General features: G+C 63.0%; 56 protein-coding genes and 3 pseudogenes (1 of these 59 cut by a window edge). 32 read left to right on the forward strand and 27 right to left on the reverse strand.

The features are described 5' to 3' along the window. A protein-coding gene (locus AC27VE_RS08000; RefSeq protein ID WP_488703514.1) for a Bug family tripartite tricarboxylate transporter substrate binding protein crosses the window boundary here: on the forward strand, window positions 1-961 show its 3' portion. Its footprint begins 11 nt before the window's first position; only the last 961 of its 972 coding nucleotides appear in the window; its start codon lies off the left edge, out of view; its stop codon occupies window positions 959-961. Between the two features lie 85 nt (window positions 962-1,046). Here AC27VE_RS08000 and AC27VE_RS08005 read toward each other — a convergent pair whose 3' ends face one another. Further along, window positions 1,047-1,415 (reverse strand): VOC family protein, encoded by a 369-nt coding sequence (locus AC27VE_RS08005; RefSeq protein WP_427957464.1) that lies wholly within the window; start codon window positions 1,413-1,415, stop codon window positions 1,047-1,049. A gap of 261 nt (window positions 1,416-1,676) precedes the next feature. On the opposite strand from AC27VE_RS08005, the gene AC27VE_RS08010 reads away from it, so the two are divergent. After that, on the forward strand, window positions 1,677-2,912 hold the full coding sequence (locus tag AC27VE_RS08010; protein ID WP_488703515.1) for an MFS transporter: 1,236 nt from the start codon (window positions 1,677-1,679) through the stop codon (window positions 2,910-2,912). Window positions 2,913-2,928: 16 nt separating this feature from the next. After that, a complete protein-coding gene (locus tag AC27VE_RS08015) occupies window positions 2,929-4,173 on the forward strand; it encodes an arsenic transporter (protein ID WP_488703516.1) in 1,245 nt (414 codons plus the stop codon). Here AC27VE_RS08015 and AC27VE_RS08020 read toward each other — a convergent pair. After that, window positions 4,163-5,092, reverse strand: a complete 930-nt coding sequence (locus tag AC27VE_RS08020; RefSeq protein WP_488703517.1) for a LysR family transcriptional regulator — start codon at window positions 5,090-5,092, stop codon at window positions 4,163-4,165. The genes AC27VE_RS08015 and AC27VE_RS08020 overlap by 11 nt on opposite strands. Window positions 5,093-5,233: 141 nt before the next feature. On the opposite strand from AC27VE_RS08020, the gene AC27VE_RS08025 reads away from it, so the two are divergent. The 3 genes from AC27VE_RS08025 to AC27VE_RS08035 all read left to right on the forward strand — a co-directional run bounded on the left by AC27VE_RS08025 (window position 5,234) and on the right by AC27VE_RS08035 (window position 9,509). Then, window positions 5,234-6,370, forward strand: coding sequence for an iron-containing alcohol dehydrogenase (locus AC27VE_RS08025; protein WP_488703518.1), 1,137 nt, complete (start codon window positions 5,234-5,236; stop codon window positions 6,368-6,370). A 101-nt stretch (window positions 6,371-6,471) separates the two neighbouring features. Continuing rightward, window positions 6,472-7,806 (forward strand): MFS transporter, encoded by a 1,335-nt coding sequence (locus AC27VE_RS08030; protein ID WP_488703519.1) that lies wholly within the window; start codon window positions 6,472-6,474, stop codon window positions 7,804-7,806. A 107-nt stretch (window positions 7,807-7,913) separates the two neighbouring features. After that, the gene (locus tag AC27VE_RS08035; protein WP_488703520.1) at window positions 7,914-9,509 is read left to right on the forward strand and encodes an aldehyde dehydrogenase (NADP(+)); all 1,596 of its coding nucleotides are present in this window, start codon (window positions 7,914-7,916) and stop codon (window positions 9,507-9,509) included. 50 nt (window positions 9,510-9,559) lie between these two features. Here AC27VE_RS08035 and AC27VE_RS08040 read toward each other — a convergent pair whose 3' ends face one another. After that, window positions 9,560-10,948: an MFS transporter gene (locus AC27VE_RS08040; RefSeq protein ID WP_488703521.1), complete on the reverse strand. Its 1,389-nt coding sequence runs from the start codon at window positions 10,946-10,948 to the stop codon at window positions 9,560-9,562. A gap of 142 nt (window positions 10,949-11,090) precedes the next feature. Here AC27VE_RS08040 and AC27VE_RS08045 point away from each other — a divergent pair, with 142 nt between their 5' ends. Next, window positions 11,091-11,996 (forward strand): LysR family transcriptional regulator, encoded by a 906-nt coding sequence (locus AC27VE_RS08045; protein ID WP_006223475.1) that lies wholly within the window; start codon window positions 11,091-11,093, stop codon window positions 11,994-11,996. A 94-nt stretch (window positions 11,997-12,090) separates the two neighbouring features. Here AC27VE_RS08045 and AC27VE_RS08050 read toward each other — a convergent pair whose 3' ends face one another. From AC27VE_RS08050 to AC27VE_RS08075, 6 genes and pseudogenes are all read right to left on the reverse strand, one after another. Further along, window positions 12,091-19,467: an autotransporter domain-containing protein gene (locus AC27VE_RS08050; RefSeq protein ID WP_488703555.1), complete on the reverse strand. Its 7,377-nt coding sequence runs from the start codon at window positions 19,465-19,467 to the stop codon at window positions 12,091-12,093. A gap of 24 nt (window positions 19,468-19,491) precedes the next feature. Further along, window positions 19,492-19,602, reverse strand: a pseudogene (locus AC27VE_RS08055) (ESPR domain-containing protein); the annotation flags it as partial. Window positions 19,603-19,766: 164 nt separating this feature from the next. Continuing rightward, window positions 19,767-20,819 (reverse strand): asparaginase, encoded by a 1,053-nt coding sequence (locus AC27VE_RS08060; protein ID WP_488703522.1) that lies wholly within the window; start codon window positions 20,817-20,819, stop codon window positions 19,767-19,769. A gap of 83 nt (window positions 20,820-20,902) precedes the next feature. Then, complete coding sequence (locus AC27VE_RS08065; protein ID WP_488703523.1) at window positions 20,903-22,429, reverse strand: FAD-binding oxidoreductase; 1,527 nt, start codon at window positions 22,427-22,429, stop codon at window positions 20,903-20,905. A 7-nt stretch (window positions 22,430-22,436) separates the two neighbouring features. Continuing rightward, entirely contained in the window at window positions 22,437-23,804 is a 1,368-nt protein-coding gene (gene glcF, locus AC27VE_RS08070) for a glycolate oxidase subunit GlcF (RefSeq protein ID WP_488703524.1), read from the reverse strand. A 107-nt stretch (window positions 23,805-23,911) separates the two neighbouring features. After that, complete coding sequence (locus AC27VE_RS08075; protein WP_488703525.1) at window positions 23,912-24,868, reverse strand: helix-turn-helix domain-containing protein; 957 nt, start codon at window positions 24,866-24,868, stop codon at window positions 23,912-23,914. Between the two features lie 147 nt (window positions 24,869-25,015). Between AC27VE_RS08075 and AC27VE_RS08080 the strand changes: the two genes are divergently transcribed. Then, window positions 25,016-25,981, forward strand: a complete 966-nt coding sequence (locus AC27VE_RS08080) for a Bug family tripartite tricarboxylate transporter substrate binding protein (protein ID WP_488703526.1) — start codon at window positions 25,016-25,018, stop codon at window positions 25,979-25,981. Between the two features lie 190 nt (window positions 25,982-26,171). On the opposite strand, the pseudogene AC27VE_RS08085 reads toward AC27VE_RS08080, so the two are convergent. From AC27VE_RS08085 to AC27VE_RS08115, 7 genes and pseudogenes are all read right to left on the reverse strand, one after another. After that, window positions 26,172-26,309: pseudogene (locus tag AC27VE_RS08085) on the reverse strand (ester cyclase); the annotation flags it as partial. A gap of 19 nt (window positions 26,310-26,328) precedes the next feature. Further along, the gene (locus AC27VE_RS08090) at window positions 26,329-29,163 is read right to left on the reverse strand and encodes a DEAD/DEAH box helicase (protein ID WP_488703527.1); all 2,835 of its coding nucleotides are present in this window, start codon (window positions 29,161-29,163) and stop codon (window positions 26,329-26,331) included. Further along, window positions 29,156-31,099, reverse strand: coding sequence for a hypothetical protein (locus AC27VE_RS08095; protein ID WP_488703528.1), 1,944 nt, complete (start codon window positions 31,097-31,099; stop codon window positions 29,156-29,158). The genes AC27VE_RS08090 and AC27VE_RS08095 overlap by 8 nt, the downstream gene beginning before the upstream one ends. Further along, window positions 31,096-32,493 (reverse strand): hypothetical protein, encoded by a 1,398-nt coding sequence (locus AC27VE_RS08100; protein WP_488703529.1) that lies wholly within the window; start codon window positions 32,491-32,493, stop codon window positions 31,096-31,098. Before AC27VE_RS08100 ends, AC27VE_RS08095 begins: the two co-directional genes overlap by 4 nt. Before the next feature lie 43 nt (window positions 32,494-32,536). Then, window positions 32,537-34,015 carry a hypothetical protein gene (locus AC27VE_RS08105; RefSeq protein WP_488703530.1) on the reverse strand — a complete coding sequence of 493 codons (1,479 nt, stop codon included), beginning with the start codon at window positions 34,013-34,015 and terminating at the stop codon, window positions 32,537-32,539. 301 nt (window positions 34,016-34,316) lie between these two features. Then, a pseudogene (locus tag AC27VE_RS08110) lies at window positions 34,317-35,208 on the reverse strand (IS3 family transposase). 615 nt (window positions 35,209-35,823) lie between these two features. Beyond that, window positions 35,824-38,241, reverse strand: a complete 2,418-nt coding sequence (locus AC27VE_RS08115) for a restriction endonuclease (protein WP_488703531.1) — start codon at window positions 38,239-38,241, stop codon at window positions 35,824-35,826. Between the two features lie 385 nt (window positions 38,242-38,626). Here AC27VE_RS08115 and AC27VE_RS08120 point away from each other — a divergent pair, with 385 nt between their 5' ends. Then, window positions 38,627-42,460, forward strand: a complete 3,834-nt coding sequence (locus AC27VE_RS08120) for a hypothetical protein (protein WP_488703532.1) — start codon at window positions 38,627-38,629, stop codon at window positions 42,458-42,460. Between the two features lie 437 nt (window positions 42,461-42,897). On the opposite strand, the gene AC27VE_RS08125 is transcribed toward AC27VE_RS08120, so the two are convergent. The 4 genes from AC27VE_RS08125 to AC27VE_RS08140 form a co-directional block, all read right to left on the reverse strand. After that, window positions 42,898-48,267 (reverse strand): NACHT domain-containing protein, encoded by a 5,370-nt coding sequence (locus tag AC27VE_RS08125; protein WP_488703533.1) that lies wholly within the window; start codon window positions 48,265-48,267, stop codon window positions 42,898-42,900. A gap of 1,253 nt (window positions 48,268-49,520) precedes the next feature. Further along, on the reverse strand, window positions 49,521-50,858 hold the full coding sequence (locus AC27VE_RS08130; RefSeq protein WP_488703534.1) for a hypothetical protein: 1,338 nt from the start codon (window positions 50,856-50,858) through the stop codon (window positions 49,521-49,523). Then, window positions 50,858-52,885, reverse strand: coding sequence for a hypothetical protein (locus tag AC27VE_RS08135; protein ID WP_488703535.1), 2,028 nt, complete (start codon window positions 52,883-52,885; stop codon window positions 50,858-50,860). Before AC27VE_RS08135 ends, AC27VE_RS08130 begins: the two co-directional genes overlap by 1 nt. A 2-nt stretch (window positions 52,886-52,887) precedes the next feature. Next, complete coding sequence (locus tag AC27VE_RS08140; RefSeq protein WP_488703536.1) at window positions 52,888-53,883, reverse strand: PDDEXK family nuclease; 996 nt, start codon at window positions 53,881-53,883, stop codon at window positions 52,888-52,890. Window positions 53,884-54,421: 538 nt separating this feature from the next. Between AC27VE_RS08140 and AC27VE_RS08145 the strand changes: the two genes are divergently transcribed. Both AC27VE_RS08145 and AC27VE_RS08150 read left to right on the forward strand, forming a co-directional pair. Then, entirely contained in the window at window positions 54,422-55,393 is a 972-nt protein-coding gene (locus AC27VE_RS08145; RefSeq protein ID WP_488703556.1) for a TniQ family protein, read from the forward strand. 211 nt (window positions 55,394-55,604) lie between these two features. After that, the gene (locus tag AC27VE_RS08150) at window positions 55,605-56,324 is read left to right on the forward strand and encodes a TniQ family protein (protein ID WP_488703557.1); all 720 of its coding nucleotides are present in this window, start codon (window positions 55,605-55,607) and stop codon (window positions 56,322-56,324) included. Window positions 56,325-56,677: 353 nt separating this feature from the next. On the opposite strand, the gene AC27VE_RS08155 is transcribed toward AC27VE_RS08150, so the two are convergent. The 5 genes from AC27VE_RS08155 to AC27VE_RS08175 all read right to left on the reverse strand — a co-directional run bounded on the left by AC27VE_RS08155 (window position 56,678) and on the right by AC27VE_RS08175 (window position 61,761). Continuing rightward, a complete protein-coding gene (locus AC27VE_RS08155) occupies window positions 56,678-57,682 on the reverse strand; it encodes an alpha/beta hydrolase (RefSeq protein ID WP_488703537.1) in 1,005 nt (334 codons plus the stop codon). A 189-nt stretch (window positions 57,683-57,871) separates the two neighbouring features. Then, the gene (locus tag AC27VE_RS08160) at window positions 57,872-58,951 is read right to left on the reverse strand and encodes an alpha/beta hydrolase (protein ID WP_488703538.1); all 1,080 of its coding nucleotides are present in this window, start codon (window positions 58,949-58,951) and stop codon (window positions 57,872-57,874) included. A gap of 2 nt (window positions 58,952-58,953) precedes the next feature. After that, complete coding sequence (locus AC27VE_RS08165) at window positions 58,954-59,778, reverse strand: carboxymuconolactone decarboxylase family protein (protein ID WP_488703539.1); 825 nt, start codon at window positions 59,776-59,778, stop codon at window positions 58,954-58,956. A gap of 181 nt (window positions 59,779-59,959) precedes the next feature. Then, window positions 59,960-60,853, reverse strand: coding sequence for a LysR family transcriptional regulator (locus tag AC27VE_RS08170; RefSeq protein ID WP_488703540.1), 894 nt, complete (start codon window positions 60,851-60,853; stop codon window positions 59,960-59,962). A gap of 5 nt (window positions 60,854-60,858) precedes the next feature. Further along, entirely contained in the window at window positions 60,859-61,761 is a 903-nt protein-coding gene (locus tag AC27VE_RS08175) for a LysR family transcriptional regulator (RefSeq protein ID WP_488703541.1), read from the reverse strand. A 158-nt stretch (window positions 61,762-61,919) separates the two neighbouring features. Between AC27VE_RS08175 and AC27VE_RS08180 the strand changes: the two genes are divergently transcribed. From AC27VE_RS08180 to AC27VE_RS08195, 4 genes are all read left to right on the forward strand, one after another. Beyond that, window positions 61,920-62,909, forward strand: a complete 990-nt coding sequence (locus tag AC27VE_RS08180) for an aldo/keto reductase (protein WP_488703542.1) — start codon at window positions 61,920-61,922, stop codon at window positions 62,907-62,909. Window positions 62,910-62,925: 16 nt separating this feature from the next. Beyond that, window positions 62,926-63,519, forward strand: coding sequence for a flavodoxin (locus tag AC27VE_RS08185; RefSeq protein ID WP_488703543.1), 594 nt, complete (start codon window positions 62,926-62,928; stop codon window positions 63,517-63,519). A gap of 9 nt (window positions 63,520-63,528) precedes the next feature. Further along, a complete protein-coding gene (locus AC27VE_RS08190) occupies window positions 63,529-64,380 on the forward strand; it encodes an aldo/keto reductase (protein WP_488703544.1) in 852 nt (283 codons plus the stop codon). A gap of 96 nt (window positions 64,381-64,476) precedes the next feature. Then, window positions 64,477-64,944, forward strand: a complete 468-nt coding sequence (locus AC27VE_RS08195) for a (R)-mandelonitrile lyase (RefSeq protein WP_488703545.1) — start codon at window positions 64,477-64,479, stop codon at window positions 64,942-64,944. A gap of 492 nt (window positions 64,945-65,436) precedes the next feature. On the opposite strand, the gene AC27VE_RS08200 is transcribed toward AC27VE_RS08195, so the two are convergent. Further along, window positions 65,437-65,712: a type II toxin-antitoxin system TacA family antitoxin gene (locus AC27VE_RS08200; protein ID WP_488703546.1), complete on the reverse strand. Its 276-nt coding sequence runs from the start codon at window positions 65,710-65,712 to the stop codon at window positions 65,437-65,439. A gap of 462 nt (window positions 65,713-66,174) precedes the next feature. On the opposite strand from AC27VE_RS08200, the gene AC27VE_RS08205 reads away from it, so the two are divergent. From AC27VE_RS08205 to AC27VE_RS08225, 5 genes are all read left to right on the forward strand, one after another. After that, a complete protein-coding gene (locus AC27VE_RS08205) occupies window positions 66,175-67,137 on the forward strand; it encodes a Bug family tripartite tricarboxylate transporter substrate binding protein (protein WP_427958945.1) in 963 nt (320 codons plus the stop codon). A gap of 4 nt (window positions 67,138-67,141) precedes the next feature. Next, window positions 67,142-67,783 (forward strand): glutathione S-transferase family protein, encoded by a 642-nt coding sequence (locus AC27VE_RS08210; protein WP_006222029.1) that lies wholly within the window; start codon window positions 67,142-67,144, stop codon window positions 67,781-67,783. A gap of 10 nt (window positions 67,784-67,793) precedes the next feature. After that, window positions 67,794-68,576: an aldolase gene (locus tag AC27VE_RS08215; protein WP_006222028.1), complete on the forward strand. Its 783-nt coding sequence runs from the start codon at window positions 67,794-67,796 to the stop codon at window positions 68,574-68,576. A gap of 86 nt (window positions 68,577-68,662) precedes the next feature. Next, entirely contained in the window at window positions 68,663-69,217 is a 555-nt protein-coding gene (locus AC27VE_RS08220; protein ID WP_006222027.1) for a helix-turn-helix domain-containing protein, read from the forward strand. Window positions 69,218-69,261: 44 nt separating this feature from the next. Next, entirely contained in the window at window positions 69,262-69,627 is a 366-nt protein-coding gene (locus AC27VE_RS08225; protein WP_006222026.1) for a cupin domain-containing protein, read from the forward strand. Window positions 69,628-69,637: 10 nt separating this feature from the next. Here AC27VE_RS08225 and AC27VE_RS08230 read toward each other — a convergent pair whose 3' ends face one another. Beyond that, entirely contained in the window at window positions 69,638-70,006 is a 369-nt protein-coding gene (locus tag AC27VE_RS08230) for a hypothetical protein (RefSeq protein ID WP_488703547.1), read from the reverse strand. 228 nt (window positions 70,007-70,234) lie between these two features. Here AC27VE_RS08230 and AC27VE_RS08235 point away from each other — a divergent pair, with 228 nt between their 5' ends. From AC27VE_RS08235 to AC27VE_RS08290, 12 genes are all read left to right on the forward strand, one after another. Beyond that, the gene (locus tag AC27VE_RS08235; protein ID WP_488703548.1) at window positions 70,235-70,912 is read left to right on the forward strand and encodes an STN domain-containing protein; all 678 of its coding nucleotides are present in this window, start codon (window positions 70,235-70,237) and stop codon (window positions 70,910-70,912) included. After that, window positions 70,902-71,471, forward strand: a complete 570-nt coding sequence (locus tag AC27VE_RS08240) for an RNA polymerase sigma factor (protein ID WP_088590889.1) — start codon at window positions 70,902-70,904, stop codon at window positions 71,469-71,471. Before AC27VE_RS08235 ends, AC27VE_RS08240 begins: the two co-directional genes overlap by 11 nt. Next, a complete protein-coding gene (locus tag AC27VE_RS08245; protein ID WP_088590890.1) occupies window positions 71,462-72,490 on the forward strand; it encodes a FecR family protein in 1,029 nt (342 codons plus the stop codon). Before AC27VE_RS08240 ends, AC27VE_RS08245 begins: the two co-directional genes overlap by 10 nt. A 111-nt stretch (window positions 72,491-72,601) precedes the next feature. After that, entirely contained in the window at window positions 72,602-85,165 is a 12,564-nt protein-coding gene (locus tag AC27VE_RS08250; RefSeq protein ID WP_488703549.1) for a filamentous hemagglutinin family protein, read from the forward strand. A gap of 330 nt (window positions 85,166-85,495) precedes the next feature. Next, complete coding sequence (locus AC27VE_RS08255) at window positions 85,496-87,133, forward strand: ShlB/FhaC/HecB family hemolysin secretion/activation protein (protein WP_488703550.1); 1,638 nt, start codon at window positions 85,496-85,498, stop codon at window positions 87,131-87,133. 38 nt (window positions 87,134-87,171) lie between these two features. Next, window positions 87,172-89,094, forward strand: a complete 1,923-nt coding sequence (locus AC27VE_RS08260) for a DUF2341 domain-containing protein (protein WP_488703551.1) — start codon at window positions 87,172-87,174, stop codon at window positions 89,092-89,094. Between the two features lie 9 nt (window positions 89,095-89,103). Further along, window positions 89,104-89,523 carry an ExbD/TolR family protein gene (locus AC27VE_RS08265; RefSeq protein ID WP_006222018.1) on the forward strand — a complete coding sequence of 140 codons (420 nt, stop codon included), beginning with the start codon at window positions 89,104-89,106 and terminating at the stop codon, window positions 89,521-89,523. A 17-nt stretch (window positions 89,524-89,540) separates the two neighbouring features. Continuing rightward, entirely contained in the window at window positions 89,541-90,254 is a 714-nt protein-coding gene (locus AC27VE_RS08270) for a TonB C-terminal domain-containing protein (RefSeq protein ID WP_006222017.1), read from the forward strand. 36 nt (window positions 90,255-90,290) lie between these two features. Next, window positions 90,291-91,985, forward strand: a complete 1,695-nt coding sequence (locus AC27VE_RS08275) for a putative porin (protein WP_006222016.1) — start codon at window positions 90,291-90,293, stop codon at window positions 91,983-91,985. 10 nt (window positions 91,986-91,995) lie between these two features. Further along, a complete protein-coding gene (locus tag AC27VE_RS08280) occupies window positions 91,996-92,688 on the forward strand; it encodes a DNA repair protein (RefSeq protein WP_234818412.1) in 693 nt (230 codons plus the stop codon). A 44-nt stretch (window positions 92,689-92,732) separates the two neighbouring features. After that, entirely contained in the window at window positions 92,733-93,230 is a 498-nt protein-coding gene (locus AC27VE_RS08285) for a YbjN domain-containing protein (protein WP_427956455.1), read from the forward strand. 73 nt (window positions 93,231-93,303) lie between these two features. Beyond that, window positions 93,304-94,330, forward strand: a 1,027-nt coding sequence (locus AC27VE_RS08290; RefSeq protein WP_488703552.1) for a peptidylprolyl isomerase, incomplete at its 3' end; no start/stop codon positions are given.

The raw sequence follows: 94,330 nt of genomic DNA on the forward strand, positions 1-94,330 counted from the left end.
CCTGAAGTTTCTGGCTGCTGCCTGTTTTGCGGCCTTGGCTGCCTCGCAAGCGGCGGCCGCGGACAACTACCCCAGCAAGCCGATCACGATCATCCTGCCCTATGCCACGGGCGGTTCCGCCGACATGCTGGCGCGTTTTGCGGCCCAGGCGATGCAGAGCGAACTGGGGCAACCCGTCATCGTCGAGGCCAAGCCCGGCGCCGGCGGCGTGCTGGGCACCGAGCACGTGGCGCGGGCAGAGCCCGACGGCTACACCTTGGCGTTGACGGCCAGCGGCACGATGGCGGTCAACCCCTACGTCTACAAGTTGCGATACAAGCCGCTGGATGACTTCAAGCAGATCACGGTGCTGGTGGACCTGCCTTTCGTGGTGGTGACGAACAACGAGTTTCCCGCCAAGACGCTGCAAGAGTTCATCGATTACGGCCGCAAGAACCCCAACAAGATCACGTTCGGCAATGCCGGGCTGGGCACCCAGCAGCACCTGACACAGCTCATGTTTGCCCGCGCCGCCGGCATCCAGATCAATATCGTTCCCTACAAGGGAAGCAGTCCGGCGATGAACGATCTGCTGGGCGGCCATATCGATGCCGTGCTGGACAACACCGGCGTGCAAACCCCTTTCATCAAGGCGGGCAAGGTACGGCCGCTGTTTGTCACCAACCCCGAGCGCGTGGCGGCGCTGCCGGATGTGCCGACGGGCCCCCAGGCAGGCATGCCGGGCTTTTCCGCGGTGGCCTGGTTTGGGCTGGCGGCGCCCAAGGGCACGCCGGACGCCATTGTGGACAAGATTCAGCAGGCCATTGCAAGAGAATTCGCCAAGCCCGAAATGCAGCAGCGCTTGCTGGACTTGGCGATGATCCCGCGCGCGTCCAGCCCGGCCGACACGACTGCCCGCGTCAAGACGGACCTTGACGCATTCGGCAAGATCGCTAAAGAGGTGGACCTGAAGCCGCTGTGAGTCGTAGAGGGCGACGCGTCTGCGATGGCGGATTTGATGGCCCCACTTCGGTGGGGCTTTTCTTTTGGACGCTGGTGGGGCGCAATTATTCTTGTGGACGGTGGCAGACCGCTTCCACGTTATGGCCGTCCGGGCCGAATACGAAAGCGGCGTAATAATGGGGATGGTAATGCGGACGAAGCCCGGGGGCGCCATTATCCCGGCCGCCCGCAGCCAGGGCGGCCTGATGGAAGGCGTCCACTTCCTGCCGTGTCGTCGCCGCAATGGCGATATGCAAAGGGGCCGGCACCGACGAGGCCGCATACAGCCAAAGAGAAGGCTTGCCGTTTTTTCCCAACCCCACGCTGTCAGGGCCTTCCATGGCAAGGCTTACGCCCAGCGGGCCTAGCGCCTGCAGGAAGAATTCGCGACTTTGGTTCATGTCGCTGACGCCGAAACCGATGTGATCGAACATGCGTTATCTCCGTTTGGCGGTGGCCTGCCGCCCGTCAATGGGATATTTGGTCGCTGGCACCGGATCAGTGTAGTGCTGGCCGGGATGGCCCAATGGTCGTGACGCTTGCCCGGTTTGCTGTCTACAATCCGGCGGTGCAGGTGTCTGGCTGAATCCCACCGACAATCGATGCGCAGGAATGGAAAATGGTGACGCAAAGGCGCGTCCTTCGCGTTCGTTGACGGTCGACCCCGATCGATACCTACGGTTCTTACGGCTACTTTGCATCGTCCATCTTCTGCTTCGCGTCCACTGGACTGGCTGAATTTTTTCGTCGCCGATGTCCGCGACGGTCTCGGCCCCTATCTGGCCATCTACTTGCTCGCGGTGCATCATTGGCGGCCCGACAGCATCGGGTTGGTAATGACGATATCCGGACTTGCGGCGCTGGCCGCGCAGACGCCGGCAGGCGCTCTCGTGGACCGGACATCGAACAAGCGCGCACTGTTGATCGCGGCGGCCGTACTGGTGACCGGGGCCTGCATGGCCCTCCTGGCCAATGCGAGTTTTGCCTGGGTCACGATCACGCAAGCCCTGGCAGGCGCCGCGTCGTCGGTGTTCGCCCCGGCGATTGCCGGCATCACGTTGGGGCTGACCGCCGCCAATGCCTTTACCCGGCGTATTGCGCGCAACGAATCCTATAACCACGCTGGCAACGCCTTCGCCGCCTTGCTGGCAGGCGGCCTGGCCTACCTCTGGGGGCCAGTGGCTGTTTTTTACTTGATGGCAGCGATGGCGCTGGCCAGCCTGGCCGCCGCGTCGTACCTTCCGGCGCATATCGATTTGGGCCGGGCGCGTGGCCTGGACGACGGCACAGCGGGGGCGGCAAACGCGCAACCCATTCCCCTGCGCCAGTTGCTGAGTCACCGATCGCTCTTGCTCCTTGCCCTGAGCTGCGGGCTGTTCCACCTGGCCAATGCCGCCATGTTGCCGCTTGTCGGGCAGAAGCTGGCGCTGGCGAACCCGGCGCTTGCCACGCCTTTGACGGCGGCTTGCATCGTGGCGGCGCAGTTCGTCATGATTCCCGCTGCGATGGCGGTAGGGCGCTATGCCGACCGCCTGGGACGCAAGAAATTGCTGCTGATCGGCTTCGCCATCCTGCCCTTGCGCGGCGTGCTATATACCTTTTCCGACGACACGGCCTGGCTGGTGGCGGTGCAGCTGCTGGACGGCGTGGGCGCGGGCATCTTCGGGGCCGTTCTACCCTTGATGGTGCTGGATCTGACGCAAGGCACGGGCCGGTTCAACGCCAGCTTGGGCGCGGTTACCACCGTGTTCGGGGTCGGCGCCTCGCTGAGCAACGGCGTCGCCGGCGTGATCGTTCAGCATGCGGGATACAGCGCGGCGTTTCTGGTCCTGGCCGGGATTGCTGCGCTGGCCTGCGCGACCCTGCTGATCTTGCCCGAGACTCGCGCGTCAGCCGTATCGCCCGCCGCGGCCCCATCCTCGTCTTCTTGATTTCACCCTGGAAAGCATGTCGTTATCCAATGTCTTGATCTGGTCGATTGCCGCGGCAACCACCATGGCGATTCTTCTGCGTCCTTTTCGATTGCCGGAATATGTGTGGGCGTGTTCGGGCGCGGTGGCGCTGGTGGCGTTGGGATTACTCAGCCCCGCCCAAGCCGGACACGCGATCCTGGAAGGAACCGACGTCTATCTGTTCCTGGTCGGCATGATGCTGGTGGCGGAGGTGGCCCGGCAGGCGGGCCTCTTCGACTGGCTGGCGGTGGCAGCCGCCGATCACGCGGCAGGCTCGGCGCGGCGTCTGTTCGACCTGGTATTCCTGGTGGGCACGGTGGTCACCGTGTTGTTGTCCAACGACGCAACGGCGGTCGTGCTGACGCCCGCCGTCTATGCGGTGACCCGAGTGGTCGGTGCGCCGCCCTTGCCCTACTTGTACGTGTGCGCCTTCATCGCCAATGCGGCCAGCTTTGTGTTGCCGATATCGAATCCGGCGAATCTGGTCGTGTTCGGCGACCGCATGCCGGCCCTGGCGCCGTGGCTGTTGCACTTCGCATTGCCTTCCGTGCTGGCTATCGGTTCCACCTATGTCACGCTGCGATGGGTGTTCCGCGACGACTTGCGGCAGCCGCTAAAGCCCTCGCCCCCGCTGCCCGCCATGACGCCCGCTTTGCGGTGCGCGGCAATAGGCGTGGCGGGCACCGCCTGCACCTTGCTGATCACGTCGGCCCTTGGCTTGCGCCTGGGTTTGCCGACGCTGGCTGCGGGCAGTGCGTCGGCGCTGCTGGTGCTGGCCGTGACGCGGTCCAGCCCCTGGCGCCTGGTCAAAGGCGTCGCATGGGGCGTTCTGCCCTTGGTGGCGGGCCTGTTCGTCCTGGTCGAGGGGATGGCGGCCAGCGGCGTGCTGCAATCACTGGCGCAAATGATGCGCGGCTTGTCCGATACCGCCGTGCTCTGGACCAGCGGGATCGGCGCGGCGCTGTCGGGCAACATCATCAACAACCTGCCGGCAGGGCTGATGGCAGGATCGTTAGCCCGCATGGCCGACCTGTCCGGCTCGGCGACAGCCGCACTGCTCATCGGTATCGACCTGGGTCCCAACCTGTCGGTCAGCGGCTCGCTTGCCACCTTGCTTTGGCTGATGGCCGTGCGCCGCGAGGGGATGCATATTGGTGCGCTCAGCTTCTTGCGCTTGGGGCTCGTCGTCATGCCGCCGGCCTTGCTGCTGGCCCTGGCGGCGCTGCATCTCACGAGCTGATGCCGGGTGGGGAGGCCGGTTGTCCATCGGGGACCAGCGCCTCCACCAGCAACGCCAACGCGGGACTCTTCGGGGTGCCTTTGCGAAACACCAGCTCGTAAGGTTCACTGCGTGACTTGAGCGTCAGCGCCAGGGTGCCCACCAGACCGTTGTGGCAGAAATAGTTGGCCAGGTCTTCCGACACCAGCGCCACCAGATCGGTGTTGCGGCTTAGCAGGGTAAGGGTCGCCAGCGCCGACGTGGTTTCGATCAAGTGCAAGGGAAAGTTCAGCTCCGCTTCGTGGAATTCCCGTTCCAGCAACCGGCGCATCGGCATCTGGGCGCGATAGACCACCCAGCGGCTATCCTGCAATTCGCGCAAATCCACCGCGTCTGCGCCCATCGCCGCATGGCGCACGTTGGCGATCACAGCAAGGGATTCGGCTTTTACGAAAAGCGATTCATAGACGTCCGGATTGCGGCTGACGGAAGATCGGCAGATCGCCGCGTCCAGCCGGCCGCGATCAATCAGGCCCAACAGCGTTTCGCTGGTGTCCTCCACGATTTCCACGGACATGCGCGGCTGCTGGCGCAGCAGGTGCGTCACCGCATCGGTCAGCACCGGCACGGCGCCCATGATGGTGCCGATGGCCAGACGTCCGCCTGCGCCGCTGGCGATCGCATCCAGTTCGTGCCTCAGCTTGTTGATGTCTGCCTGGATCAGACGCGCAAAGCGCACGGCGCACAGCCCGGCCTCGGTAGGGATTAACCCGCGGTTGGTGCGCGCAAACAGTTCCACTTGCAACGTCTGCTCAAGCTCGCGCAGAGCCTTGCTGGCGCCGGGTTGGGTCAGGCCGATTTTGTCGGCCGCCCCCAGGAGGGAGCCGCATTCCTCGATGGTGATGAGCAGCCTGAGCTGTTTGGCATGGAGGCGCGACATGACGGAATTCAGGCTGGGCGAGAGGTTTGCCATGAGCAAAAGTTATAGCTGTATGGAAACTCGTCAGTGTACCGAAATGAGCCTCATGCCTAGACTCGCACTTCTTATCCGGTTGAGATGAACGAGAGGAGTAGCGGCAGCATGGCACTTATCAATTACGTGACCGAAATTCACTTCGGCGCCGGCGTCCTGGCAGACCTGAAAGAGGTCTGCCACCGCTTGGGTATTACAAAACCTTTGATCGTGACCGATCGGGGGGTGGAAGCGGCCGGCATTATCGATCGCGTGAAGTCGGCCCTGGCAAGCGCCAGCTTCGCGGTGTTCAACGACACGCCGCCCAACCCGTCGGAAACGGCCGTGCGTGCGGGCGTGGCAAGCCTGAAGGATGCGGGCTGCGACGGCGTCATTGCCGTCGGCGGCGGCTCTTCGATCGACCTGGCCAAGGCCGTGGCGGTTTCGGCCCGCCATGAGGGCGCGCTGCGCCAGTTCGCCTTGATCGAAGGCGGCATGCAGAACATCACGGCCGCCACGCTGCCCATCGTTGCCATTCCCACGACGGCAGGCACGGGCAGCGAAGTCGGCCGCGGGGCGATCATCATCCTGGAAGACGGGCGCAAAGTGGGCATTCTTTCGCCGCACGTGATTCCCAAGGTCGCCATCTGCGATCCGGAGCTTACGTTGGGCCTGCCCGCTGGCCTGACGGCCGCCACGGGCATGGACGCCATCGCCCATTGCATCGAGACCTTTCTTGCCCCGGCCTTCAACCCGCCGGCCGACGGCATTGCCCTTGACGGCCTGTGGCGCGCATGGCGCCACATTGAAGTGGCGGTGAACGAGCCGTCCAACGTCGACGCTCGCGCCAATATGATGAGCGCCTCGCTGCAGGGGGCGCTGGCCTTCCAAAAGGGCCTGGGCTGTGTGCACAGCCTGAGCCATTCCCTGGGCGGCATCAATCCCAAACTGCATCACGGCACCCTCAACGCCATCCTGCTGCCGGCGGTGGTGCGCTTTAACCGTGGCGCGGAAACGGTGGCGCGTGAAGACAAGATCGCCCGCCTGCAACAGGCGATGGGCCTGCCCGCGTCGCAGTCAGTGGAAGAGGCGCTGGTGACCAAGTCGCGTGCCTTGAACCTGCCTACGGGCCTGGGTGAACTGGGCGTGACCGAAGCGCTCTACGAACGCATCGTCAAGGGCGCGCTGGCGGACCACAGCCACCGCACCAACCCGCGCGAAGCCAGTGCCGATGACTACGTGGCGATGCTGCGCGCTTCCACGTAAAGCGCCAAGCGCCTGTGGGCGCACCCCGATATGCCATAAGACCCATCCCGCATCCGCATGGGATGGCGATTTTCCATGAACAGACCCAATGAGGTGGAGACATGAGCACCCTATCCGTCAACAGCCCCGGACTTTCGGCGGCCGATAAAGAAACCCTGGTTCCGGAATCCGAGCGCCGCCGCGCGCTCATGGGCAGCGCCGTGGGCAGCACCATCGAGTGGTACGACTATTTCCTGTACGGAACCATGTCGTCCATCATTTTTGCCAAGCAGTTCTTTCCCAGCGACAACGCGCTGGTGAGTCAGATGATGGCGCTGGCCACCTTTGCCCTGGCTTTCCTGGTCCGTCCGCTGGGCGGTGTTATCTTTTCGCATATCGGCGACCGCATCGGACGCAAGAAGACGTTGGCGATGACGCTGTCGATGATGGGCTTGTCGACGGTGCTGATGGGCCTCTTGCCCAACTATGCGCAGATCGGGCTGGCCGCGCCCATTCTGCTGACGCTGCTGCGCCTGTTGCAAGGCCTTGCGCTGGGTGGCGAATGGGGCGGCGGGGTGCTACTTGCGGTGGAGTATTCCCCGCGCACGAAGCGCGGCTTCTATGGCGCCGTCCCGCAGACCGGGGCCGTGCTGGGCCTTGCCCTGGGCAACATCATTACCTCGCTGCTCAGCGCCAGCATGAGCGAAGACGCTTTCCAGGCCTGGGGGTGGCGCATTCCCTTCGTGGGCTCGATCGTGCTGGTGATGGTCGGCATGTGGATCCGCAACGCCGTGGGCGAAACGCCTTCGTTCAAGAAAATCCAGGCCACCCGCAGCAGCGCCCGTATTCCGCTTAAGGAAACGTTGCAACACCACTGGCGGGAAGTGCTGATCGCGATTGGCGCGAAAGTCGTGGAAACGTCCACCTTTTTCCTCTATGCCACCTTCACCATCTCGTACATGATGGACCATGGTTTCGCCCGCTCGACCATCCTGAACATCGTGCTGGTCTGTGCATTGATCGCCTTTCCGGCCATGCTGTTCTTTGGCCATCTTTCGGACCGCATCGGCCGCAAGAAGGTGTTCATCGGGGGCAGCGTGGCCTTCCTGGTGTGGATCTTCCCGTACTTCTGGTTGCTGGACCAAAAGTCGGTCTGGGCTGCAGGGCTTGCGATCGCGGTGGGCTTTAGTGTCATCTGGGCCAGCTACGGCGCGATGATCGGCACGCTGCTGGCCGAAGCGTTCCCCCCGGCCATTCGCTATACCGGCATGTCGCTGGGCTACCAGATCGGCGCGGCGCTGGTCGGCGGGCCGATGCCCTTGATCGCCACCGCGCTGATTGCCTACTTCAGCGGCAGCTATGTGCCCGTGGTGCTGTTCCTGGCCGCGTGCGCCGCCGTGTCCATCATTTCCGTGGCGGTAGCCCGCGACCGCAGCGGTCAGCCCTTGGACGACTGATCCATCCCGCTTTTCCATCGATCCCTCTTCGCGCGCTGCGGCGCCATGCCGCCGGCAGTGCGCGAAGCACCTCCATTCATTCAGAACCCCATTCAAGGAGTCCCTTCATGCAGATCACTGGAGAGATGCTGATCGGCCATGCCGCAGTACGCGGCACGGGCGGCACCCAGCGCGCTTTCAACCCGGCGTTGAACGCAGAGATTTCAGAACCGGTCTTCGGCCTTGGTACCCGTGCGGACGTTGAGCGCGCTGCGCAACTGGCTGCTGCCGCGTTCGACCCTTATCGCAATCTTCCGCTGGTGCGCCGCGCCGAATTTCTTGAAGCCATTGCTGACGAGATCCTGGCGTTGGGCGACGAACTCATCGAGCGCGCCCATGCGGAAAGCGGTCTGCCCCGGGCGCGCCTGACCGGTGAACGGGGGCGCACCATGGGCCAACTGCGTCTTTTTGCCCAGGTGGTGCGGGATGGCCACTTTCTCGGCGCGACCGTCGACTCGGCCCAACCAGAGCGCCAGCCGCTGCCACGCCCGGACCTGCGTCTCGCGAAAATTCCGCTGGGGCCGGTGGCCGTGTTCGGGGCCAGCAACTTCCCGCTCGCGTTCTCGGTGGCGGGCGGTGACACCGCATCGGCCTTGGCGGCCGGCGCGCCGGTGATCGTCAAAGCGCATAGCGCGCACCTGGGCACCTCGGAGCTGGTGGGACGGGCCGTGCAGCAGGCGGCGCGTCGCACGGAGATGCCCGAAGGCGTGTTCTCGCTGCTGATCGGGGCCGGCCGCGAGATCGGCGAAGCGCTGGTCGCACATCCGGCCATCAAGGCGGTGGGTTTCACGGGCTCGCGCCAGGGCGGCCTGGCGCTGGTCAAGATCGCCAATGGCCGGCCGGAGCCGATCCCGGTGTATGCGGAGATGAGCAGCATCAATCCCGTGTTCGTATTGCCGGCAGCGCTCGCGACCCGCACGGACGCGATTGCGCAGGGCTTCGTCGAATCGCTTGTCTTGGGCGCGGGCCAGTTCTGCACCAACCCCGGCCTGGTGCTGGCCATCGAAGGCCCGGACCTCGACCGTTTCATCGCCAGCGCCGGCCAGGCGCTGGCTTCCAAAGCGCCGCAAGTCATGCTTACGCCGGGCATCGCCTCGGCGTACCGAAAGGGGCGCGAACAGGTTCAGTCGGTGCCGGGCGTGGAGCCCGTGGCAAGGGGTACCGCCGCCGAGGTCCAGTCCAATGCCGCCCAGGCCGCACTCTACGTCACGGATGTGCAGAGCCTGCTGGGCAACGACGCATTGCAGGCCGAGATGTTCGGCCCGGCCTCCCTGATCGTGAAGGCGCGAAACCTGGAGGAGTTGCTGCAGGTCGCGGAGCATCTGGAGGGCCAACTCACCGCAACGTTGCAGATCGATGAGCCGGACCTGGCGGCGGCCCGCCAGCTTGTCCCCGTGCTTGAGCGCAAGTGCGGCCGTATCCTCGCCAACGGCTTTCCGACGGGTGTGGAAGTCAGTCACGCCATGGTGCACGGTGGGCCGTTCCCCGCCACGTCCAATGCGGCGCACACCTCGGTCGGCGCAACCGCCATTGAGCGCTTTCTACGCCCGGTCTGCTATCAAGACTTGCCGGACGCACTTCGGCCCCAGGCGTTGCAACAAGAGAACCCGCTGTCGGTCTGGCGGCTGATCGATGGGGTGCCGACCCGGCCGCAGGGAATTTGACGGGGCGGTCCACGCCAGGCGCAGGCCGCGAATCGGCCTTGTCGCCTGGCTCACGATGCAGCCAACGCGTGCCTGGCGTGGCGCGTGATGCGCTCCAGCATACCGCTGGCCACGCATCCCGCCAACGCAAACGCCACCGCCGCCCACAAGGCCCACGTGGCGCCGGCGTCGGTGTTGAAGGTAAAGCACGCCGCCACAAACGCGGCGCCCATTGTCTGCCCCAGCAACCGGGCCAGGCCGGACAAGCCGCTTGCCACGCTGGCACGGTGCGTGGGCACGCTGAACATGATGAAACGCTGATTGGGCGACAGGAACAGGCCGAAGCCCGTGCCGCACAGCGCCATCGGCAGCATCACCGTCCACATCGGCGCGCCGGCCGGCAGCCAACTCACGCACAAGAGGCCCGTGGCCAGCAGCGCCAGGCCGATCACGCCAAGCAAGCCGGCCGACATGCGGTCCGACCATTTGCCGGAGAACGGCGCCAGGCACGCGCCCATGACCGGCCACGGTGCGATAAGCATTCCCACTTCGGCGATGTCGCGCCCCAGCGTCTGGTTCAGCAGGAAAGGCAGCGCCACCATGGCCGCGCCTTGCGCCGCGAAAGCCAGTACGCAGATCAGCACCGACATCGAGAAGGGCGGCAGACGCAGCAGATCCCGCGGCACGATGGCGTGCGTGCTCACGCGCTCGCGGCGCAGCAGCAGCGCCCAGCACACCATGCCCAGCGCCCAGATGAGGGCGACGCTCCAGTCAGGCCGCGCCACGCGCTCCAGGCCCAGGACGGTCAGGCCGAAGGCCAGCGCGCACAACAGGGCAGCGCCTGCATCCAGCGCCTTGCCGTCGCCCGGGGACCTGGGCAAATAACTGCCCGCCAGCGCCAACGCGACCAGGCAGAACGGCACGTTCACATAGAACAACCAGTGCCAGCTAAGTGCCGTCAGCATCGCCGATGCCAGGACCGGCCCGCCCGCCAGCGAGGCCGCCGCGATCATGGCGTTCAGTCCCATGCCCCGGCCCAGCTGTTCTTTCGGATAGATGGCGCTGACCAGCGCCATGTTGCAACCCATCAGCGCCGCGGCGGCCAGGCCCTGCACCGCCCGGGCCGCCTCCAGCGACCACAGCGTCGGTGCCGCGCCGCACCAGATCGACGCCAGCAGAAATAGCCACAGTGCCGGCATGAACACCCGGCGATGCCCGATCTTGCCGGCCAGTGCCGCCAGCGGCAGCATCGTCGCCACCATCACCAGCTGATAGATCGTGACCACACCGATCACGTCCGAGGCGCTTACGCCGAGCTGCGATGCGATCGACGGCAGCGCCGTGTTCGTCATCGAGGTATCAAGCGTCGCCATCGAGATCGACAGGGATACGGCCAGCATCGCATAGCGGCGGGTGGCGGGCGTCAACGGCGTAGGAGAGGGAAGAGCGGAAGCAGGCATCACGACACACGGGGAAAAAAGACCGGCCCCCAGTATGAAAGTCGCGATCCTTGCGGTGAATAGCAAAATCCGTAAATCAGCCTTGCAGATATGAAATACTGGAACGGCAGGAACGTCTGCGAAAAACGTCGAGGATGAGGGGATGGTGACGCGATCGGAAGGCATGGCGCTATTGGTGGCAGCCGTTGACCAGGGCAGTCTCAGCGGCGCCTCGCGCGTGAGCGGGATCTCGCTGGCGTCGGTCAGCCGGCGCATCAGCGCGCTGGAGGAACGCCTGGGCACGCGGCTGCTTGTCCGCTCGACCCGAATCCTGAGGCTGACCGAGGCGGGGCAGCGCTACTACACCGAAGCCAAACGCCTGCTGGCCGAGATGGACGAACTGGAAAGCAGCATGCAGATCGAGGCCGCCGAGCCCTCGGGCCGCTTGCGTGTCACCGCGCCCACCCTGTACGGCCGGGTCCACTTGCAACCCCTGCTCGCGAAGTTCCTGGTGCTGCATCCCAACGTGACGCTGGACCTGCATCTGATCGACCGCCCCGTCAATCTGCTGGAGGAGGGGATAGACCTGGCCGTGCTGGTGGGCGAGCAACCCAGTTCCAGCCTCGTGGCCCGGCGCCTTGGATCCATTCGCTGGGTGCTCAGCGCCTCGCCCGACTACCTGGCGCGGCATGGCGTGCCCGCCAGCCTGCAGGACCTTCTGCAACACGACGGCCTCGTCTACAGCCACCTGGCGACGGAAGAGATGTGGACGCTGATGGAAAAAGGCAAACCCACGACGGTGCGTATGCGCACACGGATGCGCTCGAACACGGTGGATGGCGTCGTCGCCGCCGCGGCAGCGGGAGCGGGCATCGTCTACGCGCCCGCATGGGCCATCGCCGAGCATGTCGCGGCTGGCCGGCTGCTACCCTTGCTGCCGGAAACGGAAACCCCGCCAAGGCCGGTGTTTGCATTGATGACCCATCAGCGGCTGATGGCTGGCAAAGTGCGATCGCTGGTGGAATATCTGGCGAAGAACCTGACGGAAAAATCCTTGAACGAACTTTGAGACGGGCAGGGCCGGGGGCCGCTGCCCGTCGTTCGGGGCGAGACCGCTTGTTCACCGAAGTGTTGCGGTCCGCGTCCCGCTCATCCAGTCACCCTCAATATCGCCACCGCACGTTCACCGAACCGGCATGTTCGCGGTTACCGCCGCCATACTGTCCGCTGTAGTTCAAGCCCATCGTTGCATTGCGCGACACCGCCACTTCGGCGCCCAACTCGGCCAGCGCCGCATTGCGGGCGATGGGCGAGCCCGACACCGTGAAGGCCTGGCCGCCGTCAAAGGCCATGGAGGTTTGCGGCAGCACATCGCCGAATGCATGACGCCAGCCCAGCGTGGCTTGCAAGCGGCCTTCAGCGCCAGCCAGCGTGAAGTCGGTCTGCGCCCGCACGCCCAGCGTGCTCGTGGTTTGCTGGTCGTTGCTGCTCTGACCCCGCAATGCGGCCGACCCACCCGACTCCGAGAAGCCACGCGTGCGCAGGTCGCTCCAGGCCAGGCCGACAAACGGTTCGATCGTGGCTCCGTCGGACAAGGGCAGCGCATAGCCCAATTCGGTGAAAAGCTGGGTGGTGCTGGCGCCGTAGTCGGCAGTCAGTTTCTGCGAATCGCCAGTCACTGTGGCGTAGCGCCTGGTACTGACGTCGTGCCAGGTGTAGGACGTGCCCACCAGCAGATTCAGCTTGCCCGCGCCGGCCTCGAAGGCCTTGCCGCCGTAGATGGCGGCGCTGTAGCCGGACACATCGGCCTGCGAGGCGCGGTCGTCCACGCGGATTTTGCTGTCGGTGTAGCCGACGGCACCGCCCAGGCGCCAGCCATTGCCTACGGCATGGTCGGCGCCGGCGAAGACGCCGCCCGTGTGCTGACGGACCTGCGCGGTGTTGTCGGTGGCTTTCTGGGTTTGCCAGTTGCCCACGAGCTCCGCCCAGGCGGGCTGCGCGTTCGATGACGGCAGCGCCGCGGCGGACAACGTGCCGCCGGCCTGCGCCGTCGGTGCGCCGGCACGCATGCCCGCGCTGAGGTTGGCGCGCAGGTAAGACAGCGGCAGCGTGCGCGTGGTGGTGCTGGACCCCATCAGGCTGGACGCGACGCTTGCGTGCGCTTCGCCCGACAGGCTGTTGAAGGCGGCAGGCGGCGCGCCTTCGGGCAAGGTCAGGATGTACTCGTGCAGCGCATTGCCCGACGGCAGGCTATCCAGCGCGTTGGCCACGGCGCGTTGGTTGCCGGTGCGTGCAGCGTCTGCAAACGTGATCGGGCGGTTAGGCGCGGTGGGCGTTGCGGGGTCCACCGGCACCTGCTTGCGGCCGAGTTGCAGCGTGACGTCTTGCGTGCCGTAGCGCAGCGCCGGGTCCAGGAACGCGTAGTTGGACGACACGGTGTTGAACTGGCCGTTGATGGAACCCGCCGTCAGGATCGTGTATTGGCGCGTGCTTTCGAACCCGCCTTCCGGCCCAACGTGTACGACGGACCCGGCCAGGTTCGCCACGCCGCTGACGGCCACGCGCGCGCTGGTGGACGATGCCGGGTCAGCCGCCACTTGGTAGACCGAACCTGGCATGAACGTCAGGTCGCCCGCCACATTCAGCGTGCCGTTGAGGTTGCCCGGCGCAAGGATCGCACCGCTTTGCAGCGTGGTCTCGCCGACCTGGCCCGCGCCTTGCAGCAGCGTGCCGTTGGCCAGCGTCAGCGTGCCGCCGAGCTTGCCGGTTGACGCGATGTTCAACGCGCCAGCCTGCACCAATGCGTTGCCCGTATACGCGCTGCCGTCGCCCGATACAGTAAGCAAGCCCGCGCCAGTCTTGGTCAAATCACCGCTGCCGGCAATGGCGCCAGCCAGGCCGAACGTCGTGCCAGACGCCACATAGATGCCGCTCGTCCGCGTGATTGCGACGGCGCGGTTCGTATCGAAGCTGGCCGTCGTGGCCAGCACGCCGCCGCTCAGCGTCAGGCCGCCCGAGGCTGCGCCCAGGTTCGCGTCCTTGGACACCGACAAGCCGCCCTGGCGCACATCGGTGCCGCCGGTGTAGGTGTTGTTTGCGGTCAGCACCAGCGTGCCGAAGTCGGTCTTGGCCAACTTGCTGGCGCCGGTCAGTCGGGATGCAATGGTGCCGGTGGTGGTGGCGTCCGCGGCTGATCCCTCACCCACTCGGATGATGCTTTCGCCGCCCGCGCCTTGCAGCGCGATGTCGTCGCCTTCGATGCGGTAGCCATTAGTGGCGATCTGCATGCCGGTGATGCCGATGGCGCCCGCCGATGCGTCGACCGTGACCGTGCCCGCTTGCGCCTGGAAGATGGCGAACGTGGGATTGGGCTGGAAGACGCCGTTCAACGTGCCGTCCACGTTGGCCCAGTTGCGGCCATCGGCGCGCCACGTGCCTGAGCCGCCGTCGATGGTGCCGTTGTCGTGGCGCGCCGTGTCGCCACCATCCCAGAAGCTGAGCGTGGCGCCGGACGTGGACGCCAGGTTGACCTGACCACGCGTGGCGGTTTGCAGCGTCAGCGCGCCGGCGGCGACGCCGGCCGGCGTTGCGCCCAGGGCCAAGCCGTTGTTCAACAAGTTGCCGCCATAGTCGAACAGGCGATAAATACCCGCGCCAAATCCGCCGTTATCGGTCACGTTCAATGTGCCAGCCAAGGTCAGATTGCCGCCCACATCGAACAAGGCCGAGGCCGGGACGGGCGCGCGGCCCAGAGACACGTTGACCTGGCTGGCGCTATCCAGCGTGAGGTCGCCGCCAATGGAAAGCTTGGACCCTTGTTCTCCTATCAGCACGCCGCCTGCCAGCGTGGCGTTGCCCGTGATACGGCCACCGTTGAACAGCATGCCGCCACCGCTGATCGCCGCATTACCGCCCAGCACGCCGTCGATGTACAGCAGCCCGCTCGTCACCGAAACATCCCCGCCCAGCTTGTTCCCCACCATCAGCGTGCCGGCCTGAACCTCGGTCCGGCCCGTGAAGGCGCTGCTGTCGGCCGTCAGCATCAGCGTGCCCCCGCCCGTCTTGGTGAGCTGGCCTGCGCCAGACAGCACGCTGTCGTAGGAGGAGCCAGCCGATTGATCAAAGCGCATCGTGGCGCCCGAGGCGATCATCGTATTGCCGGTGTAGCGCCCTGCGCCGGCCGTGACGGTGCCAGCATCGATACGCCAGTCCTGACCGCTGATGCCGGTCAAGGTCAACTCGCCCGCACCTTGCTTGACCATCGAGCCGGTGCCGGAGATATAGCCGGCGTAGCTGGCGTCCGTGGCCTGTTTGAACACAACGGAGCCGTCGTTCGCCAGGTCGCCTCGCAAGGATGTCGCATCGCCCACCAGCGTGCCGGCCAGCACTTGCGTGTTGCCGTAAGTGTTGGCGCCCGTCAGCGTCAAGGTGCCACCGCCCAGCTTTTGCAGATTGCCCGTGCCGCCGATGGCGCCTTGCAAGCCCAGCGTGGTGCCTGCCGCCACCGTGATACCGGCGGTTTGTGTCAGCGTCACAGCGCGCGCGGAATCAAAGCTGGTCGTGGTGGCTAGCGCGCCGCCGTTCAACGTCAGCGCGCCTGCGGCTGCGCCCAGATTCCTGTCGGACGCCACCGACAAGGTGCCTGCGCGAACTTCAGTGCCACCCGTGTAGGTGTTGTCGCCCGTCAACACCAGCGTGCCGTAGTCGGCCTTCACCAGCTTGCTTGCACCGGTCAGGTTGGACTTGATGGTGCCGGTGATTGCCGCACCGGACACGCCGCCCGAACCCACGCGCACAATGGTTTCCGCGCCGCCCGCCAACGCAATCGGATCGCCTTCGATGCGATAGCCATTGGTCGCGACCTGCATGCCCGTCACGCCCACGCCGCCTGCTGACGCGTCCACCGACACCGTGCCTGCCGCGCCTTGGAACACGGCGTAAGTCGGGTTAGGTTGGAAGCGGCCGTTGAGGGTGCCGTCTACCGTGGTCCAGTTCAGGCCATCCGTGCGCCATGCGCCCGAGCCACCATCGATGACGCCGTTATCGCGCCGCGTAGCGTCGCCGCCGTCCCAGAAGCTCAGCGTGGCGCCCGCGGTGGACATCAGGTTGACCTGGCCGTTGACGGCGGTCTGGATGCGCAAGTCGTTGGCGGTGATGCCGGTGGGGGCGGTACCGATGGCCAGCGTGTTGGTGGTCAGTGCGCCACCATAGTCGAACAGGCGGTAGACGCCCGCGCCGAATGCGCCTTGGTCGGTGATGTTGAGCGTGCCGGCCAAGGCCAGGTCGCCGCCCACATTGAACAGCGCGTTGGACGGGGCGCGGCCCAGCGACACGTTGACCTGGCTGGCATTGTCCAGCGCCAGGTTGCCGCCGATCTTCAACGTTTTGCCTTGCGCGCCTTGCAGGATGCCGCCTGTCAGCGTGACGTTCTGGCCGATGGTGCCGGTGCCGGAAAGGATGACGTTGTGGCCGATGGCGGCGTTGCCGCTCAAGGTGCCGCTAACGTGCAGGCGGCCGTTGGACACCTCTGCGTTGCCGCCCAGCTTGTTGGTCACGACCAGCGTGCCGTTCGTGACGCGCGTCGTGCCGGTGAATGCGCTGCTGTCCGCGTTCAGGCTCAGCATGCCCACCCCGGTCTTCTCGAAGGTGCCGCTGCCGGAAATTCGGCCGGCGTAATCGGCTTCGGTGGGTTGATCGAAACGCAGTGTGCCTGCGGCACCGATCGCGGCGTTGGCCGTGTAGCGGGTCACGTCGCTGACAAGCGTGCCTTGCTCAATATTCCAGTTCAGCGTGTTCGGGCCGTTGAGCGTCAGGATGCCCGCGCCGCGCTTAGTGATGGCGCCGGAGCCGATCAGCATGCCCGACACGCTGTCATCCCACGTTTGGTTAAAGATGACCGTGCCGGCGTTCTGCAGATTGCCACGAATGGATGCACTATCACCGATGAGGGTGCCGGCTTGCACACGCGTGCTGCCGTAGGTGTTTGTGCCTGTCAGCGCCAGCGTGCCATCGCCTTGCTTGATGAGGGCGCCCGTGCCCGACACCGTGCCGGTCAGGCCCAACTGCATACCCGTGGCCACGTTGATGGCGCCGTCTTGCGTCAACGCGATACGGCGGTTCGTGTCGAAGCTGGCGGTCGTGGCGAGCGTGCCGCCGGTCATGGCCACATCGGTGTTGGCGGCGCCCAGATTGTTGTCAGCCGAGACAGACAGCGTGCCGAACTGAATGTCGGTGCCGCCGGCGTAGGTGTTGTTGCCGCCCAGCACCAGGGTGCCGTAGTCGGTCTTGAACAGCTTGCTTGCGCCGGTCAGCGACGCGTTGATGGTGCCGATGAAGTTGCTGCTGGCTGCGGTGCCGTTGCCGACCCCTATCGTCGTCTGGCTGCCGCCTTGCAGCGCGATGGAATCGCCCTGGATGACATAGCCATCCGTGCCGATCGTCATGCCTTTGACGCCGATCGCGCCCGCCGTGGCATCCACGGTTACGACGCCCGCCGTGCCCTTGAACGTGGCAAAGGAGGGCGATGCGAACGTGCCGTTGGACGCGCCATCGGACGTGGTCCAGTTGCTGTTGGCGGCGTTCCAGACGCCCGAACCGCCATTGACGGCACCGTTGGCGTGCGTGCCGGCGGTGTTGCCATCCCAGTAGTCGAACACCGTGCCGACGGTCGACACCAGATTGACCTTGCCCGTGATGAACTGCAGCGTCAGACTGCCCGCGCCAACCCCGGCGGGCATCGACCCGAAGCCCAGCGAGGAGGCGGTCAACGTCTTGCTGTAGTTGAACAGGCGGTAGACACCTGTGCCCAGCCCGCCCATATCCGACACGTTGAACGTGGAGTTGATCAGCGTCAGCTCACCGCCGACATCGAACAACGCTGCAGCCGGTCCCGGGGCGCCCACTGCCACATTGACCTGGGCGTTCGTTAGAGTCAGATCGCCACCGATCGTCAACGTCTGGCCTTGCGTGCCCTGCAAGACGCCGCCCGTCACCCCGACATCTCCACCGATCGTGCCGGAACCGGCTAGCGTGGTGCCGCTAAACGCGGTGACGGAGCCGCCTAACTTGTTCGAGACAGTCAGTCCGCCCTTGGATACATCGGTCGATCCCGCAAAGGCGCTGCTATCGCCAACTAATGATACGACGCCGGAACCATTCTGAAGGATGCGGCCGGTACCGCTGAAAGCGTTGCTGAGCGTCATGTCGTTGGAGCGGGACAGGTAGACCTGGCCGTTGTTCACGACGGCGCCCGTGCCAAGGCTGCCGGTCGTGCTGAGTGTCCCGAGCTGCAGGGTGCCGCCCGACACCGTGGTGATCCCAGCGTAGGTATTGTCGCCCTTCAGCACCAGGCTGCCGGCTCCGGTCTTGGTCAATTTGCCCGCACCTGATAGTTCGCCGTTGAGGATGAGTGCGTTGTCGCCGGATACGGTCAGGCCACTGGTGCCCAACACGACCGCATTATTTAGGGCCAGGGTCACCCGACCCGCTTGCAACGTGCCGCCGTTGCCGGTCACCGTGCCGGCGCCCAGCCCGTCCGAATGGTCGACAGTCAGAACGCCGCCATTGAGTTGGGTTGTGGTGGCGGCGCCGGTCAGGACCGGCCCCACCAGGTTCCAGGTGCCGCTGTTGACGATCAGGTTGCTGAAGTTGATGTAGTTGGCGTTTGCCACGGTGCCCAAGCCGGCTGTGCCGGTGCCGCCACCGATGGCATTTTGCAGCGCCAGGGTGTTGCCGCCGCCGGCGCCGCCATCGACCACGCCGGCGGCCGCGAATTCCATTGTCGAGTTCTGCACCGACATGGCAGGCTCCGTGCCGGCTCCTTTCGTCACCCATGAACCCGTAATCGCGTTGAATCGGTTGGCGCCTTTGCCGGCGCCCAGCGACACACCGCCTACGATCTGGCCGGCGTTGGTGAATTCGTTGCCGGCAGCCGATGCATCAAACGCCATGCGGCCGGTAATGGTGCCGTTGATGGTGTTCGTCATGGTGACTTTGCCGCCCCCCGATATCGCCACGACCGGCGCATCAGCTGCCTCCACAGACTGCGCCATCTGGGGCTTCGATGAGAGCGTCCCCGAATTGGTGACCTCGGTACTACCAAAGGCGCCGTTCTGGATATTCAGCGCCACGCCCTGAACGTTAGGCAGGGAGGAGCTGAGCAGCCCCGCCGTGCCATTGATAGTCCCCCTGTTTTCCACCTCCACCCGGCTGTTGTTGGCATTGCCGATGGTGACGCCAGAGGTCAAGAATGGGGTCAAGCCCCCCGCCGGCTCAACCGTGCCCTGGTTGCTAAAGCGTGTGTTGTTGCCGGTCAACCAGATTGCACTTGCATCGCCAAGTAGCGCGTTGACCCGCGCGTCAGGGGCGACCGTCACGTCCATATTGTCGTAGGGCAAATTGATGGTGACGATGGTATCTGTGCAGATGACCGTCAGTCCCGGGCCAAATGCCGGGCTGCATGCGGCTTGCGCCGCGGGCAAATATCCGAACATGGCGCACACCGCCGCCATGGCGACCACCAGACTGCGCTTGCGCGGCATGCTGCGCGTTTGCGACCCTGCGATGTGGCCTGCTGCTCCACGGCTTGTGCTTTTGCCCCTGACCTTTGCGGTTTCTGGCGCGGCGACCCAGGCGCCCAGGGACTGATTCCAAATGGAGCAGAAGGTTTTATTCACAGCAGCCTATTATTAGGGGAGGTAGGCTGCTCCCCTTGAGTCAGCCTGTTTGTAATGGACTATTACGCATTATCTTAGATCCTGTAACAAAATTTAAAAATCACTGAAACTTGGTAGTTTCAAGCCGAAAAGCGCCGGCAATGAGGCAGTAGCGGTGTTTTCTTTCACAGGTCAAACGCGGCCTGCAGCGCTTCCTTGCCGCGCTGTCCTTGATGCAACAGCAGCATCAGCAGCAGTCGGGCCTTTTGTGGGCTAAGGTCGCCAGCCATGACTGCCCCGGCGTCAAAAGTCGTTTTTCCCCCTCCAGGGAATCCATAGACCGGCATCGTGCGCCCATTCGGCACGCGCGTCGAAATGACGACCGGTACGCCCTTGTCCAGCGCATACTTCACGGCCTCGAACATGGAGACGTTCATATTGCCCATGCCTACAGCCTGGACCACGATGCCTTTCGCGCCCTGGTCCACCGCGTAGCGCAGCAAATCGCCATCGGCGCCGCCGAACATCGACAGGATTTCCACGCGAGGCATCTCGCCATCGCCGATATCGATGTGTTGGCGCCGCAACGGCGTGCGCGAGAATTGCACGCGGTCTGACCAGACCTCACCAAGGAATCCGAAGTCACCAGACTTGAAGGTCTCGACGTCGGCGGTGTGGGTCTTTGTCGCCGTGCGCGCGGCATTGATCTGATTGTTCATCGCAATCATCACTCCCTTGCCTTTGGCGTCCGGCGCGGTGGCGATCCGGATCGCGTTGAGCAGGTTGCGCGGGCCGTCAAAATCTGCGGAAGATGCATTGCGTTGCGCGCCAATCAGAATCACCGGTTTGTCGGACTTCACCGTTAAATCGAGCCAGTACGCCGTTTCTTCCATCGTGTCGGTGCCGTGGGCGATCACTACGCCGGCCACCTCTGGCCGAGCCAAGGCCTCATCCACCGACTTGGTCAGACGCGTCCACCACTTGGGTTCGACATAATTGGCCGACATGGCCGAGAAATTATTGACTTCGATGCGTGCGTACTTGGAGGCGTCGGGCACCGTCTGCATCAGATCGTCGCCAGAGATGGCGGGAACCACCCCTTTCGTGACCGGATCCACCTTCATCGCGATCGTGCCTCCGGTGGCAATGAACTGGACGACCGGAAGGCTTTCGGCCGCGGCGCCGACCGACATCGCGCACATTGCAAAAAGCGAAAGAACTCGTAGTTGCAGGCTCATGAGACGATTCCCGAATGGTGAACGGAATGCCTATTCTAGTCAGGAAGGCGCCCGGGGCCGAGCCACCCCGGGGCCGTTCCGCTTCATTCGATGCCGTATTTGCCCGGGGCAATGACGCCATTCGGATCCAGGGCGGCTTTGATCGATGCGCAGGCGCGCACGAACTCTGGCATGCGCTGGGCCTGGTGGAACCCGTGGTACAGGGTCGGCGCGCGCCCGACAAAGATCCCGCGATCGGCGAACAACTTGGCCAGCGCCCGGTAGCAGGCGTCCGCGCGGGCGGTTTCGTCGGCGTCTTCGCGGTTGTAGATGATGGCGTGGATGGCGCGGGCGAAACGCGCGCCGCAAACGTTCGACAGCAGGTATTCCAGCCCGTGGTCCTGGCAGATGCGGCGCGCCTGCGCCTGCAGGTCGTTGACGATGTCTCCTGCGACAGGAGAGCCCGCCGACAGCCAGATCGCGCCGCCGCCCGGGCGCCAGCCCAGCATCTTCAATTCGCTGTCGGTCGGCACGCCGGTGTTGGAGTTGATGGCGATGTGCAGGGGGCCGATTTCTTCTGCCTCCTCCAAGGGAAGCTGGCGCCCCTTGCCCGAGGCCAGGAAATGTTGGGCGATGCGGTCGATCTGGGGTTGCACGGCGGCGCGGCTGGCGCCGTACACGGCGCCTGATACGGTCCAGGATCCCAGGTCATATTGCCGCCGCAGTGCGGCGCGGCCTTCGTCCGACAGCGAGCGCTTGCCGCCGTTGGTCGCGTATTCCGGGTTGGTGGCAGCGGACGACAGCAGATACAGGTCGTTGGTGGCGCGGATCAGCGTCGGCACGAAATTGCTTAGCTTCAGCGGACGGATGCGTTCGACGATCTCGCCCAGATCTTCGTCGTCGGGGAAGGTGAAAAAGAAGGGTTCGATATGCGGAGGCCGGGGCATGAGCCACATGCCCACGCGGGTGACGATGCCGAAGTTGGATTGAGAGAACAGGCCGTCCAGCGTCGGGCCGAAGCTGTACTTGGAAACGTGCCAATTGGGATGCGAGGAACCGGCCAGGCTGCCGTCGCCGGTGCGGATCACGTCGCCATTGCCGAGCACGACCTCCATGCCGCAGCTCATGCCGAAATGATCGGCGTAGGCGCCGCTGCCGCCGCCCTTGTCCAGGGCGTTGGCGAGGATGCTGCCCTGCGACGGACCTGCGGTCGGCGAGATCATCAGCTTGCTTTCCCGGCGCTGCAGCTCGTCGTGCATGGCGCGAAAGCTCACGCCGGGCTCCAGCACGCAATAGCCCAGCGCCTCGTTGACCTCCAGGATGCGGTTCATGCGGCGGCCCAGGTCCACCACCACCTGGCCGGGACGGATGGGCGAGCGCGTGCCCAGCCCGATGTTCTGGCCATTGCTGATGGGATAGAGCTGGACGCGGAAGCGATTGGCCAGACGCACCAGCGTTTGCACCGCCGCGGTCGAGTCTGGATAGGCGACTGCGCCGGGCCGCACGTCGGCGCAGGGCAGGGTATGTTCGCCGTAACGTCCCAGGACGTCCTCGCCCAGCGTGATGGCGTCCGCGCCAAGTTCGGCCGCGGCCGCATTGGCGAAATCTACGATAGGATCATTGGAAGGCATTCGTCTTTCACCACAGAAGATCGCCGCTGCCGGCGGTTGCTGGAACCGGCGTGGCCGCCGGCGTTGGAGTATTGGCCGCCGCCTGAGGCGGCTTGGGCCGGAAGTGTTCAAGACCGCGAGGAGGCGGCCCGCCCGTGGCCCAGTCCAGCAGCTGGACCGTGTGCGCCACGGGCACGGGCGTGAAGCGCGAGATCTGCACGAGGCATCCCAGGTTGCCGGCGGCGATCACGTCAGGCTGGCCCGCCGCGGCGTGGGCCGCTTTACGTTGGCCCAGTCGATCCGAGATGGCCGGCTCGAGGATGTTGTAGGTCCCCGCCGAGCCGCAGCACAGGTGCGATTCCGCAATGTCGCGCACTTCCATGTCCAGCCTGCCCAGCGCTCGGCGCGGCGGCCGTTCGATCTTCAGACCGTGCTTGAGCGAACAGGAGTCGTGATAAGAAACGGCCAGGCCCAGGACCGCGCCGCTAGCGGTCAACGGCAGGCCGGCGGCGATCTGCGCGATGTCCTGGGTGGCCTCGACCACGCGTCGCACTTGGGCCGACAGTTCCGGGCGGTCAGACAACAGTTCCTCATAGCGTTTGATCACGGAACCGCAGCCCGAGGTGGTGCTGATGATGGCGTCGATGTGCCCCGCCTCCAGTGCGGCCGACCAGCTGCGGACGGCCTGTTCCATGTGGCGGGTGGCGGCCTGGCGTCGTCCCATGTGCAGTTCAAGCGCGCCACAGCATTGCACGCCGGGCACGGGGATGACGGCGACGCCGGCGCGTGCAAGCAGGCGCTTGGCCGAGTCGGTGATCTCGGCGCCGAGCACGGATTGGGCGCAACCGTCCAACAGCGCCACGCGGCGCGTCGCGTCCACGGGCGGCCGGGGAGCTGCTTCGGCCCGTGGCGCGAACGCCGCGAGCGCGGGGGCGGCAGATAGGGAGAGCAACGCGCCCACCGGCCCGCCCAGCCGGCCCGCTGCGCCGCGCAGCAATCGGCCCAAGGCTGCGGCGGGACGCAGCAGCGAGGGGGTCGTCAGAACCCGGGCCAGCGCTGAGCGCAGCAGGCGCTGCGTCAGCGGGCGGGCCTTGCTCTTTTCGATGTACTCGCGCGCGCCGTCGATGATGGCGTGATACGAGACGCCAGCCGCGCAGGTGGTTTCGCACGACAGGCACGACAGACAGCGGTCCAGATGGCGCACCGCGGTCGGGCTGGGTGCGTCGCCGCTGTCGAGCATCTCGCGCGCCAGCGCGATCCGGCCTCGCGGTGAATCCAGCTCTTCGCCATCGAGCACGTAGGTAGGGCAGACGGCGGTGCAAAAGCCGAAATGCACGCAACGCTCGGCGGCGGCGCTGACCGCTTCTTGTCGGTGGATGGTGATGGTTTTGGGCATGGTGCGACGTGAGCTTGCCGGCCAGGGCCGGGATGGAGCTCATTCTGTCGCCAGGCGGCGCGCGGGGCTGTGCCCAGCGCGCCAGCGGACGCCGCCCAGGGCGTCAGTCAGCGGCGCGGCTGCCCTTGTTTGAGCAAATTGACGGGCAATTCGCCGTATCGCTCGGAGAACCGCCGCGTGAAATGGGAGAGATTGTTGAAGCCGCAAGCGAAGGCGGCCTCGCTGACGGTGCGGGTCTTGCCGGCCGCCAGCAGCTCATGCGCGAGTGCCAGGCGGCCCTGCACCACGTAGGCCTCGAACGACAGCAGGCCATGCCGCGCGAACAGGCGGTGCAGGGTGCGGACCGATATGCGGCAGGCGGCCGCCACCGTTGCGGGCGACAGGTCCGGGTTGGCGATCGCCGTATCGATGTGGCGCTTGACGCTGACGAAGCTCAGTTCGGTGGAAGGGGGCGCCGCGGCCTGCGCCACGGACGTGCAATGCAGCGCGACGATTTCGATGACGGTATCCAGCAGCGTGTCGACGGTGCGGTCCAGCAGTTTGACCTCCGTATCGGTCAACAGGCGTATGGCTTCGGTCAGCACGGGCGCGAATGGCATATCGGCCGGCAGGCTGGCCGGCGCACGCAGCCGCCGCAGACCCGGGGCGCGCGCGCTCAAGGCGTGGCGCGGTAGCAGGACGAGCCGACGCGAGGTCGCTTCCGGGAACGTGATGTCGAACGCGGATCCGGTGTCGAGCAGGCCGAATGCGCCCGGCCGCAGGCACAACTGCTCGTCACCCTGGGACATCAGGGCGCTACCCTGCAATTGCAGGCTGAGCATGAGGTGATCGCCATTGAAACGGCTGACTTGCCGCTGCGAGCGCCGGATCATGTGCGGTGAACTCGCGAAGTTCACAAGTCGGACTCCCGCGCGGTTCTGGCTCGACATCGTGCCGGCGAATCCGGCGTCAGGTTCGGCCCGGAATTCGGAGTCGAGCACGCCGGAGCAGACCGCGTCTTGCCAGAACGCCAGGGCGTGCTGGCCGTGATCGAGGGTGCTCCATTTGTGCCATTCAGGCGCCATATCGGCTCCGAGGTCCGTCGCGTGCTGTCGCTGCCAGCGGCATCGGCTGGCACGTTGGGTCGTGCCCAATGTAGCGAGGCGGTGGAGAATGGGCCATCCGTGCATTCCCCAGTAACGGCGCACTATGTTCAACGAATGGAGCGTGGCATGAAACGGTTTCTATCTTTGTGGGCGGGTGCGGTGCTCGCGGTGTCGGCCTGTTACGCCGCGGCGCAAGAATATCCGGCGCGTCCCGTGCGAATGATCGTGGGCTTTGCGCCTGGTGGCGGCAACGATATCCTCGCCCGCGTGATGGCCGAGCAGCTCCAGCGCCGCCTGGGCCAACCCTTCATTGTTGAAAACCGGCCCGGCGCCAGCGGCGCCATTGCCATCAGTGCCGTCAAGCGGGCAGAGCCGGACGGCTACACGCTGCTGGTGGGGCCAAGCAGCGGCATGACCGTCAATCCGGCCATCTACAACAACCTGGACTATGACCCCGTCGCCGATTTCGCGCCGATCTCCCTGGTCGGAGACATTCCGATGATCCTGACCGTCAAGGCGGACAGTTCGGCTCGTTCGGTGGCGGATCTGGTCGGTCAGGGCAAGAAGAACGGCAAGCCGCTGTTCGCCGGCTCGGGCGCCAATTCTTTCCAGCTTGCTACCGCACTCTTCGCCAAGCGCGTCGGCCTGGAAGCGGAGATCGTCAACTACAAGGGGAACGGCAGCGTGGTCGCGGCGTTGTTGGCCAACGAGATCGACTTCGCGCTGATCGACACGGCAGCCGTACTGCCCCAGATCCGCAGCGGCCGGCTGAAGGCGCTGGCCGTCACAGGCGCGAAGCGTTTTACCTTATTGCCTGACGTGCCCACCGTCGCGGAGTCCGGCGCGCCGGGCTTCGCGATGTCATTCTGGTCGTCCTTGTACGCACCCGCGGGCACCCCGCCAGCCGTCATCGAGACGCTGCAGGCCGCCGTGTCCGTCGCCGTGCGAGAGCCCGCCGTGGCCGATCGCTTGCTGGAGCTGGGCATCGACCCCGTCGGTAGTTCACCGCAGGTCCTGGCCGACACCATGGCCCGGGAGATTCCAATGTATGCCGCGGCCGCCAAGGCGGCGAACCTGGCGCCGGTACAGTAACTGCGTGGTTGGAGGCCTGGCCGGGGGTGCCAGCGGAAAGCTAAAGTACAGCTTGCCCCCACGATGGCCCCCCTAACTTGCCTGGCGCGCTGCTGGCGCATGACTTGCCGTCCGGCCCCAGCAGCGTGTACGTCTTTGGGCGATGAGCGCGAGGCAAAGGCGCCGACTCGGTGTTACTCCGTGGCGGCGCCTAGGCGTCGCTATTCCGAGCCGTTGGCTTGATCAGGCCGAGTTGCGTCAGCGCGGCTACGCCATCATCCAGTCCGCGCTCTTCAACGATCTTGCCGTCGATCACCTTCAACACCGTGGTGCCGGTGAAGTGCATCTTCGGACATTCTTCTCGCCATTCAATCCAGGTCGCTGCCACCGTAGGCGTGTTTTGGGACGTCGTTATCCCCGAATCGCGCCGGGTAAGGGTCTTGATGTTCTTGGTTGGCTATAGGCTTGCGTAAGAACTCCTTCCAGCCCGAGCGGACCAGGCTGATCTCCTTGTCGAAGGTGGACTGCGCGCACAGGTCAATCTTTTCCTCGACCGCATGCTTGCGCTCGATGAAAGAGCCAACCTGATCTTCATCGAACGTGCCTTCCAGGTAAGGATAAAGGATGTCCAGCGTGACGCCGCTTGGGTCGTCATCTCTGAGCAGGTTGTTCACCTTTCCGAATAGCCGATCTATCCTGCCGACACGCTGTTCGTTATCTCCGGGCGTCCATGCGATGCCGTAGTGATGCACCTTGCGGCAGTGCAAATGCAGGTTCACACCTTCCTGGAAAACCGATGTGGTGACGAGCGTGTTGGGATAGAAAGGACTGTTGAATCCCATGATTAAGTGCTGACGGTGGCTGGATTCTCCGCTGGCGTGGGCCGCGGGGCTGGACAAGGACGTGAATGTGCGCCATCCCTGGCTCCAGTCGCCCGGAGCGCGTCCTGCAATCTTGTCGCAGAGTTGCTCAAAGGTGGTCAGTGCCGCAGCGAAATAGCGTAGCAGTAGCGAGTCGCCTATACGAGCGCTAGCATGGTTGAAAAATGCACGGTAGCGGTGCATCACGCCCGTCCCGGTATTGCTCGTAGCGCGTTCACAATGAGCCTGCCAGGCGTAAAGCTCGACCATGACCGGACTGGCGAATAGCAATCCAGATTTAAGGTAATGGCTGAAATTCTCTGCGATGTCAGGACGCATGGTTGCCCAGCGCTTCAGAATGTCCTTGGCGGGTTGAGGCAGCAGCGGTACGACGAGTGACCAGACCGTCCGGACCGGACCGTTGTCATATTGCTTCAGGGCTGCTTCAGCAGGTGCAGGGTCTGTGAACTTTCCCTTGACGCTCTCCTGCATCAAGGGGAACCGGGCCAGGCGCTGAGCCAGCGCCGCCTTGCAGTAATCCGCACGCAGCTTGTCGCCCTGCGGGTACTCATAGAAGTAGTCGTACCCCGCTGTCAGATAGTCGGCGGAGGGCTCCAGGAACATCGCGTGTAAGCTGGTGCTGCTGCGTAGTTTCCGGCTGAACAGGGACGCATGCGTAGCGCGCTGCGCAGCTGAATTCTGTCCGATCTCGTTGTTCTTTCGATTCGTACTCCGCGTGACGAAGAGAGCGGCGATGCGAGAGCCGAGGCTTGCAAGCGCTGAGTTCTGTTGCGTGGCCTCTCTGTCCTTCTCATCATCGTCGTCGTTGTCGTTCTCCTCTTGCACGTCGAATCGGTCGCCGCTCGGTTCTTGGGGGGCGAGCCGCTTTTTGTCGATGATGGCTTCCAGGCCGTCACGCGACCAATGCTGTTTCTCCCAGAGGTCGAAATCCCTGTCGTCGGCCTCCCAGGCTTGACAGATATGCCGGGCAAGCACGCGATCATAGCGTTCGTTTAACCTCTGGGTCAGTTCACGCACCGATGGAATACGACGCACGAAGACAAGGTGCTTGTCTTCGTGCAACGCACGTTCCGATCTATCGAAAAGAGCGGGGGGCAGGCATTCGTCAACGAGCCGGTCGTACTTGGGATGTGCCGGGGCTTCTGTGTGGTGCTGCCTGAACTCCTCGCTCAGACTGCGGAGCAACTCGGTATCGCCAGCCTTGTGGAAGTCTTCAATGCGGGGGGCTTCCAGCGTCTGTGCGTCGTCCTCCTGGAGCCCGGTCTCTCGCATATCGCCAGGCCCGGCGGATTCAAAGCCTTCCAAGAACCCGTACAGCATTCGGCGCTTTTCTTTGGTGGCGCCGAGCTCGTGCACCAATCTACGGTGATAGAGCGCAAAGAAGACCTCGGCGCTGTGCTGTCCGGCGAAATTGCATGGCATGGCATGCTCGGCGCGGTACTGGTGTTTGGTGAAGCCCGTACCTGCCATGATGCGCAGGCGTCGCAGAGCATGAGCGCGCATGAGGTCTTCCGGGTCGCATTCGCGCAGTTTGGCGTGGGTCTTGAGGAAGAAACCCAGAATGTTGGGCACGTCATCCAGGCGGGTATGACTCGGCGTGGCGGTCAACAGCAGCGCTCGCTGGGCCAGCCGGTTGTCCGGGCCACCGAAGAAGGCTTCAGCTGCTGCCACGCGCTGCGAATCGCCGTCTGTATTGCGGAAGTAGTGTGCCTCGTCCACTACGACAAGGTCGAACCCGTCTGAACCCAGTGCATTCTTGATCCGTCGATGGAACTCCAGGGCTACGGATTTCGCCCTTTCTTTTTTGCTGGATTTTTCGTCGCCCTTGAGCAATCCGCTCAACGCGCGGATGCTGGTGATGTAGAGCTGGATAGGCGCCTGTTGCTCAGATTGTTTTTCGATGGCCTCGGTCAGTTCTTTCAATCCGTAAAACGCAGCGGCGGCCGGAATGGCCTGATCGCCCTGCTTCACTCTGCCGTCAGCCTCCCGGTAATGATGCTTCACGAAGGCCGCCAGCTCGTTTTCCCAGTGTTGGCAGATGTCGCGGTTGGGCGCCATTACCAGTATCCGCGCCTTCGGTCGCATTCGCCACAGCAAGGTGACCACGCCCAGGGCCTGGAAAGTCTTGCCTGTTCCCACCTCATCGGCGAGCAGGGCCACCTTGTGGCGGGACAGGCCATTCCAAAGATGGGCAACCCCTTCGGCCTGACGCGACGACATGCTCTTCTCGTCCGAACGATAGCTCCAGTAGGCGTTGTCCTGTTCGAAGTTGATCCATTGCGAGACCTGCTCGGGTCTCAATCCCCCCCATTTGCTAACCATGCTGCTCCCACTGCTGGGTGATCTTTTTGAGGTAGCCGGCCGCGACGGCAGGCGCTTTCACTGCGGGCAAGCGCAGAGCATGCCAGCGGGATGGAGGTACGGGTTCATATTGAGGCTCCCGTTGCTTGCGACCTCGGATAAGCTTGCGGCGCTTGGCTTGTGCGCTTTCGCACAGCCAGTTCACTTCCTGGACAAGGAACCAGTGGAAGACCTCTCGATTGGGCTTTTCGAGTTCGCTGCGCACCTTCTCGATCAGTTCCAGCAGGCAGCCCGGCCACATAAAGACCTGCTGGTCGAGCCGCTCAAGCTTCTCCAGCGCCAACAGCTTTTGCTGGAATGCATGAGTGGATTGGAACAGACGGAAATAGCCGAGAGGAGTTCGATAGTCCGCTTCCTGGGGCCTGTCGTAGTTTTGAGGCGGCTCGTCTGGCGTTTCGTCGGCGAATGTGTCCGTGTCCAGTGGAATGCGGAAGGGCAGGGTGCCGAGTTCTGCGGCGTCGTCACCCATGGCAAGCGCGTCGAACAGGTCTTCCAGGGATTCGAAATGCTGGGCGCGCCGGGCCGAGGTCTGTAACTCGCTGACGAGGCCGCGCATCACCAACGTCGTGCCGTGGAACACGCAGAACACCCGATCGTGCAATAGCGCTCGGTCGTCCACTTTTAGGCGCTGCGGAGTCACGGGCTTGCTGTGCCCGTTCCATTCCAGCGGTTTGTGTCCGGTCACGCCCGGGAGGGCTATCTCGTAGCCGGCTTGCGGTCTGCCTTCCATCCACCGGCCGGCGAATGTGTAGGCCTGCGAGTGCCAGTCGAAATCCACGTGCAGGTCGAATGGCGGGAGCGGGTCCACGACGAGTCCTTCGTCCTCCAATTGTTGCGGCGTGGCGCAATCTTCACGTTCTACAGCGACTACATCGCCGCAGAACTGCTGCCATTCATGTTCATCAGCGATGATAAAGCCGGCTTCGATGTTGTTGTCCTGATGCCATTCCCCGTTGTCCTTGCGCAGGCTGTTGGAACCAGGGGCTGTGAAGTTCCACGAGCCTATGGCCAGTTTTCCCGCTACCTTCCAGACCTTGGCATGGCGCAACTCCGTGTCGGTGTCCGGGTTTGGGGGAGGGGTGTGGAAGCTCAATCGTCGGGCTTGCTGGAGCTGCGTTAGCGCTGGGCTCCATTGGGTTCGCACATGGCCGGTCGAACGGTCGGTGACCAAGTGCACCTGCAGCGTTTGTGCATTGGCGGCGCGTTCAAGTCGCTCTAGAAACTCTTGGAGATTCTCCGGCAGATAGGGCGACCAGATAGCGAGGTCTGCATCTTTCGCTCCGTAAAGCAGTTGCTCGGGGAAGGATGTGTTCTGGTAGCTGTGCACGAATTGCCAGGACTCTGCTTCACCTGAGAATCGGGGTTGTTGGGCCATGGGGCAGTCGATGTCCACTGCGTCGCAGAGCTGCTTGAAGAACCTTCGTATCTCTTTGTAGTTGCCGTAGCTTTTCACATCAAAAAAATGAAAAGCCTCGAGGTTTCTTCCCCAGCCGGAGGGGGTGAGGTTGGCGCTTCCCGCCCCAATGATCCGGTGGCCCTTGCTATCTTCCAGGTAGATGATCTTCGGGTGGAACAGGCTGTTGTTTGAGAACCCCTGCGTGTCGCTGTCCCATGTCCGTTGGGGCCGGATGCCGTGGACGGGTATGCACGTCCGCTTGATACGATGTGTTTCAAGGAACCTGGGATCGCAGAAGATCCGGAAATCGATCTTCTTGAGAGTCAGCTCCTGCTGCAGTTGTTCGTATTCGAGCCGATTGCGGGGGGGAGTCGCGCCCAGGGTCGCGGGCAGCACATGCCGCTCGACGAATTCGATGTCGGTGTTGAAGCTGGTGAACCAGGCATAGCGTAGGTCGTCCAGCCGTTCGACTTGTTTCAGCAGTTCGGCAAGGAGTTTCATATGCCGACGCCCTGCAGACCGTTCACCAGGCTGGTAAATTGCGGAAGATAGTAGTTGTTGATCCAGGAGCCGGGGGGGCGATTCGTTGGCTGCGGCGCGGCCGCCGTGCGCGCATGCACCTTGATCTTGGTGCCGTCTTCTATGGAAAGCCAGGCGGATTGGTTTCGGCCCTTCATCACCAGGCCGTGGTATTTCGTCAGCGCCCGAACTTGCTCCTGGGTGTTACCCGCACGGGCGACCTGTTGCAGCGCGACGAAGCGCAGGCCGGCCCGCGTGCCGTTGAGCGCGGGCAACTGCATGATATCGCCCGCGCGGTCTGCCAACTCGGGTAAGTGGGCGTCGCCGCGGCAGAATGCATCGCGCCAAGTCTCGGTCACAGCGTCCACGGTGCATTGACGATCAGAGGTCATCAGCGAAAACAGCAGCGCGCAGTCCGCGAGAAACGGTTCGACCCGGGCGATCTGCTCCAGCTTGGCCTTGTCCTCGGGTTGCATGGCGTGTTCAATCGCCCGTTCCACGATTTCCCGTGCATTGGCATCGCCGTTCCCGTCGGCCAACAGCACATCGAAGATGGCACCGGCGGCGCCTGTATCGAGACCGGTCTCCGCGAGCCAGAAGTCCCGTGCATAGGCGCCGACGGCAGGCGAGGAGCCGAAGGCCGCAGCGTAGTCTTTACTGAGGGGACAAGGGACGCTCTCGAAGGGGATTGAGCCCTTATGTCTCAGCGTGAGAATCTGTTCTTTGAGAAAGCGGTAGACCGCGCCTTCCAGCCTGGCGAGCGCGCTGTGGCCCGTTTGGCATATGAAAGCTTGGGCTCGCGACCAGCAGCGTTGGAATCTCGGTAAGTGGTATTGGTAATCCTTGTCGAAGAAGCCAATCTTCAGCAGCGGTGTCTTGTATCGACCACTGACTCCGAGACCGAGTTGGCGCACGAGGATTTGTCCGATCGATTCGTGAGTGAAGATAAGCTGAGTCCGCTCTTTTTCCTGATCCCATCGTCGCCTTGCCTTGGAAATGCCCAATACGCCAATGGTCTCCACTCCCGGTCGTTTCTCGTGCCGCAGCAAGGAGAAGACGAACAGGTTTTCCAGAATAATCAGGCAGGCCTGTTTGAAGGCCAGGGCATTCTTGTCACCGTATTGGCTCCGGAGAGATGTACTAAGTTTCACCTCATCATCGAGCACCAGTTTGCGTATCAGGTGATGATGGAACAGATTCAGCGTGTAGTTACGCACGTCGTTCGATACCGAGTTGACTCGGTCGTCGAAGACCTGTCGGCCAAGGGCGGACCAGACGATAAGCGTGCCAATGGGATCGATGTAGGATTCGCCGAAGAGGGAGTCGTCGTACTCCGTCAGGTAGGCCTCAAGAAAGTGGGGCATGTGGCCGGTCATGGTGGGTTCAGGCGGGGCATTGTCGGACAGCGTGTTGGATGGGCTACGGCTTCATAGACAGAATTCGCTGTATCGCCTGGAAAAAGTCTTCACCCCCTTTGTTGCTTTGAGTGAGAACAAAAGAGACATCCTTATTCGTTGAAGAACGTCTCACTGTGATCTTCCTGTTCATGATGCCGCTGATACTCGCTGAGCTGATTTCCGACCAAGGCAAGTCGTGGACTTCGCCGAAGGCGAGGCTGACATGAAGACCACGGCGGGAAAGTGCAGCTCCCGCGTCTCCGCTTCCGAACACTGTGTCGTCAAAGTAAAAAAGCACCTCGTCGCTGCTCAAGGAATGGCGGTATTTTTCAGTGAATTTCTTGATTTTTTTCTGAGGGATATCGGGGGCGACATAGAATTTTTTATCTGGGTCTGAGCTGAAAGCCCGAGTCGCATCGTTCGCCTGAAAAGCGCCAATCTCTCGTTGGTCCGCAATCTGATTTGATTGCTGCTGGTCCAGAGCGGCTTTGGCGTGTTGGCTGGCCGCTTGATCCGCTGCCGCCACGCTCGGCTTCTCGCGGTCAGGTGGACGCAGCGTTTGCTCCACGGGCGCTTTGAATTCGGCGAGTGAGAGATTGTTGGAAAGTCCAAGAAATGCGACGCGGGCGGAAAATTCCTCTTCTGAATTAATCGTGCCGCAAGCGCATTCGTTTCGCACGATCTGTTGCTTTCTGCCAGTCAAGTCGATCAGGGAGAACGAATCACAGATTGCCTGCATTTGTCCCGCGGCGTCACCGAAATTCTGCAGCCATACTTCGTATGGCCGAGGATTGTAGGGATAGAACTCTATCGCCTTTTTCAGGGTTTGCCTGAGTTCGGCCGCGGCCAAGCCAACGCGTTCTATGTTGGCAATCATCTTCTCCGACTTTTCGCGCTTTTCCCGATTCTCGAAGACTTCGATTTCCTCTTGGCCCGAACGAGTTGCCAGTTCAATCTCGACGAAATGCAAATCAACTGCGAGTTCAAAGAAGAGATTCGTGATTCTGCGTCGATAGCCACGAGACTGGACGTAGTCTTTCCTGAACTCGGCGAATTTTTCCTCTTGCAGGGCATCGGCTGCAGCATTGAATGCGTCGTGAAGCAAGCCGGAGCCCATGTTCAGCAGACCGGCTTTTGCAGCCCCACTCAGCGCACCGCTCAAGCCGAATCCTCCGCCGCTCCAGCGAGAACGACTGTCCTTTCTGGCCTCGCGATGCAGCTTGTCGTCTTCGACCGTCGAGCGCTTGTCAAGGTAGTCCTCGAAAAGAGCCTCACAACTATCCTTCAGCCATGTCGATGTCTCGACAAGGCGTTCAAAAACATCCTCTGGCGAATACTCGAAGACGGCGTGCTCCGTGCCCAGTCTGCGGATGCATAAATCCAGGGAGGGGGACAGTCTTTCAAGCAGGACATCCGCAAAGTTCTCTATGAGATTGTCGATGTCGTAGAAATCAGAGAATTGCCGCTCGATAGTCGCTGACAGTTCCTGGGCCTGATTCATATACGCAAGCCTGATTCTTGAGTAGGTCAAGAAGGCCGTGTTGTTTTGAAAGTCAGGATATATGGGTTGTGTAGGCGTCAGCTGCATTGTGGTTTTCGATTCGGATGAGACTCCGCTTGTCCGCGCGAAAGTCTGCCTGGGGTTTCGTAGTGGGCTTGCTGCAGTGCTGAAAAGAAGAACATGGATTTGCAACTATTAACGGCAGATTATTTTCGGACTTTATGTCTGCGGCGCAGTGTATTTTTTATAGTCTTCGCAATAAACCAATTAGAAAATTCCATTCCGAGCGTAAGCACCCCTGTCAAGTAGACATTGGCGGATAGACGATCGGAGCGAGGGTTAACCGGGGCATGAAGTGCGCCGACGGGAGGCCGCCCAGCGACTCATGGGGGCAATATTCGTTGTAATCGACGAGCCAACGTTCAGTGATTGCTTGGACCTGCTCAAGGTTGGCGAACAGATGTGCATAGAGCACTTCGGTGCGGTAAGTGCGATTGAAGCGCTCGATAAAGGCGTTCTGATTCGGCTTTCCCGGTTGGATATAGCGGATCGAAATGCCCTTGGCCGCGGCCCATTCGGTAAAGGCCTCGGAAATCATCTCCCGGCCGTTGTCCAGGCGTATGGCGTCGGGAGGCGCATAGCAATCGATCAAGCGGCTCAAGACGCGAATCAGGCGCGCCGAAGGGATGGACATGCCGACCTCGATGGCTAAGCATTCCCGATTCGCCTCATCGATTACGTTCAGTGTCCGGAACCGTCGTCCGCAGTAAAGCGCGTCGTGCATGAAGTCCCGCGCCCAACAGCGATTGGGTTCTGTAGCCAAATCCAGCGGCTGTCCAGGCCGCTCTGGTAGCCGCTTTTTACTGCGCCGAGGCAAGTTCAAGCCCATATCGCAGTACACCTTGAGAGCTTGGCTTGCACCAGCTGTTCCACCACCTCGCGCCTGGCCGACGGCGTCAGGATTTTCGGTTTAGGACGTCCTTGATCGCCGCATTCTCCAGCGCCAAGTCTGCAAACATGCGTTTGAGCTTGGCGTTCTCAGCCTCCAGCTCACGTAACCGCTGCAACTCGGACACCTGAACACCCGAGTACTTGCTCTTCCACAGGTTGTACGTAGCGTTGCTGATGCCGTGTTTGCGGCACAGTTCGGCGACCGGCATGCCGGCTTCGCCCTCCTTCAACACGGCAACAATCTGGCTCTATGTAAATCTGCTTTTCTTCAAGGGAATCTCCGACTCATGGAGGCCCCGAAATTCTACCGGCTGGTGCCTACCTGAAGGGGGAGCTTACGCTTCCTACTCTGGTATCCGAACTCATAGCAGTCCCTCGAGACGTCGGAGTCTCCTTCGCAAAGCCCGTCCGGGCATGTACCAAATCTGTGGGCTTAGACAGTCGAGCCAATTTAATCGCGCTTATCGCGAAGTTCGCCGTTCTTCAACCTGGAGGCGGTCCATCTGCGCAGAATAGAAGATGATCTCCGCACAATGGCTGGTGTTGCCCGCCGAAGCCGAAAGGCGAACTTCAACGAAAAAGGCGAACTTTATTCCTGCTGCTCAGGGATGAGTACTGCAAATTAAGTTCGCCTTTTTTTGTATAGGGCATGAGGGAAGTCTATGCGTTGCTCAAAGTTCGCCTTTCGCAAAGCCGGCGCAGAAGAGCTGGATTTGTTTATGTGAAAGTTCGCCTCTTACAGGCGAACCACGCATACAGACTCCCGTCGTGCCCTCGGCCTTCTACTTGGAGACGGTCAGGCGCAGCGTCGCATCGGCATTTCCGCCGAACGCAGGAGCGATACATGAGAGATCCATTTAGCCGTCATTCTTCAGCAAGTCGGCAAATCGCTCACCGTCGATAATCTCAAACTCGAATTCGGCAGCAGTCGCGATAGCTCCTGACGAGAACCTGCTCGTCGTAATCAGGATCCCCCGACTTTTTAACGCCCCTCCCTTGTCCGCAAGCGTGATCGCGCCGTAAAGCTCGCGCACGACCTCTGGCCCGACGGTACGATGCTGTGCCCAGCATTTGCACTGGACGATCCACGATTTGTTGTCCCCGTCCACGGCATAGAGATCGACACCTCCATCTCCGTCCCTGTTTGCCGATTGGTGGACGACCGCCAGCCCCCGCCGCGTCAACAGACGAAGACAGTCCTTTTCAAAGTTGAACCAAGCGGGTCTAGATCCGGTCGGGGCGGTAGATATCTCATCGAAGATCATCCGTGAGGCCGATCTGCTGCGGTAGACCCTGATTCGCTCCTCGTCGCTAGCATTACCTCTCTCGTGAGGGCGAACGAAAGTGAAGCCTTCCGGTACATGCATTCCGTATCTTTGTGCGAGAAATCGCTGCGCGGCCGACGCACTGGCTACTCGCCTAAGATGCGGCGCAACCGCATGCTTAGATCGGCCGGCACTCGTTTCACCTACGGCAAAGCGACTGGAATGGGGAGTCGAGTAACGAACTCGAGGGAGATAGACAACGGTCCGAATGTCTCTACCTCGAATCCGACGACGCATTGGGCGTACGTTGAAAAGACTCTCTCGTTCCTCGACGACTAGAAAATCGCGAATGATGGCGGCGGCGATAAGCTTGAGGCTAAGCTCTGCGTCAGAGTTCCACTCGACCTCGCTTCCGTCCTCGCGTGGACGAATCAAGTGTGCTGATGCCGCTCTCGGTGGATCGCCAGCGATGCCGATGGCGACGTGGTGATATCGTTCTGCGTCATCTAAAAAATGGCAGGAAAATTCTCCGTCGGTTTCAAATATCCTAGCCGCGACGAAAGGGCCGAAGTCCACCTCGACGCGAGCACCCCACGGGATTGACCACTGTCTAGCGTCCTGGGCCTCCCGAAGCATCCTCTGGATTGCTGCCTCCGCTTCATCATAGGAGCCTTCGAGCGCCACGCTCCGCAAGGACTGGCAGATATCCGCCAAGGGCACTGGAAAATCGTGCGGCGTCATTCGCAATCCAGCATCCAGTAAGTCCATTATTTCCAGGCCACACCGCCAAAGTTCCTTAATGTCCTCGAGTGGAGCCTCCATGTCGATGCCTGCGGCCCTCATCTCGAGTCGGTGGTCTGAGGTGTTGGCTATCCAGGGGCGATGAGAACCCGAATTGGTAAATCGGGCATCAAGCAGCGTTGCTTCGAACATGCTCTTAGCTGCCTCGGCCAATAGGTCATCCTGCGCATCAAGCAAGATGCGCATTAATTTGTCTAACAAGCAGTAGAGCGAGTGGGGATCGTTGAGAACGGCGAAACAAGCCTCATAAGAGATTTTTGCACTCGGTTCCGGCCCAGCCATCCCGGCGAGCCAGTGGCCTATGAGCGGTGTGCGCTTCACCAGGGCGGTGGCGCGCTCTTGCAACGGTCCGGGCTCCAGCCACATGCCGTAGGCATCAACGATTGGGCGGACACCGTCGATAGTCTGGCGGTCGACGATCGCTTGGACGAATCCCGCTGCCCGGCCACGGTTCCATAGAGCCTGCCGCCCCCATGCCGCGCGTGCGCGATCCCGTTGTTCAAGATCGTCTGCCCATGGCCCCTTGTGAGCGAGTTCAGCCCACGCGTCCGAGGATGTGTCCGGCCATAAAGGTATCTCGTGCCGATCGTCGCTGCCAGCGACGCCATCTAGGCGGAATGGGTCGATCCGTTCATGAATGTTAGAACCAGGAATTCCGGGCGTTAGAAACTCCCACTGAGCGTCGATCGCACTGCGTGACGGCGTGTCACTGTCAATGCCCGCATATAGATCGGCCTTCATCCAACCCGAGTTTTGTCCGTTTGGAGTAGCGGCCGTCATGAAGAAGCGGCCATTCGTGCGGAGAGCCTCGACGACGGCATCAGTGCTGGAGCGGATCCAGCGCACATGTGGGCGCGGGTTCTTTTCGCGGGTGAGGATCGTCAGGGAAAACAAAGTTGATGGAGTGTTATTCCATCTCCACCCGATTGCCGCGCATTCCCCAGCGTGGCGAACGCGTTTAACAACATCGGAATCGTGTGCGATAAAGACGATGCAAGGCACACCATCATCGTCCACCCAGGCGGGTCCGAAGAACCGCTGCCCAACCGTTGTGCCAATGAACTTAGACAAAAGCTCTTTCAGGAAATCATCCGGAATAGGCAAGGCACCTATCGCGGTTGCTCGAGCGAATGGCATATTTGTTGTTCGAGTCCGACGCGTCCCTTCGGGTTGGGCGATTTCTGGAGAGTTGGTTTTGTCGTCGCGCATGTTTGATGTCTGAGCCACAAGTATGAAGTGATCATATGCTGACAACAGGAATTTGCCAGCAGTGTTTTGTTGGGGGAGTTTCCAGCCTTGCCTCTGCAAGTAGCTTCCGCTCTAGATCCATTGCGGATGTTCATCGTTGCTGACATCTGCTCTGCAGCGGCAACGGTTTCTCAACTCTTCAAATTAAATGCCGGTAAGCTACTGTTCAACGCTTGATATGAGCAACGTAGCCGGCTCGTATTGGGGATTGCCGCTCGATGGAAGGGCTATACGACATCATGTTTCCTTGCATTCCCTGTTCCAAAACTTGCAGTTTTATGAGAAGACGTCTTCACAAGACATCGTGCTCTAGCCGCCGTTAGGAACGAATGCGCGACGAATCTGTTTGGCCATCGAAAAAGGGAGGTTTGGTTTGGCGACAAGAGCTGGCTCTCATGCGGGACGTGGGTTCCGATATCAGGATGCGGTTGCGGCAAGCCTTGCCGTGGAAGGCTTTGTCGGCAAGTCTGGGTACGGCAGCGTCGTGCCTGAAGGGGGCGACGATATTGAGCTCAGGACGGCCAGCGCTAGAACGCTTGCGCAGGTCAAGTCACGACGCGACCACATGGGCCCATTTTCAGCTCGCTCTGTGGCGGGCTTCGTCAGGAAAATGTGGGATGAGAAGGGGCTTCAACCTGACGATCAGTTTTTGCTGGTGCTCGAGAGCAATGTTGGTGAACGCGGCGCTGCCATCCATCAGTTGCAGGACCTTTCCGCCTATCCGACCGTCGTAGCCGAGCTGAAGGGATACAAGGGGCTGGTCGGCCTCATTGCGCGAACCAAATTGCTTGTGCTACCTGACCCTCGCGGAAGCGCTATAGCCCAGATTTCAGCCAGGCAGGCATGCACCGCCTTCGAAGCCGAGATGTACTTCGCGGACCTCATGGGCGTGGTCGGGCGTCTTTCTGATGACAACGGCACACGCGTCGCGAGCGCCTATCTTCGGCTTGCCGTGTCTGATATCCAGCAGCGGTTCGACACGCTACGACCGCTTTTGACATCAGCGATGGTCGAGGTGGCGCTGACTGAGGGCTTATGTTCACCTGTGGATTTCCTGACGCCTAATGAGGATCCGCTGTTCTACCTGGGTGTCGATGCGCAGGCGTCCCATGTGGCCGCAGGACTCGTTGTGGAACGCCCGGAGCTCCGAGGGGCCGTTCTAGAAGGACTAGAGACCCGCAGAAACGCGCTCATTCACGGCGCTTCCGGCTCGGGAAAGTCCGCAGTGCTTTGGGAGGCCGCGTACGCTAGTCGACACGCAGTGCGTTGGTTTCAAGTTCGCCGCCTGCCGCCGGCCGCCATTGCGTCACTCGTCCAGCTTGCGCGCTCTAGGCGAGCGACGTCAGATGCACCCGTGGGCTTCATCATCGATGACGTGGGTCGAGGGTTATCCGAGGGTTGGACGGCGTTGACCGCGGAGGTAAATCGCACTCCCGGGCTGTTGCTATTGGCCTCTGTACGAGAGGAGGATCGCTACCCTCTGGTAAATAACCGTCGCGCTGCCCAAGTCAAAGTTCAGGGCGACGACATCCTAGCTGAACGAGTGTGGCGAGAGCTGAAAGATCGAGGGCAAACCGCTTGGCAAGGATGGCGAGAACCTTGGGCGCTGGCGGGGGGGCACCTGCTTGAGTACACCCACGTGCTAACCCAGGGTCATCGATTGAGCGAGACGCTGCACGCGCAGATTGCGGCGCGCGTTAGCGACGTCACTCTACACGACGAGTTGGATGTCTTGAGGATGGTGGCTTGTGTGAACGCCGCGGGGTGCGGTGCCGAGGTGTTAGAGTTGCCTCGCATCTTGTCCAAACCCGCGACCACGGTCTCGCTCGCGCTGACCAGGCTCAAGGATGAGCATCTGGTTCAAGACGCACGTGATGGCAGGATCGTGGGGCTGCATGAGTTGAGATCTGCAGAACTCCTTCGCCTGTCTCACGAATTCCCACCGCCCTTGTTGTCGACGACGGCCGCAAGTGCGGTTTGGCTGGTGTCGGCATCCGAGATGTCTCGGTTTCTCGAGCGCACGCTCTCCAGGCACGACGGGTGCGACGACGCGGTAATTGAAAGTCTGGCGCTCCGATTGGGGGCTGCGCCCACACCTGCGCTCCTCGGCGAAATTCTGACGGGTCTGGACCGCGCGAACGCGCATCGGGTGATAGGACGATGGCTCCAGACCCCCGAAGCACAAGCGGTAGCGAAGTCGTTGCAGGGAACGCCGGCTGGACTCGCGATTGGCGACATTGAGCCACCGGACATCGGTCCGACGGTACCCGCATCCCGACGCTTCACTGAAATTAGGGCTGAGGTCATCGCTTCAGGTTTGACCGCTCGCCTTTTGGCTCGGTTAGCTCCTAGCGATCTGCGCCGCGCGCTGCAGGCGGCGAGCAGTGTGGGAGACTTGACGCGGCTCATGGCTTCGTTGCTCGGTCAAGTCATCCCGACTTCGCACTTGGGAGAGCTGGCCGCACTTTCTCCCCCACTCATCGAAGCGGACTTTCAAGCCGTAGTCTCGCTACTCCAAATCACAGCAAAGGTCGACAGGGCGCTGGCAATTAGTTGGGTCAATGAAGTAGGACAAGACGCGTTGTTCCGGCGCTTCTCCGACAATGTGGCCTGGGCTGAGGCACCGAATCTGAGCACATGTGAGGAAGGTCAAGAGGCTCGCTCAGATATCTGGTTTGTAGCAACGTCCGTGCAGACCGACCTTGATCACGAGGTATATCAGACTTGTGCGACCTTACTGGCGCTGACACCTGCAGCAGATGTTGTGTCCAGCGACGCGCTCGGACCTGACGGGGCCATTGTTCCGTCCACACTCGGAGACTACCCGCTTGTCAGAAAACGCATGCCCAGGGCGAACGTTTTCGTGCCCGAACAGGTCGCCCGCAATCGTGCGTGGCTAGCCATACTCAACGCGTACTTGGCTACTGAGAGTTACACCGCCTATCTAACGCAATGCCTGGAACTGCTCAAACTGCTCGTCCCGAACCTCAGAGCGCTTCTCGACGGGCAGTTCAGAGGAAGGAAAGACGACAAGGCGCTCAAGGCGTTGGGGGCCGTATACGAGGCAGCCATCAGTTTGGTGGCGCCAGAGGAGGAGCAGCCAGCTGGTGAGGTCCGTAGGGGGTCGAGGCTGCCCTCGATCCTGTCCAGTTGCTCGACGGATCTCGTCCACAGGTTTCTTGCGCTGCCGCAGGGTGCTCCGGCCTACATGGGTTGGCTTGGCGACATCCAGAAGAGCATCACGACTGCGGCGTCCGAGGAGCCATGGGATGTATTGTCAATCGAGGCTCCGAAAGAGTTGGAAGAGCTGCGGATCCTCGCGGAAATGATGCAGATGATGGCCGGTGAATCTGAGAGAAGAGGGCTGCATCCGTTCCTCACCCATCGGAGTAACACGGCCCCAAAGGGGAGTGCGCTTGGTAAGGCGGTACTCGCCACGCGCCGATATCGCGAAGCAGAGTTCAAAGGCCTGGAAAGTCGACTGAGGACCGCGCTGACCGCGATTAGCCCTAGCATCGGCGTTCATTTGCTGGCTGAGGCTACCATCCCGGTGGTGTGGCCGCCTGCGGACGTGCTGATAACCTTGCCTGAGAACACCGAAGGAACAGGTGTGGACCTAGCGAGTGTCTGGCCAGCCTGGCGTGCTCTCGTAGACGACGGGCGCAAGATTTGCATCTTGCCTGTCATGAATGGGCTCGGATTGACGAACCTTGCTAACTCTGGCTTCGATACGTTGTTCCCGGTTCTACCAAATGAACTGGCACAACCTTGGTGCGCCGCCGCAGGGCTAGATGCAGCTCCGCTTGATTTACTGAACGGATTTACGCGTCTCACCAACTCGTTGGCAGAGATCCAGGGAATCGGTGCCTACTGGAGAAGCAAGGGAACCAGGACGCCCGAGGAAGAGCGCGTCAACCAGGCGGTCTTCGATACCCTCGACGAAGCGAGGGAGGCTTGGAGCAACCTGGGTCTTACCGATGACGTCAAGGGGGCTGGGCTGCAGCTCGTGGATGCCGCTCTTCAAGGCGAGTTCCCGATTGCAAATGCCGCCGCAAGGTTGCTGCACGGCGAGCGGACCGAGACTATCGAAGTCATCGAGTCATTCGTCCTATGGCTTACCTTGTTCGACTGCCAGCGCGCAGGTGAGCGCAGTGTACAAGCTCGGCAATGGCAATCATGATCTATACCCACGTGCTCAAGCTTGATGGTGGCGCGGCGGAGCCCTTTTTGGCTCCTGCTCAGGACTGATCTACTGCAAAGCAACCATTGCTGAACTTCCGCTTTGTTCCTGGAACGGTCCGGCAAGGACAAATATTGGCCGAGAGATTTATGGCCGTAATCGGTCCCTCATTGATGTCCACATCCGACCCCTTTCGGACGTTTAAGCACGCCACGTTGGATGACGGCTTTGGCCTCAAGTCGGTCGTTAAGCAAGTCACACAGCATCCCATAAGCGGACATGCCCCCACGCGCCGCCAAAGCGGCACGTGGGGGCAAAAAAGCAGGGAGTTGCTGGCTCGCCTCGCATGAGCCGCTAGTCAATACTGCTTGCTCCAAGTTTTGAGGATGCCAGGTATTTATTGTCGCGAGGAGAAACGAGAAGCAACCAGTCGATTGTCATTGGATCGGGTGGCGGGCCTGCACGCCCTTGAATGCCTCGGTTTGTTCAAGTGCAGCGCTTCTTCGATCACCAAGATCGATGAGCGCGTCAAGAATCCACAGCAGACCCTGAGCCTGATCGGGCCGTAGCGGAAAATTGGTGTCGGCAAGTTGTTGCACCGCCGCCGCTGTTCGTGCGGGAAGACTAGTCCCCACCCAGTTGCCCTTTGCGTTGTCCAGCTTCGCGAGTACCGCGCTGACCTGCTCAATGAAATGGTCGAGCGGGTACGCGCTCCCGGCGCGCTGACATAGCAGAAGAAACTTCGACATGACGAAGGTCGACCATCCCGTGGCGGTCACCAAGCGAGTCACCGTCGGCATGATCAGCCCGATTTTGGACCAATCGCCATTTACGAAGCGGGCGGCTCCCATAGCCCTTTCGACATTGACCATTAGAAGGGCCTCAATGAGTTTCGGCATATCACGGCCGGAGATTTCTCCCGCGCGGTATCCGCCCGGCCGAAACGTGCTGTCAGCGATTACGTGGTCGACGCAGAGACCCAGCAACTCAAAAGTGCCGGTGGGTATTGCTGCGGCATCCAGAACGTGGCGCGTGACTAACCTGTCGGTGAATGCGGCGATAACATTAAGTTCGTCATCATCGTGATTCTGCAAGAAGGGCGCAAGAAGCTGTTCCTCAACGAAGGCAAGATCGAAGAATGGCGCTGCACGCGCCAATACATCGCCCAGCGCGTCGTTCCAACCAATCAGACCGGTGGTGCGGTCGCGCCGCCGTCCCGTACCTCCCGGCGGGTTCATACGCAGTACGGTCCAGTCGACGAGGCTTCGGATCAACGCGAGCACAAGCGGCTTTGTTTCGTCTGAAGTGCACCACATCTCAATCGGGAAATTCCCGAGGTGTTTATCGGCACGTTGCGGATCAAACAGCGGGTCAGGTTCAGACCATCGATCCGTGTCGTCAGCATCATCCTCGTCATTCGGATCGGACGCCAACTTGACCCAAGCGGCCGGCATCGGGCCAAAAGGTTCAAACTCCCTTGACTCAAGTGCCTTGAGGGCACGATCAAGAGCAGCCCTCGCCGCCAATATTGCCGTACGGCTATCCCGCTCGCCGTCCCCGTTTATCACTGGTCGGTGGTAGCGCGCCCTTTCCAGCACTAGCTGAGCGGTGACCCACGAAACATGGGCATCGGGGTCGGAAAGTAGCGCTGTAAAGGCGAAGTCTGCGGCCTCCTCGTGCGGGTGAGCCGTCAACCAGACCAACCGCCGGACAGGCTCGAGGTCAGACGGATTGTTGCGCCGCAGGTGAAGCAATGCGAATATCAACTGCAGCACAGGATGCCACGCGATTTTCGAGCCGTAGGAAAATCCCTTTGGCTCCCTCATGCCATCGATCCGCGCCAGTACATCTATCGCCCATTTGTAATCGTCGGATGCGGTGCCACTGAAACAGATGACACACGCAGCGACCGCCGCGACCAAGCTTTGGGGCGTGTGGCCGTCGACATCCAAACGCTCCGCAAAGAGCGTAGGGTGGTCCAGCGGACGAGCAAGCGCGACGGCATCCGTCAGCGTCTTGTCTGTATCGATAGCGAAGGCGCGGAGCGATTTCATTGCCCACGCTAAGACGTCGTTTTGCTTCAAGTACACGCCTGCTGCTTCGCTGCGTCTAATAGTCTCCGGCGAAAGCGGTGGCTGATATGCAACCATGGTCCGATTGTCGGGTGTGCGATATCCCTGGTAATTTTCGACAACGGCAAGCGCAGCGTATTCCTCCGCCTGCTTTGTGAGCGCGAGTTGGGAGGCTGGATTTGAGCGTTGCTCTTCCAACTCATAGGGGAGCGTAGTGACAAAACTCGCCAATTCCTGCTTAAACCGCTCCTTGATCCCTTCACCGCCATTGATCGCGAATTGCATGGCGAGCTGTTTGATGTCGCGAAATCGGCTGGGCCGCTTGTCGAGATAATCCTGCGCAGCTTTCTTTTCGCCCGTTAGCCGATTAAACAGTCCCAATCCAAAAATATCGATATTTCGAGTTGGCTCCTGACGAACACGCGTGATGTCAAATGACCAAAGGCGCTGGCATGCCACCAGAGCCAGCGTGACTTCGGAGATATGTAAAGTCTCCAACGCCAAGCGAAGCGCTAGGCCCGGAGCGGCGATCGCTTCGTTGCCTTGCAAGACGAGTTTGATCACCTCGTCAACGGGTCGGCCGCTTTCGATTTGACGGAAGGCCCAGTAGCTCATGGCCAGAAAAGCACATTCAAGGGGCTGCGCGTCAAGCAGGCCAAGCTGCCAATTGTAAACGGACCAATCGCCCCCAAACTGCTGCTCACCCCACGGGAAGGTGATTTTCACAGGGATTGGCGTGCCGTGTTGGCGGCGCGTGATGTTCGCGATCTGCCGCCAGCCGGTTGTTCCATGATTGGCTAGATCATGCACAAGTTGCAAGGCAACTTCCGGCTTCTTATCGAAGAGGCTGGCGAAGGGTTCATGCCTCGCTGAGACCGGGTAATAGAAGTTGTGATGCCGGTCAATCCCGATCTCCTCGCGTCCAAGACCGTTATAGCTATGGGGGAGGGAGAAGGGAACTTGTTCAAGCACGCGCCTCTCGACCTCGGTCCGCTCACTTTCCGGCTTTTCGCGGATTTGCTGGATCCGCTCGAATTTTTCGCGCTGTTCGCGCTTCTCTCGGTCAATGTGATCTTGCGGCAGTTCCTGCTGTAGCTCGGCCTTCGTGACCGCCGCCAACTTTTCGGGCGAGACTTCCGCCATCATCCAGGCGAGCGCCATGAGGTCAGAATACGCGTCGCGGCGCATTCGCTCGTTGATGACTGCACGGTCGAAGAGCGTATTAGCGTATTGAGGAAACGCCCGCGCGGCGCGCACGACAACGATCCTCAGCGCCGTAGCAAACTGCTTTTGCGCATCGCGACCAAGTTCGTCCCACCGGCTACGCTCAGATACCAGCTTTTCAGAATAAGCCGCTTGCTCTAAATCGATCAGCCACTCTGCGCAGATGGCAACGATGGCTTTTGATCGCGCCGTGCGGAAGCCAAATAACGCGTTCTGCCAAACGGAGAAGATTTCGACGACCCTGGGAAGGAGCCGGACAGGTAGCGTAGCTGCGAGCGGCAGAAGCCAGTCAAGAAAACGCCCCCAACTTATGAAGTCCGAGGGCCAACTCAGAAGCTCAGCAAGGCCTACCTGATCGAGCCCTGATCGACCGGGAGAGGCTTGGGCAAGGACAGTCGGGCTAGGAATTGTATGTTGGGCCTGGAACCAGACTAAGAGTTTTTCGAGTAGCACATAGTCGTTAGTCGCCACAAGTTCAGTGAATTCGTTCTGTCTATAGACGAATGCGCTTGTGAACGGTGGTGCGGTTAGCCATTCCCGACGCCATTGGGGCCGAAGCGTGGATTGATCTAAGGCAGTGTAACTGGCTGACCACTTACCCGGCTCTGTGATCGAATGCTGAGCCAAGAGTCCGACGACGCGGCCGAGGAGTGGGGGCTCGCCAGCCTCCGCCAGCCCTTCGATCCACGTGTCGCCCAGATCGATGAGAAGGCGGAAAAACGTCCATTCAAAGAATATGTCGTGCGAAAACGAAAAGGAGGCGTCGCCATTGTTTCCACGTAGGAGCAAGTCGCTCTTCAGCGCCGCGATGTGCATAAACGTGGGCTGTGCTAGCGAGCGGGCCGCGACATTCTTCCCAAGGTTGGCGACTCCCTTTTCCGCGATATCGAGGAGCGCGCGTTGCCGCTGCGGCACGACTTCCGCCGGGGCATCGTGTCCTGCTCGAGTCCACCAAGCGTTGATGAGATCGACCTCTGTCTGCGGCTCGGTCGTCCCATTGCAAAAGCTTCGGGCGAGCACTGCGGCGAAGAACGGGCGCCGCGCAATCGCTTTCACTGACGGCGCGCCCATCAAAAGGTGATGAAGACCGGGTTTTTCCTTCGCCAGGACCCCAGCTTCGTCGTCGTTGAATGGCTCGACCTGAACGTCCCCAATCTGAGTGCCGCGATAGAACGTCACTGGAAACCAAGCGCGATATGTTTCAAGCCCTTGGTCGCGTGAGGTGGCCAGAACCCGCCAATTGTTGAGACCAGGGTTAGCTTCGATCGCATTGAGGATGTCGAGAATGATCCGTTTCTGGTCGGGGTTGATGCGATCGATCCCATCAACGTAGAGTGTAGCCGTGCCGGCTGCACCCATCTCTGCGAGGAGGTCATCAAGCTTCCGATGCTTGACGCCCAGCGCTGCAGCAAACTCCACCCAGCTCTTCCCGGTCAGTCGGTCTGACTTTAGGAAAAGAATCGGCCCGCGCTGCGCGGCCTCTGTGGCTACCCGCTTAAGCACGACTGATTTGCCGCACCCCGGGAGGCCGCTGATGTTTACCACACGGCTGGCGCCAAGGCGCTCGTGTACGGCTTGTTGAAGCGCGGCCCGGTCAACCTCGAACCCGTCGATGCTCTCGGCAATTTCGTTGAGACCATCCCTGGAAAACTGAACAAGGATGTCGATGTCGCCGCGAAAGCTCGGTGAGACCCTTAGCCGGACGACACCACGAAGTTGCACGAGTAGAGTAGTGCGGGTCCATTTCCGGGCTGTGCCAGCGCCATCGCGAACAATGCGGCAGAGGCGATCAAAAAGCAGGACCTCCTGCCCATCCTCGTTGCTTGCAACAAGCTCTTGAAGGCGGTTTGTGATCTCCGTCCAAACGATGCCGGTCTCTTTGAGGCCGCTAAGTCGAGCGGCAACAAACTGACGATAGAAGTTCCAGTCGTCCTCGGCGCTGCATGCCCCGATTAGCGGGGCCATCTCGTCCCTAAGAGCACGTTCAGCGGCCGCGGCTGCACCACCTTCTGCAAAGCGGCGGTCAAAATCCGCGGGCGTAGGGCTACTTACCGCCCAATCAATGAGGCGGTTGAGCGACCGATGTCCGGCCTCAGCCACATTCTCGACGACGTAACCGTAAGCGTCCCGATCGACTTGAAAACCCGGAGTCTTTCGGGTCTCTCTCGCCCGGTTGAGGACATCGCGGAAATCCTTGTTAGTCGCGGCCCCGCTCACCGTGATGGTGGACTTCACTTGAAGACCCAACATTCTCGGACCGTCAGCATCTCGAAACTCGACGATAAGATCGTCCATCGGCTGGCCATGTCCCGCTTGCTGGACGGCAACGCTGCTCACGGTGCCCTGCTGAAGCATGGCCTTCTCATTGCGAAGAAGAGCCGACAAATAATAGGCGACCACCTTGTCTTCATAAGTGAAGCCACTGCCACCGGTCAGTTCGGTGGATGTTGCCTGTTTTTTCTCGACCACACCCTGCAGTGGGGCCCGTTTGTTGTTTGCAGACTTAGTCAAGCTTGCCTCTAATCAAATTGTCAGCATTCATCCGAGCTTGAAATGCAAAGCTCCCCCAACGACCGACTGCTGAATTGGAGTCGAGTCTAGCTTAGCGAGAAAAATGAGGGAATGGCGCATGCTGGCGGTAGCGTCTATGTTTGTGCGGTGTAAAGTGGGCTGTCCGTTAATGCAGAACTTCGACACTAGTCGAGTTGGCGCAGGTTCGAGTCGCTCCATTTTGCCCAACCACGTAACCCGTTGACCTACCAGTCTTGTCGATCTACGATGAAACACGCGTTTGTCATATCCGGGGAATAGCGCCGTGGTGCAAGGTGCCGTTTTTCGAAGCAGCCGCAGTCAGGCCATAAGACTGCCCAAGGCCATTGCGCTTCCCGAGAGAGTGAGACAGATCGATGTTGTGGCACTTGGTCGGACCAGGATCATCACACCATGCTGGCGAAGCATGGGACGGACAGCTGGTTCGATGCCACGGGTGTAACGCCTAACTTCATTGTGCACCGTGAGCAGCCGGCCGATCAGGAGCGCGACCAATCCTTGGGGGCGGAAGAGCCAGATTTAACAAAAGCGGTTCGTCCAAGAGGCCTTGATCGGACCGAGGCGTTGTCGTTTCAGCGGAATGGCCGCGAGTCGTATTTTACGTATATGTTTGGTCGGTCTATATGATCAAGACATCCCGCCCCAAGCCTCACATGAAGACCGTTTCGCGATACTCCACGATCGCTAAGCGTTCCTCGGAAAACAAAGTGCCGCCAGGGTCTCAGTCAGACGCAGACGGGAATAGTCCGGTCGGGAAGACTGCGGGTAAGCCGGTTCGGATAAGGGTTCTTCAAATCCAGGTACCGGTCGGCAACCCATATGACATCGGTACACGGGCAACTCTGCAGGCCTTGCGGCAATCTGGTGTGCTGACGAAGAGTGGAAAGCTAGGCAAACCCTTCCGATGACTCTTGAGGGCGGTTGATCCGATCAGTCATCCCAATTCCACGGATCTTGGTCGGAGGTCAGCATGGAAAAGGGCCACGGAGAAGGCATCTAACGGACCTAGGCCTTGGGCCTAATAAGCGGGCCTGAAGAGGCCGCCCACTTAGTATCACGACGCCTCCCGCCAGTCTAGAGCGCGGCCTCAGGCCGTGCTCTCATCCGATCGACGAGCATCATCTCGCCCGGGCTTTGAACGATGAGCAAAGCACCGATCCACGCCGCCAGGTTGCGATTAGGCGTCCGTTGCGGGATGACGCCGGGCTGACTGGCTATCTTTTTTTGGAGCGGTATAGGCCACGCCCGAAACGAACCGCATTGGTCGTCAGCTCCTCCATGAGGTTCTTGCTCTTACGGCGAGGTTTCACCGGCGTGGCGGTCGGGGCTCTCGCGCGTCCGGGAGCAGTGCGGCCTGGTGTGGCGGGTAGCAATGCCAAAGATGCCTGTCGAGCCACCTCGTCACATGCCGCTCTCTGAGCCTCATCGATGCCTTCGCCCTCGAGTGAAAAAGATTGCCTGAGAGGATTGTGATACTCGCTCCTTTCATCCTGGCTCACCATCTGGGCGGTAATGGCATCGACCTGGTATCGAGCAATCGCAAAATCTGCGGATAGGAAAGCCTCTTTGATGTGATCGAGCGTGACGCGGCCTGGTCTTTTCCTCTCGTAGGCTTTCCGGTACGAGATCTTCAGAAGATCCACAACAAAGCGTTTGATTCCTCCGGTGTACTGGTGGATCAACTCATGTTCGTTAAGCGTCCCCGGAGCGATGGTCTCACCCAGACTCACGTCACAGCATCGCAAGTATCCCTTCCAATCGTCCGTGCCGGCGACATCGCGCTGAAGTTCAATTGGCCGAGTGAGTAGGCGTTGACGCAGCTGCTCTGGGGATCGATTTAGCGCTTTGATAAGGCTGAAGTTGGCAACAAACAATAAGGGAATGCCGAACTCCATGAACTGAAGGAGAGTGTTTCGGATAGAGGTCGTGCTGATTCCGCCCACCTCGAACTGTGTTTCGTCTATGAGGATGTAGGGAGCACCTTTCGTATACGCAAGGTGCGGAAAGCGGTAGATCGCATCTTTCAGCTGGCATTGGCGAGCATTTGGCAAATCTCGATTGATGTAATCGTTCAGATAGCTTTTTAATCCAAGGCTTTTTTGCAGAGTGACGGGAATCGGCCCCTCCATCGGCGCATCGATTAGCCCGTTGGTATCCTGAACTCTCCTCGGTGAGAACAGGCGGCAAAACGCCTTGAGTAGCTGACTTTTTCCTACGCCGGCCAGGCCTGTCAGGCAGATCGGATTGCTAAATGAGCTAGCCTTCGAGTGCATGGAGGCATGTATTCTCGACATGTACAGGCGCTCGCTTTCGTAGGCGTATTCACAATATGCGAGGGCATGCTCGATGAGGCGTCTTAGGATGGTTAGATCCTGTCGTGAAGGATAGTAGACCGAGGCAAGTGTCTTGCTTACTCTAATCTCTACCGCGCTCGCACTAACGCTCGTGTCCAAGAGCATCGGTTCTGGCATCACACGAGAAGCCGCGCGAAGATGGGCGTCGCTCAGCAGGGGGATAAACCGGCTAACCCATGGCGTCGACTGAAAGTTCATCAGCGATCTCCCTGCAATACGCTCACATGAGCGGCACGCTCTCTGGCCGAAGCTTTTGGTGTTCGCTCGCTCTGCCGTGTGGTCAGCTCAGGCTCTTTGAACGGTCTGCCGGAGTGTGATTGTTCGTTCAGCATGCGTTGGGAGGCCACGGCGAGGCGATTGGTCTCCTGTCTGCGGCGGTTCACCCGCTTGCGTTGTTCCAATTCCGCAGCCTCGAATTCGCTCAGGTTGACGTCCTCGTCACCGGCGTTGCAAATGCTCTCATTGTCGAGTTGCAGCAGTGTGGCGCCGATTTCGACCCAAATATGGCGCACCGAAAGCGGGAGGAAGTAGGCCTTAACCTTCCTCACCCGCTTGTTTTGTGTTGCTGGGATTTCCCGAGACAGAGATTCCGAGCGGAAAATAATGCCGCGAAACCGTGCGCCGTCCCTGGTCAGAGATATCGTCTCTTTGGGGAGAAAGCTTCGCACCGCCTCATCGAACGAAAGTGCTTGAGCACTGGTCCTTCCGACTTTGATGAGGTCGGCTGTAAGGGACGCGGGGGTGGGCCTGACATTCCTTCTGGAAAGAGTTGCGGTGTATCCGGTATCTCGCAATTGGGTCTCGTTCTGCGCTATGCAACGAAATATCTCGCTCGCTACGAGTTCCGAGACGGTCTTGTCGCTCTTGATGTAGGTATGCGGCTCTTCCATTTTCAGCGTCTTCGGATGTTTTCCTTCAACGAGAGCCTTGGACTGACCCGAGCCGCTAGGCGTCAGTTCACGAATCGGCAGCCTGTGCGTCCGCGTTATCCGTCCAGGTACCTCAATTCGGTCATACAGCGTTGCACCTGCTCCGCGATCAGAGATAGCGCGCAAGGGGATCCCATGTCCCACCCATTCCGACTCTGCGATTTCAATGCCGAACAAGGAGCAGAATTTCTTTTTGTCTATCGCCATTGAGAAAAGCATCGTCCAGTAGGCGACGCTGTGCTCCCCCCGCAGTGAAAAGCCAATACCCACTATCTGAGACGTCGTAGCGCACACGGCTCGGACGACGCATATCGGGTCAAGTTCCTTTTTGCTAACGTAGCTGTGTGGCTTCTCACGAGGAAAAAAGCCGTCGCATTCAACGACTTCCATGAAGTTCGTCAGAGGCTCCCTAAAGGTGCCCTTGTTGCGGCTCTTGCGCCTCGCAAGATTTTTTCCGAGTTTCGCCTCCCTGACCCTATTGCGGGAGATTAGATTCTCAACGGTAGTTACGTATTGACGATAGGTGGGCAACACAGTACCCGTGGGAGAGATGTATCGTCTGTTGCCATCTGGGGTCGGTGCCGTCTGAGCGTGGAAAAATTTGACCATGGCCTGTGGATAGATCGACGTAAGGTCCTTCGTCGCGCGGGCCAAGTTCAGGAAGGACTTCTCGATAAGCGCGATGTTTTCCTTGGTCAGACGACTCGTGGTGACTAGGTCCGGCTGGCCATTAGGTCTGCCGTAGGCCCTGCAGCCCGTTCTGTCGGTGCGGTCGTAATGTCCGATCCGTGCAAATGCGGGGTATAGGGAAAGTTCCGACCTCCCAAAACAAAGATAGGAGACGAGCCAAAAGCGGATTCTTCGTGGGGTCTGATTTCTTACCTTGATCATCTGGTTAAGGTAGCGCTCAGGATTTGCCGCGGCTACGATCTCGGGCCAGGCATCGACGTAGTCCACTATGGCCAAGACGCGTTCCTGCGCTCGCCAGATATTGCTTTTTTTTGCATGAATGCGCTCTCCGTCTACAGCCCTGAGATCTATTCCCTCTAAGCCCTCGAGATGCGGCGGAACAGTAGGCTGATCCTCTTCTTCCACGATCTTGCCGCTGAGAATACCGCGCTCAAAATCCTGCTGCCGCAACGCAACCAGATGCGCATCCCATTCTCGCTTTCCCCGCTTGATGGTCGCCAAAAGCGCCCGACCGGTGCGTGTGCAATTCACTAAGAAATAAAAGTCTTCGTCTGCCGCTAAGTTAAGGTAGCCTTCGGGCGCGACTAGTTTTGTTCCAATTTGCATTTCTACCTCGCGAACCAGTGAGAGAATTCGACGAGTGGGTCGCGGCGCTCGGGGCGCAGCGCTCGATCCACCAGAATCGGTGCGTACAGATCGACCCGAATCTTGCGACGGTAGACCCCTTCATAGAAAAGCCGCAGACACTCGTCCCGGCTCAACTCGTATCGTTGCTGCAGGTCAGGAAGCACCGCGTACAGAGGGGTCTTCGTGCCGACCACAGATCGGAAAGCCTTCCATACGTCTTCGCGCTTCTGGATATCACCAGGCAAAGGACGCGCGGACCACGCCAGAAGGATCGTCAAGTTCGCGATCAGCAAACGATCGATGGCATCTTCACTGACTTGTATAGTGGGGATGTCAGCGGCAGCGAAGTACTCCGCTTCAAGGGCGTGGCGTGAAGTTACGCGCTCATCGGCGCGCCTCTGATACTCCCTGGCACGCAGGACGTTTCCGATAGGCGAAGAGAACCCGGCCACAGTCTTTTTCACCGTCCAGTTAACGCAATAGAGTCCCGCGCGATCCTCCATTACCAGAAGAAGGTCACCCAAGTACGGGAACGGCATAGGGATCAGGTCGCCCCGTGGATTGTTGGGATCCTTGACGTAGACGTAGGGATGGTGCGCTTTGATTCCCCGGCGTTCAGCAATCCGTTTGGCGATCTCCAACGTACCGGGCAGCGGAGGGAAAACTTCACTACGCGCGCGAGGGTGCGACGCCAACGGATGGGGAGCTTTTTGCAGGCTCAGTGCGTGCTGCTCGTGCAAGTCGACCAGCATAGGGTGGTAGACAGCGAGGGATACGGCCGACCTCTCGGCCAATGAGAGGCAATGTATGTCGCGGCCGAGAGCGCTGACGAACACCATGGATGCTCTGCTAATGCTCGGAGCTTCCTCTCTGGTCGCGCGCTGCGCAGGCTCATAGGCAGCGCCCCACTTCGGGCTGTTCTGGCGACGGAGAATGGTACGAAGTCTTGCTTCGCTAATAAGGGCCTTCTTGGCCATAAGTTCAGTTCCTTGAAGGATCAAGTTCAAGGCCCAAGAACTAGGCACTTTTCCTCTGGACGAGCGCGTCCAGAACTGCGCTTGACTTGCGCAGCCCATCGAGGCAAGATGGGCGTGGGAAGATAGAACCCAACGCACATCTCGAAAGCCGAAAAGCTCCTGCAAGAGCTTTTCGGCTTTGTGCTTTTGATCTTGAGCGGGGGCTTAAAGGGGGGCGGAGACTCCTTTGCGACTTAGGTGCGTTGCTAAACGTGCTTGGTCGATGCGCCCAAGCATTTTGGCCGGCCGGAACTCCTCCCGGCCAGCCCAATGATTTTGAGCTATTGAGCCATTTCTGTCGACAACGAAATTTTTTGACTTTGGGCAAACTTTCGGGTGATTTCGTTGTTACAATGCGTCCCTAATTTTCGGCATGGGTTAGAATAATCCTACAATATCAATGGGTTATGATTTGACTTGGCCACGCATCTGAGTTAGATTTCGGGCAGCAATGGCCTTTAAATCGTCGATTTTTCTGAAATCGATTGTTCCAATTTTGATGCTAATTGACGGCCCTCAAGGGCGAGTGCATTGCCCCATAAACGACTGGCTGGCGGACGATGAGACCTTCTTCAGCCTGTGCAGTCGCATCCACTTTTCCGCTGGTTGGCGACGCGGTTCCGACACTTGCCGCCTCTTATTCGACCATCCAGTCCTGGGCCTGCAGCACGACTTTCCATCGAGGCTGAGCGTTTTCGTGACCGCGACCGGATGCCGGTTCGGCGACGCCGCGCATCTGGTTCAGCACACGCTATTTCCGTTCTTTCTCGCGTGGTTGACCGTAGACCAAGCTGCAGAGGCGCAGGCCAACATTTGTAGTGATAGCAGCTCGTATGCGTGGAGGTTTCGACTGCGAACGGCGACTTGCCGCTTTACGTCGGAGCATCCGTTAAAGGGATGTCCGGTTTGCGTAGAGGAAGATCTTCGTCAGATTGGGACGTCGTATTGGCGCGTGCATCATCAGTATCCGGGAGTATGGGTATGCAGGGTTCATCACTGCTTGTTGCGTACGCAGCAGCGACGAAAGAGTCGCACAGGAGGGCAGTCATGGTGCTTGCCCGTGATCGAAGAGATGTCCCTTGTAGAGGCTCTCCAACCTGAAGAGTTTGGCGCGCTCGAGCGCTTCACAGACTACTGCGCAGCGAGCGTCAGCCGTCTAACGGCGGTGCCTGCTGCGAGCTATGTTGGGCGCATTCGCGTAGCGCTTGAGGAGATCAGGCCAAGTGACTCGACGCGAATCCGGAAACGACTTGAGGCGGCGGCCGACTTGTATGTGGCATACCTGGCGGTCCTTCGGCGCTGTCCCGATATGCGTGTGCTACCGGCGGACAAGCGCTTAGCTATGGCCTGGTTGTGGGCGGTGAAGTACGGTGCTTGGGATCGCCTGCATCCATTGATTTTGCTGAGTATCGGTCACTGGGCCCTGGAGCACCGGAGGAGCGGCACTGATGCAGCGGAGAAGTGTCGATAGTGCTGACGTCAGCCGCTCGCCTTTGCGAAGGTCCGACACGCTGTCTGTTGTATAGGAAATAGATGTAGTGGTAGTAGTTAAGCCCGCTCCAGGCGAATTCTATCTTGGGCATTACGCGCGGAACTGGCGCATCAATAACAATGGCGAGACCCTAATTCCCTCGATAGCACGACTTCCGCACGGGCGGGTGTCATGGTCCTATCCGAACGAGATGCTGCCTTACCCGTACTCTCACTTTGCGCGCTCCCTTGGATTTGAGAGCGAGTCATACTGGAGGGCACACACACTGCAGCCGCTGCAGTTCCTGACGAGCTTTTCCCGTGAGGCCCCCGCGGTAGAGTGGGCCTTTTCCATCACACGGCTTAGAGTAGGGTGCGGGTACAACAAAGAGGAAGTCGTGCGGTACTGTCCGGCGTGCGTGCAGGTGGATGAAGACACGTTCGGTTTTGCCTACTGGCGCCGCGATCATCTTGTGCCGGGAGTAGACCTCTGCTTTGTACACGGCTTGCCGCTCATTATCTTCAAAACTGAGCATCGAGCCACTGCATTCATCTATGCGCCCGGTGAAGAGAGCGTGGACCTAGAAGACACGCCCAGGGGATTGAATGAGGCGAAAACCAACGTCGTTGTGCAGAGCTACCTCAATCTGGTGCAACGCGCTATACACGCTGTTTCGTACTTCCCGGGAGACTTTGTTCCTTTCCAAAAGAGGGTTCGTCGAGCCCTTGGAACCGGGCCGATCGCTGAGCAAGTATGGGTCGGTGAAGCGCTAGAGACGCTGCGTTACTCTGTGCCAGAGCAGTGGTTGATCAGGCACTTTCCGGCGTTCACGAGAACTGCAGCCGCAGAGGATCGATTTCTAAATTTCGGTATGCGCCTGCAAGACCTTCCCGGTACCGCTTTGCTCTTATTGAAGGCATGCACAACATAGCTTGCCGATGCATCTTGCGCGACTGATGCACTTGAGCCCGGGTTCTAGTGTCATCACGATGTGGTCGAGCAAACTCCATTCGCGTCATTTCAAGCGTCAGCAAGGAGGGCTGTCTTTGCGTGGCAACACGCTAGTAGCCGATCGTTGGTCGCCGCCCGAAACTTAGACGCCGAACGACAGATTTCGACCCATAACGGCCATTGGTTGTCTGTCTACGAATGACTGCTACCCAGTGAAGGCGATCGTCGGCAACTTCTACGGCGGCGTCGATAGGACGCATGTGAAAATCGCTTCAGATCGCTTGCACATGGGTGAATGGGACCTTTCGGATCCTCACCCCGTGCTGTTAACGATCACAGGGTTCGAGCGTAGAACGGCTTGAGTTGACCGAGCGCGGCATCCACATACTTGGGAACCCAGTAGGTCTCGATGTGGGTCGCGCCTTCGATCAGGAACAGTTGCTTGTCGTTGGTTCCCGTGGCCTTCGGGAAGGCTTCTTCGGTCATATACAGGCTGTCCGCCTTACTGCCGGCGATCATCAGCAAGGGCTGGTCTATCAATTCGATCTGTTCGGTTGCATCCCAGCGCATCAGATCCAACAGGCTGCTGGTCGTGTACTTGAAGGTAGAGCCGGGGTGGGCGTGCGTTCTCCAGTAGTACTCGTAGCCCTGCCGATACATTTCGAACGGCAGCGCGGCAATCTGTGCATCTGTCATGTCGGCGTCGCCGGAGTACGGGATCTTTCCTCCTGCCTTTTCCTGGGCGCGTGCTTCGGACGCTTGCTTCAGGCGCTGTTGGATCGTGTTCAGTTGAGAATCGGCGAAGCCATTCCGACGAACTCGGCCGGAGTTGAACATGCTGATGGTCGCGATCGACTTGAAACGCTTGTCGGACTTTGCCGCGGACAACGAGTAGCCGCCTCCGCCGCAAATGCCGAGTAGCCCCAGGCGTGTGGCATCAACACCCGGGTACTGAGTGATGAAGTCCGCTGCGCCGTGGATGTCCTCTATGCGGAATTGCGGCTTGTCCGTGCTGCGGGGCTCGCCGCCACTGCCGCCCTGATAGGCGGCATCCATCGCGATCGTAATGTAGCCAAGTTCGGCCAGGTGCTGGGCATACAGGCCAGCGACCTGCTCCTTCACGCCGCCATTGGGATGGGCCACGACGATTGCGGGATATTTCTTCTGCGCATCGTAGTTCGACGGGGTGTAGACGTTGGCAACGATATCCAGGTCGTTCAGCTTGTACTTGACCGGATGAATATTGACCTTGCCCGGTTCATTCTTCGAGAGGGCGCCGGCGTAGACCAGCGTAAAGGGATTCTTCTTGTAGTCGGCCGCGACGGCGGTGGCGCTCATTATTGGAACTCCTATGATTGCACTGGTGACAGCGAACGCGGATGCGCCGAGAAAATCGCGTCGGGTTCTGCTGATAAATGGATCTTTCATCTCAATTTCCAATGTTGTTGATTGCGGAGGCTGGTGTTGCGCAAGCTGGGCCGATTTCCCAATGCCTAGGCGATGCATCAGGCTGCAGTTGCGCGCTTGTTAATCCAGACCTTTCGCGGCAAGAAACCGTGACACCAGATCGGCGATCTGGATGTTGTTCAGGTCGGACATCAGAAAATGTGTGTTGCCCCGAATGCCGACTTCCGGCAGGTGCACGAGCTGCGCGTCGCCACCATGTTTGTTGATGGCGGCGACCCAAAGGCGGGCCATGGCCAGGCGCACCCGCCAGTTGTCCTGTCCGCGCTCCGTGGTCGGCTCGGTCGGAAAGTTGTCGCCGTAATAGATGATGATCGGGATGCGCGTGAGCTTCTCGAAGTCTGCCAGCGGCACGGCCTCGGGCCTAAGCGTCCCTGCCGCACTTGGCATCGCGGGGGGAAGCTCTCCTTCAGGGAAGATGAACCCGCTACCGGGTTCCAAGGCGACGATTCCCTTGACGTTCTTGCTTTTGATCGCGGTCAACCACCCCGGTCCGCCTGCCTGAGAATGCGATATCAGGATGCCGGGCCCCGTCTTTTCGAACAGCGCGGCCATGGCGTCCGAAATCACTCCGGCATCGAAAGGACCGGTATTGGGTGTGACCGAACGGAAGAATTGGTCCAGCGTTTCAGACTTACGGTCGAACTGAACGTTGTCGAAGTACCTTGGCCATTTGCCGATCCGGAATTGATCGAAGAACAGTTGATCGAAGGGGGTGGGCTCGATCGTGGTTGCCACGGTGCTATTGCCGGCGCGACCGCGGCGAGGCTGATCGACGAGATAAACCGGAAAACCACGACGCAGAAAAAGGGTCTGAAAACCTTCACGGCCGTCTGACGTCGTTTCCCAGCTACGCGCCGATTGGTATGCACCATGCAGCATGACCAAGGGCAGCGGTCTGGGGTTCTGCGGGACTTGATAGAAGGCGTAGAGGTGGTCGCCGTGGTATGTCTGCCCTTCGGCGGTTGGCTTGTTGTTGTCGTACAGCCCAGGCTTCTGCACGACGCGTCCGCCGACAGCGAAGCTGCCTTGTTCCTGGATGACAAGCGGACCGCTGGCATTGCGTGGGCTGCCGGGAAGGGCTGTGCAAGCCGTCATCGAGCTCAGCGCGATGCACGCGAGCAGGGTTTTGGTGAGGTTCATGTTCAGCGCCCCGAGGTCGCGGCAAGGGCCTGAGTCAAGGCCGCATCCGCACGCTCCGCGGCCTGTTTGTCGCCGCGCTCAGCCAGAATCTGGGTCAACTGGCGCAACTGCGCTGCCGTCAAGCCTACTCGCATGCTGGCTCGCATGTGCGAACGCAACTGCGCTTCCACGCCGGGCGTAGCCGCCAGCGCCCCGACAGTGGCCAATTCGCGGCTCTGCCAGTCGAGGTTGTCGCGCTCGAAGATGTCGCCGAACAAATGGGCTTGCAGGAATTGATTGATGATGGGGGCAAAGTCCATGACGGGGCCTGTCACCGGCGCGCCCGAGATGCGGGTCTGATTGGCCTTGCCTACCGCTATCAGTTCATCGCCGGTGGGAATGACGCGGCCAGGTTCGCGTCCCGGTGCGTCTTGAATCCCGCGTTGCTTGCGTGCCTCGACCACCTTCAGGAGTTCGCCAAGCGCGTTAAGGCTTTTAGGAAAGCCGACGTATGCATACAGCTGCACCAGGATTTCCTTGGCCTCGCTGATGGTCATGCCGGCGTCAAGCCCTTGGTTCAAGGCCGTGTTCAATTGGGGCATATCGCTTGCGGCCATGAAGGCGGCGATCAGGGGCACGGCCTGCTGTTTCGCGGACAAGGTATCCGAGGCGGCTTGTGCGGGCATCGCTTGCGTTGCCTCAGTTTTTGCAGTGGCATGACCGTGTGCGAGCGTTAGCCCGGAAGTCAGTGCCATCACAACACCCAACGTGCTAATCGCAGGCTTGTAAGCAGGCTTTTTTTGAATCATCGGTGACAGCTCCATCCCGTTGCTCGGATTGGCCGGCATGCATATCGGCCAGGGGTGGCGGCATGGTGTCGGCGAAAGGCAAAACGCCGGATGAGGGCTTGGGTTTGCCTTTCCTTTCTGGGAGCTGAAAATGCTACGTGATGCGGACGCTTCGATTAAGCCCCTGATTCCGCATTCACTACTGAGGTGAACTCATAAATGACGCGGAGCCGCGAACTGGCTATGCGCGATGTCGCAAGGCCTCGACAACAACTGCCAAAGCGCCGGAGGACTGGCGTCGGCTTGGGTAGTAAAGGTGGTACCCCGGATACGGGCTGCACCAGTCTTGCAGCACACGAATAAGCCGCCCCGCGGCGATATCCTCCAACACCATATCCTCCGGAACGTAGGCCAACCCACAGCCCGCCAAGGCTGCCCGGGCAATGGAGGAACTGTTGTTGAACACCCATTGGCCACTGACGGGGTACTTGGCCTCTTCGCCATCCCGGTCAAGATCCCAAGGAAGGAAGCCTCCGTGCGTTGGAAGTCGCAGCCGGATGCAATCGTGTCGAGTCAGTTCCTGGGGCGAGCGGGGTGTGGACCGTGCGGCGAAGTACTCGGGCGAGCCCACCACCGCCATGCGCAGGTCCGGGCTGATGCGTACAGCGATCATGTCCTTGGCGACTTGGTCTCCCACTCGAACGCCAGCGTCAAAGCGTTGGGAGACGATGTCCGCCATCGTGTAGTCGATGCTGATCTCGACGTTGATGTCGGGATAGTCGCGCATGACCTTGGACAGTTTGGGCCAGAGAACGCTGGTTGCTGCATGTTCGGCGGACGTGATGCGGATGGTTCCCACCGGCTTGTCGCGTAGATCCTTGACGGCCGCCACCTCGGCATCGATGTCGTCGAAACGAGGCGCCACACTGTTGAACAGGCGTTCGCCCGCTTCGGTGGTCGCAATTTTGCGAGTGGTGCGCGTCAGCAGTCGGACGCCCAGCCGGGATTCGAGGCCGCGAACGGCATGGCTCAAGGCAGAGGGCGATACGCCAAGCAGGGCGGACGCCCGAGTGAAACTGCCTTCTCGCACGACATGAATAAAGGCGAGAACATCGCTGAAAGTCTCCAGGGCCATATAGGTCACACCTCTTTCTCGGGGTGACGCAATGCGTCGATCAGCACGGTCATTGCTCGGGACAGATGCCGGCGGCTGGGGTAATAGAGATGGTATCCAGGAAGCGTCGGACACCAATCCGCGAGGACCGTACGCAGGCGGCCCTTCGCGATATAGGGGGCAGCCATCTCTTCGGTCAGGTATCCAAGGCCAAAGCCGGCCAGCGCCGCCTGAAGGATGGGCTGGGTCCGGTTGAAGACAAGCGACCCATCGACTCGAACGCTGATCTGCTGTTTGCCCTTCTTGAACTCCCACGCGTAGAGTTCCCCGTGGCTCATCAGCCGCAGATTGATGCAGTCGTGGTCGGCCAGGTCCTGCGGTTTCAAGGGAAGGGAGCGCTTGGCGAAGTAGGCGGGTGAGCCGACGATCACGAAACGCAAGTCGGGGCTGATACGCACCGTGGTCATGTCCCGGGCCAGATCGCCGCCGAGGCGCACGCCCATGTCGTAGCGCTCCGCGACGAGATCGACAAAGCGTGATTCCGCGTTGATCTCGACCTTGATCAGTGGGTACTCGGGAAGCACTTTCGCAAGCCTGGGCCAGAGCACGGTGTCGGCAGCGTTCTCGCTGGCAGTGATGCGGATCGTGCCGGCCGGCTTGTCCCGCAGTTCTCCGACGGCCAACAGCTCGGCCTCGATTTCCTGGAATCGGGGAGCGATGTTTTGCATCAATCGTTCCCCGGCCTCTGTCGGCGAAACGCTCCGGGTGGTGCGCGTCAACAGGCGAACGCCCATCTTGGCCTCAAGAGCGCGAATCAGATGGCTCAATGCCGATTGGGAGACGCCGAGTTGGGCGGCGGCCCGCGTGAAGCTTTGCTCTCGCGCGACCGCAATGAACGCCAACAGGTCGTTGTAGCTGTTTTTCGCCATCTATGAGTTCACCTCATAAGTATTTGCAGATTTTACTCTCTAGTGCGGGCTAGACATGATGGCTACATTCGCTGATGTAGCGATGCCGCCAGCTGTCCGGCCGTATGGCGAACTCTGGTGGGTCATATTGGACGGGCGCGTTTGAAGGAGTAAGACATATGCAAAAGCGGAAACTTGGAAATAGCACGTTGGAAGTTTCAGCCCTCGGGTTAGGGTGCATGGGTTTGAGCCACGGCTATGGGCCGGCAATGGATACCGGTCAGGCGGTATCGCTGATTCGCGCCGCAGTCGATCGCGGTGTGACCTTCTTCGATACGGCGGAGGTGTACGGCCCCTACCTCAACGAGGAGGTCGTGGGCGAAGCGCTGGCCCCTGTGCGCGACCAAGTCGTAATCGCCACCAAGTTCGGTTTTACCTTCGGCGACGACAACAAGCAGCAGATCCTCAACAGTCGCCCCGAGCACATCCGTTGGGCCGTCGAAGGTTCTCTCAAGCGCTTGAAGACCGACGTGATCGATTTGCTCTACCAGCACCGGGTTGATCCCGACGTGCCCATCGAGGATGTCGCCGGCACAGTCAAGGACTTGATCGCCGAAGGCAAGGTCAAGCACTTCGGCCTGTCGGAAGCGGGCGTACAGACGATCCGCCGCGCGCACGCTGTGCAGCCGGTCACCGCCTTGCAGAGCGAGTATTCGCTGTGGTGGCGCGAGCCGGAGCGAGACGTCTTGCCGACCTTGGAAGAGCTCGGCATCGGATTCGTCCCCTTCAGTCCGTTGGGCAAGGGTTTCCTGACGGGCGCTATCAAGGACGGCGCAACTTTCGGCAGCGACGATTTTCGCAGCAAAGTGCCGCGCTTCTCGCCGGAGGCTATCCGGGCGAATCAGGCCTTGGTGGACTTGCTCGGCCAGATCGCCAGGGACAAGGGTGTCACGGCCGCGCAGATCGCACTCGCCTGGTTGCTGGCGCAAAAGCCTTGGATCGTGCCTATCCCTGGAACCACCAAGCTACATCGCCTGGAAGAGAACCTTGGCGCAGCCTCCGTCGAACTGTCCATCACCGATCTGGACAGGATCGCGCAGGCCTTGGCGGACGTGAAAATTCAAGGCGACCGCTATCCGGCCGCGTTGCAGGCCCGCGTGGGTCGATGACATCAAGGAGGCTTGGATGACTGTCGCCCATGATTCGACTCGACGTACGGTGATGGCTGCGCTTGTGGCGCTTCCCCTGGGAGCCGCGACCACGGCATCGAACGCTCAGGGCGGTGAGATGCGACAGCTGGGCTCGCGGACACTGGTGGTCTATTTTTCACGATCGGGCAATACGCGCGTCGTCGCCGGTCTGATTCATCGTGCGCGTGGCACCGATCTGTTCGAGATCCGGCCGGGGAGTGCCTATCCAGAAGACTACGAGCAAACGGTCGAGCAAGCTCGCAAGGAGACCGAGAGCGGCTACAGGCCGCCTCTGGAGGCGACGGTGCCCGCCATCGCGGGCTACGACACGGTGTTTCTCGGCTTTCCCATCTGGGGCACGACCGTGCCCCCAGTGGTCCGTTCTTTCCTGTCCGCGCACGACCTGTCCGGAAAGGCCCTGATCCCCTTCATTACCCACGGCGGCTACGGGCCTGGGAACAGCAAGTCAGTGCTGGCAAGCGATGCGCCGAGGGCGCGGTTGCTCGATGGCTTCGTCATGGAGATGGACCAGGAGCGGCGAACGATGGAGCGCGTGACCAGCTGGCTCGGCGGCGTCCCAAAAACATAGGAGCTAACCATGCAACAAGTCACTTTGAACAATGGCGTCGTGATGCCCATCCTTGGCTATGGCGTTTTCCAGATTCCTGACCCGCAGGAATGCGAGCGCTGCGTGATCGAGGCCATCGACACCGGCTATCGGCTGATCGACACGGCGGCGTCCTACCTGAACGAGGAGGCGGTTGGCCGGGGCATCAAGAATGCCAGCGTCCCGCGCGCCGACCTCTTCGTGACGACGAAACTCTGGGTGCAAGACACTGGGTATGAGCGCACCCAGCAAGCTATAGACAAATCGCTGCGTCGTTTGCAGCTGGACTATCTCGACCTCTACCTCATCCACCAGCCATTCGGTGATGTGCATGGGTCGTGGCGCGCAATGGAAGACGCCCTGAAGGCCGGCAAGGTTCGAGCTATCGGCGTCAGCAACTTCCATCCCGACCGGTTGATGGACATCATCGGCTTCAACGATGTCGTGCCGGCGGTGAACCAGGTGGAGGTCAATCCGTTCCTTCAGCAGGAAGCAAGCGTGGCCTTCATGCGTGAGAACAGCGTGCAGGCTGAGGCCTGGGCGCCGTTCGCCGAAGGTCGCAACAACCTGTTCCAGAACGAAGCGCTGGTGGACATCGGCCGCAAGCACGGCAAATCGGTGGGGCAGGTCGTGCTGCGCTGGGTGACGCAGCGCGGGATTGTGGCGCTGGCCAAGTCGGTGCGTAAGGAACGGATGGAAGAGAACCTGAGAGTGCTCGACTTCACCCTGGATGAAGCTGACATGGCCCGCATCGCCCAGCTCGAGACTGGCGAAAGCAGCTTCTTCTCGCACCGGGATCCGGCCATGGTGAAGTGGATGAGCGAGCGTCAGCTCGACATTTGACGGGCCGTGGTCAGCCTTGTTCTGAAAAAAATGAAATGAACAAGGAAATCAAGCAAATACCATGAACCAATCAAAGAGATTTCAGAAAGGATGAACATGAAACTCCCCGCAGCAGCCCTTGCCTTGTCCCTTGGCGCGTCGGCCGTCTATGCGGCCGAACAGGAGCCGATCAACGTCACGCGGGTCGGTTCCAACCCAAGCAGCGCGGGTGCGGAGCAAAACTTCACCGGATCCGTGTTTGTGGATTCGCGCTTTCAAGCCGCTGCGCCCGCGCGCGTGGGGGGAGGCGTTGTTACCTTTGCGCCTGGCGCACGCACAGCTTGGCATACGCATCCGTTGGGCCAGACGCTCATCATTACGTCAGGTGTGGGGCGAGTACAGAAATGGGGCGATACCGTGCAGGAGATCCGCCCGGGCGACGTCGTTTGGATTCCACCGGGCGTCAAGCACTGGCACGGAGCCAGTCCGTCAGTCGGCATGAGCCACATTGCAATCGCTGAATCCCTAGATGGGAAGTCGGTGGATTGGATGGAAAAGGTCAGCACGGCCCAGTACGGGCAATGATATTGATCGACTTAAGCATTGGCTGGTGGAGAACAGGGACTTGCTCGAAAGCAGGGTTCTGATGCCTTTGGCTCCCTGATTGGATCGCCCGGGATGCGAGGGCGCCAGCGCTGAGAGTAAAAGCAGTCACTGAAACGACAGTTGTGGGCGACCGCTTCTGGCCGAGAGCGGTCGCAGAAAAGTCCCAGCGCGTGGAGTGCAGCGGTTTATCTACTGGGTTAACTTTGGTGAGATTGTTGACGCGGACGCAATCGACACAGGTTTTAGTGAGTGAACAGCAACCCTGAAGCCCGGGCGTTGAATGCATCCGGACCCAAAATGGCCCGCACTATGCCCTTGCCCGGTGGAGACGTTTCGCCGGGTACATGATTATCAGCGGCGTCCCTGTGCATGTCCGCCTCCGGCATCTCTCCGCTGGGCGACCCTGTTACGAACAGATCACTGTCGCTGGCGCCAACCGGAGCAGTTAGACTGACCCCGTCTGAAAAGTCGCTATTTTGGCTTTCGGAACATTTGCCGTTCTCGCACAAAGGCTCGAACCAACGCTTCGTTTGGTGGCGGTGGGTCGATCAACGCTCGCGCAAAGGCCTTCTGAGCCGCCTTGGACAAAGGAATGACGTCCCTATTCTGGACGACGACATGGGCGGCGTGGACCAGAGCACTGACTGCAAATTCATTCACGGTGCAGCCGTCCAGAGCAGCCGCGCGTTCTAAGAGCGCACGGAACTCAGGCGTCATCTTAAGCCGTAGCTGATCGGATCTACGCATCTGAACCTCGCGACATCTGATACGGAGTGGGTAGTGGATAGTTTAGTCGCGAGTTCAGACAGCCTCACGCAATTTGAGAAGAGCTTCTCCCGGCGCGCTTAGCTGGCGAAGTAACTGCGGAGGAAGCTTCCAGCGCGCGTGCCGCTGCTAGCGATACTTTTCCAGCGCAACGGCAGACCTGCCAAGACACATATTCCATCCGCCCTTTTTGACAGTGACATCGGGCTCAGGGTGCAGCTTAAGGTCATTCGATTCGAAGACGTAGCTGCGGCTTTTGGTGACAATACGTGCGAGTTGGCCGTAGTTGCGGGATTCAGTGAAAAGGCGAACTTCGGCGAAAAAGGCGAACTATATTGTTGCTACTCAGGGATTTCCCCAATCACATTGTCCTTGCGGAAAATCAATGCTCTATAGGACACTTCGTGTCATTAGGGCTGACACGGCCCAGTCAAGGGGAATGGCATGAAGGTTCTGAGCAAGGTGGCCGCGCTGGCGCTGGCGGCGGGAATGGGGGCAGGCGCGCACGCGGCGTTTCCGGAGCGGCCCGTTCGGCTGGTGGTGCCGTTTGGGGCCGGGGGCATCACGGATATCGTGGCGCGCCAGGTGGGCAAGGGCATGGGAGACGTACTGGGCCAGAGCATCGTGATCGAAAACCGCCCCGGTGCGGGCGGGATGATCGCCGCGCAGGTGGCGGCCACCGCACCGGCCGATGGCTATACGATCTTCATGGGCACGGTCGGCACGCAAGTGGTGAACCCGCTGATCTACAGCAAGCTCAGCTATGACGCGGACAAGTTCGCGCCGGTGGGCATGGTGTCGGGGTCGCCCTATGTGCTGGCGGTGCGGGCGGGCTTGCCGGCGGCGTCGTTCAGCGAGTTCGTGGCGTACGCCAAAGCCAATCCGGCGCGCTTGAATTTCGGGTCGGCGGGTAACGCCAGTTCGCCGCATCTGGGGCTGGAGCTGCTGAAGCTGACGGCGGGCCTGGACATCGTGCACGTCCCGTTCAAGAGCGGCAGCGAAGCGGTCAATGCCGCCATTGGCGAGCAAGTGGATGTGGTGATGGACGCCAGCCCGGTCATCATGCCGCACGTGGCGTCCGGCAAGCTGCGCGCGTTGGCGGTGGCGGCCGACAAGCGTCTGCCGTCGGCGCCTGCCGTGCCGGCCAGCACCGAGGTGGGCGATGCACAGCTACAGATAAGTTCGTGGAACGCTTTCTTCGCGCCGGCGGGCACGCCGCCCGAGGTGCTGGCTGCATTGAACGCGGCGTTACAGAAGACGCTGGCCTCGCCCGAACTGAAAGAGCGGCTGGCGGCGCAGGGCACCCAGTTGTACACGGGGACGCCGCAGGAGTATCAGCATTTCATCGCCGGTGAAAAGACGAAGTGGACCGAGATCGTGAAACGCGCCAACATCAAAATGGACTGACCGCATGACTCAGACGATGCATCCCCTGGCGGGCAAGCCGCTGGAACTGGCCGATACGCTGCGTTCGGGCAACGCCTGGAAGATCCGGCTGGCCTGCGGTTTCATGGGCTTGCCGCTTGCGCGCCGGACCTTCGACATTGTGCAGGGCGACCTCGAGACCGATGCGTTTGCGCGCATCAACCCATGGCGGCAGGTCCCGGCCTTGCTGACGCCAGAGGGCGAATGGCTGGCCGAGTCCCAGGCAATCCTGTGGTATCTGGCCCAAGGCACGTCCTGGCTGCCCGAAGACCGGCTGGCGCAAGCGCAGGTCAGCAGCTGGCTGAGCTTCGAGCAGACCCAGCATATGCATGCCTTCGCCCAGCCGCGGCTGTTGATCCACCTGCGTCAGACCGCGGCCGTGGATGATCCGGCGATGGTCGCCTGGCGCGCCATCGGCATGAAAGCGGCGGCGCTGATGGACGCGCATCTGAATGGCCGGACGTACCTGGTGGGCGACGCGCCGACGATTGCCGACGTGGCGCTCTACCCCTACACCAGCATGGCAGAGCAGGGCGGTTACGACCTGTCCGCCTTTACCCATATCACTGCCTGGCTGGCGCGCATCCGCGCTTTGCCGGGATTTACGCCGTTGATGGAAACGGCATGACGGAGACATGATGAGCGATACGATGCACTTGGGAAAAGACGAACTGATTGCGCGCGCGAAAGCCGAGATGCAGCGTCAGTTCGACACGCCGCAATGGAGTCTGCGCGAGCGCTTGGCGCTGACTTGCCGCATCCTGTTCGACGGCGGCCACGATTCCGGGCTCGCCGGGCAGATCACGGCGCGGGCGGCGGAGCCGGGCCGGTACTACACGCAGCGGCTGGGTCTGGGCTTTGACGAGATCACGGCCAGCAATCTGCTGGTGGTGGACGAAGACCTGCGCGTGCAGGAAGGCGGCGGCATGCCCAACCCGGCCAACCGCTTCCATTCCTGGATCTACCGCGCGCGGCCGGACGTGAACTGCATCATCCACACGCACCCGCTACACGTGGCGTCGCTGTCCATGCTGGAGGTGCCGCTGGAAATCTCGCACATGGACAATTGCCCCTTGTATGGCGACGTCGCGTTCCTGAAGGATTGGCCGGGCGTGCCGGTGGGCAACGAGGAAGGCGAGATCATCTCTGCGGCGCTGGGGGATAAGCGCGCCATCCTGTTGTCGCACCACGGCATGCTGATCGCCGCGGGTTCGGTGGAAGAAGCCTGCGTGTTGGCGCTGCAGTTCGAGCGCGCCGCGCGCATGCAGCTGCTGGCGATGTCGGCCGGCAAGATCCAGCCGATTCCGCCGGCGCTGGGCCACGAGGCGCATGACTGGATCCTGACGCCCAAACGTTCCCAAGTGGGATTTTCGTACTACGCCCGGCGTGCGTTGCGCACGCATGCCGACGTGCTGGCCTGAGGCAACGCAAGCCGGCGGGGTAGGGCGGCTCGACGGCGGGGCCGGTTTCGGGCATGCTTACCGGTCGGATTTTCGACCCACTGCCCATGATCGACCTGCCCCACCGCCTCCGTACCCTGCGCCGTCAGCAAACCCTGTCCCTGGAACAGCTGGCGCAACGCACGGGGCTGACTAAAAGCTATCTATCCAAGCTGGAACGCGGCTTGAGCGAGCCGTCGATTTCGACCGTGCTGCGGCTGGCCGAGGCCTACGGCGTGGGCGTGTCACAGCTGGTGGGGACGGATGACGCCGCGCAGGACGAAGTGGTCAGCGTGGTCCGCGTGGCGGACCGCGAGGCCCTGCAACGTGGCGGGCTGGGCAGCGAATATCATTATGAATCGCTGGCCGGGCGCCGCAAGGTCAAGGCGATGGAACCCTTCGTGGTGCATCCGCCGCGCGACTTTCCGGACGCGACCGCGGTCTTTCCGCATCCGGGCGAAGAATTCCTGCTGGTGCTCAAGGGCGCCATCGAAGTCCATGTGGGCGAACGCCAGTTCCGCCTTGAGACCGGAGATTCGGTCTATTTCGATTCCGAACTGCCGCACCGCATGCGCACCGTCAGCCGGGCCATGGCCGAGGTGCTGGTGGTGGCCGCGCATTGAGCGCCGTCGTCTGGAAACCGCACAACAATATCCATAGGTGTCCCATGAAACATGACCAGTCGCGGCTTGTCCGCATCGATGCCGGCCCGCTGAAGGATCCGGTGCCCGGCAAACCCCGCCGTCCGATTTCGGGTGATGCGGCCTTTCTGACCGTGACCGCCTTCGAGGGCAACGCGGGCAAGGCCGAAGCCGGCGTATGGGAAAGCACCGCGGGCGTGTTCCAGTCGAACACCACGGGCTACATCGAATTCGGCTACATCGTCGAAGGTTCGGCGCGCCTGGTCGACCCGGACGGCACGGTGCACGAATTGACCGTGGGCGAGGCCTTTGTCATGCCGGAAGGCTATACCGGCCGCTGGGAAGTGGACCAGTTCGTCAAGAAGATCTACTTCATCACGCGCCTGGGCTGAGGCCCGGCCGCTACGGCTGCGGCCGCTGCGGATAGGCCGACGTGCCGAACGTGTTGCCCATGCGGTTGCGGATCGTGGCGGGCGTGGGCAGGCCCATCTGGTTGGGCGGGCGTTGCGTGACGGCTTCGGACTCCAGTCCGGTTGCCGGCCGGTGCGGCGTGTCAGGCGCCATCTTCTGGTTCAGGCAATCGTAGGACAGCGCCCGATATCCATTGACTTCCGTATCGATGCAAGCGCCGCCGGGCGCGGCGGGTTTCTGCACGCCTGGCGCTGGGGCGGCAGGCGCTTGGGGCTCGGCCGCCCACGAGGGGGCCCCAGCCAGCGCGGCCGTCAGGCATAGCAGAACAATGCGGCCTGCGGCCAGGGGCACCGTGCGCATGCGCGCTCCTTGAGCAATGCCGGCCGGAGGCGGCCGATGTGATCCATCAAGTATAGGGACGGGCGCGGCCGCGCAGGTGACCATTGCGTGTCGGCGGCAGGGGCGGTGCGGCAAAGGTGTCACGAATGCGTCATTCGGCGCCTCTAGCATGGCGGCTTTTGTAAGGGCGGGCGCCGAGGCGCCTGGTGTTGCGGCCATGTCAGGCACTTCCCCATTGCGGTCACGTTCATGAGCGGCGCCTTCAGGGGCTGCGGCACCGCGCTGCGCGCCTGTCTGGCCTTGGGCCTGTTCACGCTGGCGGCCGCGGGCCGCGCGGAGCCGCCGCCCAAGCCCATCGCGTTTGCCATCTCGGCGCAGCCCTTGGCACAGGCGCTGGTCGAATACAGCCTGGCCAGCGGGCTGACGGTGCTGGTGGACAGCACGTTGACGGCCGGCCGGCAGGCTCCTGCGGTGATCGGCAACTACACACCCGGCGATGCCCTGCGCAAGCTGCTGGCGGGGTCGCCCTTGGCGATCCGCTATGCCAGCGCGCAGTCGTTCACGCTGGTTTCCACGGAACAAGAGGCGGCCACCCCGCCGCGGTCTGGCAAGCGCTTGCGCGATACGCCTTACGCGGCTGTGGTCCAGGGAGCCATCAAGCGCGCTTTGTGCAAGGCGGCCGGGACGCAGCCGGGCAGCTATCGGGCCCTGGTGCAATTGTGGTTCGACAAGGCTTGGCGGGTCAGCCGCGTGGGTTGGGTGGCGACGACCGGGTCGCCGGCGCTGGACGGCAGGTTGGAGGCAGCCTTGCGCGGCGTGGTGATCGGCCCGTTGCCTGCCGGCATGCCGCAGCCGCTGACCGTCTTGCTGGAGCCGCGCGGGGCAGCCGAGTGCGCGGCGGTTTCGGGAGCCGGCCGTGCGGGATAGCAAACCGGAAACTTCGCTGCGGTCCTTGTTCCTGGAACGCTACAACGATTTCCGCAATCAGCTCAAGCGGCGCCTGGGTTCGGAAGACCTGGCGCATGACGCCATGCAGGAAGCCTTTCTGAAGGTCAATGACCTGCCCGCCAGTTCGTCGATCCAGCAGCCTGCGGCGTATCTGTTCCGCGTGGCGCTGAATATCGCCGAAGACCAGCGCCGCAGGGACTCCCGGCTGCTGACGGGGGTAGAGATCAGCGAACTGATTCACATCACGGACGAGGCCGCGGACCCCGCGCGCATTGCGCAGGGCCGCAGCCAGGTGGATGCCTTCGAGCGCGCGCTGCGCAAGCTGCCCGAACGCACGCAGCAGATGCTGCTGGCCGCACGCGTGCACGAATTGCCCCACGCGGAAATCGCGCGGCGCTACGGCGTGTCGGAACGCATCGTCTCCAAAGAACTCAAGCGCGCGCTGGAACACTGCGCGCGGGAACTGCTTGTGGCGGGCAAAGGGACGGCGGAAACGTCCGGCCTTGCCGCGGGCGGGGATGAAGAACCATGGCACTGACGATGAGCATGCCCGGAAGCAACCATAACCAAGACGTGGCGGCGCGCGAGGCGCGGGCCTGGCTGCTGACGCTGACGTCCGGGCGGGCAACCGAGGCCGATGCCCAGGCGTTCCGGGAGTGGCTGCGCGCCGACCCGCGGCGTCAGGCGGCCTTTGCCGCGCAAAAGCAGCTGTGGCAGGACCTGGGGCCCGCAGTGCAGGCGGTGGTGGCCGAGGGGGCGCATGACCGGACGCGCAACCGGACACCCAACCGGACACCCAACCGGACACGCAACCGGGCGCGCAACGGAGCGGGCAAGCCGCTGATGACCGGCAGGCGCGCGTTCCTGGGTGGAGCGCTGGCCGCGTCGGCGGCGTATCTGGCTTTCAAGCCGCCGCTGGGCCTGTGGCCCGGCCTGGATACGCTGGGTGCGGATTACCGGACGGCGGCAGGCGAACAGCGGCTCGTGGCGCTGGGCGATGCGCTGGACGTGCAGATGAACACGCTGACCCGCATCAATGTCGCAAGCGGGGGCGACGGCGCAGTGATTGAGCTGGCCGACGGGGAGGCCGAAATCCGCAGCGGGGGGCAGGCCGCCGTCGTGGTGGCGGGCAAAGGCCGGATCACCGCGAAGGACGCGGTGTTCAACGTCCGGTACATCGGGGGCGAGGCGCGCCTGTGCTGCCTGTCGGGTGTGGTGCGCCTGGCGCACGAGCAAGGCGTGTTTGACGTGGTGGCCAACCGTGAACTGCGCTACGACGACAGCCGGGTGATGCCGCCCGTGCAGGTCGATCCGGCTGTCGTGACCGCCTGGCGGCAGGGCTGGCTGGTGTTCAACCAGCAGCCGCTGGCGCAGGTGGTGGACGAGTTGAACCGCTATCGGCGGGGGCGCCTGGTGCTGATGAACGAACAACTGGGCAGGCGGCTGGTGCAGGCGCGCTTTTCGCTGGCGCAGGTGGCGGACGCCGAACGCCTGATCCGTGACGCGTATGGCGCCCACGTGACCCGTTTGCCAGCGGGTGTCGTGCTGCTGTCGTAGGCCTGCGCCGCCCAGGTGCCTTGATGAATTATTTGTGACAGGGTTCTGGTCGGCATTTTTCCATCCGTCTGTCTTGTTCTAGGTGACGAACACGCGCGATTGGAACAAGGGATGGCGATCATGCAGGCACGGATGTCGGAAATGGGCGGTAAGGGAAACAGGGCGCGTACGCCGGGGCGCGGGCGTCCGAACTGGCGTCCGACGCCGCTGTCGCAGGCGGTCACTGCGCTGTTGATCGCGGGTAGCGCCAGCAGCGCGGCGCAGGCGCAAACGCGTGCATTTAGCCCCGGCTGGTTTTCCGACAAGAACGCCGTGCAGTCCACCGCGCAGCGCACGGGCCGCATGCCGGATGGCAGCGTCGCGGGCATCGGCGCGAGCGCGCGCCAGCAGCAACAGTCGCGGCAGCAACTGCAGCGTTCGCTGGACAACTTGAACCGCACCGCCGCAGCGGTGGCCGCGCAGCAGGCCGCCCAGGCCGCGGCGCGTGCCGCCGCGGCGGCTACCGGCGGCGATGTGCCGGACGGCCTGACCGAAGGCGGGCTATGGGCGGCCGAGGGCGGTCTGGCGAAATGGGAAGGCGCGAAAGCCGCCAAGTCCAGCGTGGAGAACGGCCGGCAGGTTGTCACCATCGAGCAGACGCAATCGCGGGCCATCCTGAACTGGGACACCTTCAACGTTGGCCGCAACACCACGGTGCAATTCAAGCAAGGCGTGGACGATGCGGTGCTGAACCGGGTGGTCGGCGCATCGGCCAAGCCCAGCCAGATCCAGGGGGCCATCAAGGCCGACGGCACCGTGATGGTGGTGAACCAGAACGGCGTGATCTTCACTGGCACCAGCCAGGTGAACGCGCGCAACCTGGTGGCAGCGGCTGCCACGATCACGGATGCACAGTTCCGCGACAAGGGGCTTTACGTCGACAACGGCGCGCAACCGACTTTCCAGGACGCGCTGGGCCGTGTCGAGGTGCAGCCGGGCGCCGCCATCCAGACTGCGACGCCGATTTCCTCCACCACTGGCGGCGGCTACGTGCTGCTGCTGGGCAAGGAAGCCGCGAACGCCGGCACGATCAACACGCCGGGCGGTCAGGCGCTGTTGGCGGCCGGCGACAGCTTCGTGATCAAGCGCGGTCAGGGCACATCGGGCAACCTCGTCTCCACGACGAAGGGCAATGAGGTGACGCCCGCGGGTACGCCGGGGCGCGTCGTGAACACCGGTTTGATCCAGGCTGCCACGGGCGACGTGACGTTGACGGGCGGCGACGTGGTGCAGGGCGGCGTGGTGCTGTCGAGCACGTCGGTCGATACGCGCGGCACGGTGCACCTGACCGCGACGGGCGCGGACGGCCGGATCACGGTGGCCGAGAACAGCACCACGGCGATTCTGCTGGACCGCAGCGGCACCCTGGCGCTGGACAGCCAGCGCGACGGCCTGCGCGTGCCGCCGGCGGCGCAAGGCGATTCGCCGTTGTTGGCGGCGGGGGCCGACCGGCGTGAACTGTCGCGGGTGGAGATCAGCAGCTCGGGCACGGTGGATTTCACGGCGGGCTCGATCACGCTGGCCACCGGCGGGCAGATCGCCGTCCAGGCCGCGCAGCGCAGTTTGCTGCGCGATGGTGCGGTGCTGGACGTGTCGGGCGCGGTGGGCGTGCCCGTCGCGATGGAAAACAACAGTCTCAAGATCAACGTGCAGGGCAACGAGCAGCGCGATGCCCCCGTCAACCGGGACAGCGGCAAGCTCAACAACAACGACGTCTGGGTCGATATCCGAGACCTGGTGCTGGTGCCGGCGGGTACGAACGGCTACGCCACGGACCGCTGGTACACGGCCGGCGGCCTGCTGGAGGTGAGCGGCTATCTGGGCACGCAGGGGCATGCCGTCAACGAGTGGATGGCGCAGGGCGGCAACGTCGAATTCAACGGCGGCGACGTGGTGACGCGGGCCGGCTCGCAGATCAACCTGTCGGGCGGCACGCTGGACGTGCAGGACGGCATGGTCCGCCAAAGCTGGCTGCGCGGGGTGGATGGCCGGCTGTACGAGGTGACGCGGGCGCCGGGCGACCTGGCCTATACGGGGCTATACAAGGGGTTTGAGGCCAACAGTGAACGCTGGGGGCAGACGCGCTATTTCTACAACCCGCTGATCGCGCCGCGCGAGCGTTTCGAGACCGGCTACACCGTCGGGCGCGACGCGGGCCGTCTGGTGATCGGCACGCGCAGTGCCGTGCTGGAAGGCGAGCTGATCGGCACGACGTTCCAGGGTGACCGGCAGAACGCGGCGGCGCAGGCCGGCCTGGATGGTTACCAGCAATCGCAGCGCGCGGTGGCGCGCGGCGCCCAACTGGTGGTGGGCACCTATACGCCGTACTACAGCAAGGCCACGGGCGCGCTGCAGTACGCGCTGGGGCGCGGCGACGGCACGGTCGATCCGGTCGTGCTGTCCGACCGGGTGGCGGCAGTTGCCGCCGGTCTGGACCTGGCCACGGCGCTGCCCGAGGAACGCACGGGCATCCTGCACCTGGATACGACGCGGCTTAATGGCTTTGGCCTGGGCGCCGTAAAGATCGCCGCAGGCGACATTGCGGTGCAATCGGACCTGACGGTGGCCCCGGCGGGCGACATCACGCTGTTCGCGAACAACCTGGCGGTGGACGCCGCGCTGACGGCCAACGCCGGCAGCATCCGGCTGGGCAATGTGCTGTTGCAGGCCACGCCCAGCGGCATGGCCGACACGACGGCGGGCGTGGCGAACGCGGGCGGCGGGCTGACCGACGACCGGCTGACGCTGGGCGCGCGGGCGCGCCTGGACACGTCGGGCCTTTGGGCCAACCTGGCGCTGGGGCCGGGGCGGACCGGCGCCATGCCATATCTGAACGGCGGCAGCGTGTCGCTGCGCAGCAGCCTGGATATGGACCTGCAATCCGGCAGCGTGATTGATGTGGGTTCGGGCGCCGCGCTACGCGCCAAGGGCAACGTCACGGGCGGCAAGGGCGGCAACGTGACCGTGGAAGCGGTGGCGGGCGGTACCGCCACCGGCGGCCGGCTGGTGCTGGACGCGGAACTGCGGGGCTACGGTGTTGAGGGCGGCGGTACGCTGGCCGTGACGGCGGGCAAGGTCGTGCTGGGCGCCAAACCGTCTGACGCCGGCGACGACGTGCTGGCGCTGGCGGCGCCGTTGTTTCAGCAGGGGTTCTCGCGCTATGAGATCACCGGAAGCGGCGGCGCCTCGGTGGCCGAGGGCGCGCACATCGACGTGTCGATGCCGGTGTACCGGCCGGTGAGTGATGCGATGGGGCTCGCGACAGGCGCGCCGGCTCGTGCGGCATTGGAAACCTGGCAGCCGCCGGTCTACCTGCACGACCCCGTGGCGGGCACGGTGACGCGCCGCCGCGGCGCCAGCCTGTCACTGCAAAGCGGCCGCAGCCTGTCGCTGCCGGGGGCGGACGCCGAGGCGGCGTTGCTTGTCGGCCGCGGCGCGCAGATCAATGTGGACCCGGGGCAGTCGATCCAACTGCGCGGCGCGGGCCAGATCACGGTGCTGGGCGCGCTGACGGCCGCCGGCGGCAAGATCGATATCCGCCAACTGCGCATGGGTGACATCGATGTGGCGGAGTCCATCGAGACCGCCACGGGCCAGGTGCACAACCGGTCGATCTGGATTGGTGAGCAGGCGGTGCTGAACGTGGCCGGCCGCGCGGAAACCGGCGTGGACGCGCAGGGCCGGCGCTATGGCGTGGCGGACGCGGGTGGCGTCATCGTGATCGGCGGTGAAATCAATCATGACCGCGCCACGGCAACCGCTTCCGACGCCTACGTCATCATCCGGCCGGGCGCGGTGCTGGATGCGTCCGGTTCGACTGCGACCGTGGACGTGAACGGGGTGGGCCCCTTGCAGCTGGACCGCAACGGCGGCCGCATCGCCCTCAGTTCCTACAACGGCCTGTTCCTGGACGGCGCCTTCATCGCGCGGGCCGGCGGCGCAAGCGCCGCGGGCGGCGCTCTGGATATCGCGCTGGAAACGCCGCTGTACCGCGGCGCGGGTGACAACCCGTCCGGCATGGAGGTGCAAGTGCCGCGCGAGCTGGTGCTGGCGGCAGGCAGCGGCAACGCCCTGGCCTCGGACGTGCTGCCGGGCGAGGCGGCCGACGCGCTGCGCTACGGGCAGACCCGGTTGGACGTCGCGCGCCTGTTGGCGGGCGGGGGCTTTGATCAGTTGGGGCTGCTCTCCAATGGATTGATGTCGTTTGACGGCGCGGTGGATATCACGCTGCGCCAAAGCCTGCGGCTGTATGCCGGGGCGTTTTCGCGGGCGCCGGATGCCGACCCGGCAACACGCGTGAACCTGACGGCTTCACAGGTTCGCCTGTCCGGGCCGGGCAAGTACTACGCCACCAACGGCATGATTCGGCCACGCGTGCTGTTTGGCGATGCGCCTTCGGTGGGAGACGGCGTCTTCACGGTGCGCGCCACCGACCTGCTGGAAGTGGGCAACAGCCTGTCGTTCGGCACCCAGGGCAGCATCAACCGCAGCGTGGGTGGCCCCCTGGCGGTGGCGCGGTCGGGCTTTGACCGGGTGACGCTGGAAAGCGGCGGCGACCTGCGCTTCTTGCTGAACAACGACAGCGAACCGCGCACCCGGCTGTGGACGCGAGGCGATCTGGACCTGACCGCCGCGCAGTTGTATCCGGTGACGGGCGCCGAGGCCGAGGTGCTGGCGGGCTATACCCGCAATCCGGTATCCGGCGTCAATGTGTTCGATCCGACCCGCACGCTGCGGGTGGGCCGGTCGGGCGACGCCACCGCGCCGTTGCCAGCCGTGCCGTATTCGGCATTTGGCTCGCTGCGCCTGGCGGCAACCAACGTGGAGCAGGGCGGTGTGGTGCGTGCGCCGCTCGGCGCCATTGTCCTGGGCGACGTGAGTTCGGTGTTGGGCACGCAGCGCCTGACCTTGTTGCCCGGCAGCGTGACCTCGGTCAGCGGCGCGGGGCTGTTGATGCCCTACGGTGGCACGACCGATGGCGTGTCGTACAAGTTCAAGGGCGCGGAAGTCTCGCTGGTGGGCGCCGGCGGCGCTACCGGCTCGGGAAGCGGCGCGTCGTTGCGTACGGGCATCACGCTGGGGTTCCGCGATGTGGACGCGCTGCCGGGATCGGTGCTGGACCTGTCTGGTGGCGGTGAACTGACCGGCGCGGGCTTCGTGTCCGGACGCGGCGGCTCGACCGACGCGCGTTATTCCCCGCTGGTGCGCAACAATCCCAAGGGCGGCTTCACCTTACCCGGGCTGGCGGCCAATCCGGTCTATGCCATTGTGCCGGGTGTGCAGCCAGGCTATGCGCCGGTCGGCGGCGAAGCCGGCGCCTCGGCTCCGGGCCTGGGGCAGAGCATCACGATCGGCGCGGGCGTGCCGGGCTTGCCGGCAGGTACCTATACGCTGATGCCGTCGACTTATGCGTTGTTGCCTGGCGCGTTCCGCGTCGAAATCAATACCGGTGCGACGCCGGGCGCCACCATGGCGCCGGCGCAGATGCGCAATCTGTCGTGGGCGGCCAGCGGCACGCTGTCCACTGCGGGTACGCGGGTGGCCGACAGCCTGGCGACCCCGGTGATCCTGACACCGGCCAACGTGCTGCGCACCTATTCGCAATACAACGAGACCAGCTACGCCAGCTTTGTGCGCGCTGATGCGGCCACGCGGGGCGTGCCGCGCGCGATGCTGCCGGCCGACGGACGCACCTTGCGCCTGGCAATCCATGCCGGTTCGCAGGACGGGCAGGCGTTGCGCTTTGATGGCCTTGCCGATTTCAAGCCCGCAGAAGGCGGCTTTGGCGGCGCGGCGGCGCTTAGCGGCGGCAGTTCGAATGTGGAGATCCTGGCGGCAGGCCAGGCGCCCACGGCGGGTTTTGCGGGCGCGTCGGTGCAGGCCGATGCGCTGGTGGCGCTGGGCGCCAGCCGGTTGGTGATTGGCGCGCTGCCAGTGGTGATGTACGGCCAGGGCGGCCGCTTCTATACCTTCCAGGGCGACGCCAGTGATGTGGTGATGCGCGCCGGCGCACAACTGGCGGCGCCCGAGGTACTGATTTCGGCGCGGACGATCGAGCTTGAAGCGGGTGCCGGCATCTCGACGCTGGGCCGCGGCGCGCCGTCGGTGGATTCCACCGACGGGTACGCGTTCGAACCCGGCAGCAGGGGGGTGTTGGCCGTGTCCAACGGCCGCCTGGATGTCCTGGCGCCCGATGCGCTGGGCACGGGCGCGATCCGCGTCGGCACCTGCGCGGCGCTGCCGTGCCAGGGCGTGACGCGGCTGTATTCCGAAGGCACGATCGCCGCGGCCACCAACGGCACGTTCGACCTGGGCGAACAGGTGCTGTATGGCACCCGCAACCTGACGCTGGCGGTCGGGGCGATCAACGCGGGCACCGCCGATGCGCTGGCACAGGCGGCCGCGCGTGGCGTGCTGCCCAACGGGTTGACGCTGAACCAGAACATCCTCGGCCGTCTGCTGCGTGGCGACACCAGCACCGGCGCCCCGGCGCTGGAGCGGCTGACGCTGACGGCGCGCGAGTCCATGAATTTCTACGGCACGGTCGCGCTGGATACGCGCGACCCGCTCACGGGCAAATACAGCCTGTCCACGCTGTCCCTGGGGACGCCCGCCATCTACGGCTACGGTGCGACCGGTGACGAGGCCAGCATCCGCACCCAGAACCTGATCTGGAACGGCGCCACGCAGGCGCCTGGGGCGGTGGCGGCCGGCGGGGCCGGCACGGGCCACGGTGTGCTGCGCATCGAGGCCGAACGCATCGAGTTCGGCTACGGCCAGGGCGCGCAGCCCAGCGGGTTGGACGATAACGGCCGCTTGGCCCTGGGCTTTGCCAGCGTCAACCTGAACGCCAGCGAACGCATCACGGCCAATCATCGTGGCAGCCTGGCGGTATATGAATCGCAAGGCGCGTATGCCAGCGGCAGCGGCTACGCTTACAGCGGCGGGAATCTCGACCTGAACACGCCGCTGTTGACCGGTTTGGCGGGGTCCGTGAACAAGATCACGGCCGGGGGCGACGTCCGCGTGGCGGCGCTGCCGGGCGCGCAAGCGGCAACCGTGCAGGAACTGGGCGCGGAACTGAGCCTGGCGGGCGCCAATGTGCGCGTGGACGGCGCCATCGTGCTGCCCAGCGGCAAGCTGACGCTGCAAGGCCGCGACAGCGTGGTGCTGAGCGGCACGTCGCAACTGGACGTGGCCGGCCGCGCCATCGCCTTCAACGACGTGTTGCGCTATAGCTGGGGCGGCGACCTGATCCTGGAAAGCAGCCAGGGCGGCATCCGGCAAGAGGCTGGCTCGGTGATCGATCTGTCGGCCCTGGAGAACAACGCGGGCAGCCTGCGGGCCGTGGCGCTGGCGCCAGGTGCAGGCCAGGTGGAGCTGCTGGGCCGCATCCTGGGCGCCAGCTCGGGCCATTACGACGCCGGCGGCACCGCGGTGCCGTATCGCGCGGGCAGCATCGACATCCGCGCGCAGCGGCTGGGGGCGGCGGGCGCCTTGAACGCCGATTTCGACGCGCTGAATCAACGCCTGAACGACGGCGGCGTGCTCGGGGCGCGCAGCTTCCAGATCAAGCAAGGCAGCTTGACAGTCGGCGACACGCTGCGCGCCAACGACGTCAACCTGTCGATCGACGGCGGCAGCCTGACGGTGGCGGGCCGGGTGGACGCCAGCGGCGAGCGGGTAGGCCGCATCCGCCTGGCGGCGCGCGACGGCTTGACGTTGTCGGGGACGTCGGTGCTGGATGCGCACAGTACGGTGCTGCGCGTGGACAGCTACGGCAAGATCATCGACGCACCGAACCGCGCGGTGGTGGAACTGAATTCAGGCCAAGGCGTGCTGACCCTGGCCAGCGGCGCGCGTATCGACCTGCGCCACGGTACAGCCGCCGCGGGGCAGCTCGACGGCGTGCAACGCGGCACGCTGGAATTGCTGGCGCCGCGCATCGATGCTTCCGGAAACTCGGAAATCAACGGCGGCGGGGTACCGGGGTCCGCCGCCCGCTATGGCGACATCGCCATCGAGGCGCGCGGCCCGCTTGCGATCGACGGCGCCAAGTCGATCACGCTGACCGCCATGCAGCGCTATGACGATGCCGAGGTGGGCAATCCGGGTGACCGGACCAACGGCCGCGATTACCAGATCATCAATCAGGCCTACCTGCAAGCCAAGCACGACGACAGCACCGCCTTCATGGACGGAGCGGTGGTCAATGGCAACCTGATCAACGGCAAGCTGGCGGGCCTGAACAACGCCACTTATCGTGACGTTTTCCATCTGCGTCCGGGCGTGGAAATTGTCAGCAAGACCGCCGACGGCGATCTGGTGGTGCAGGGCGACCTGGACCTGTCGCGCTACCGCTACGCAGGCGTGAACCCGCGCACGCCGTTGACGGGGGTATACGGCTCGGGCGAGGCCGGCGCGCTGATCCTGCGCGCCAAGGGCAACCTGGATGTCTACGGCAGCATCAACGACGGCTTCGCGCCGCCGGCCGCCACGCCGGACGACGAGCACGGCTGGGTGCTGACGCCCGGCGTGCAGCCGTTTGGCGGCGACGTGGTGTTGCCGCGCGGCGGCGTCACGCTTGCGGACGGCACCGAGTTCCCCGGCGGCAAGACGCTGAACTATCCCTTGCCCCTGAAGGCCGTGAAACTGGCGGCGGGCACCCGTTTGCCGGTGGAGGCCGCGCTCGACCAGGAGCTGTCCCTGGCCAGCGGCACGGTGCTGTCCGGCGACGTGCGTGATGCGTCCGGCCAACTGCTGTACGGCGCTGGCACGGTGCTGAGCCAGGCGGTGGACCTGCCCGCCGGCACGCGCCTCGGGGCGGGCACGCTGCTGGCCGGCGGCACGTCGCTGCAGTCGTTCACTTGGCCCGCGAACGTGGCCCTGCCCAATCTGTACACGACGCAAGGCTATGAGCCGAACGTGCTGCTGATGGAAGGCACCATTACGCTCAAGCAAGGCGCGTTCATTCCGTCGCAGACCAAGCTGGTATTCCCGGCTGGCACCGACTATGTGGACCTGCGGCCCGGCACGTCCGCAGACCAGCGGCGCAATTGGGCCGTGGCCCAGATGCTGCCCGCGGGCAGCCAGTCGTGGTCGGTGCAATTGGTAGCCGGCGCCGACCTGGACGCGGCCGATCCGCGCCGGGTGCTGACCGGGCCGACCGCCGGCAAGTTGACGCTGGCGGACACGCATTACAACGCCAGTCTGGTTCAGGGCGGCGGGTGGGTCTGGGGGCCGGACGCCGAGCAGTCAGGCTTCGAGCCCGGTACGCCGGTGCCGGACGATATGGCCTGGTTGTGCGACGTGATCGAAGGATTCTGCGAGCGCGGGGACGCCAACGGGGTGTCGGTGACGCCGCATACCCAGAATTTCAGCGTGCTGCGCACCGGCACCGGCGATCTGGACCTGAACGCGGGGGGCGATATCAGCCTGATGTCGGCCTATGGCGTGTACACCGCCGGTACGCAGTCGGCGAACATTGCGTCCGCCTACCAATTGCCGCGCGGCCGCTTCGGCGCCACGGTGCTGGGCGACGACCATGCGGCGACCTATGAACCGTTTGTGACGGCAGGCAGCGGCTACCAGGCCTGGTATCCCGAAGCCGGCGGCAACCTCAGCCTGTACGCAGGCGGCGCATTGCGCGGCGACGCGTGGGGCCTGACCGCGCAAAGCACGTACGACGCCCGCAGGGTGGATGCCAGCGTGGGCGTTGGCAATTGGCTATGGCGCCAGGGGACGGGCAGCGCAAACGGGGGCGATACGCCAACCGCATGGTGGATCAACTTTGGCAGCTACACCCAGGCACCGTCGGATTTCAAGGACAACACGCCGTTGCTGGTGGGCTTTACCGGCTTTGGCGCGCTGGGCGGCGGCAATGTCAGCGTGCGCACCGACGGCGATGCCGGCAACATCGAGGCGCGCGGTTCGCGTAGCAACCCGCGCAGCCAGGGACTGGTCGTGGCGGTGGGCAGCACCGGCCGCATTGCGGCCGACGGCGGCATGACGTTGACCGGTGGCGGCGATATCGACCTGCGCATCGGCGGGGCGCTCAACCCCACGCAGAATGCCCGAGGCGGCGTGTCGTCGACCTCCGGGCCTACGCCGTACTACGGTGATCCCGCCATCGACATGCAAGGCGCGCTGATCAACCTGCGCGGCAGTGTGCAGTTCGCGGGCGGCGCGATCGGTGGACTGGATCTGCGCTATGGCAGCCAGCCAGCCCTGCGCGACGCCAAGGACAGCCGAGGCTACGATCCTTATGAATCCTCGCTGGCCAGCGCCACCGGCGGCTTGGCGCTGATTCCGGGCGATGCGGTGATTCGGGTGGACACACGTGGCGACCTGGTAGTGGGCGGCGCCAGCGATCCCGGCCGTGTCGCGTTGCAGAACAGCACGCCGTTCCGGTTGCGCGACGGCACGCAGATCGATGGCGGCGGCTACAGCTGGTTTTCGATGTGGACGGCCAACACCGCCATTGAACTGTCCAGCGCGGGCGGTAATCTGACGCCCAGCCGGCAGACGTCGCACAGCGCCCAGGGCCTGGCGCTGCAGACCGGCCGCAACACGTCCGCGTCGGATGCGCGTTATCTGTACCCCTCGATCCTGCGCGCCACCGCGTATGACGGCAGCATCTACGCGGGCGTCTCGGCGGGTTACCTGAACGCCGAGGACGGCGGCCTGCCGTATTCGCTGACGCTAGCGCCCGGCGCGCGCGGCCAGCTCGAGCTGCTGGCGGGCAATTCGATCTATGCGGGCGGCTACGCCATCAACCGTTCGGGGGCCGATCCGGCCAGCGTGGCCAATGTGCTGGCGCCGGCGTTCGCGGGCTATACCTCGCAGGCCACCAGTGCCGTCACCTTGAGCAACCAGGGTGCCAACGGCATCACCGGCGCCCGTAACACGCACTTCCCGTTGTTCTACTTCGATGCGCCCACGGCCAGCGCGGCCGGGTCAGGCCAGGTCACGCGCCTGTATGCCCGCGACGGCGACATCGTGGGGCTGCGCAGCGGTGAAACGCTGGCGATCATCGCGGGCCCCAACCTGGGGCAGACCTGGTACGAGGCCGCGGGCCCGGTATGGATGATGGCTGGACGCGACATCGTGGCCTCCGGCACCGATAACGGCGCGCAGTTGAACGTGCCGACGACCAACGGCTACTACTTTGCCGCGGGCGTGGCCTCGGCTACCTCGTCCGGCAATCTGTTCCTGCACGGCGATGCGCTGGATGTGTCGCGGGTGTCGGCGGGCCGTGACATTCTCTACAGTTCCTTCCAGGTGGCCGGCCCCGGCGCGCTGGAAGTCACCGCCGGCCGCCATGTGCTGATGGGCGACCGGGCGTCGATCAACAGCCTGGGCGCAGTGCTGCCCGGCGACCATCGCCCCGGCGCATCGATCGCCGTGCAGGCGGGCGTGGGCGCCAAGGGACCGGACTACGCGGGCTTCCTGGCGCGGTATCTGGACCCGACCAACGCGGCGGACCCGAGCCGTCCGCTGGTGGACCAGGGCCTGGCTTTCAAGACGTACGAGGCGGAACTGCTGCTGTGGTTGACGCAGCGCTATGGCTTTGCCGGCAGCACGGACGACGCGCGCGCTTACTTCGCCGCCTTGCCGGCGGCGCAGCAGCGAATCTTCGCCCGCCAGGTGTATTTCGCCGAACTGCGGTCGGGCGGCCGGGAATACAACGACAAGGCCAGTCCGCGCAGCGGCAGCTACCTGCGGGGCCGCCAGGCGATCGCCGCGTTGTTCCCGGAGACGGCGCCGGGCGCGTATCAAGGCGACATCACGCTGTATGGCGCATCGGGCATCCGCAGCGCCTTCGGCGGCGATATCCAGTTGATGACGCCGGGCGGGCAGCAGGTGTTCGGCGTGGAGGGCGTCGCGCCGCCGGCATCCGCGGGCATCATCACGCAGGGCGAGGGCAGCATCCAGCTGTATGCGCTGGGCAGCATCCTGCTGGGCCAAAGCCGCGTCATGACCACGTTTGGCGGCGGCATCACGGCGTGGTCGGCGCAGGGCGACATCAACGCGGGCCGCGGTTCCAAGACGACGGTGCTGTACACGCCGCCCAAGCGTGTCTACGACGCGTTCGGCAACGTGACCTTGTCGCCCAACGCCCCCAGCACGGGCGCGGGCATCGCGACGCTGGCGCCGCTGCCGGAGGTGCCGGCGGGCGACGTGGATCTGTATGCGCCGTTGGGCACCATCGATGCGGGCGAAGCCGGCATCCGCGTGTCGGGCAACGTGAACATCGCGGCCTTGCAGGTGGTGAACGCGGCCAACATCCAGGCGCAGGGCGACAGCGCGGGCGTGCCGGTCGCGGCGTCCGTCAACACCGGCGCGCTGTCCTCGGCCAGCGCGGCGGCTACCTCGGCGGTCAATGCGGCGCAGGACTCCGCGCAGCGCGCACAAAGCCAGGCGCGCCAGAACCAGCCATCGGTGATCAACGTGCAGATCCTGGGATACGGCGACGAACCCGTGGCCGGCGCCGCCCCGGCGCCACAAGGCAGCCCGTCGGCGTCTGCGCCCGCGTATGACGCTGCCAGCGCCGTGCAGGTGCTGGGCGCTGGGCCGCTCAATGCCAGCGAGACCGGCGCCTTGCGTGAGGAGGAACGGCGCAAGCTGACGATGTGACGGTGTGCCGGCTAGCCGCCGGCGGTCATCGCAATGTCATGCAGCGGCCAGTATTCACTGGCCGCTTTTTTTTTGCGCTTTGCATGCCAGCGCCGTCATCTTGCCCGGCCAGAATTCCTGCCGGGCGGCCCCCGCCGCGGCCGCTCCGATTCTTTTTCATGAAGTTTTTCTTACAACGCGCGGTCTTGGGTGTCCCAGTACGTCTAGTAACAAGCAGAAGCTGTGGACGCGGGATAGCAGGCAAAAACCGTAACGGGATTGTCGCGAAGCGCACGGCACGGCAGCGGCCGGTACCAACCGGTTTTCACACAAGGAACCGAGTGCATCGCTATGCATGATTTCGAAAGTAGGGGCAGCGCGTTGCGCGCCATATTGCGCCGCGCGCCGCAAGCCTTCGTTCTGACGGCCGCCATCCACGCGGCGTGGGCGCAAGCAGCGCCGGCGCCCGAAGCGGCCCCGGCCGCGGCCGCCGACGCGCGCCGCGTCAACATCAACGAGTACATCGTGCGTGGCAACACCGTGCTTGAAGCCCGCGACATCGAACGCGCCGTCTATCCCTACCTGGGGCCGGACCGCACGCTGGCCGACATCGAGTCCGCGCGCGAAGCCTTGCAGGCCATCTACCAGGAACGCGGCTACCAGTCGGTGTATGTGGACCTGCCCGAACAGCAAGTGGCCGACGGCATCGTGTTCCTGCAAGTGTCCGAGACCAAGGTCGGACGCGTGCGGGTGGTGGGCGCGCAGCACTATTCCCCGCTGGCAATCCGCGACGAGGTGCCGGCATTGCAGGAAGGCCAGGTGCCCAACTTCAACCGCGCACAGGCCGAGCTGACCAGCCTGAACAAGGGCGCCAGCCGCCAGGTCGTGCCGCTGGTGAAGGAAGGCCGCATGCCGGGCACGATGGACGTGGACTTGAAAGTCGAAGACAAGAGCCCTTGGCACGCCAGCGTGGGCCTGAACAACGACTACAGCGCCGACACCACGCGCCTGCGCAGCACGGCGTCGCTGGGCTACGACAACCTGTGGCAGCTGGGGCACTCCGTCAGCCTGACCTTCTTCACCGCGCCGCAGGAAACCGACAACGCCAAGGTCTGGTCGGGCTCGTATTCCATGCCGCTCTCCAGCCGTTGGGGCCTGCAGTTCTCGGGCTACAAGAGCGACAGCAACGTCGCCACCATCGGCGGCACCAACGTGCTGGGCAAGGGCTACTCCTTCGGCCTGTCCGCCATCTACACGATGGAACCGCAAGGCGACTGGAGCAATTCGCTGTCCATCGGCCTGGACTACAAGAAGTTCGACGAGTCCACGCGCTTCGGCGCCAATGAAGACCAGGTTCCGATCAAGTACCTGCCGTTCACGCTGGCCTACAACGGCTACCGCTATTCCGAGTCGTCGCAAAGCAGCCTGGGCCTGTCCGTGGTGGGCGCCAGCGGTTCCTTCTTCAATCAAGGCAGCGGCTGGAAGGAATTCGACGACAAGCGCTATCGGGCCAGCCCCAGCTTCGCCTTGCTGCGCGGCGACGGCACGCACACGCAGAACCTGTTCGGCGACTGGCAACTGGGCCTGCGCGGGTCGTTCCAATTGGCCTCGGGCGCCCTGGTGTCCAACGAACAGTTCTCGGCCGGCGGCGCGACCAGCGTGCGCGGCTACCTTGCTGCCGAGCGCACCGGTGACGACGGCCTGCTGGGCTCGGTCGAATGGCGCACGCCGTCGCTCGCCCGTTGGCTGGGCGCCAACGTCAACGAATGGCGCTTCTACGCCTTTGCCGACGCCGCCACCTTGCGCCTGCGCGACCCCATGCCTGAACAGGACGCGAGCTATTCGCTTGCCAGCGTCGGCCTAGGCACCCGCCTGCAAGTGCTGGATTGGCTGTCCGGCTCGCTGGACTGGGGTTATCCGCTCAAGGACGGCCCCAACACCCGCAAACACGATCCTCGCCTGAACTTCAGCGTACGCGCCAGCTTCTGAGCGCACGCGATTACCGCATTCTTCCCGGAGTCTTGACCATGCAACGCTTATTGATGCTCCTACTGACCGTGCTGGCCGGCGTATTGCCGTCCGCCGCCCAAGCCTGGTGGCAGCCCGACTGGCAGTACCGCAAGCAAATCACCGTCGACAGCACCGCGCAGGGCATGCCGTTGGGCGGCTCGGCCGGCCGCACGCCGCTGCTGGTGCGCCTGCACACCGGCAACTTCACCTTTGACGGCATCAACGAGAAGGGCGCCGACATCCGCTTCGTGGCGGCCGACGACCAGACCGTGCTGAACCACCAGCTGGAATCCTTCGACCCCTTGCTGGGCATGGCGCTGGTGTGGGTGGACGTGCCTGAAGTGGCCGACGGCCAGCGCCAGGACATCTGGATGTACTACGGCAACCAGAAGGCGCCGGCCTCGGCCAATGGGCAACTGACGTTCGACCCCAACTACACGCTGGTCTACCACTTCGACGGCGCGGCCGGCGCGCCGCCGCGCGACACCACCGCCTACAGCAACCACGGGCAGACGCCGACGGGCGCCGCCGTGGATGGCGTCATCGGTCGTGCCGCGCAGTTCACGGGCGCCGCGCCGCTGATGCTGCCCGCCAGCCCGTCGCTGGCCATTCCCGCCGCGGGCGCCTTCACGTTCAGCGCCTGGGTCCGTGCCGATCAACCGGCTGGCGAACAACTGATCTACGCCCGCCGCGACGCCGGCAACGCCTTGCTGATCGGTATCAACCAGGGCGTGCCCTTCGTGGAAGTGAACGGCCAGCGCAGCCAGCCCGGCCAGCCGCTGACGCCCGCCGCCTGGCAGCACCTGGCCGTGACGGCCGACGGCAGCCAGGTCCACCTGTACGTGAACGGCCGCGCGACCGCGTCGCTGGCTGCCAGCTTGCCGCCGCTTGGCACGACCGCCGCCCTGGGTGGCGATGTGCCCAAGCCGGCCGCGCCGGTCGCCCCTGCCGCCGCGCCGGCTGCGGACGGCTCGGTGCCGGAGCAAGCCGCACCCGTTGCCGCCCCGCATCCGGTCTACGCGCCGTTCGTGGGCGCCATCGACGAAGTGCGCCTGTCCAAGGTGGCGCGTCCCGCGGCGCTGATCTACGCCGACGCCAGCTCGCAGGGCGCGGAATCGCGTCTGGTCGCCTACGGCGCCGACGAAGAGCAGTCGGGCTTCGGCTTCGGCGGCCTGGGCTTCCTGCTCAAGGCGGTGCCGATCGACGCTTGGATCATCATCGGCGTGCTGGTGCTGATGATGGTGCAGTCCTGGATCATCATGATCAAGAAGAGCCGCAACGTGGCCCGCCTGGCGCGCGCCAATGAAGCTTTCCGGGAGTCCTTCGCCAATGTCGGCAAGCGCCTGGAAATGCTGGCCGACGACGCCGGCTTGGCCCAACGCCTGGAGCACGCCTCCTTGTGGCGTCTGTACCGCGTGGCCGTCAACGAGATCCGCACGCGCCGCGCGCAGGGCGCCGACACGACGTCGATCTCGGCCGCCACCATCGAGGCCATCCGCGCGTCGATGGACGCCGTGCGCACCAAGGAAAACCAGGCGCTGGGCGCCAAGCTGGGCTCGCTGTCCAACGCCATCGCCGGCGGCCCGTACATCGGCCTGCTGGGCACGGTGCTGGGCATCATGGTGGTGTTCCTGGGAACGGCCATGGCCGGCGACGTGAACATCAACGCCATCGCCCCCGGCATGGCCGCGGCCTTGCTGGCCACCGCGATGGGCCTGTTCGTCGCGATCCCCGCGCTGTTTGGCTACAACCGCCTGGTCTCGCGCAACAAGGAAGTCAGCGCCGACATGCGCGTGTTCGTCGATGAATTCGTGACGCGCCTGGCCGAAGTGCACGGCGAGACGCAGGCACAGGAAGCCGCCCACCACCCCGCAATGCGTGCGCCGGCGGCCAGCCGCCCGGCCGCGCGCGATGCGCAACCCGCACCCGCCGAGGCATAAGGAGCATCCATGGCTTCCGTATCCGCATCCCAGGACGATGACGACGACGCGCCCGTGGACGGCATCAACATCACGCCGCTGGTCGACGTGCTGATGGTCGTGCTGGTCATGTTCATCCTGACCGCTACCGCGCAGATCGCCGGCATCAAGGTCAACCTGCCCAAGGCCAGCTCCACCATGGCCTTGTCGCAGCCCAAGACCAAGGCGATTTCCGTCAACGATGCCGGCCAGGTTTTCCTGGACGCCTATCCGGTCACCTTGCCCGAGCTGGAAGACCGGCTGCGCACGGAGAAAGCGCTGAACCCCGACTTCCCGGTGATTGTGCGCGGCGACGCCGCCGTGCAGTACCAGAAGGTCGTGGAAGTGCTGGATCTGCTGCGCCGCCTGGAACTTGCCCAGGTCGGCCTGGTTACCGGCAAGCCGCAATAGGGGCCGGGACCAACGTCATGCCGCAACACGCATCCGATTCCTCGCGCGTCCCGCATCCGGCGCGCCGCTGGCTGAAGCTGGCGGCCGTGGCGGTGGCCGCGGCGGTGGCGGCCTACGCGCTATGGCGCTGGGCCAACGACATGTCCGGCGTCCGGCGCGATGCGCCCAAGGTCACGGCCATCATCCCGTTGCCGCCGCCCCCGCCGCCGCCGCCCGAGCCCGAGAAGCCGCCGGAGCCCGAGCAGCCCAAGGAAGAACCCGTGGCCACGCCCGAACCCGAGCCGCAGCCCACCCCCGAACCGCCCAAGCCGCAGGACGAAGCGCCGCCGCGCCCGGCCGACGACCTGGCCAACCCGATGCAGATCGACGGCGATGCGCAGGCCGGCAGCGACGCGTTCAACATCGGCGCGGGGCAGGGCAAGGGCATGGCGGGCGGCGGCGGTGGCCGCGCTGGCAACGCTACTTATAGCCAGTACCTCGCCTACGCGCTGCAGAAGATCCTGCGTGAAGACGAGCGCACCCGCAATCTGACCTTCCGCCTGCAAGCCAACATCTGGCTCACGGCATCCGGCCAGATCACCCGGGTGGAACTGACCCGCGGCAGCGGCGACGCCGACGTCGACGCGCGCGTGGTCGCCGCCTTGCGTGCCGTGCCGGGCCTGGACGAGCGCCCGCCGGCCTCGGCCAACATGCCCATCCGCGCGTCGCTGACCGGCCGCCGGCCGTCTTGAAATCCCGAACAGACCTGATCCCGGAGTGACTACAGAATGAAGTTCGAACTGAATCGGCTGGCGGCATCGCTGGCGCTGGCCGCGGCGAGTGCCGCCGCGCTGCCGGCCCATAGCGCCCCCGCGCCGTCCGAGAACGCCACCATCAACCTGATCCGCCTGCTGGTGCAGCAAGGCGTGCTCAAGCCCGAACAGGCCGACGCGCTGGTCGCGCAGGCCGAAGCCGAAGCCAAGACCGCGCGCCAGGCCACCCCCGACCGCGGCGCGGCCGTGGCCCAAGCCGGCGACGTGCGCGTGCCCTACATCCCGCAGACCGTGCGCGACCAGATCCGCGACGAGGTCAAGGCCGAAGTCATGGTGCAGGCCAAGGAAGAGAACTGGGCGCAGCCCAATACCTTCCCCGACTGGGTGTCGCGCATCACGGTGGAAGGCGACGTGCGCGTGCGCGATGAGTCGCGCTTCTACAACGGCGGCAACAGCAACGAAATCACCGATTTCGCCAAGCTCAACGCCAAGGGCCCGTACGACGTCAACCCCAACACCAACGGCGGGTACCCGCCGATGCTGAATACGCGCGAAGACCGTCGCAACCAACTGCGCATCCGTGCGCGCCTGGGCGTGCGCGCCGAACTCTCGGAAGCATGGACGGCCGGCATCCGGCTGGCCACGGGCAGCGACGACAGCCCGGTGTCCACCTCCCAGACCTTGGGCGGCGGCATGGGCAAGAAGGACATCTGGCTGGACCAGGCCTACCTGACGTACCGCCCCGCCAAGTGGGCTACCGTCACGGGCGGGCGCATCGCCAACCCCTTCGAATCGACCGACACGCTGTTCTCGAACGATCTGAACTTCGACGGGGTCGCCGCCATCTTCAAGCACCCCCTGGAAGGCCGCGACGTGACCTTGTTCGGCACGCTGGGCGCCTTCGCCACCGAATACGCGAACAACGGCTGGAACTCGTCGTCGCTGAGCGAGGGCAGCACCGAGAACAAATGGCTGCTGGGCGCGCAGGTCGGCGCCGACTGGAAGATCAACAACCAGAACAGCCTGCGCGGCGCGCTGGCCTACTACCACTTCGACAACATCGCGGGCAAGCGCTCCAGCTCCTGCTCGCCTTGGGCGGGCGATGAGAACTGCGACACCGACTGGTCGCGCCCGGCGTTCATGCAGAAGGGCAATACGCTCTTCCTGCTGCGCAACATCGCGCCCAATCCGCTCAACCCGGCCGACACGCCGCAGCCGCAGTACGTGGGCCTGGCGTCCAAGTTCGACTTGCTGGACCTGAACCTGCGTTGGGACACGCGCGTGTTCGACGGCCTGGGCTTGCGCTTGAACGGCAACTACATCCGCAACCTGGCCTACAGCAAGAGCAAGATGGCCAGCCGCTCGCAGGGCTACATCGTCAACAACTTCGGCGAGAACGGCGACATCGAAAGCGGCCCCAACGCCTGGATGCTGCAAGCCACGCTGGGCCGGTCGTATGACCTGAAGGAAAAGGGCGATTGGCTGGCCTTTGTTGGCTACAAGTACATCCAGCCGGATGCGCTGCCCGACGCGTTCAACGATTCGTCGTTCCACCAGGGCGGCACGAATGCGCGCGGCTACTACATCGGCGCGGGCTACGCCTTCGAGAAGAACGTCTACGGCGTCTTCCGTTGGATGAGCACCAAGGAGATCTACGGCGCGCCCTTGGCCATCGACACAATGCAGTTCGAAATCAACGCCAGGTTCTGAGGCCATGGACATGCACATCGTATGGGATGAAACCCGCCATTCGCCCGCGGCGGGTCGCGGCCGGCGGTTCGCCGCCGCCGTGGCCCTGTGCGCGGCCGGGCTGAGCCTGGCCGGCGGCGCGCAGGCCGAAAGCATGGAAGAGCGCCTGCGCGCCCAGTTGCGCAGCACCACGCAGCAGCTGCAGCAATTGCAAAGCGAGCAGGCGCAGGTCAATGCGGCGAAAGCCGCGGCCGAAGCGCAGCGCGACGCCGCGCAAAAGGAACTGGAGTCGCTGCGCGGGCAACTGGCCAAGAGCCGCGGGCAGGCCGAGAAGCTGGCCGAGCAGCAGGGCGCAGTGATGGAAAGCGCCCAGGCGCAAATCGCGGCCAGTCATGCGCAGTTGGGCAAGTTCAAGGGCGCGTACGACGAGCTCTTGACGCTGACGCGCGCCAAGGAAGCGGAACGCCAGACGCTGGCCCGCAACCTGGCGCAGCGCGACGAGGAGGTCAAGGTTTGCGTGGCCAAGAACCGCGACATGTACGAGGCGGGCAAGGAAATCCTCACCGCCTATGAACGCATCAGCACCGGCGACATCCTGGCGCTCAAGCAACCTTTCGCGGGCAAGGCGCGCGTCAAGTTCGAAGAGCAGGCGCAGGCGTATGGCGACAAGCTGTACGACGCGCAGGTGCCGCGGAGTCAAGCTGCTGCAACGTCCAACCCGTAGTCTGTCCCCCGATTGCCATTTTTCTTTATCCAGGAAATACCGAAATGACCGAAACCAGCCTGATTCTCGACGTGAACGCCGAACGCCTGCAGGCGCTGCTGCAATCCCTGGGCTACCGCGTGACCCTGTCCGAACAGAACGGCATGGTCCAGTTGCTGAGCGCCAGCCAGGGCGTGGGCTTTGCCGCCCGCCTGGGCAATCCGGCCCAGCAGGAAGGCCACTATCTGGACTACACGCTGAGCTGCGCGCTGCGCGTGCAAGGCGAGCTGCCGGCCGGCCTGGCCGACCGCTGGAACGTGGAAAAGCGCTTTGCCCGCCTGTCGGTGCAGGGTGTGTTCCTGGTGCTGGAGCTGGACGTGATCGTGGCCGGCGGCGTGTCGGAGAACTATCTGCGCGCCACCACCGAACTGTGGGATCGCCTGCTGCAGGAATTCCTGCTGTTCCTGCGTGCCAATGCGTCGGCCCAGGATGTTGCTGACGCCCCCGCCGAAGCGCCGCAGGACACCGAGGCCGAGACGGCCGAAACGACGGTTGCCGCGTAACGCGCCCCCCGCAGCGCGCCGCCGGATGTATGCGCGTCCGGCGGCGCGCTGATGCCATACAGAGGTTTCCATCATGACCAAGTCCCTGAGCGCTTCCAACCGGCTGCGCCTGACTGCCGCGGTGCTGTTCATTGCCGTGCTGGCCGGCGCCATCGCGCTGATGCGTGGCAAAGACGCCCAAAGCAGCGAGGCCGCGCCGCCCAAGGCGGTGGCGTCCGCCACCCCGTCCGCAGTGGCGTCGGCCAGCGCACCTGCCGCCGCGCCCGTCAGCCGGCCGCCCGCGATCGCTACGCTGGGCGCGGTCCAGGTTGATCGCGACGAACTGCTGCGCCAATTGCAGGCGATGCCGCCGCAGGCGCGCGAGCAGTTGAAGGAAAACCGGACGGGCCTGGACCAATGGCTGCGCGCCCGCCTGGCCGAAAAGGCGTTGGTCGAGCAGGCTCGTGCGCAAGGTTGGCAGGACAAGCCGGAGCTCAAGCGCGCGTTCCAGGCGGCGCAGGAAAGGATCGTGCTGCAAAGCTATCTGGAATCGGTCAGCCGGGCGCCGGACGACTATCCGGCCCAGGCCGATCTGCAAGCCGCGTATGAGCGGGCCAAGCCGCAGTTGGCGGTGCCGGCGCAATACCGGGTCAGCCAGATCTTCCTGCCCGCCGCGCTGGGCGATGCCGACGCGGTCACTGCGGCACGCAAGCAGGCGCAGGACCTCGTCAAGCGGGCCCAGGCGCCCAAGGCCGATTTCGCGGCGCTGGCGCAGAGCTACTCGCGCGATGACACGTCGCGCGCACAGGGCGGCGACATCGGTTTCGTGCCGTTGGCGCAGTTGATGCCTGAGATGCGACCGGTGATCGAGCAGATGAAAGAGGGCGAGGTGTCGGCGCCGGTGCAGTCGGCGGCAGGGTTTCACATCCTGAAGCTGTCCGCTTTGCGGCCGGCCAGCGTCACGCCGTTCGATCAGGTGAAAGTAGAGCTGCGCGCCGCGCTGCGCTCCCAACGTCAGGAACTGGCCGCGCGGGCCTATCTGGAGGGCTTGTTGAATGCCGGTACCGTCAGCATCGATGGCGCGGCCCTCAATGCCGCGTTTGAACAAACCGCGGCCGCCC

It is taken from the genome of Achromobacter sp. 18P8.1.1 (genome assembly GCF_057799415.1).

Bases quoted from the DNA above. Each gene is read 5' to 3' on its own strand.
- AC27VE_RS08005 (WP_427957464.1), bottom strand. From the start codon at position 1,415: ATGTTCGATCACATCGGTTTCGGCGTCAGCGACATGAACCAAAGTCGC.
- AC27VE_RS08015 (WP_488703516.1), top strand. From the start codon at position 2,929: ATGTCGTTATCCAATGTCTTGATCTGGTCGATTGCCGCGGCAACCACC.
- AC27VE_RS08020 (WP_488703517.1), bottom strand. From the start codon at position 5,092: ATGTCGCGCCTCCATGCCAAACAGCTCAGGCTGCTCATCACCATCGAG.
- AC27VE_RS08025 (WP_488703518.1), top strand. From the start codon at position 5,234: ATGGCACTTATCAATTACGTGACCGAAATTCACTTCGGCGCCGGCGTC.
- AC27VE_RS08030 (WP_488703519.1), top strand. From the start codon at position 6,472: ATGAGCACCCTATCCGTCAACAGCCCCGGACTTTCGGCGGCCGATAAA.
- AC27VE_RS08035 (WP_488703520.1), top strand. From the start codon at position 7,914: ATGCAGATCACTGGAGAGATGCTGATCGGCCATGCCGCAGTACGCGGC.
- AC27VE_RS08040 (WP_488703521.1), bottom strand. From the start codon at position 10,948: ATGCCTGCTTCCGCTCTTCCCTCTCCTACGCCGTTGACGCCCGCCACC.
- AC27VE_RS08045 (WP_006223475.1), top strand. From the start codon at position 11,091: ATGGTGACGCGATCGGAAGGCATGGCGCTATTGGTGGCAGCCGTTGAC.
- AC27VE_RS08050 (WP_488703555.1), bottom strand. From the start codon at position 19,467: ATGCCGCGCAAGCGCAGTCTGGTGGTCGCCATGGCGGCGGTGTGCGCC.
- AC27VE_RS08060 (WP_488703522.1), bottom strand. From the start codon at position 20,819: ATGAGCCTGCAACTACGAGTTCTTTCGCTTTTTGCAATGTGCGCGATG.
- AC27VE_RS08065 (WP_488703523.1), bottom strand. From the start codon at position 22,429: ATGCCTTCCAATGATCCTATCGTAGATTTCGCCAATGCGGCCGCGGCC.
- glcF (WP_488703524.1), bottom strand. From the start codon at position 23,804: ATGCCCAAAACCATCACCATCCACCGACAAGAAGCGGTCAGCGCCGCC.
- AC27VE_RS08075 (WP_488703525.1), bottom strand. From the start codon at position 24,868: ATGGCGCCTGAATGGCACAAATGGAGCACCCTCGATCACGGCCAGCAC.
- AC27VE_RS08080 (WP_488703526.1), top strand. From the start codon at position 25,016: ATGAAACGGTTTCTATCTTTGTGGGCGGGTGCGGTGCTCGCGGTGTCG.
- AC27VE_RS08090 (WP_488703527.1), bottom strand. From the start codon at position 29,163: ATGGTTAGCAAATGGGGGGGATTGAGACCCGAGCAGGTCTCGCAATGG.
- AC27VE_RS08095 (WP_488703528.1), bottom strand. From the start codon at position 31,099: ATGAAACTCCTTGCCGAACTGCTGAAACAAGTCGAACGGCTGGACGAC.
- AC27VE_RS08100 (WP_488703529.1), bottom strand. From the start codon at position 32,493: ATGACCGGCCACATGCCCCACTTTCTTGAGGCCTACCTGACGGAGTAC.
- AC27VE_RS08105 (WP_488703530.1), bottom strand. From the start codon at position 34,015: ATGAATCAGGCCCAGGAACTGTCAGCGACTATCGAGCGGCAATTCTCT.
- AC27VE_RS08115 (WP_488703531.1), bottom strand. From the start codon at position 38,241: ATGCGCGACGACAAAACCAACTCTCCAGAAATCGCCCAACCCGAAGGG.
- AC27VE_RS08130 (WP_488703534.1), bottom strand. From the start codon at position 50,858: ATGAACTTTCAGTCGACGCCATGGGTTAGCCGGTTTATCCCCCTGCTG.
- AC27VE_RS08135 (WP_488703535.1), bottom strand. From the start codon at position 52,885: ATGCAAATTGGAACAAAACTAGTCGCGCCCGAAGGCTACCTTAACTTA.
- AC27VE_RS08140 (WP_488703536.1), bottom strand. From the start codon at position 53,883: ATGGCCAAGAAGGCCCTTATTAGCGAAGCAAGACTTCGTACCATTCTC.
- AC27VE_RS08145 (WP_488703556.1), top strand. From the start codon at position 54,422: ATGCTAATTGACGGCCCTCAAGGGCGAGTGCATTGCCCCATAAACGAC.
- AC27VE_RS08150 (WP_488703557.1), top strand. From the start codon at position 55,605: ATGCTGCCTTACCCGTACTCTCACTTTGCGCGCTCCCTTGGATTTGAG.
- AC27VE_RS08155 (WP_488703537.1), bottom strand. From the start codon at position 57,682: ATGAGCGCCACCGCCGTCGCGGCCGACTACAAGAAGAATCCCTTTACG.
- AC27VE_RS08160 (WP_488703538.1), bottom strand. From the start codon at position 58,951: ATGAACCTCACCAAAACCCTGCTCGCGTGCATCGCGCTGAGCTCGATG.
- AC27VE_RS08165 (WP_488703539.1), bottom strand. From the start codon at position 59,778: ATGCCGGCCAATCCGAGCAACGGGATGGAGCTGTCACCGATGATTCAA.
- AC27VE_RS08170 (WP_488703540.1), bottom strand. From the start codon at position 60,853: ATGGCCCTGGAGACTTTCAGCGATGTTCTCGCCTTTATTCATGTCGTG.
- AC27VE_RS08175 (WP_488703541.1), bottom strand. From the start codon at position 61,761: ATGGCGAAAAACAGCTACAACGACCTGTTGGCGTTCATTGCGGTCGCG.
- AC27VE_RS08180 (WP_488703542.1), top strand. From the start codon at position 61,920: ATGCAAAAGCGGAAACTTGGAAATAGCACGTTGGAAGTTTCAGCCCTC.
- AC27VE_RS08185 (WP_488703543.1), top strand. From the start codon at position 62,926: ATGACTGTCGCCCATGATTCGACTCGACGTACGGTGATGGCTGCGCTT.
- AC27VE_RS08190 (WP_488703544.1), top strand. From the start codon at position 63,529: ATGCAACAAGTCACTTTGAACAATGGCGTCGTGATGCCCATCCTTGGC.
- AC27VE_RS08195 (WP_488703545.1), top strand. From the start codon at position 64,477: ATGAAACTCCCCGCAGCAGCCCTTGCCTTGTCCCTTGGCGCGTCGGCC.
- AC27VE_RS08200 (WP_488703546.1), bottom strand. From the start codon at position 65,712: ATGCGTAGATCCGATCAGCTACGGCTTAAGATGACGCCTGAGTTCCGT.
- AC27VE_RS08205 (WP_427958945.1), top strand. From the start codon at position 66,175: ATGAAGGTTCTGAGCAAGGTGGCCGCGCTGGCGCTGGCGGCGGGAATG.
- AC27VE_RS08210 (WP_006222029.1), top strand. From the start codon at position 67,142: ATGACTCAGACGATGCATCCCCTGGCGGGCAAGCCGCTGGAACTGGCC.
- AC27VE_RS08215 (WP_006222028.1), top strand. From the start codon at position 67,794: ATGAGCGATACGATGCACTTGGGAAAAGACGAACTGATTGCGCGCGCG.
- AC27VE_RS08220 (WP_006222027.1), top strand. From the start codon at position 68,663: ATGATCGACCTGCCCCACCGCCTCCGTACCCTGCGCCGTCAGCAAACC.
- AC27VE_RS08225 (WP_006222026.1), top strand. From the start codon at position 69,262: ATGAAACATGACCAGTCGCGGCTTGTCCGCATCGATGCCGGCCCGCTG.
- AC27VE_RS08230 (WP_488703547.1), bottom strand. From the start codon at position 70,006: ATGCGCACGGTGCCCCTGGCCGCAGGCCGCATTGTTCTGCTATGCCTG.
- AC27VE_RS08235 (WP_488703548.1), top strand. From the start codon at position 70,235: ATGAGCGGCGCCTTCAGGGGCTGCGGCACCGCGCTGCGCGCCTGTCTG.
- AC27VE_RS08245 (WP_088590890.1), top strand. From the start codon at position 71,462: ATGGCACTGACGATGAGCATGCCCGGAAGCAACCATAACCAAGACGTG.
- AC27VE_RS08250 (WP_488703549.1), top strand. From the start codon at position 72,602: ATGGCGATCATGCAGGCACGGATGTCGGAAATGGGCGGTAAGGGAAAC.
- AC27VE_RS08255 (WP_488703550.1), top strand. From the start codon at position 85,496: ATGCATGATTTCGAAAGTAGGGGCAGCGCGTTGCGCGCCATATTGCGC.
- AC27VE_RS08260 (WP_488703551.1), top strand. From the start codon at position 87,172: ATGCAACGCTTATTGATGCTCCTACTGACCGTGCTGGCCGGCGTATTG.
- AC27VE_RS08265 (WP_006222018.1), top strand. From the start codon at position 89,104: ATGGCTTCCGTATCCGCATCCCAGGACGATGACGACGACGCGCCCGTG.
- AC27VE_RS08270 (WP_006222017.1), top strand. From the start codon at position 89,541: ATGCCGCAACACGCATCCGATTCCTCGCGCGTCCCGCATCCGGCGCGC.
- AC27VE_RS08275 (WP_006222016.1), top strand. From the start codon at position 90,291: ATGAAGTTCGAACTGAATCGGCTGGCGGCATCGCTGGCGCTGGCCGCG.
- AC27VE_RS08280 (WP_234818412.1), top strand. From the start codon at position 91,996: ATGCACATCGTATGGGATGAAACCCGCCATTCGCCCGCGGCGGGTCGC.
- AC27VE_RS08285 (WP_427956455.1), top strand. From the start codon at position 92,733: ATGACCGAAACCAGCCTGATTCTCGACGTGAACGCCGAACGCCTGCAG.